This window comes from Streptomyces sp. BK79 (genome assembly GCF_044142145.1).
Classification (GTDB): Bacteria; Actinomycetota; Actinomycetes; order Streptomycetales; family Streptomycetaceae; genus Streptomyces.
Genome location: NZ_JBHVOC010000005.1, coordinates 1 through 112,094 on the forward strand (window position 1 = coordinate 1; position 112,094 = coordinate 112,094).

Here is a 112,094-nt window from a genome sequence, read left to right on the forward strand (position 1 = left end):
TCGACGGCCTCGGCCCGCCCGGCCTGGGCCTGCCCGCCCGTCGCGGCGCGCGGCAGCGTCAGCACGGCCAGGAAGCCGAGGACCGCGACCGCCGCGAAGAAGTAGAACCCCCACGGGTGCCCGATCCCCGAGGAGACCAGCGCGCCGGTGATCGACGGGCCCACGATGGAGCCGATCCGGCCGATCCCGGACGCCGAGCCGAGCGCGGTGCCGCGCACCGAGGCCGGGTAGTAGTTCGTCACGTAGGCGTAGACGAGCACCTGGGCCGAGAAGACGAACACGCCGGTGAAGAACACCACGACGTTGAGCAGCAGATCGCTCTCCATCTTGACGCTCAGGCACGCCAGCATGACCACCGAGACCGCGAACCAGCCCATCGTGGTGCCCTTGATGCCCCGCCGGTCGGCGACCCAGCCGCCGAGGACCAGACCGACGACACCGCCGACGTTGAGCACGAGGAGCTGGGTGACGGCCGTGGGCACGGGGTAGCCGGCGTCGTTCATCAGCTTCGGGAGCCAGGTGTTGAGGCCGTAGACCAGCAGCAGCCCCATGAACGACGCGACCCAGATGCCGATGCCCGCCCGCAGGTACGCCGGCTTGAGCAGTTCGCTGAACGGCACGCGCTGGGCCCCGTCCCGCTGGGCCCGCACGAACGCCTCCGACTCCGGCAGCCGGAACCACTGGATGACGGCGACCACCAGGCCGACGACGCCGAGCAGGTAGAAGAGGATCTCCCAGTTGTCGGTGACCTGGAGGGCCAGCAGCGAGGTGATCACCGCGCCGGTGTGGTACCCGGTCATCGTCAGGGTGCTCGCCCGGGCCCGGCGGCTGGCGGGCATGTTCTCGGCCATCATCGTGAGCGAGACGGGCATGCACGCGCCCAGGCCGAGCCCGGCGACGAGCCGGAGCGCGGCGAACATGGTGACGGAGTTCGCCAGCGGCACCACCAGGGTGAAGACCGAGAACAGCACCACCGAGCCGATCAGCAGGCGGCGGCGCCCCAGCCGGTCGGCCAGCGGACCGACGCAGACCGCGCCGATCGCCACGCCCACGAGCGAGAGCGTCGCGATGGTGGTGGCGTCGCCCGCGGTCATGCCGAGGTGGTGGGTCTTGAGCAGGGTGGGGATGATGGCGCCGAGGACGACGAGGTCGTAGCCCTCCAGCAGGACGGTGATCCAGCACAGGACCACGGTCCAGGTGCTGCTGCTGCCGGCGCCGCCCGGCTGTGCGGGCGCTTGGGGCGTGGTGGCGGAAGCCATGATGACTCTCCCCCCGGGGACGGGTGTGAGTGAGCGGAGCCGTGACGGCCGGAAGGGTCAGAACGGGTAGTCGGCGATGTCGGGGCGGACGGTGACCCACTGGGTCTCCGTGAACGCCTCGACGTTGGCCGCGGGGCCGCCGAAACGGGAGCCGGTGCCGGACGCCTTGACCCCGCCGAAGGGCGCGTTCGGTTCGTCGCTCACGGTCTGCTCGTTGATGTGGACCTTGCCGGACTCGATCCGGTCGGCGAGCTTCATCGCCGTTCCGACGTCCCCGAGGATGCCGACCGACAGCCCGTACTCGCAGTCGTCGACGATCCGCGCCGCCTCCTCCAGCGTCGAGAAGGAGATGACGGGGGCGACCGGGCCGAAGATCTCCTCACGCCACGCCGGCATGTCGGTGGTCAGGCCGGTCAGGACGGTGGCGCGGTAGCCGGCGCCGTCGATCTCGCCGCCCGCGGCGACCTTCGCGCCCGCGGCGACGCTCTCGGTGACGATGCCGTGCACCCGCTCCAGCTGGCGGCGGTCGATGATCGGGCCGAGCGCCACGTCCTCGCGGGCCGGGTCACCCACCGGCAGCGCCTCGGCCTTCGCGGCGAGCGCCGCGGTGTACTCCTCCACCAGCGACTCGTGCACGATGTGCCGGCCGGTCGTCATGCAGATCTGCCCCTGGTGCATGTACGAGCCGAACGCCCCCGCCGAGGCGGCCTTGCGCACGTCCGCGCCCGGCAGCACGACCAGCGCGTTGTTCCCGCCCAGTTCCAGGTGGGCCCGCTTCAGCAGCCGCCCGGCCCGCTCGCCGATGGCCCGCCCGACCGGAGTCGAGCCGGTGAAGGAGACCACCCGCACCTCGGGGGCGTCGACGACGGCCTGCCCGACCGACCCGTCACCCGGCAGCAGGTGCAGGACACCGGCGGGCAGGCCGGCCTCCTCGAAGACGCGGGCGATGACGACACCGCCGCTCACCGCGGTGCGCGGGTCCGGCTTGAGCAGCACCGCGTTGCCGAGGGCGAGCGCCGGGGCCACGGAACGCAGACCCAGGATGAGCGGGAAGTTGAAGGGCGCGATCACGCTCACCACACCGGCCGGCCGGCGGCGGGCGAGCGACCAGCGGGCCTCCTCGGAGGTGAGCACCTCGCCCTGGGGGTGCGTCGGCAGGCCCGCGCACTCGAAGCACTCGCCCACGGCGAGCTGAACCTCGAAGCCCGCCTTGGCCCGCACCGAACCGGCCTCGCGCACCAGCCAGTCCTCGATCTCGCCGGCGTGTTCGGTGAACAGCTCGCCGGCGCGGCGCAGTACGGCGGCCCGCTGCTGGGGCGGGGTCGCCGCCCACGCGCGCTGGGCCTCGGCGGCCCGTGCGGCGGCGCGGCCGACGTCCTCGGCCGTGGCCAGTCCGACCGCGCCGAGCCGGTCGCCCGTCGCCGGCTCGGTCACCGGGTGCTCGGCGGGGGAGTCCTGCCAGCCGTCGCTGAAGAACTTGCGGCCCCAGACGTCGCTGTCCAGGAGTGTCATCGTCGTTCCCTTTCCTCGGGATCTTCGGGTGCCGGGCGCCTCGCGGCTCCGAGCGCTCGGCGGGTCGTCATGGGGTGGGTCAGGACGGTGTGGTGAGCGCCGTGTCCACCTGGATCAGCCGGGGGTGGTCCGGCCGTTCGGCGAGTACGGCGCGCAGTTCCTCGGTGCCGCCGACGTGCTGGGCGCGGACGCCGTACCCCTCGGCCACGCGGGTGAAGTCCAGCCCTGGGATATCCAGTCCGGGGGCGTCCGGCACCCCGAGCAGGCCGCCGAACCAGCGCAGTGCCCCGTACGTGCCGTTGCGCAGCAGGACGACGGTCAGCGGGACCCGGTGCTGCGCGGCCGTCCACAGGGCGGTGATGCCGTAGTTGGCGGAGCCGTCCCCGACGACACCGACGACCGGGCGGTCGGGCCGGGCCATCGCGACACCGACGGCGCCGGGCAGGCCGAAGCCCAGCCCGCCGGCCGCCGGGAAGTAGTAGGAGCCCTGGCGGCGCAGGTCCATCTGGCGCCACCACGCGGAGTTGGTGGACGTGGACTCGACGACGTACGCCGTGTCGCCGGGCATCTCGTCGCGCAGCGCGGCGAAGACCTGCTCGGGATGGAGGGCGGGGCCCTCGGCGGTGAGCGGCTCGGGCGCCGGGCGGTACGGGCCCGCGGGCGTTCCGGGCGCGTCGAGCGACTCCAGGAGCAGGTCGATCACGGCCCCCGGGTCGGCGACCAGCGCCTCGCCCATCGGCGCCCGCGCGGCGGCGGACGCGTCCTCGGTCACCTGGATCAGCCGGGTCCCCTCGGGCAGGTACCGGCCCGGCAGGTACTCGTGGTAGCGGAACACCGGCGCGCCCAGCACCAGGACGAGGTCGTGGCCCTCGAAGGCCTCGCAGACCGGCGCGATACCGGCGGGCAGCACACCCCGGAACTGTGGGTGCCGGTTGGGGAAGGGCAGCCGGAAGAGGGAGGGCGCCGCCCACACCGGACCGCCCAGACGCTCGGCCAGCCGGACGGCGTCGTCGAACAGGCCCGCCGAGTCGATGTCACCGCCCAGCACGAGCGCGGGGCGGCGGGCGGCGGCGACCCGCTCGACGAGCCGGCGGCCCTGCTCGCCGCCGGGCACCGAGGCCCGCTCCACCCGCCGGTCGAGCACGGCCAGGGCGTTGTCGTCGACGTCGGCCGACCAGTCGTCGTACGGCACGGACAGATACGTCGGACGCTGCTGGAGGCGGGCCTCGAAGACGGCCTGCGCCAGCGCCCGCGGCACGTCCGCCGCGCACGCCGGTTCCGCCGCCCAGCCGACCAGCGGCTTCATCAGGGTCTGTGCGTCGACGCTGGCCAGGTTGGCCTCGGGTCCGATGGCGGGCCGCACCTGCTGCCCGGCCACCACCACCAGCGGCGTACGGGAGGCCACGGCGTTGGTCAGCGCGCCCATCGCGTTGCCCGACCCGGAGGCGGCGTGCAGGTTGACCAGCACCGGCCGGCCGGTCGCCTGCGCGTAACCGTCGGCCATGCCGACGACGGCCCCCTCGTGCAGACCGAGGACGTAGCGGAAGCCCTCGGGGAGGCCGGCGAGGAAGGGCAGCTCGTTGGAGCCCGGATTGCCGAAGACGGTGGTGAGCCCCTGGCGCTCCAGGAAATCGTGGGAGACACGACGCACGGATGGCACGGACGTTCCTTTCGAAGTGACGTCCGACACGCTAGGCACCCCGCGACATGGGCACCAATAGATGTTTCGACACCCCGATATAGAGTCCGTCTATATGGGCACCTTCGATCTCAACCTCGCCCGTGTCTTCGTCCTGCTGTACGAGACCGGGAGCGTCACGGCCACCGCCGAGACCCTCCACGTCACCCAGCCCACCGTCAGCTACAGCCTGGGCAAGCTGCGGCGGCACTTCGACGACGAGCTGTTCCGGCGCAACGGGCGAGGGCTGACGCCCACGGCGGGAGCCCGACGGCTGTACGAACCGCTGCAGCGTGCCCTGGCGGAGATCGACACGACGGTCCGGCAGGGCGACGCCTTCGACGCCGCGACCATGTCGGGCCGCTTCACCATCGCCCTCTCCGACCTCGGCGAGGCGACCCTCCTGCCGCGACTGCTGGCCGCGGCACGGGAGCACGCGCCGGCGGTGTCGTTCACCGTCCGCCCCTTCGACGTGGAGGACGCCGAGAGCCAGCTGCGCCGCGGCGACCTCGACGCCTTCGTGGCCACCCCGGTGATCACCTCGCACCTGACCGTGCGGATCCCGCTGTTCCGTGAGCGCTACGTCCTCATGGTCGCCGCGGACCATCCGCGCGTCCGGGGCGACGAGGTCACGCTCGCGGACCTCGCGGCCGAGCACCACGCGACGGTCTTCGGGCCCAGCGGGCACGTCGCGCCCCGGGCGGTACTGGCCGCGCACGGACTCCTGGAACGGGTGGCCGTGGACGCCACCCGCTTCTCGATGCTCCCCTACCTGCTGGAGCAGACCGACCTGATCGCCATCGTCCCCGAGTACGTCGGGGAGGTCTTCACCGCCTCCCACCGGGTACGCCTGGTGCGGCTGCCCTTCGAGACCGAGCCGATCGAGATCGCCCTGTACGCCCGGCACGAGTCCTCGCGCAGCCCGGCGCAGCGGTGGCTGGTGCAGTTCATGGCCCGGGTACTGGGCGAGCAGGTGAGCCCCGCCCAACTCCCGCCGACCGCGGCCGTGACGTAGCCAGGATCACCGGCGTGACGGCACCCGAACCGACCATCCCGGCCATCGGCGACGCCGAACACCTCACCGCCCGGATGACGGAGGCCGCCCGCGTCGCCGGCTTCGACCTGGACGTGTCGTACGCGAGGGTGACACGGCGGTGGGGGAGCGCGTCGCGCCGCGGACGCTGCCCAGCGTGACGCGCCGGGGGCCCGATCGCCGCGCGGCCGCCGAACCGTTCGTGTTTGCCAACCCGGAGAGGGGCAAAGCGGTGTCCATGAGCGATCCGAACAAGGACACGAACCAGAAGCGCAACTCCACCACCCGCACCGCCGAGTCCAAGGCGCGCGGCGCTGCGGACAAGGCGACCGCACCCGCCTCGCGGGCCGGGCAGGCCGCCGCCGGCAAGGCCGGTGACGCGACGTCAGCGGCGAAGGCCGGCGCCCAGCGTTCGGCCGAGGCCGCGAACAGCGCCGTGCAGACGGCGGCCAAGGGAGTCGAGGCCGGCCGCCAGGCGGTCATCACCACCTCGGGGCAGGTCGCCGCCACCGCGAAGACGGCGTGGACGGTCATCGCCCACCGCAAGCTCGTCGCCGCGGGCGTGGGCGCCGGCATCACCGTGCTGAGCGCCGCCTCGTACGCGGTGGGCCGTCGTGCGGGCCGTCACCCGCAGGGACCCCTCACCCGCCTCACCGGCGGCCGGATCTGACGCCCTGGCCGGTCACGTCCCGGGCGGCCGTGACCCGGCGCCCGCCTCCTCGACGACCTCGAACGTCGCCGGGCCCAGCGCGAGCACACCGTCGCTCAGGGGCGTGCACCGGACGCCTCCCCTGCCGCGCAGCGCACGCTGGGCGCCGGGACCGACCGTGACGTCCATCCAGGCACACGGCCGGGCGGGGCGGTTGACGGCCAGGAGCACGGGGCCGCCGCCGCAGTCCAGGGCGACGGTCGCGCCGACCAGGGCGTCGACGTCGACGCCCCGGAGCAGGACGTTGCGCCGGGTGTGCCGCAGGCCGGCGTCCGGATCGATGTCCCGGGGCAGGTGCTCGGCGGACATCAGGGTCACGGCCGCGTTCCGGTGGGCGGGCCGCGCGTAGTACCGGTCGCCGACCAGGCCCAGCCCCCGCCGCACCTCGACGCGCGCCACCAGCTCGTCGGCCGGAGCGGGCACGGGCCCGTCCGCGGGACGTCCGGCCAGCCGGTGCACGGGCGAGACCAGCAGTTGCAGCACCTCCACCTCGGTCATGCGTTCACCGTAACCGCGGCCCTCACGTCGGGTGCACCCGACCGCACAGGGGAAGATGGGACCGCGAGCCAATGCCCGACCGACGCGGAGGAGTGGGCGCATGCAGCATGACCGAGCGGGGAAGCCGGCCGGCCCCGAGGACCTGATCGACATCGCCCGGCTGGTGACGGCCTACTACACCCTGCACCCGGACCCCGCCGAGCCCGGCCAGCGGGTGGCCTTCGGCACGTCCGGACACCGCGGTTCGTCACTGGCCGCGGCGTTCAACGAGGACCACATCGCCGCCACCAGCCAGGCCATCTGCGAGTACCGCGACGCGCAGGGCACCGACGGCCCGCTCTTCCTGGGCGCCGACACACACGCCCTGTCCGAGCCGGCCCGGATCACCGCGCTGGAGGTGTTCGCGGCCAACGACGTGACCGTCCTCGTCGACACCGCGGACGGCTACACCCCCACCCCGGCGGTCTCGCACGCCATCCTCACCCACAACCGGGGCCGCACCTCGGGCCTCGCCGACGGCGTGGTCGTCACCCCGTCGCACAACCCGCCCGCCGACGGCGGCTTCAAGTACAACCCGCCGAACGGCGGCCCCGCGGGCTCCGACGCCACCTCCTGGATCCAGGACCGGGCCAACGAGATCATCGCCGCCGGCCTCAAGGACGTACGCCGCGTCCCCTACGCGCGGGCGCTCGCCGCGCCCGGCACCGGCCGCTACGACTTCCTCGACGCCTACGTCCGCGACCTGCCGAGCGTCCTGGACCTCGACGCGATCCGGTCGGCCGGCGTACGGATCGGCGCCGACCCGCTGGGCGGCGCGTCCGTCGCCTACTGGGGCCGCATCGCCGAGCAGCACCGGCTCGACCTGACAGTGGTCAACCCGCTCACCGACCCCACCTGGCGGTTCATGACGCTGGACTGGGACGGCAAGATCCGCATGGACTGCTCGTCGCCGCACGCGATGGCCTCGCTCATCGAGCGGCGCGACCGCTTCACCATCGCCACCGGCAACGACGCCGACGCCGACCGGCACGGCATCGTCACCCCCGACGCCGGGCTGATGAACCCCAACCACTACCTCGCCACCGCCATCGCCTACCTCTACGCCCACCGCACCGACTGGCCCGCGGCCGCCGGCGTGGGCAAGACCCTGGTCTCCTCCGGCATGATCGACCGGGTCGCCGCCGATCTCGGCCGCCGGCTGGTCGAAGTACCCGTGGGCTTCAAGTGGTTCGTGGACGGGCTGGTCGACGGGTCCCTCGGCTTCGGCGGCGAGGAGTCCGCCGGGGCGTCCTTCCTGCGCCGGGACGGCTCGGTGTGGACCACGGACAAGGACGGCATCATCCTGGCCCTGCTCGCCTCCGAGATCACCGCCGTCACCGGCAGGACACCCTCGGAGCACTACGCCGCCCTCACCGCCCGCTTCGGCGAACCCGCCTACGCCCGCATCGACGCCCCCGCGACCCGCGAGGAGAAGGCCCGCCTGGCCAGGCTGTCCCCGGCCCAGGTCACCGCCGACACCCTCGCCGGCGAGCCGGTCACCGCCGTGCTGACCGAGGCACCGGGCAACGGCGCCGCCATCGGGGGCATCAAGGTGACCACCGAGAACGCCTGGTTCGCGGCCCGCCCTTCCGGCACCGAGGACGTCTACAAGATCTACGGGGAGTCGTTCCTCGGCGCCGACCACCTCCGGCAGGTGCAGGACGAGGCCAAGCTCGTCGTCCTCGGCGCCCTCGGCGGCTGACGCCGTGCCGTTCCCCGGGCCGGTCGGCTTCGGCCGGTCCGGGGAACGGCCATGGTCAGCCCCCGGATCCCAGAGGGCCCGCGGAGACGTCAGGACCGTGCGCGATCGGCCCTCGGATGCGACCGCAGGGCCCACGGCGGCGTCCACACCTCCGAGTCCAGGTGCCGGACGGGCCGGGAGGCGAGATAGGCGCGCAGTGTGGCCAGCCCGGGATGCGGATTGCCGGCGTGCCAGAGCAGGGAGTGCGGGTAGACGGGCGTCGGGTCGCGCAGGGGGACGCGCCGCAGATCGTGGACGGCGGGCCAGACGAGGGGCGTCCGCTCGCTGAGGAAGGTCGCGATCGTCGAGGACTCGGCGATCGTGTCGAGGAGCCCCTCGACACCGAAGTTCGGGCCGATCGTGTCGATGGCGACCCCGAACTCGGCGGCGAGTGCCTCGTAGTACGCCGACCACTCGGCGCCCGGGACGTTCCCGGGCATCCAGACGCGGCGGCCGGCGAGCCGGGCCGGTGTCACCGCCCGGGCCGTCGCGAACTCGTGGGCGGGCCCGGTGAACAACTGGAGCGGTTCGTCGAACACCGGCGTGGCCTCGACGCCGTCGGGAAGGGTGGTGCCCGGCGCGGTGACACAGCGGAAGGACGCGTCGATCGCCCCGGAGTGGACGGCGGTCGCGGCCGCCTCGGCGTTCGCGTCGAAGAGGATGACGACGTCGAGGTCCACCTCGGGATGGGCGCGGTGGAAGTCGCGCAGCACCCCGGCCACGGAGAGCCGCCTGCCGATCACGTCGACCCGCAACGGCCGCCGCCCGGGCCGAACGGAGGCGGCGGCCCGCTCCTCGGCGTCGAGCAGCGCCCGCGCGTGGGGGAGGAACGCCTGCCCGTCGATGCTGAGCCGCGCACCGCGCGCGGTACGCACGAACAGCGGCACGCCGAGGTCCCGTTCCAGCGCGGCGACACGCTTGGAGACGGCCTGCTGGGTGACGGCCAGCTGTGCCGCGGCGATCTGGAACTGACCGGCTTCCGCGGCGGCGACGAAGGTGCGTACGGCGATGAGATCCACGACGGCACCCTAGAGCCACAACCGGTGAGCGTGCCACGCGGAGCGGAACCGTGCGCTTTCTCCCGGGGACTGTCAGTCCGCCCCGGTGCCATGGGCCCACCCGCACAACCACATGGAGTACCGCAGGCCGGTCCGGCACCCCGGCGCGTCCGGGCCCGCGCGAGGGCCGCGGGCGCGGCCCGGAACCGCCGTCCGGGCCGCCGGGCCAGCAGCCGGCGATCGGACGGGCCGGCGCCCGATGTTTCCCGGTTTCGGGGGTAGACGGGCTGCCGTAGCGGTCAAGGCTCAGGAAGAGGGCGGATCGGATGGACGAGGCTGCCCACAACGACCGGTCGCGGGACGAACCGGTCAGGGTTTCGGCGGAGTACGAGGGCAGCGTCGGCGACATCGCCCGGGGCCGGGAACTGGCCCGGAGCTTCCTGGCGCGGGTGCGGGCGGCCCGCGGCACGGCGGTGTCCGACCGCGCGGCCGACCTGGTGCAGCTGGTCGTCAGCGAGCTGCTGACGAACGCCTGCAAGTACGCGCCCGGTCCGTCGCTGGTGGACCTGGAGCTGGCCGGCGACCGGGTGGAGGTCACCGTCTGGGACAGCGACCCGGCGCTGCCGGTGGCCGAGACCGCCGACCCGGGCCGGATCGGCCGGCACGGACTGGAGATCGTCATGGCCGTCTGCCAGAGCTTCGAGGCATGCCGGGAGCCGGTCGGCAAGCGCATGAGGGCCGCGGTGGGCCTCGCCGACGAGAGGAACGGACCGGCGATGAGCCACGCGTCCTGAATCCGGCCCGCGGACGGCCACGACGGACCCCCGACGGCCGCCCCCCCCCGAGGCCCCTCCCGACGGCCGGCCCCCCCGGCGACCGGGCCCGTCCCGTGCGGGCCTCACACCCCGCGACCGGGGGCACGGCCCCTGGCTCCCGCCCCGGCCCTACCGCGCGGCGAGCCCTCGGCCCTCGGGCGCCCGCAGCCGGTACAGCACGCTGCGGCGCAGCGGCCCCTCCGGTACGCCGGGGTCGTCGAAGTCCTCGGCCGGGTCGCGGGTCATGCCGAGCCGGCGCATCACCGCCCGTGAGCGCGCATTGCCGGCCGCGGTCACCGCGAGGACCTCGGCCAGTCCCAGCACCCCGAAGGCGTGGTCCACCACGGCCCGGGCCGCCTCGGTCGCGTACCCGTGTCCCCAGGCCGGGCGGGCCAGACGCCAGCCCGCCTCGACCCCGGTGAACGGCATGCCGTCCTCCACGGGATCGAGCCCGGCGAAGCCGATGAACTCGCCGGTGGCGGCGACCTCCACCGCCCACCACCCCCAGCCCCGCCGGTCGAGATCGGCCTGGAAACGGGCGGCGGACGCCTCGCTCTGCTCCCGGGTGAGCACCTCGGGGAAGTAGGCGCGGACCACCGGATCGGCGTTCATGGCCGCCCACGGGCCCAGGTCGGACGCCCGCCATCCGCGGAGCAGCAGGCGGTCGGTTCGAAGTTCGGACATCACGTCAACCTACGACGCGGGGGACCGGCCGGGCGACCGGATTACCGCGGCGCGTCCTGGGCGTCGACCACCTGGTCCGGCTCGGGCGCGCGGATGTCCAGCGGCTCGTCGAAGCCGCCGAACGACGTCGTCGTGTCGTACTCGGTGCCCTCGTAGACGGCCCTGAGGAGGTACGGCTCGCCCTCCGTGGCGACGGAGAAGGTGTACGTCCCGCCCCGGTCCTCCTCGTCGGTGACGGTCAGCTCGACCGCCTCCCGGCCGCCGACGCGGGTGCTCTTCCCCTTCTTCGCCGTCCCGAAGGAGACGAAGGGACGCGTGCAGTCGGAACGGCCGTCGCCGGGCCGCGCCGCGTCGGCCGGGGACTTGATCCACAGCTTCTGCTCGCCGGTCGCGCCCTTGCCGCCCTTCCACTTCTCCAGGTAGGCGCGGTCGGGCCGGACGTAGTCGGTGTCGCCCATCCGGATCTGTTCCAGGCTGCCGCCCTCGGAGAACGTGGTCCTCGCGGTGCACCGGCCCTCCAGGTCCGTCACCAGCCGGTTGGTGACCGTGCCGCCCTTCGCCGCGGTGCTGGTGGTGTCGACCCGCACCGACTTCAGCCCGCGCATCGCGGCGTTCGCGTCCTCGAGCAGCTCGTCGGCGGACGCGCCCGCGCCGGTCTCGCCGCCGCACCCCGCCACGAGGACTCCCGCCAGCAGACAGGTCAGTACGGTCGTCGCGGTGGTCGTGGTCCGCACGCGGGCCTCCAGGTACGAGATCGGCACCGGGAGCCTACCGGACCTCCCTCCTTCGGCCCGCGGGAGCGGTTCATCGCCGCCCGGTGAGGGAACCTGGCCCGATGAACGGCGTCGGAAGGCTGTGAGGGCCGTGACATCAGGCTGGGCGGGCCACCGGGAGGGCGAGGAGGCCGGGCACGGGGGAGCGGACCGTGCCCCGGACCAGGATCTCGCCCGCGCCGTGCTGCGGGGTCTCGGTGCGGGCGTACTGACCCTCGGTCCCTCCGCCCGGATCACCTCGGCGAACCCCTGGGCCGAGCAGCTCCTCGGGCGGTCGGCGCGGGAGATGCTCGGGCACGACGCGCACGACCTCCTGCACCGGCACGCCGACGGCAGCCCCGTGCCCCGCGAACGGTGCGCGCTGCGCAACCCACTGCACGGGGTGCCCGCCGAGGAGGGCAGCGAGGAGTTCTTCCAGCGGTCCGACGGCACCCTCGTGCCGATCATCTGGGCGGCGACCCCGCTGGTCAGGGACGGCAGGCAGGAGGGCCTGGTGCTGGTCTTCCACGACTTCAGCCTGCACCGCAGCGCCGCCGAGGAGACCGAGGCGCGCACCGCCGCCCTGGAAGCGCTCACCGCCCAGCTGCACCTGGTCGCCGAGATCTCCACGGTGCTCATCCCCACCGAGGGCACCGCCACCACGATCCGGCGGCTCCTGCGGCTGCTGGTACCGGAACTGGGCGAATGGGCCGCGGCCGACGTCCACCCCGGCCAGTCGGACGGCGTGGAACGGATCGCCGTCCGCAGCAGCACGCACCCTGACCGGGCGGGACCGCTGCAAGGACCGCTCAGCTCGCTGCCGGGTCCCTCCCGCACCGCGCTGGACCGCCTGATCAACAGTGACCGCCCCGTCCCCCTGAGCGCCGGGGAACTGCTGCGCGATCCCCGGCCCCCGCTCGCCGCCACCCACGGGGCGCTGTTCGAACGGCTCGGCGGGCAGCGCGCCGTCGCCGTCCCGCTCCGCACCCGGCAGCGGTCCTACGGGGTACTGACCATCGCCCGCGACCACCCCGCCCACAGCGAGGCCGAGGTCGCCCTGCTGGCGGACATCGGCCGCCGCGTCGGACTGGTGCTGGACAACGCCCGGCTCTACCACGAGCAGCAGAACGTCGCCGCGACCATGCAGCGCCAGCTGCTGACCCCCCTCCCGCAGGTCGACCACCTCCGCATGGCCGCCCGGTACCGGCCCGCCGAGAGCGCCATGGAGGTCGGCGGCGACTGGTACGACGCCTTCCTGCTCGCCGACGGCGTCATGGCCCTGGTCATCGGGGACGTGGTCGGGCACGACCTCCAGGCCGCCGCCCACATGGCCGAGGTCCGCAACATGCTGCGCGCCCTCGCCTGGAACCACCAGGAGCCGCCGAGCACGATCATGAAGTGCCTCGACGAGGCCGTGACCAACACCAGCGACGCCCCCATGGCCACCCTCGTCTTCGCCCGGGTGGAAGGCCCCGAGGGCGGTCCCTGGCGGCTCCACTGGGTCAACGCCGGACACCCGCCGCCCCTGCTCGTCACCCGGGACGGCCGGACCCGCTTCCTCGAGGGCGGCCACGGCCCGCTCATCGGCATGAGCGCCACGCTGCGCCTCGGCCTGGACTGGCCCGACGCGCACGAGGAACTCCCGCCGGACAGCATCCTCCTGCTGTACACCGACGGTCTGGTGGAGAGCCGCGACCGCCCGATCGACCTCGGCATGGCCAAGCTCCGCCACCACGCCGGGGCCCTGGCCCGCCGGCTGGAGCAACGCGGCATCGACGAGTACTGCGACGAACTGCTCGCCCGGATCATGCCGCGCGGCGACGACGTCGCCCTGGTCGCGCTGCGCCTGCCCGGCGCCGGCGTGGGCGCCCCCGGGGACACCGCTCCGCCCCCGCCGTCCCAGTCCCCGCACAGCGAGGCCGCGCCCGACCGGGCCGCTCCCGGCTCCCGCCGCCAGGAGTCCGAGGTCCGGGACCCGACGCACCGGGACCCGGACGAGTAGCGGAACCACCGGGCCGGGACAGCCGCGCCCCCGCCGCCTTGCCCCCGTCACCCGCCGCCCCATCACCTGGCGCTCCATCACCTGACGCCCCGGCGTATTCACCCGCCTGATCGTCTTGAGTGGTGCGAGCCGGAAAGCTGACTGACGGTAATTCACGTCGGGACCGGGTCATCTCAGCTGACGAAGCGCCAGCTGCCCGGTCGTGACGGAAGGAACCTCAGATGCGTTCTGCTCGCACCCTCCTGACCACGGCGGCGGCCTCGGCCGTCCTCGTCCTCGGCGTTCCCGGCGCCTACGCCGTCGCGGGCGACTGGGACCACGACGACTCTTCCTACAGCAAGGAGCACGACAACGGAGGCAAGCACGAGAAGCCGCGCGGCGGGATGCACACCGGTGGCGGCGCGCTGACCGAGGTGACCGCGGTGACCGAGGGCGACTGGGACGGCGGCGCCTCCAAGCAGGGCGGCGAGGAGACCTACAAGCAGGACGAGGGTGAGAAGTCCTGGGGCGGCGGTGAGCACGAGAAGCCGCGCGGCGGGATGCACACCGGCGGCGGCGGGCTGGACACGCCGGCCACGACCGCGGGCGGGCTCGCCGTCCTGGCCGTCGCCGGAACCGGTCTGTACGCCGTCCGACGCAGGAAGTCGGCCAACGGAGTGGCGTGAGCCGTGCCGGGCGCGATAGCAGCCGGGCCGCCACCCACGCAGCGCGTGGCGGCCCGGCTCGCTTCCCCCCTCGGTGTCCGCGCTGCCGCCGTGCCCAGTGAGGTGGTCCTCGAACATGGCAGTCCCCCCTACTTCCCCCGCCGGCGACGAACCGGAGCCGAGCGGACAGGGGTCCCGCTCCGGCCTGACGGTGCTGTGCGCCGTGGCCCTCCTGATCCTCGCCGTGAGCCTGGTCGGCGGCAACGACACGTCGGCCGACAACTCCCGGCCGCCGATGGTGACCGCCCAGCCCGGCGCCTCGGCCCAGCCCGGAAGCACGGCCCCGGCCGCCGCCGCCGACGCGCGCACGGACCTGCGCCGGTCGAAACCGGTGCGCCTGATCATCCCGGAGATCTCCGTCGACGCCCCCTTCACCGACCTCGCCATCGGTGCGAACGGACAGCTCCAGGCCCCGCCGCCCGACGACACCAATCTCGTCGGCTGGTACGCCAAGGGAGCCTCCCCCGGGGAGAAGGGCACCTCGATCATCGCCGGGCACGTGGACACGAAGACCTCACCGGCCGTCTTCGCCCGCCTCGACCGGCTCGACAAGGGCGACGTCTTCCACGTCCGGCGGGCCGACGGGACCAAGGCGTCCTTCGTGGTCGACGGCGCGGAGACCTTCGACAAGGACGCCTTCCCCAGCAAGCGCGTGTACGGCGACGCCGACCGGGCCGAGGTACGGCTCATCACCTGCGCGGGCGACTACGACCGCAGGGTGAAGGACTACACGGAGAACCTGGTGGTCTTCGCCCACCTCACCTGAGCCCCGCGCCGCCCGCGCCGCCCCGCACCGTCCCCCCGCCGCACCCGCCTCCGCGCCCCCGCGTCCCCCGCCGTCCCGGCACCGCCCCGGTCACTCGCGCAGTGCACACCGGTCGCGCGCCACCGGGGCCGGGCCCAGGATCGAGGGACGCTGGCGTCGCATCATCGCGGCCGACGTCCAGTTCCGCCACCGTGAAGGAGTGTGCGCAGGATGACCACCACGTCCACCCCTGTTTCCGAACCGCTGACGCGACAGGTGTCGCACCATGTCTCCCAGTCCGTGTTCGACGGCTCCCGGCTCAGGGTCGTCCTGCTGGTGGAGGTCTACGACGGAGCCCAGCAGCGGTTCCTGGAGACGTACGAGCAGCTGCGCAGCCACGTCGAGTCCGTCCCCGGTCACCTCGGTGAGCAGTTGTGCCAGTCCATCGAGAACCCCTCCCAGTGGCTCATCACCAGCGAGTGGGAGAGCGCCCCGCCGTTCCTGAACTGGGTGAGCAGCGAGGAACACGTGCGGATGGTCAGGCCGCTGCACAGCTGCGTCCGCGACACCAGGTCGCTCCGCTTCCACGTCGTCCGGGAGACCGGTCACCCGGCGGACGGCGCCGAGCGGCCCCGGGGCGGCCTCCAGGCCGCGCCGCGCGTCGGAGACGGTGTGATCCGGCACGCGCTCACCTTCACGGTGAAGCCGGGCAGCGAGGAGCGGGTCGCCAGGATCCTCGCCGATTACGCCTCGCCCGAACCGAGGGTCGACGAGACCACACGGTTGTGCCGCACGTCCCTGTTCCTGCACGGCAACCGGGTGGTCCGGGCCATCGAGGTGCGCGGCGACCTGCTCGCGGCCCTGCGGCACGTGGCCGCGCAGCCCGAGGTGCGGGCCGTGGAGGAGGCCCTCAACCCGTACCTGGAGCAGGACCGGGACCTCGGCGACCCGGAGTCCGCCCGGGTCTTCTACACGCGGGCGGCACTGCCCGCCGTCCACCACGTGACCGCGGGTCAGGAGGACCCGGAGGCGCGGCGGCACGCGTTGTCGTACCCGGCGCGGCCGGGCCACGGCATGCGGCTGGCGCAGGTGCTGGCCCAGGCCGACGAGGCGGCGGCGGACGATCCGCTGAGCCCGGTCCTGTCCAGCACGATCTTCCAGCGCGACGACGTCGTGGTGCGTCTGGTCGACGTACGCGGCGGGCTGGACGCCGGTGAGCCGGCGATGGCCCTCGGCCTCCCGGACCCCGGCCTGGTGGCCGAGCTGACGACGCTGCTGGACGGCGCCGGCGGCCGGGACGGTTCCGCGCCGGCGGCCGGCGACCTCGCCCGCGCCCTGGAGGGTGCCCGCATGGACCTCGTCACCGACCGTCGCGCGCCGGACGCCTGACCCGGGCGCCCTTCCACGGCGTACCCACGCGTCGGCCGCCGGACCGCGAGAGGAGCGGTCCGGCGGCCGGCGCGTGCGGGCGCCCGTGCGTCAGTTCACTCGGGCACGGTGCAGTCGAAGGCGTGCAGGTAGGGGTTGACCGGGCGGATGTCGTCGATGACGAGGCCCGCGTCGGTCAGCCGGCCGACCATGCTGTCGGTGGTGTGTTTGGCGCCCCCGACGTTGAGGAGCAGCAGCAGGTCCATGGCGGTGCTGAACCGCATCGAGGGCGTGTCGTCGACGAGGTTCTCGATGACCACGACCCTCGCCCCGGCCCCGCCCGCCGCCATGACGCTGCGAAGGGCGCGGGCGGTGCTGTCGTCGTCCCACTCCAGGATGTTCTTGATGATGTACACATCGGCCTGGACGGGAACGCCCTCACGGCAGTCGCCCGGCACGATGCGCACCCGGTCCGCGAGCGCTCCGCCCTCGCGCAGCCGGGGGTCGGCGTTCTCCACCACCCGCGGCAGGTCGAGCAGGGTGCCGTGCATCGACGGGTACTTCTCCAGCAGGCTCGCCACCACGTGCCCCTGGCCGCCGCCGATGTCCGCGACCGACGTGCTCCCCGACAGGTCGAGGAGTGCCGCGACGTCCTGGGCGGACTGCCGGCTGGACGTGGTCATGGCGCGGTTGAAGACCTCGGCCGACTCGGGGGCGTCCTCGTTGAGGTAGGTGAAGAACTCCTTGCCGTACAGGCCCTCGACGACGTTGTGGCCGGTGCGTACCGCCTCGTCGAGCTGGGGCCAGGCGTCCCAGGTCCACGGCTCGGTGCACCACAGGGTGATGTAGCGCAGGCTGTGCGGGTCGTCCTCGCGCAGCAGCCTGGACATGTCGGTGTGCGCGAACGACCCGTTCTTGTGCTCGGCGAACACGCCGTAGCAGGTCAGGGCGCGCAGCAGCCGGCGCAGTGGGCGGGGCTCGGTCTTCACCGCGGCGGCGAGTTCGTCCACGGTCATCGGGGTGTCGCCGAGGGCGTCGGCGACACCGAGCCGGGCGGCCGCGCGGAGGGCGGCGGCACATGCCGCCCCGAACACGAGCTCCCTCAGCCGCATCGGCGGGGGCGGGGCGGTCTCTGCGGTCGTCATGTGCCGCTTTCCTTCCTGCTTAGGTCCACGGGTGGCTACGGCCGGCCGGTCAGCACAGCCCCGCGGGCTTGGAGGCGCCGCAGGTGTTGCCGCTGAAGGTGTTGCTCTTGGCGGTGTCGCCGGTCCCGGCGTTGACGAGGTCGGCGGGGGAGTTGTCGCGCAGCCTGTTGCCGTTGACCTCGTTCTTCGAGTTGGCGGTGCCCACCATGCTGGAGGCCAGGACGATGCCGCCCGACATCGACGACGTGCCGGAGTTGCCCTCGACCGTGTTGTCGGCGACCAGGACCTTCTCGACGCCGGTCAGGACGATGCCGGAACCCTGGAGGGCCTCCAGCCGCTCGGTCTTCGGGCAGGACTTGTTGTTGCGCACGACGTGGTTGTCACGCACGACGAGGTCGCCGCCCGCGGGCTTGTTCTCGTCGCCGACGACGAACACCCCCGCGCAGTTGCCGGTGACGTGGTTGGCCGCGACGGCGAGGTTGCGCAGCCGCCGGACGGTGATGCCGATCCGGTTGCCCTCGACCAGGTTGTGCGCCACCTCCGTGCCCTGGGTGTCCACGGCGCCTTCCTCGGCCTTGACGTTGTTGGCGAGGAAGATGCCCGCGTCGCCGTTGTCGCGGGCGGTGTTGTTCCGGAAGATGCCGTGGATCGACTGCTCCTGGGCGATGCCCCAGACGCCGTTCTCCACCGCCGTCACGTTCCGCACGGTCAGCCCGTCGGTCGCCTTGGAGTACACGCCGGTGCGGGTGAAGCCGGTCACCGTCAGGTCGGCGACGGTGACGCCCTTGACCTTCTCGTCCTTCGTCCCCGTCACGCAGATGCCGTTGCCGTCCGCGGCGCAGGTGCTGTCCGTGGCCTTCTTCGTGCTCGGCTCGATGACCGTGCCGCGGCCCATGCCGCGCAGGGTGAGCCCGGGGGTGCTCACCGTCACGCTCTCGTGGTAGGTGCCGGGAGTGACGAGAACGGTGTCACCCGCTTCGGCGGCGTCCACCGCCTTCTGGATCGACTGGCCGGGGTGGACCACGTGGGTCATGTGGCCGGCGGAGGCCGGAGCCGCTCCGAGTCCGGTCCCGAGCATCGCTGCGGTGCACACCAGGTACACGACATGGCATTTCTTCATATTCCGCACGATATGCCCGAGAAATTCGCTCGCTGGTCGGATGAGCCATCCGACGGCGTGTCACATGCGGTCGCTGAACCGGTGGTTCCAGGGCAGACGGCGTAAGTGATCTTCGTTTGGTCCGCAAGGAGGAATGACCGTCGTGACCGTGCCTGAACCCCGCCCCCGACCGGAACGCCACGGGCGCCGCTTCGACCTCCGCGCGACGGCCGTGTACTTCGGACTCGTCGCCGTCGGCCTGATCCTCGCGGGGTGGGTCGGACGGACGGCGTGGGACGTCGCGCAGAGCCGCCCCGCCTGGGCCGTCGTCCTCGTGCTCGGGGGCGTACCGGTCGCCGTCCTGTGCCGGCGCGGGCGGCGCGGGCTCTCCGCGTCGAGGCTGGCGCGCCGCACCTCGGGCGCCCTGGAGAAGGCGACGGAGACGGCCCTGGACGCGCTGGAGGAGCGGCGCGAGCCCGTGTGGGAGGCGACGACGCACGCTGTCGGCCAGTGCACCGTGGTGGTGCCGGCCGAGCACGACGCGCTCACCCCGGACGAGTTCGAGCGGGTGATAGCGGATCTCTGCGTACGGGACGGCTGCGCCGACGTGGAGGTCGTGGGCGGAGCGGGCGACCTCGGTGCGGACGTGCTGGCGGTGACTCCCGACGGCCGCCGCGTCGTCATCCAGTGCAAGCGCTACGGCGACGACAACAAGGTCGGCTCCCAGGACCTGCAGCGCTTCGGCGGCACCTGCTACACGGTCCACGAGGCCGACGTGGCGGTGCTCGTCACCAGCGGCGACTTCACGGCACCCGCCGTCGAGTACGCCGAGCAGTGCGGCATCGTCTGCGTGGACGAGGGGTGGCTGCGCCAGTGGGCGGCGGGCCGGGCCCCGGCGCCCTGGGGACCGGGCCCCGCCGCGGGGGACGACGCGCGCACGGCGGAGTGGTCCCTCGGGTGACCTTCGCCGGCCCGGATCGGCCGGGGCCTGTCCCTCCGTCGGCCGGGACAACGAGGTCTTCCCGCCGCCCAGTGGGAACCTGGGCGGCATGGGCAAGACCGCGCTGACCGTAATCGACATGATCAACACCTACGACCACGAGGACGCCGAGTCGCTGATTCCCGCAGTGGAGTCGGTACTGCCGCCGCTGACCGGCCTGCTGGAGCGGGCCCGGCGCCACGGCGTCCCCGTCATCTACGTCAACGACAACTTCGGTGAGTGGCGTTCGCACCACGGCGAGATGCTCGACAAGGCCCTCTCCGGGCCGCACGCCCGGCTCGTCGAGCCGGTGCGCCCCGACGAGTCCTCGCTCTTCGTGGTCAAGGCACGCCACTCGATCTTCTTCGAGACCCCACTGACGTACCTTCTGCACGAGCAGGGGATCGACCGGCTGGTGCTGTGCGGGCAGGTGACCGAGCAGTGCGTGCTCTACTCGGCGCTCGACGCCCACATCCGCCATCTCCAGGTGGTCGTGCCGCGCGACGCGGTCGCCCACATCCACGCCGACCTCGCGGACGCCGCGCTGCGCATGATGGAGCGGAACATGGGGGCCCAGGTGTGCGACAGCGACGAGTTGTGGACGTGAGGCGGGCCTTCGGGAGGGCGGCGCGCCCGCGGGCCGGGGGCGCGCCGCCGCGGCGGGGTCAGCCGCGCAGGCTGCGCACGGGCAGGACGACCTGCGCCGCCGACGCCAGGGTGGACGCGTCGTTGGCGAAGGCGGCGACCGCCTCGCCGTCACCGGGCTCGCCGCCCGCCCAGGGACGCGTGGTGAAGATCAGACAGGCGTACCCGCGCTCGTCGACCGCCCTGCGCCACTGGGGAGTGGGCACGAACTGGGCGTTGACGCCGGGCATGGTGAGGGCCGCCGCGCCCGGTACCACCAGCAGGGAGACGGGCAGGTTCGGCAGCCGAGTGGCTTCGAGGACGCCGTCGCCCACGGAGAGCCCGGAGTGGCGGAGCAGGGCCTCGACGGCGGCCGGCGACGCCTCGGGGCCGCCCTCGCCGTCGCCGAGGGAGCAGGCGAGGAGGAAGGGGACGTCGCCGTCGGGGGTCTCGCGGCTCCAGGACATGATGACGAGCGTGCCGAGGTCGGCGGTTCGCAGGGGGCGCGGTTCAGTGGGGATCGAGGTCACCGCGAAACCGTAAGGGCGCGCCGGGGCCCGCCCGCCCGTCCCTCACCCGACTGGCGGACACGCTCCCGCTTCTTCACACGAACGAGGGTCGCCCCCGCGACCTCGGCGCGTGCCCCCCACCCGTATTGGATCCCGCATGCACCCTGCGCGCCCCGCCCCGACCCGCCCGCCCTGGTACCGCGAGGTGTCCCGGGAGAAGTGGAAGTCGTTCTTCGCCGCCTGGATCGGCTACCTCCTCGACGGCTTCGACTTCGTCCTGATCACCCTCGTGCTGACCGAGATCGCCGACGACTTCGGACTGTCGGCCGTCGAGTCCGCGAGCCTGGTCTCCGGGGCCTTCGTCACCCGCTGGCTCGGCGGCGCCCTGCTCGGCGCCCTCGGGGACCGCCTCGGCCGCAGGAGCGCCATGGTGGCCTCCATCCTGCTGTACTCGATCGGTACCTTCGCCTGCGGATTCGCCTGGGACTACACCAGCCTGTTCGCCGCCCGCCTGCTGATCGGGATGGGCATGGCCGGGGAGTACAGCGCAAGCGCCACCTACGTCCTGGAGAGCTGGCCCGCCCGGCTGCGCAACCGTGCCTCGGGCTTCCTCATCTCCGGCTTCTCCCTCGGCGGCGTCCTGGCGGCCGAGGTGTACGAGCACGTGGTGCCGGCGCACGGCTGGCGCTGGCTGTTCTACATCGGCCTGTTCCCGGTGGCGGTCACGCTCTGGGTGCGGCGCGCGCTGCCCGAGGCCGACGACTGGGAGGCGCGGGTGGGTGCCGCGGGTGCACGGCCCCACCCGTTCCGGCCGCTGTTCGCGGGCCGGTTCCGGGCGGGTGCCAACACGGTGCTCGCGGTCGTCGCCACCGGCTCGCTCCTCGCGGTCTTCACCCCGCTCGGCACCGGGGCCGTGCCCCTGCTGTCGGTCGTGGCCGCGGCCTGTCTGATCGCGTTCGCCGTGCAGTGGGGCGGGCGCAGGCGGTGGGTGCTGTACGTCGCGCTCTGCGGCACCGTCTTCTGCGCCTTCCTCTACAGCTGGCCGGTCCAGGCGCTGCTGCCCACGTACCTCAAGACCGAGCTGGGCCTCACCCCCGCGCAGGTGAGCGACGCGCTGTACTACGCCGGGTTCGGCACCATGGCCGGCTGCGTCGTCACCGGCTTCGCGGGGGACCGGTTCGGCACCCGCAGGACGTACGCCTGCACCCTGCTGATCGGCGTCGCCTTCGTCTTCCCCGTCTTCGCGGTCCGGGACGGCCGGCTCGTCCTGGGCGTCCTGCTCTTCTTGATGCTCGCCTGCATGCAGGGCGTCTCGGGACTGCTGCCCAAGTACATCGCCGGGCACTTCCCGGCCGAGACCCGGGCCGCGTCCCTGGGCTTCACCTACAACGTCGGCGCGCTGGGCGGTGCCGTCGCCCCGGTGCTCGGGGCCGAGCTGGCGTCGACCATGTCCCTGGGCCGGTCGCTCGCGGTGCTGACGTTCTCGCTGACGCTCGTCGTCGTACTGCTGATCGGCCTCGACGTACCGAGCCGCCTCAACCGCCTCGTCGACCCGGAGCCCGTGCCGGACCACCTGGCCACCGAGGCGGTGGCGGACACCCCGCGCCCCGTACGCCCGCGGGGGTGACCGCGCCCGCGCGGGCGGTTCGTCTGCTCCGACCGGCGTAAGGAGGTGGCGGCCCGCGCACCGTCCCACCGTCACCTGGTGTAACAGTCTTCATATGATCTGTAGACGAGATGCTCATACGAGCGGCGGGTGCGGAGTGCGGGGCCGGGGAGTCCGGGCCGCCGTGGTGGTCCTGCTCGCCGCGGCCGCGCTGGGTACGCCCACCGCGGCCGCCGCCTCGCCGTTGGTCCCCCAGCGCACCGACTGGGACGCCATCGCCGCGTGCGAGTCCGGCGGCAACTGGAAGGCCAACACCGGCAACGGCTACTACGGCGGCCTGCAGTTCGCCCGGTCCAGCTGGATCGCGGCGGGCGGCCTCGAGTACGCCCCGCGCGCGGACCTGGCCTCCCGCGCCGAGCAGATCGCGGTGGCCAAGCGCCTGGCCCGCCTCCAGGGAATGTCGGCCTGGGGCTGCGCCTGATGTTCCCGCCGTCCCGGCCGGGGCAGACGTAGTGGTGTGAGCCGCCCGGCCGCGGTAGGCGAAGGAGGGCCGGCAGCCATGAGACGTCTCCCCGGCCATCGCCTTCCCGACCCCCGCGCGCGGATCGGCGACATGATCTTCTCCAGGGTCGCGGGACCGGAGGGGCCGGGCAACCGGGCCCGCATCCACGACACGCCGGGACCGCGTTGGTTCGGTCCCGAGCGGCCGGTCAGGCGGGTCCACGGGGACGCCGCCATGTTCATCGGGGGCCTGTCCGCCCTGCTGCTCCAGTCGCTGCATCCCCTGGCCATGGCCGCCGTGGCCGCGCACTCCGGGTTCCGCGGCGACCCCTGGGGGCGGCTCCAGCGCACCAGCACCTTCCTGGCCGTCACCACCTACGGGCCGGCCGACAGCGCCCAGGAGGCGTGCGAGCGGGTCCGGGCCGTGCACGACACCGTGCGCGGCACCACCGCCGAGGGCGAGGAGTACGCCGCCGCCGACCCGCACCTGCTGTGCTGGGTGCACGTCGCGGAGGTCGACAGCTTCCTGCGCGCCCACCAGAACTACGGCGCCCGCCCCCTGGACGAGGACGGCTGCGACGGGTACGTGGCCGACATGGCGCGCATCGCCACCGCGCTCGGGGTGCCCGACCCGCCCGTGGACCGCGCCGGACTCGCGGAGCGGCTGGCCGCCTACCGAGGTGAGCTGCGCGCGACCGCCGAGGCGCGGAGCACCGCGCGGTTCCTGCTGCTGAATCCGCCCGTGCCGCTGCTCGCCCGCCTCCCGTACGGGATCGTCGCCGCGAACGCGGTCGCGCTGCTGCCGCGCTGGGCCTCACGCGCCCTGTGGCTGCCGCGCGTCCCGCCGGCGGAGAGCGTGTGCGTACGGCCGCTCGGCACGGCCGTGACCGCGGGCATCCGCTGGGCGATGACCCCGCCGCGCGACACCGGGTGACGCCGGCGGCCCGCTGCCGCCCGGCCGCTGCCGGGAACCGTCAGTCACCCGGCCCGGGGTCCGGCCGTACCGGCGTACGGATACCGGCCCGGGCCGCCTCCAGCTGGGCGGCGAACGCGATGCCGAGGAAGAGCGCCACGGCGGTGAGGTTCGCCCACAGCAGCAGCGCGATGAACGCGGTGAGCGGACCGTACACGGCGCCGAAGGCACCGCTGTGCCCCACGTACAGCGCGAGCAGCCAGGTCGCCGACACCCACAGCACCAGGTGGACCGCCGAGCCGAACGCCAGCCAGGTGTAGCCGGGCTGGACGCGGCGGGGCGACCAGCGCAGGATCACCGCCGACGCCACCCAGGCCAGCAGCAGCCCCGCCGGCACGTCCAGCACACCCCACCACCCGGTGCCGGCGGCCCGGTCGCCGAAGGTGCGGGCCACGGCGTCCCCGACGGCCTCGCCCGCGACGAGCACCAGGAACCCCAGCACCATCGGCAGCCCGGCCGTGAACGCGAGGACCAGGGCCCTGCCGTACTTGCGGGGGAAGGGACGGTCCCGCTCGATGCCGTAGATGCGGTTGGCGCCCCGCTCGATCTGGGCCATCGCCGAAGCGAGGTTCAGCACGGCGAACGCCAGGCCGAGCCACAGCGCGAGGGTGCTCCACGCGTCGCTGTCGGCGCTGCGCCGGGTCCCCTCGAACGCCTTCTCCACCACGTCGGCGCTCGCGCCCGGCACGATCCGGCCGAGCGTCAGCTCGACGACCCGGCCCACACCCTCCGTGTGCACCGACGTGGCGAGGCCGACGAGCACGATGGTAAACGGGACCAGGCCGATCACCACCTGGAAGGCCAGGGCCCGTGCGTTGGTGAAGCCGTCGGCGTAGCGGAACCGGGTGAAGGCGTCGGTCAGCAGCCGCACGCCGCCGTAACGGCGGAGCGCGGTGAGGGCTTCGTCGCCGGAGAGTTCTTCCCCGAGCATGTCCCGGGTCTGCGGGACGTGTACGGCGGTACCCACGGTGCGGCTGCTCCTCGGGTCGGGGCGGGCGGGGGGGCGGAGGTTCCTCCACCCCCGCGTATGCCCCGTGAACGAGCCGACAGCACGGACGGGACGACCTCGTACCCGCCCGGCGACGCCGTGTTGACCGGGGTCACCCGTGGGCGTGCACGTGAGCCCCGCCGGCCCGGCGCCCCGTTTTCCCCGGCCGGCGGATGGGCAGTCCACCCGGCGGGGGAGCCGAGGGGCGGTCCCGGACGTTCCGAACGCCGATACGTCCGGGGCCGCCCTCACGGAACCGCATGGCGGACACCGCTGGTCGCACGTCGGCCGGCCCCGGCAGTCGTGGCCCGGGACGCCGGTGCCGGTCCCGCCGACCGGACCGGGACCGCCCGGGGCCGCGCCAGGCCGTAGTGCTCGCGCAGCGTGGCGCCGTCGTACGCGGCGCGGAACAGTCCCCGGGAGCGCAGGATCGGCACCACCTCGTCGGCGAAGAGGTCGAAGCCGCCGGGCAGCCAGGGCGGCATGACGTTGAAGCCGTCCGCCGCCCCCTGCTCGAACCACTCCTGGATCCGGTCGGCGACCTGCTCGGGCGTACCGGCCACGACCTGGTGGCCGCGCGCCCCCGCGAGCCGGCGCAACAGCTGCCGGACCGTGGGCTGTTCGCGGTCGATGATGTCCAGGACCAGCTGGAAGCGGCTGCCGTTGCCGCGTTCGCCCCGGGTCTCGATGAGCCGGCGGGGCACCGGCCCGTCCAGTTCCTCGACGCTCAGCTCCAGCCCCAGCAGGCGGTGGAGCAGCTGGAGCGAGTACGCGGGCTGGGTGAGTTCGTCGAACTCCTCGTGCAGCGCGCGTGCCTCCGCCTCGGTCGAGCCGATGAACGGGCTGATGCCGGGCAGGACGAGCAGCCGCTCCGGATCGCGGCCGAGCGCCGCGGCCCGCGCCTTGAGGTCGGTGTAGAAGTCCTGGGCACCGCGGAGCGTCTGGTGCGCGGTGAACACGGCCTCGGCGTACGCGGCGGCGAAGGCGCGGCCGTCCTCGGAGGAGCCGGCCTGGACGTGCACGGGGCGGCCCTGGGGCGAGCGAGGCAGGTTGAGCGGGCCGCGCACCTTCAGGTGGCGGCCCACGTGGTCGATCTCGTGGATGCGGTCGGTGTCGGCGAAGAGGCCGGTGCGCTGGTCGGCGACCAGCGCCTCGTCCTCCCAGCTGTCCCACAGCTTCGTCACGACGTCGACGAACTCCCGTGCCCGGTCGTACCGTTCGGCGTGCACCGGGTGTTCGTCGAGGCCGAAGTTCCCGGCGGCCTGCGGGGCACCGGTCGTGACGATGTTCCAGCCGGCCCGGCCGCCGCTGAGGTGGTCCAGGGACGAGAAGAGACGGGCCAGGTTGTACGGCTCGGTGTAGGTGGTCGAGGCGGTGGCGATCAGGCCGATGCGTTCGGTGGCCGCGGCGATCGCCGACAGCCAGGTGAACGGTTCGAGGCGGAAGCGGCTGGCGTAGCGGACGTTGTCCGCCAGTGACGGGCCGTCGGCGAAGAACACGGCGTCGAAGGCGGCCCGTTCGGCCCGGCGCGCGAGGTCCTGGTAGAAGCGGATGTCCAGGATCCGGTCCGGGTCGGTGCCGTGGTGGCGCCAGGCGGCCTCGTGGTGGCCGCCCGGGTAGACGAACAGGTTCAGGTGCAGCGTCCGGGTGCTCATGCCGCCCTCTCCTCCCCGGCGTCACCGACGACGCTCCCGGTGCCGGTGTCGTCGACGCCCTCGCCGTTCTCGGTGGTGTCCACGCCCAGCCGGGCGAGCAGCCGGCCGCGCAGGGCGGCGTACTCGGGGCCGGCGTGGCGGCGCGGTGCCGACAGCTCCACGGGAACGTCGGCCGCGATCGCGCCCCGGTCCAGCACCACCACCCGGTCCGCGAGGGCGATGGCCTCGTCCACGTCGTGGGTGACGAGGAGCACGGCGGGCCGGTGCCGCTCGCACAGCCGCCGCAGCAGGGCGTGCATCCGGATTCGGGTCAGGGCGTCCAGGGCGCCGAACGGCTCGTCCGCCAGGAGCAGGCGCGGCTCCCTGACGAGGGACCTCGCGAGGGAGACCCGCTGCTGCTCGCCGCCGGACAGCTCCACCGGCCAGGCGTGTTCGCGACCGGCGAGTCCGACCTCGGCGAGGGCGGCCCGGCCCCGTTCCCGGGCCTCGGGACCGTCCAGGCCCAGGACGACGTTGTCGAGCAGCCGCTTCCAGGGCAGCAGCCGCGCGTCCTGGAAGACGACGGACACGTCGTCGGGGGCGGTCAGGACGCCGCTGCCCGCCACCTCGTGGTCGAGCCCGGCGAGTGCCCGCAGCAGCGTGCTCTTGCCGGAGCCGCTGCGCCCGAGCAGGGCCACGAACTCGCCCGGGGCGAGGGACAGGTCGAGCCCGTCGAGCACCCTGCGCTCGCCGAAGGAGCGCACCAGGTTCTCGATGCGGACCGCCGTGCGGTCCCCGGTGGTGTTCAGCCCGCCAGCGTGCGCCGCCATGACAGGGCCCTCCTCTCCACGAGGCGTACGAGGGCGTCGGAGACGAGGCCGAGCAGGCCGTACACGACGAGACCGACGATGATGACGTCGGTCTGCCCGTAGGTCCGCGCTAGCTCCATCATGTAGCCGATGCCACTGGTGGCGTTGACCTGCTCCACGACGACCAGGGCGAGCCAGGCGCCGGTCACCGCGAAGCGCATGCCGAGCAGGAAGCCGGGCAGGGCGCCGGGGAGCACCACGTGCCGGACGAAGGCGAGCCGGCCCAGGCGCACGGTCTCGGCGAGTTCGGCGTAGCGGTTGTCGATGGCGCGCAGTCCGTTGTGCGTGTGGATGTAGACCGGCACGAACACCCCGAGGGCGATCGTGATCACCTTCATCGTCTCGCCGATGCCGAACCAGAGGATCAGCAGGGGTATCAGCGCCAGCGAGGGGATGGCCCGCTTGATCTGCACGGGGCCGTCGATCACCGCCTCACCGAGCCGGCTGAGCCCGGAGAGCAGGGCCAGGAGCAGCCCCGCCGCGACGCCGGACAGGAGTCCCAGAACGGCGCGTTGCGCGGAGGTCGCGAGGTGGGACTGGAGCTTGCCGCTCTCGATCAGGTCGCCCGCGGTGCCCGCGATGGTCCACGGGGCGGGCAGGCTGCGGACGTCGACGAGGCCGAGTCCGGTGCCGGCCGCCCACAGCGCGAGCAGCAGCACCGGGCCGATCGCCCAGCCGTACGGGACGGGCCTGCCGGGTCCCAGGCGGGTGCGGCGCGCCCGGCGGGGGCGGGCCGGGGCCGCGGGGGCCTGGCCCGCCGGTGGCGCCTGCCGGTCGAAGGCCGTGGTGCTCATGGTGTCCTCCCCGCGCCGGCGACGGCCGCGGCGGCCACCGGCTCGTAGCGGCGGTCGAAGAGCAGGTCCGCCTCGAACGGCTCGCGGTCCTGTTCCCGGGCCAGCAGGTCGATGGTCTGCTGCTGCCGGCGGATGGCCTCGGTCCAGTCCGCGGGAAGGTCCGGGTGACCGGCGCGCTCGACGAGGTACTCACCGTCCTCGCGGCTGAGTCCCTGGTCCTCGACGTAATAGCCGGCGACCCATTCCTTCGGGTGCTTGTCGATCCAGACCTGCGCCCGCGCCCAGAATTTCACGAGTTCCCTGACGGCCGCCGATTTCTGTGCGTCGGCGACGGATTCGGTCAGCGCCCACAAATGCGCGGGATCGTCCCGCAGCCCGTGCCTGACGGTCGTGCCGCCGTCTTTTCCGTATCGGGCGAGATAGCGCTTGACGTTGACGTCGGCGATGGGGGCGGCGTCCACCTGCCGGTTTCCGAGAGCCGTCGGATAGACGTCTCCAGTGCTCGCGAGTTCGACGAGTTCGACGTCCTGTCGGGTGAGCCCGGCCTTTTCGAGAATGCGCAGGACCAGCGCGCCCTGGGCCTGCCCCGGGCTGTAGGCGATCTTCTTGCCCCGCAGGTCCGCGAGCGTGCGGACGCCGGCGCCGGGTGCGATGCCCAGCTCGTAGATGGGGTTCCTGATCGGGTCGGTGCGGTACTTCGCCGCGACGAGCTTGGTGTCGAGCCCCGTCCAGTGCGCGTTGATCGACGGGATGTCCGCGGCCGAGCAGACGTCCAGCGCGTTCGCCCGGAAGGCCTCCGAGCACTGGGGACCGCCGCTGATGTTGGCCCACTTCACCGTGAAGGGAAGGTCGTCGATCTGCCCGGACAGTTCCAGGGCGACCTTGAGGTCGGGCGCTCCGACCGTGAGCGTGGTGGCGCGGGAGACCGCGGCCGGGATCTTCTCGCCGGACACGTCCTCGCTGCTCGCGGTGGACTGCGGCGGGGCCACGCAGGACGTGAGCGCGAGAGAGGAGGCGAACGCGGCCAGGACGGGAACGCGCCGGAATCCGGGCATGGGTGGGCGAGTGGTGCGTGGGGTCATGACGGCCTTCACGGGATACGGGAGCAAGGGCAGTGGGACGGTGGAGTTCAGCTACGTGTTCAGCTACACACCGCGGTGGCGACGCGCATCAGATCGATGGCCCGCCTTTTCTTGAACTGCCGGGATTTCCGCATGCCGTGGACGCTAACGGCGGGTCATAAAGGGGTCAAGGTCCGTCGGCCCGCTCGGCCGTGGCCGCAATGACGCATTGGTGGAGGTGTCACGTTCCGGAAACACGTCATGCTCCCGAAACGGGGAGCACACCTCCGGTGCCGTGCTCAACCGCGGCCGGGGCGCGCCGAGTAGGCCGACCAGCGGCCGTCGCGCCTCGCCACCGTGATGTCACGGCCGAAGCAGGTGGTCAGGAGGGGACCGGTCAGGACGTCGTCCACCGGCCCGCGCGCCAGGGCCCGGCCCTCCCGCAGCAGCAGGGCGTGACCGACGGCGGGGAACAGCTCCTCCAGGTGGTGGGTGACCGTCACGGTGGCCAACCCCGGCCGACCCTTCGCCAGATGGTGCATGGCCTCGACGAGATCCTCACGGGAGGGGAGGTCCAGGGCGTTGAACGGCTCGTCGAGCAGGAGCAGGGCCGGATCGGCCATCAGCGCCCTGGCGATGAGGACACGGGCCCGCTGCCCGCCGGAGCAGACGCCGTACGGCCGGTCGGCCAGTTCCTTGACACCGAGTTCGGTCAGCAGTTCGTGGGCACGGAGCCGGACCTGATCGTCGTACGTCCGCCACAGGGGCTGCACGGTGCCGCTGTGGCCGGTGAGGACGACCGCGTGGGCGGTGAGGTCCTGCGGAACCCGCTGGGCGGACGTGACGTGGCCGATGCGCGTCCGCAGCTCACGGACGTCCACCCGGCCGAGCAGGCTGCCGAGGACCTCGACCGTGCCGGTCGTGGGGTGCATGAGCGCGCCGAGCAGGCGCAGCAGGGTGGTCTTGCCGGCGCCGTTGGCCCCGAGCAGGGCCCAGTGCTCTCCCGGGCGGACCGTCCAGTCGACGCCGTCGAGGATGACCTGGTCCGTCGTGTGGCGCCGGACGCTCACGTCCCGCAGCCGCAGGACGGCCGCCTCGTGTGCGTGCGCCGGGGACGGGGCTGCCTGTCCGGCCATACCGGGACTCCTTCGCGCGGGACGCCGATCGGTTCGGCCGACGATAGATGCATCCACCACGCGGCTGCCGGGCCGTCCGGTTACTGGACGGCCCGGCCCGGTTCGGCCCGTTTCAGCCCGGTTCCGTTCCGGGGGAGGGGCGGGGTCAGACGCCCGCGACCGACTGGATCCAGGAACGGTAGGCGGTCACGTTCGTGTACGCCGTGGTGGTCTGGCGGTCGCTGGTCGACGCGACGCCGACCTGCACGCCGCCCGCCATCATCGGGCCGCCGGAGTCGCCGCCCGCGGTGATGCCGGTGACGGCGCGGGCGCAGATCGCCGAGCCGTTGTAGGCGTCGCGGCAGCCCTGGGTGACACTGACGTCGGCGACCTTCAGGTACCGGGACTGGCAGTTGATCTCCGAACCGCACCGTGAGGTGGCTCCCCAGCCGTAGACCTGCACGGTCTGGCCGACCCGCACCGTGCCGGGCTGCCCGAGCCGCGCGTACGAGGCGGAGACGGAGCGGTCGAGCCGGACCAGCGCGAGGTCCGACGAGGAGTGGGTGACGGTCTGGACGCCCTGGGCCACCGTGCCGCCGGACTGCTGGTCCAGGCTGCCGACGCGGAAGGAGAGCCCGCCGCCGCTCACGCAGTGCCTGGCGGTGAGGATCCAGGTGGGGGAGATGATGGTCGCGGAGCAGGTCTGGGTTCCGTTGGAGAACAGCCGGGCGGCCCACGGGGCGTTCTGCGCGTAGCCGCCGCCGATGATCGGCTGGGGGCCGCCGTCACCGGGGCGGGGCTCGGCCGCGGACGCGGTCGGCGCCAGCGCGAGGGCCGACAGCAGGGCCGCCAGGAGCGCGGCCAACAGGGTGGGGACGAGTCTGGGTATGCGCAAGGCTCCTCGATTCCGACGACACGCGCGGGGACCGCGTGTTGATGGGTGGGGGCGCTCAGGATGTCCGGCGCGGACCCGGGGCCACCAATCCCGGCTGCGCATAACACGCCGTTATGCCCCGCCCCGGGGCCGGCCCGGGCGGCCCCGGACCGGCCCGGCACGAGGTTCAGCCGGCCGCGACGGCCGGGGGCGCCTTCCTGTCGCGCACGGTCATCAGCAGGGTCCGGGGCCGTACGGTCGCGGCGGCGACGGGCCGTACCGTCTGGCCCGGGGCGAGTTCCAGGCGCACCCGCCGGACGACGGTGGCGAGCGCGGTGACGAGTTCGGTGAGGGCGAACCGGTCACCGATGCACTTGTGCCTGCCCGCGCCGAACGGCAGGAACGCGTGCGAGGGACGGGGCCGGTCGCTGTCCAGCCAGCGGTCCGGGTCGAACCGCAGGGGGTCCGGGAACAGTTCGGGGTCGCGGTGCAGGGCGTGCTGGCAGTAGGCGAGTTCGGTCCCGGCGGGAATCGTCCAGGGGCCGAGCCGGGTCTCGGTGACGGTGCGGCGGGTGACGAGCCAGCCGGTGTGGTGAAGGCGCAGGGTCTCGTCGACGACCCGCCCGAGGTACGGCAGCCTAGCGAGGTCGTCGAACCCGACCGGCCGGTCGCCGAGCACGTCGTCGAGTTCGTCGAGCACCCGGGCCTCGACCTGGGGGTCGCGGGCGAGTTCGTACAGGACCCAGGACAGCACCGAGGCGGTGGTCTCGGTGCCGGCCACGGCGAGGGTGAGGATCTCGGAGGAGATCTGGTGCCCGGTCAGCGGCCGGCCGGTCTCCTCGTCGGTGGTGCGCAGCAGCAGGGACAGCATGTCGCCGGTGTCGTGTCCGGAGACACGCAGGTCGGTGACGGCCCGGTCGACGGTGGCGCGGACGGCGTCGCGTGCCGCGGTGAAGCGGCGGTTGGCGGGCAGCGGCAGTCGCTCGATCCAGTCGGGCAGCATGACGCGGGCGCCGACGCCGTTCATCACGACCGACAGGTCCGCGCGCAGCCGGCGGAAGGCTGCCTCGTCGAGGCTGCCCGAGAACACGGTCTTGGCCAGCATGTTCAGGCTGAGCCCGACCATCGCCTCGCGCACGTCGAGCCGTCGGCCCGGGACCCACCCGTCGACGGCGGCCTCGGTCTCCTCGCGCATGGTGTCGACGTAGCGGGCGATCCGCTCGCGGGCGAAGGCCGGCTGGAGCTGACGTCGTCTGCGGACGTGGACCTGACCGGCGGCGGTGACGACGGAGTCGCCCAGCAACTGGCCCATCTTCTCGAAGAACCGGCCCTTGTCGAGGCTCGGTCCGAGGTCGGTCAGCATGGTGTGGACGAGGCCGGGGTCCTGCACGACGAGGGTGCGGGTGCCGGGCTGGAGGGTGATCTCGACGATCGGTCCGTAGGCGGTGCGCAAGGAGGCGATGAAGCCGAGGTTGTCGCGCAGGAGCCGTATCGCGTGACCCAGCAGCGGCAGCGAGCCCGCTGCCCTGGGTATGGGGGGAGGCGCTACGAGCGTCATTGGGGGGCGTCCCTTCGAGTCGGTCGCGGGCGCCTCCATGGCTTCCCTGACCGCTCCCGGGCCCAATCCGCGCGGGGGCGTGGTGATCACCACGTGGCCTGCCCGCGCGGACGGGGCGTGAAAGGACAAGTGATGGGGCAGGTTCCACTTTTGACCGGACCGGACCGGACCGGGCCGGACCGGACCGGACCGGACCAGAACCGAACTGGACCAGAACCGAACTGGACCGGACCGGGCCTCGCGCGGCCCCGGGGTCCGGCCGGCTCAGCGGAGCAGCAGCTGCACCAGGGCGACGGTGCCGACCGTCACGACCAGGCCCCGCAGGACCACGGGGCTGAAGCGGCGGCCCACCTTGGCTCCGGCGTAGCCGCCGAGGGCCGAGCCGCCCGCGATGAGCGCGACCGCCGTCCAGTCGAAGTCCGCGGCGAAGAGGAAGAAGAGCGCCGCGACCGTGTTGACGCCGGCGGCGAGGACGTTCTTGACCGCGTTGAGGCGTTGCAGGGGCTCGTCGAGCAGCATGCCCATCAGCGACAGGTAGATGATCCCCTGGGCGGCGGTGAAGTAGCCGCCGTAGACACTGGCGAGGGTGAGCCCGGTGAACAGCAGCGGGCCGCCGTCACGGCGCGGGGAGGACCCGGTGCGTTCCCGGCGGCGCTGCACCCACCGGCCGATCTGCGGCTGGAGGGCGACCAGGACCAGGGCCAGGCCCACCAGGACCGGCACGATCGTCTCGAACGCGTCGGCCGGCAGGGACAGCAGGAGCGTGGCACCCGCGAGGCCGCCCAGCAGCGCGCCGGCGCTCAGTTTCAGGACGCGCCGGCCCTGGCCGCTCAGTTCCTTCCGGTAGCCGATCGCCCCGCTGATGGAGCCGGGGATGAGGCCGAGCCCGTTGGAGACCGTGGCGGTGACGGGCGGCAGTCCCGTGGCCAGCAGCACGGGAAACGTGATCAGTGTCCCGGAGCCGACGACGCTGTTGATGGCGCCGGCTCCGACGCCCGCCGTGAACACCGCGGCCATGGCCTCCGGAGTCATGCCGTGCCGCCCCGCGCGGGCCGCGCGTCCGGCCGAAGGCTGTCGTGTGGATCTTTCACGGGGCCGACTGTACCCACCGTTCACAACGAGCCCGGGGCCGGTCCCCAACCGGTCCTGAACGAACGCTTCTTGACGTGAATTCACCTGATCATGCGGTGATACGATCACCGCGTTTGCGGAGCGGGCGGATGGGTGAAAGACGGCATCCCCGACTTCAGGGACAGCCCGGGCACCCCCGACACGGGCCGTCCACCGGGCCGCCCGCGTAGACGGGAATCCAGCACGCCGGCCTTCAGTCGCCTGAAGAGAGTCTTATGACGGAATACACAGGGAACCCATTGCTCTGGGTCCTGCTCGTCGCCCTCGTCGCCGCCGCCGCGCTCATCGGCCGCCAGCGCAGGGCGGCCCGGGCGTTGCGGCAGGAGGTCCAGGGGCTCCGGGACCACTACACGGAGCTGGAGAACGATTACGGGAAGTCCGTGCGAGCGGCTCAGGAACGGGCCGAGGACGAGACCAAGACCGTCCTGAAGTCGGCCATGCGCACCCTTCAGGGCCTCGCCGCCGAACAGCAGCTGGTCCTGACCCGGCTGCAGACCAAGTACGGTGACTCGGCCCTCCTCCAGGACCTGCTGGAGATCGACCACACCAACTCGCAGTTCGGCCGGCGCGCGCAGTCCATCGCGGTCCTGTGCGACGGCTGGCTGGGCGGCCGGCGCGACACCGCCTCGGTGTACGACGTGGTCCGCAGCGCCCAGGGCCGCATCCGGCACTTCCGCCGCGTGGAGATCCTCTCCCAGGTCGACTTCGGCATCACCAGCCGGGCCGTCGAACCCGTCGCCCTGGCCCTCGCCGAGCTGCTCGACAACGCCACCAGCTACTCCAGCCCGGACACCGTCGTAGAGATCAACATCCGGACCGTGCCCAAGGGCATCTGCGTCGTCGTCGACGACGCCGGTGTCGGCATGAGCGACGAGGAGCGCGCCCGCGCCGACAAGCTCCTCGTCACCGAGCGGGCCACGGGCGTGGCCGGGCTCGGGAACCCGCCGCAGTTCGGCTTCGCGGTCATCGGCCTGCTGTGCGAGCGCTTCGGCTTCGAGGTGTCGGTGGACTCCTCCTCACCCTACGGAGGCGTGCGCGCGGTGGTCCTGCTGCCGCACGAACTGCTCACCGCCATGCCGGAGAAGAAGACACCCGCCCCCACCACCCGAGGCACGGTCCGGCCGGGCCAGGACGGTGGACCGGAGAGCGCGCTCGCCCCCTCCGAGACCAGCGACGGCCTGCCCCGGCGGCGCCGCAAACGCCCCATGGCCATCGTGCCCGGCAGCGCCTCCACCCCGCGCCCCGCCGCCCGCACCGACTCCGAGCAGGCGCAGGTCATGGCCGCCTTCCAGCGGGGGACACAGACCGGCCGCGTCACCCGGCCGGGGGACACGGACCGGACGAGCAGAACACCTGGTGCAAGCAGAGAAGGACATGAGGACTCGTGAACGACGATCTGTCATGGATGCTCGACAGCGCCCTGGAGATTCCCGGGGCCCTGCACGCGGTCCTGATATCGGCCGACGGACTGCTGATGGCCCGGACGCAGGACTTCGACAAGGACGACGCGGACCGGGTCGCCGCCGCGATGAGCGGGGTGCAGTCGCTCAGCCGGACGCTCGCGTTCTTCTGTGAGGACCCCCACCAGGCGTGGCGGCAGACCCTGGTCGAGTTCGACGGCGGCTGGGTGTTCCTGATCTCGGCCGGCGAGGGTGCCTACCTCGGCGTCTCGGCCTCCCCGGACGTCGACATGGCGGACATCACCTTCCGGATGCAGCAGCTCGTGGCCCAGCTCGGCAAGCGGCTGACGACACCGCCGCGCGAGAACCTCGGCCCCAGCTCATGACCGGCCGCGACGGCTGGGAGCCGGAGGCCGCCGAATTAGTACGCCCGTACGTCATCACCAAGGGCCGCGGCCTGCCCGACGAGGACCATCTCTCCCTCATCACCCTGGTCACCGCGGCCGAGGGGGATGCCCGGCGGCCGGCACGGCTGTCCCCCGAGGAACAGAGCCTGCTGGACCTCTGTTCCGCCGGCTACCTCTCGGTCGCCGAGATCGCGGGGCACACCCACTTCCCGCTGGGCGTGGTGCGCATCCTGCTGGCCTCCCTCATGGAAGGCGGCCACCTCACGACCCGTCCGCCGGTGGCCCGCGCCCGCCTGGCCGACAAGGAGATCCTGGAGGAGGTGCTCAATGGGCTCCGCGCCAAGTTTGGGTGAACGGGACTACGTACGCGGCGGGGCGACCCAGACCGCGGTGAAGATCCTCGTCGTCGGGCACTTCGCGGTGGGCAAGACCACCCTCATCGGCTCCATCTCGGAGATCGAGCCGCTGTCCACCGAGGAGACGATGACGCAGGCCGCCGAGTCGGTCGACGACCTCAAGGGCGTCCAGGGCAAGACCACCACCACCGTCGCCATGGACTTCGGCCGCCTCACCATCAGCGAGCGCGTCGTGCTCTACCTCTTCGGCACCCCCGGCCAGCAGCGCTTCGTGCAGATGTGGGAGGACATGGCCCGCGGCGCGCTCGGCGCCCTGGTGCTGGTCGACCCCGAGCGGCTGGCGGACTCCTTCCCGGTCATCGACCTCATCGAGCACTACGGCCTCGACTACGCCATCGCCGTCAACCACTTCGACGGCGCGCCGCCGCGCGACGAACAGGCGCTGCGCGAGGCCCTCGACCTGCTCGACGACACCCCCGTCGTCACCTGCGACGCCCGTGACGAGAAGTCCTCGGCCGCCGCGCTGACCACCCTCGTCCGCTACCTGCTGGACCGCACCCGCTAGGAGCTGGGAGCACACATGAACGCCCACGACACCGCCCCGGTGCCCCCGCCGGGGTGCCCGGCCCACGGCTCCGGCGCCCGGGTGCCGCTGCACGGACCGGAGTTCGCCGCCGACCCCCAGGCCTACTACGAGTACCTGCGGCACTACGGCGCCGCCGCCCCCGTCGAGCTGGCCCCCGGCGTCGAGGCGACCCTGGTCACGGACTACGCGGCGGCCCTGCAACTCCTCCAGGACTCCGGCTCCTTCCGCAAGGACGCGCGTCGCTGGCGGGCCTTCAACGAGGGCAAGGTGGGCCCCGACAGCCCCGTCGCGCCGCTGCTCGCCTACCGGCCCAACTGCATGTTCGCCGACGGCGCCGACCACCTCAGGCTGCGGCAGGCGGTCACCGACAGCATGGCGCGGGTGGACACGCGCCGGCTGAGCCGCAGCACCGAGCAGATCTCCGGCTACCTCATCTCCCAGTTCGGCGGCCGCGGTTCGGCGGACCTGCTCGGCGACTACGCCCGGCAGCTCCCGCTGTTCGTGTTCAACGAACTCTTCGGCTGCCCCGCCGACATCGGCGACCGGGTGCTGTTCGGCATCTCCGGCATGTTCGACGGCGTCAACGCCGAGAAGGCCACCGCGGTGCTGTTCCAGGCGGTGGGCGAGCTGGTCGCGCTCAAGCGGAGCAAGCCCGGCGACGACGTCACCTCCTGGCTGATGAAGCACGAGGCGCGGCTCACCGACGAGGAGATGGTCCACCAGCTCGCCCTGCTGCTGGGTGCGGGCGCCGAGCCGCTGCGCAACCTCATCGGCAACACCCTGCACCGGCTCCTCACCCACGACCGGTACGCCCGCGAGGGCGGCCTGATCGACGAGGCCCTCGACGACACGTTGTGGGAGAACCCGCCGATGTCGAACTACGCGCCGCACTACCCGGCCACCGACACGGAACTCGCCGGACAGCACCTCCAGGCCGGCGACCTGGTCCTGGTCAGCTTCGCCGCGGCCAACACCGGACCGGCCCTCAGGGCCTCGCGCCAGGCCGGCAGCAACCGCGCGCACCTGGCCTGGAGCGCGGGGCCGCACGCCTGCCCGTCGAAGGAACCGGCCCGGCACATCACCGTCACCGCCATCGAGCACCTCTTCAACGAGCTGCCGGACGTCGAACTCGCCGTCCCCGAGGACAGCCTGACGTGGCGTCCGGGGCCCTTCAACCGGGCCCTGGCGACGCTGCCGGCCCGCTTCACCCCGACGCGGTCCGGGCGCCGGCAGGACCCGCGGCCGGACGCCACGGCGCCCGAGCGCGAGCCGGCGGGCGCGACCCGTCCGGCCGAACGCAGCGGCATGTGGAGCCAGTTCCTCAACTGGCTCACACGGTGACATGCGCAACACCCGCCCAACCAGGCCCTTCCGCATGAAGGTTCTACGGCACGGGTAGTGAGCAACGCGGCATTCAAGTTGCTTACGAGTAAAAGGAGGTGTCGTGGAGCACATATCCACGAACGCCGCTCTCCCGCCGCCGAAACCCCCGATACCCGCCCCGCCAGGCGGGTATCGCTCTGTGCGGCCCCGGTCGGGGACCGGCCGGTGACCGCCGTACCAAGGGGCGCCGGCCCACGGAGCGCGGCGACCCTCGGCGCCCTGACCAGCGGTCAGCTGCGAAGACTCGGCCCGGTCGCGGGCCTGTCGGCCACCGACACCGAGACCTACGCCGACGTGCTGACGGACTCCCTGGGCCCGGTGGCCGACCGGTCGCTGCACCTGCCGCCGCCCGCCCGCACCTTCCTGTCCGACGACCACACCCCGGTGGAGTTCTCCCTCTCCTTCCAGCCGGACGCGGCCCCCGCGCTGCGGGTGCTCCTGGAACCGGGCTGCGGCGCAGACAGCCTGGTTCGCAACGGCCGTGCCGGGCTGGAGACGATCCGGGCGATGGCGCGGCGCTGGCACTTCTCGACCGGCCCGCTCGACGCGGTCGAGGACCTGTTCCTGCCGGTCTCCCCGCACGGCCCGCTGGCCCTGTGGTGCGCGCTGGAACTGGGCCCCGGCGGCGTGCCCAAGGTCAAGGTCTACCTCAACCCGGCCGCGAACGGGCCGGAGCGTTCCGCCGCCACGGTGCGCGAGGCGCTGCACCGTCTGGGCCACCGGCGGGCCTTCGCCGGCCTGCCCGAGGGCAGCGCGTACCCCTTCCTCGCCCTGGACCTGGGTGACTGGGAGGAGCCCCGGGCCAAGGTGTACGTGCGCCACGACAACCTCACCGCGGCCCACGCGGGCCGGCTGTCCCGCATGGACCCGGGGCCGAGTGCCTCGACGATCGAGGGCTTCTTCCGCACGGTCGCGGGCATCGCCCCGGACGGGACGGGGCTCAGCAGGCGGCCCGGCCTGTCCTGCCACTCCTTCACCGACGCCGCCGCCGCGCGGCCCAGCGGTTTCACCCTGCACATCCCGGTCCGGGACTACGCGCGGCACGACGGGGAGGCCCTGGCGCGGGCGACGCGGGTGCTGCGCCGGTACGGCATGGACGCCTCGGCGCTCACCCGCGCGCTGGCCGCTCTCACCGACCGGCGGCCCGAGGACGGGGTGGGGCTGATCGCCTACCTGGCGCTGGCCCATCAGCAGGGCCGCCCGCCGCGGGTGACGGCGTACCTCTCCTCGGAGGCGTACGCGGTCCGGCCGCCGGCCGTGGCGGAGGTCCGCGAACCGGCCGCCGTGCGCTGAGCGCACCGCCCGCGGGGCTCCCGGTGCACGCGCCGGGAGCCCCGGTCACGGACGGGGCGTGGCCGCCGGACGCCGGTGACGGCGCCCGGCGCCCGGCGCCTCCTACACGGGCACGGACTCGCGGAACTCCGCCAGGTAGGGACCCACGTCGACCTGGATCGAGGCGCCCTGGGTGCGGCCGTAACGCTGGACGATGGAGGTGAGGTAGGCGCTGATCTCCTCGCGCATCTCGTCCGCCGCGGGCAGCGTGGCCTCGCCGTCGATGAGCCGCGCCACCCACCGCGCCTGGGCCTCCACCAGCCGGGTGATCGCGCCCACGGGCCGGACCAGCCCGACGAAGTACAGGCCAGGCCGGTCGGCCGGGACGACCCGCCGGTACAGCTCGACCGAACCGTCCGCCGCCACCGGGCAGCCGGCCGGCAGGAACGGGAAGGTCATGTGGAAGCCGGTGCAGTAGACGACCGCGTCCGCGGCCACCGAGGTGCCGTCGGTGAAGACGACCCGGTCGCCCTCGAAGGAGGCGATCGCCGGCTTCGGGGTCACCGCGCCGTGCCGGATGCGGCTCAGGATCTCGTCGGACAGGGTCACGGCCGAGGAGAAGAGCGGGTGGTCGGGCTCGGGCAGGCCGTAGTCCGCCAGCCTGCCGCGGGCGACGAGCAGGGCCTGCTCGGCCCACTGGCGCCGCTCGGCGAAGGACATCTCGTTCCACCAGGGCGCCTCGGCGATCTCGTCGAGCGACATGCCGAAGAGCTGCTTGGGGACGATGTGCAGGCCCCGCCGCACCGAGAGCACGGTCTGCTCGGCATTCCGCGAGAGATCCGCGGCGATGTCCACCGCCGACGCGCCGAGACCCACCACGACGACGCGCCGGCCGGCGAAGTCACCGCCCGTTCGGTAGTCGAGGGAGTGGAGGATCGACCCGGTGAAGGAGTCGGCGCCCGTCGGGAGCGGGTCCGGCAGCGCGGGGTCGGTGTGGTGGCCCGAGGCGACGACCACCCGCTCGAACCGCCGCGACGCCCGCACTCCCGCCGCGTCCCGGCTGACGACCGTCCACAGGCCGTCCGCGTCCCGCGTCACCGACAGCACCTCGGTGCGCGGCTCCACGTGGTCGCGTACGCCCGTCCAGTCGGCGAAGGACCGCAGATACGCGGCGACCTGGCTGTGCCGGGGATAGAGCGGGTAGGACTCCGGCATCGGGAAGTCCGCGTAACCGGTCAGCTGCTTGGCGGTGTTGAGGTGCAGCGACTCGTATCCCGGGCCCCGCTCGCCGGCCTCCGGCTGGCGCCAGATCCCGCCGACGTCGGGCGCCTTCTCCAGACAGACGAAGCCGATGCCACGCTGCTTCAGGGCATGGGCCACCGCCAGCCCCGACAGACCGGCACCGATCACACACACACGCACGGGATTTCCCCCCAGGACGGACTCAACCTCCCCCGATCATGCATTCACTGCCCATCCGTACCTCCCCGCACACCAGCACGGGAGGTGAACGGACGTGTCCGTCCTCACGTTCTCCCCGGTCGGCGGTCAGGTCCCGCGCAGGTCGCTGACCCGGCGGAGCTTGCCCAGCGAGCGCTCCAGCGTGTCCGGGGCGACGACCTCCACCTCCACGGTGACGCCCACGCCGTCCTTGACGCCCCGCGCGATCGCCCGGGCGGCGGCGTCCCGCTGCTCGGGGCCGGCGTCGGGGCGGGCCTCCACCCGCACGGTCATGTGGTCCATGCGGCCGCGCTCGGTGAGCCGGATCTGGAAGTGCGGCGCGACGCCCGGCGTCCGCAGCACGACCTCCTCGATCTGGGTGGGGAAGACGTTCACCCCGCGCAGGATGATCATGTCGTCGCAGCGGCCGGTGACCTTCGCCATCCGGCGGAAGGCGGGCCGCGCGGTGCCCGGCAGCAGCCGGGACAGGTCCCGCGTGCGGTAGCGGACGACCGGGAGCGCCTCCTTGGTGAGCGAGGTGAAGACGATCTCGCCCTCCTCGCCCTCGGCCAGCACGGCGTCCGTGAGCGGGTCGACCACCTCGGGGTAGAAGTGGTCCTCCCACACGTGCAGTCCGTCCTTGGTCTCGACGCACTCCTGGGCCACGCCGGGGCCGATCACCTCGGACAGGCCGTATATGTCGACGGCGTGGATGTCCATGCGCTCCTCGATCTCGCGGCGCATCTCCTCGGTCCACGGCTCGGCGCCGAAGATGCCGACCTTCAGGGAGGTGGAACGCGGATCGACGCCCTGCCGCTCGAACTCGTCGAGCAGGGTGAGCATGTAGGACGGGGTCACCATGATGATCTCGGGCCGGAAGTCCTGGATGATCTGCACCTGCCGGGCCGTCATGCCGCCGGAGGCGGGGATCACCGTGCACCCGGCGCGCTCGGCACCGTAGTGCGCGCCCAGGCCGCCGGTGAACAGGCCGTAGCCGTAGGAGATGTGCACCTTGTGGCCGGGCCGGCCGCCCGCGGCCCGGATCGAACGGGCGACGACGTCCGCCCACATGGACAGGTCGCCGTCCGTGTAACCGACCACCGTGGCCCGCCCGGTGGTGCCGCTGGAGGCGTGCACCCGCCGTACGTCGGCCATCGGGACGGCGAACATGCCGAAGGGGTAGGTGTCCCGCAGATCCGCCTTCGTGGTGAAGGGGAACCTGGACAGGTCCGCCAGGCTCCGGCAGTCGTCCGGCCTCACCCCCGCGGCGTCGAACTTCTTCCGGTACAGCTCCACGTTGTCGTAGGCGTGCCGCAGGGTCGCGCGCAGCCGGTCGAGCTGGAGCCGCGCCAGCTCCTGGCGGGACAGCCGCTCGGCGCTGTCCAGCAGGTCGTGGGGGAGGGGTTCGCCCCGGCGGGGCGCGGGGGCCGCCCCGGTCGTCGGCTCGCTGCTCATCGCGACTCCTTCGTCGTCGTACCCTGCGTCCCGCGCGCGGTGGTGTCCCGCACGCTGCGGCTGCGTCCGCGGAACTCGGCGATCACCTCTTCGCCGCGCCGCACGGTCACGTCGTAGACGCCGCTGCGGCCGAACCGGGCGCGCTCCTCGGCCCGCGCCACGAGCACGTCGCCCTCGCGGGCCGGGGCGACGAACACGATGTCGGCGCCGGCCGCGACGGTCACGGGGCCGTGGCTGTTGCAGGCGCAGGCGAAGGCGGTGTCGGCGAGCAGGAACAGGTAGCCGCCGTGGGCGATCCGGTGCCCGTTCACCATCGCCGGGGTGACGGTCATGCGGACCGCGGCGGTCCCCTCGCCGTGCTCGACCAGTTCGATGCCCAGCCGGCGGGACGCCTCGTCCGCGGTGAACATGACCTCCGTGGGCGTCGGCTCCGTGGCCTGTGACACCTGTCCCACCACCCTGTCTCCCGACCGACCATTCGGTTAGCGTGCGGCAGGGCCCAGTAATCCAGTCGCGCGGCCGGCCTGTCAAGGGTGCGGGCGGCCGGGCGCCCGGGTCTTGCCCGGCGCCGGGAAAGGCGTCACACTGGTACCGAACGAATGGTCGGTTGGGAAGCTGGTGACGATGACCACGACAGACACCGCCGAGGCGCCGCCCCCGGAGGACCTCCAGGAGCAGTTCGACGCGACGATCGCCCGCGACCAGCGCGTCGAGCCGCGCGACTGGATGCCGGAGGGTTACCGGAAGACGCTCATCCGGCAGATCGCCCAGCACGCGCACTCGGAGATCATCGGCATGCAGCCGGAGGGTGAGTGGATCACCCGCGCGCCGTCGCTGCGCCGCAAGGCGATCCTGTTCGCCAAGGTCCAGGACGAGGCCGGCCACGGGCTGTACCTGTACTCGGCGGCCGAGACCCTCGGCGCGGACCGCGCGGACCTCACCGAGCGGCTGATCGAGGGACGCCAGAAGTACTCGTCGATCTTCAACTACCCGACGCTGAGCTTCGCCGACGTCGGCGTGATCGGCTGGTTCGTGGACGGCGCGGCGATCTGCAACCAGGTCCCCCTGTGCCGCAGTTCCTACGGGCCCTACGCCCGCTCCATGGTGCGCATCTGCAAGGAGGAGTCGTTCCACCAGCGGCAGGGCTACGAGCTGCTGATGACGATGATGCGCGGCACCGCCGCCCAGCGCGCGATGGTCCAGGACGCGGTGAACCGCTGGTGGTGGCCGTCCCTGATGATGTTCGGCCCGCCCGACGACGCCTCGCCCAACTCCGCGCGGTCGATGGCCTGGAAGATCAAGCGCCACAGCAACGACGAACTGCGCCGCCGCTTCGTCGACATGACCGTCCCGCAGGCCGAGAAGCTCGGCGTCACCCTGCCCGACCCCGACCTGCGCTGGAACGAGGAGACCGGGCACCACGACTTCGGCACCCCCGACTGGGACGAGCTGACGCGGGTCATCCAGGGCGACGGCCCGTGCAACGAGCAGCGGATCGAGCGGCGGCGCACCGCCCACGAGGAGGGCGCCTGGGTGCGCGAGGCGGCCACCGCCCACGCCGCCAAGCAGGCAGCCCGTGCGAAGAAGGGAGCGGCGGCATGAGCGCCGAGAAGCAGGGCTGGCCGCTGTACGAGGTCTTCGTGCGCGGCAAGCGCGGCCTCAACCACGTCCACGTCGGTTCGCTGCACGCCGCCGACGACGCGATGGCCCTCACCCACGCCCGCGACCTCTACACCCGGCGCAACGAGGGCGTGAGCATCTGGGTCGTGCGCTCCGAGCACATCGCCGCCTCCACCCGCGACGAGAAGGACCCCTTCTTCGCCCCCAGCGCCGACAAGGTGTACCGCCACCCGACCTTCTACGACATCCCCGACGACGTCCCTCACATCTAGGAGCAGGGCATGAGTGACGACCACGTCTACCTGACCCTGGCCGAGGGGCACGACGACGACACCCGCTGGGCCTACGGCACCGGCTTCGAGGACCCGCTGCACGGCGTGGACACCACCGTGCCCGACGGCGTCGACGCCGGTGAACTGGCCGCAGCCTGCGTGGCGCTCGCCGACGACGCCCTGATCGCGGCGCAGCGCCTCGCCGAGTGGGTCACCCGCGCGCCGGAGCTGGAGGAGGAGGTGGCGCTGGCCAACATCGGCCTCGACCTCCTCGGCCAGGCCCGTCTCCTCTACTCCCGGGCCGGTCAGGCCGACGGCACCGGCCGGGACGAGGACGCCTACGCCTACTTCCGGGACGCCGCCGACTTCCGCAACGTCCGCCTGGCGGAACTGCCCCGCGACGACTTCGCGTTCGAGATCGTCAGGCTGCTGGTGCTGTCGAGCTGGCGCCTGGCCCACTTCCAGCGGCTGGCGGACCACCCGGACCCGGTCCTCGCGGCGGTCGCGGCCAAGGGCGTCAAGGAGCTGACGTACCACCGGCAGTACGCCGCCGAGTGGGCCGTGCGCCTGGGGGACGGGACGGACGAGTCGCACCGCAGGATGCGCGCGGCGCTGGAGCGGGTCGCCCCGTACCTCGGCGAACTGCACACCGCGTACGACGCACGGGACGAGGTCGCCGACGACCTGCGCCAGGTCACCGAGGCGGCCGGACTGACCCTGCCGGTGTACCGTCCGCTGTCCGGGTCCGGCCGCGCCGGCGAGCACACCGGGCATCTGGCGCCGCTCCTCGCGGAGTTGCAGGGCGTCGCCCGCGCGCACCCGGACGCGACATGGTGACCGGCGGCCTCGCGGCTCTGGACGCCCACCGCGCCCGGCACGTCGCCGAGCAGGTGCCCGACCCCGAGCTGCCCATGCTGACCCTCGCCGACCTCGGCGTGCTGCGCGGTGTCGAGGTGACCGGGGACGGCACGGTGGTCGCGCGTCTCACCCCCACCTACTCGGGATGCCCGGCCATGGCCGAGATGCGGGCGGACGTCGCCGCGCGACTGCGGGCGGCGGGGTACGCGCGCGTGGAGATCCGCACGGTTCTCGACCCGCCCTGGACCAGTGACTGGATCACCGAGTCCGGCCGCCGCAAGCTCACCGAGCACGGCATCGCCCCGCCGGGTGCCGCACCCCGCGGCCCGGTCCCGCTCGTGCTGTCGCCCACCCGGCCCGCGGTGCCCTGCCCCCGCTGCGGCTCGGCGGACACCGAGGAGACCTCCCGCTTCGCCGCCACGTCCTGCAAGGCGCTGTGGCGCTGCCGGGCCTGCCGCGAGCCGTTCGAGTACGTCAAGGAGATCTGATGGCCCCGACCGCCCCCGCCTCGGCGACCACGTCCGGCCCGGCGCGGCCGGCGCGCACCCGGCGCCGTCCCGCCTTCCACCGCCTGCGCGTCGCCGCCGTCGAACGGCTGTGCGCGGACGCGGCGGCCGTGAGCTTCGAGATCCCGGACGCGCTGGCCGAGGAGTTCGCCTTCGCCCCCGGCCAGTCGCTCACCCTGCGGCGCGAGGTCGACGGCCGGGACGAGCGCCGCTCGTACTCGATCTGCGCGCCGGCCGGCGCGGCCCTGCGCATCGGTGTGCGGGTGGTGCCGGGCGGTCTGTTCTCGTCGTGGCTGGTGAACGAGGTGCGTGCGGGCGACACCGTCGAGGTGATGGCGCCCACCGGCTTCTTCACGCCCGACCTGACCGCTCCGGGGCACCACGTGCTGATCGCGGCCGGCTCCGGCATCACCCCGATGGTGTCCATCGCCGAGTCGGTGCTCGCCGCCGACGACCGCTCGGCCGTCACCCTCTTCTACGGCAACCGCCGCACCGACACGGTGATGTTCGCCGACGAGCTGGCCGACCTCAAGGACCTGCACCCGACCCGCTTCCACCTGGCGCACGTGCTCTCCCGCGAGCCCCGGGAGGCCGAGGTCCTCTCCGGCCGCCTGGACGCGGAACGGCTCTCGGCGCTGGTCGGAGCCCTGGTGGACGTGCGGAGCGCGGACCACTGGTGGCTGTGCGGCCCGCAGGGCATGGTCGCCGACGCCCAACAGGTCCTGGCCGGCCTCGGCGTCCCGGCGGACCGCGTCCACCGGGAGCTGTTCTTCGCCGACGACGAGCCCGTGCGGGAGGTCCACCACGAGGAGGCCGGCCCGCGGGGGCCCGTCAGCGAGGTCACCGTCACCCTGGACGGCCGCTCCACCACCGCCGCGCTCTCCCGGGAGCGGACCATCCTCGACGGGGCCCAGCAGACCCGGCCCGACCTGCCCTTCGCCTGCAAGGGCGGCGTCTGCGGCACCTGCCGGGCCCAGGTCACCGAGGGCCGCGCGGACATGCGCCGCAACTTCGCCCTGGAGGCGGCCGAGGTGGACGCCGGATACGTGCTGACCTGTCAGTCGTACCCGGTCTCGGAGAAGCTGACGGTGGACTACGACAGCTGAGGCGACGTCACCCCGCCTCCGGCGCGGGGCTCAGGCGGGGTTGTCGCGTGGCCCGTCAAGGGACCGCGCGGCCGACTGTCCGGGGACCGGCCTCCAGCGGTCCACTTCCGCCAGCACCGCCCGGATGACGTGGCGGGCGTTGCCGGCCATCGCGGGGTTGGTCCGCCAGTAGTGCGGGAGCGCGATCACCGCCTGGGAGAGCGTGCGCCCCCGGCCGCGCCGCCAGGTGGCGTCGTCCACGCCGAGCGCCTCGCGGAAGACCGCACGCCCCTCGGGCGGCAGCAGGTTCCACGCAGGGAAGAGGTCGCAGGCCGGATCGCCCACCCCCGTGCACCCGAAGTCGATCACCGCGGACAGCCGGCCCCCGTCCACCAGCAGATTGCCCGGCATCAGGTCGGCGTGCAGCCACACCGGCGGACCGTCCCACGCCGGGGCCCGCAGCGCGTCCTCCCACACGGCGGTCAGCGCGTCGCAGTCGACCCGTTCCCCGGGCAGGTCCCGCAACCGCCCGAGGGCGTCCCGGGTCTCCGCGTCGAGGGTGGAAAGCGGCCCGCCGCGATGGGCGACCGGCGCACCGGGCAGGGCGACCTCGCGCATCGCGGCCACGAACCCGGCCAGATCCCGGGCGAGCGGCACGGGTTCGGCCAGGGCACCGGCCTCCGGGATCCGGCCGGGCAGCCAGCGGTACACCGACCACGGCCACGGATACCCCTCGGCGGGCTCCCCCTCCCCGAGCACCTCGGGGATCGCGACGGGCAGCCGGGACGACAGACGCGGCAACCACACCCGCTCCGTCGGCACGTCACCGGCCCCGCCCTCGATCAGGGGCAGCCGTACGACCATGTCGTCGCCCAGCCGGTACATCGCGTTGACCGTGCCGCCGGACGGGAAGCGGACGAGCGGCAGGTCCGCCCACCGCGGGAACCGTCCGGCGACCAGGCGCCGTACCAGGCGGTCGTCGACGGAGTGTGTGTCGGGACGCGTCGGACCTGAACCCATGGGCCCCATCCGACCTTTCGCCGCCGACGCACGTCAACCGCATTCCCGAGGGGGCGGCGGGCCCGAGGGGTCAGACGCCGAACTCGGTCGGGGACAGGCCGAGCGCGGTGCAGGCCTCCCGGATCGCGTACTGCTCGGACGCCTCGAACACCCCGTCGGCCCCGGCGACGACCATGCCGGTCTGGACGACGGCCCGGGCCTCCGCGGGCTTCTTGGCGGCCTTCGCGATCACCTGGAGGGCCTCGCTCCGGCCCAGCTCGAAGTTGCCGATGAGCTTGTCCACGTGCTGGTTGAACAGCTGACGGAGCTGGTCCGCGGGGAAGTTCTGCAGAACCTCGTTGGAGACGATCAGCTCCTCGACGCGCTGCCGCTCCGCGGGCTCCACGCGTCCGTCGGCCGCGGCGACCAGCGCGCACATGGCCATGCTGGCGTCCCGGTAGGCGCCGCTCTTCAGCTCGGTCTTGACCGACGCGAGCTGGGTCTTGAACAGGCCGATCAACTGGGCCTTGGAGCCGCCCGAGGAGGACGAGCCCGGCCGGCCGGACCCCTGCTGTCCCAGCGGCGCCTGCCCGGGGCCGCTCGCTCCCCGAGTGCCCTGGGACTGCTGGAAGGTCTTGGCCTGGTCCTTGATCTTGTCCCACATCGCCACTCGTGCCACCTCGGCTTCTGTTGCTGCTGCGTATCCGTCTTGGTTCTCGGCAGCGGTTTCCCGCCGCACCACCTTGAACGCGCCCGGGAGCCAGGGGGTTCCCGGAAGGCAAAGGCAGGGCAAAGTGTCGCACGCGGACGGCGTAGTAGGCTGCGCGACCAGGAAACGCCGGTCGGCGAGTCGACCCGGCGGGGGAGGGTGTCACACGTGGCTCGGCTGAAGGCGTCATCGGCCGCGAAGCCCTGCGCACCGCCCCGGTCCCCCTCCGCGCGGCGCACCGTGTGGTCGCGGGAGGTCGGCTGGTTCGCCGCGATCGGCGTCGTGTCGACCGTCGGACAGGCCCTCCTGTACTGGGCGCTGCGCCTGTGGTGGCCCCCGGTCGCGGCCAACCTGGTCTCCCTGCTGGTGCTCACCGTGCTGAACACCGAGGCGAACCGGCGGCTGACATTCCGGCAGGCCGGCGCGGGACCGGTCCGCGCCCACCTGGGAGCCGGCGGCCTCTTCCTGCTCGGTTACCTCGTCACGTCCGGCGCGGTGCTGGCGTTCACCCACGCGCGGCCCGGCGCGTCCGCGGCCGCCGAGACCGTGGTCCTCGCCGCCACGTCGGTCGCCGTCACCGTCGTACGCTTCGTCGTCCTGCGGCTGGCCGTCTTCCGCGGGCCCGGGAACCGGCGCGGCTGATCCGCGCGCCCCGGCGCGATCGATGCCCGCGGAGTTTGGCGCCTCGACGTCGGGACACGCGAGAACCGGGCGTCGCCGAACGGCGGCGCCGACCGCGTACTCGACCGTGTGGAGGCCAGTGATGGTGGAGAGGAACGCAGCGGGTGGCGACCCGCTCGACCGCCCGGCGATGCCCCAGGAGGAGGCGGAACTGTCTCCGCCCTACCGTTTCCAGCGGCAGCAGCGCCCCGGCCTCGAGGAGCGGATGGAGGTGCGCCCGCGCTACCTCGCCCCCCACTACCGGGGGTCCGGGAAGCTCGCCGGGAAGGTGGCGCTCATCACCGGGGGCGATTCCGGGATCGGCCGTTCCGTGGCCGTGCTCTACGCCCGTGAGGGAGCCGACGTCGCCATCGTGTACCTGCCGGAGGAGCAGAGCGACGCCGAGGAGACGAGGAAGGCGGTCGAGAAGGAGGGCCGCTCCTGCCTGCTGCTGCCCGGCGACCTGTGCGAGCCGGCCTTCTGCGCGGACGTCGTCGAACGCACCGTCGCCGAAATGGGCGGCCTGAACGTCCTGGTGAGCAACGCCGCCTACCTCAACAGCCAGAACAGCCTGGCCGACCTGACCGCCGAGGACTTCGACCGGGTCTTCAAGACCAATGTCTACGCCTACTTCCACCTGGTCATGGCCGCCCTGCCGCACCTCTCCCACGGCGACGCGATCATCGCCACCGCGTCCGAGGAGGCGCTCAAGGGCAGCGAGATGATGATGGACTACGCCGCCTCCAAGGCCGCCCTGGTCGTCTTCACCAAGTCCATCGCCTCCCACCTCGCCGAGCGCGGCGTCCGCGCCAACGTCGTCTCCCCGGGCCCCACCTGGACGGTGCTCAACCTCGCGGGGCAGCGGTTCCCGGACGACTACCTGACCGACCTGGGCAGTTCGGCTCCCATGGGGCGCGTCGCCCAGCCGGAGGAGGTGGCTCCGGCGTACGTGTACCTGGCCTCCGACGCGGACTCCAGCTTCACGGTCGGTGAGGTCATCGCCGTGACGGGCGGTCTGACGGACACCCGCTGAACGTGGACGCCGGACCACCCGGTCAGCCCCGTGCGGCCTGGTCCAGGAGCCCTTGCAGGTACAGGCCGCGCCCGGCGTCGACCGCGGTCGGCGTGCCGGTGCGGACGGCCGTCGCGAACTCGTGGCGCAGGACGGGCCAGCACTCCTCGTGGTCGATGCCGGCCGTGTCGTAGACCACGGGCTGGGCGGAGCCGAAGAGTTCGACGCGGGTGAGCGTGCGCGGGACGGCCACGGAGCCGGAGAGCGAGGCCTGGCTCACGGCGCCGTTCTCGTGCTCGCAGGTCAGTTCCACCCAGCGGCGCGGGTCGCCGGTGGCGCGGACGCCGGTGACGGGGCCGACGGCGGCGTCCAGCAGGTCGAGCAGATGCGGGCCGAGGTCGAGCAGGGCGCCGTGCTCCAGGCGCCAGCCGGTGGCGAACTCGCCGCCGAGGAAGGCGCCGTGGAGGTAGCAGGCGCGGGCCCCGGCCACGTCGACGGCGCGCGCGGCCTCCAGGAAGGCCCGGGTGGCCGGGTGGTAGCGCTTGGTCAGCACGAGCTGGGAGACCACACCGGCCTCGGCGACCGCGTCGGCCACACGGCGGGCGGCGGCCAGATCCGGACCGAGCGGCTTCTCCAGCAGCAGCGCCTTGCCGCGCTTCGCCGCCAGCGGTGCCAGTTCGGCCTGGACGGCGGGCGGCACGGCGAAGGCCACGGCCTCGCACTGGTCCAGCAACTCCTCGAAGCGGGTGGCGACCTGGGCGGCGTAGGGCGCGGCGGTCTCGCGGGCGGCCTCCGTGCGGCGCGCCCAGACGGCGGCGAGCCGGGTCTCGGGCCCGGCGGCGAGCACCCGGGCGTGCATGGTCCGGGCCCAGGGCCCGGCGCCCACGAGCCCGACCTCGACGGGCCGTTCGGTCCAGGGGGCGGGGGCAGCGGTCACGGTGTTCCTGTCTTCCTGGCGCTGGGCGTGGGTCGCTCGGCGGTACGGCGGGAGAGGCGGCGCGGTCACGGCGCGAGGCGGTCGAGCCGGGCGTCGGCGCCCGCGGGGGAGTAGAGGTGCTCCACGACCATGGCGGCGGCCCCGACGAGCCCCGCGTGGTCGCCGAGCCGGGAGGTGACGACCTGGAGGTTGGCCGTGGCGCGGGGCATGGCGCGCTGGTAGACCAGCTCGCGCACCCCGGTCAGGAAGGGCACCCCGGACAGTTCCCCGGCGATCATGAGGACGCCGGGGTTCAGCAGGGTGACGACGGTGACCAGGACCTCGCCCACCCGCCGTCCGGCCTCCCGGGCCAGCCGTACGGCGTCGGGGTGGCCCTCGTTGAGCAGGTGCCGTACGTCCCGTCCGGAGGCGGTGTCCAGTCCCAGGGCGGACAGTTCCCTCGCGATCGCCCGCCCGCTGGCTACGGCCGCCAGGCAGCCGTGGGAGCCGCACATGCACAGCGCGTCGGACCGGTCGTGCAGCCGGATGTGCCCGATGTCGCCGGCCCCGCCGTCGATGCCCCGGTAGAGGCTGTCGCCGATGACGACGCCGGCGCCGATGCCGGTGGAGACCTTCAGCAGCACGAAGGACGCGCAGTCGCGGTGGTTGGCCTGGTGCTCGGCCAGCGCCATCAGGTTGGCGTCGTTGTCCACGAGCACCGGAACGGCGCCGGCCTCCGCGTCCAGCCCCATCCGGGCCGCGTACGCCTTCTGGAGCCGCTCCCGGATGGGATACCGGTCCCAGCCCGGCATGATGGGCGGCTCGATCACCCGCCCGGTCTCCCAGTCGACGGGACCGGGCACCGACAGCCCGATGCCCACCACGTGGGACGCCGGGACGCCGGCCGCCGCGACCAGGTCCGGGAACCAGTCCGCCAGCCGGTCCAGGACGTGGTCGGGGCCGTCGGCGACGTCCATCGGACCGGTGTGCTCGGCCAGGATGGTGCCCGCGAGGTCGAGGACGGCGGCGCGGGCGTGCCGGGTCTCCAGGTCGAGGGCGACGACCGAGCCGTGGGACGGGTCGAACGCGATCCGGTGGGAGGGGCGGCCCCCGGTGGACTCGCCCGTGGTGTGGCGCAGCCACCCGGCACGGTTGAGCAGGTCCAGGCGCTGCCCGACGGTGGACCGGGACAGTCCGGTCGCCTCCTGGAGGTCGGCCCGGGTGGTGGCGCGGCCGCTGCGGATCAGCTGGAGCAGCGCCCCCGCGCTGGCCTGACTCGACGTCGTCATGGTGTCCCCCACAGCTCAGCTCTTGTCGGCGCCGCTGGTCAGGCCCTCGGTGAGAAGGCGCTCGGCGGCGAAGAACAGAAGTACCACGGGGATCGTCAGCACCACCGAACCGGCCATGAGGACGGTCTTGGGCACCTCGATGCCGTTGGAGAGCTGGGCCAGGCCCAGGGACACCGTCCACTTGTCGGGGTCGGCGGCCAGGAACAGCAGCGCGAACAGGAACTCGTTCCAGGCGATCATGAAGACGTACAGGCCGGTCGCCATCAGGGAAGGCAGGGCCAGCGGCAGGATCACCTTGCGCACGGTCTGGAGCCTGGAGCACCCGTCGAGCGCCGCCGCCTCCTCGATCGAGGCGGGGATGGTGACCAGGTAGTTCTTCAGCATGTAGATCGACACCGGCACGGTCTGCGCGACGTAGACCACGGCGAGGCCGACCAGGCTGGAGGACAGGCCGATCCTCGCGAAGATGACGAACAGCGGGACGGCCAGCAGCGTCGCCGGGAACATGTAGACGGCCAGGAAGAGCGCGCTGACCTGGCGGTGGCCGAAGAACTTCAGCCGGCTGACGGCGTAGGCGCCGGGTACCGCGGCGACGAGGGTCAGCGCGACCGTGCCGAGGGAGACCAGCGCCGAGTTGACCAGGAACTGCAGGAAGCCCTGGCCGCCGTCGTCGGCGGAGCGCAGTACGTCCCGGTAGGTGGAGAGGGTGAAGTCCTTCGCCGAGATCCACAGGGAGCCCGGGTCCAGCAGGAGCGCGTCGATGGGCTTCAGCGACAGCAGCACCATGTAGTAGAAGGGCAGGAGGGTGATCACGGCGAGGAACGCGATGACGATCCAGCGCGCGACGCCGAAGAACCTCTCCTCGAACCGGGCCCGGCTCAGGGCCGCCTTGCGCGTCACGCTTCCTCCTGGACCTTGTTGCCGAAGAACTTGAAGTAGAGGCCGAGCAGGACCGACAGCACGAGGGCCAGGACGAGGGCCTGGGCTGCCGCGGCTCCCACGTCGTAGCGGGCGGTGAGGAAGTCGTAGACGCGCACGGCGGCCACGTCGGTGCCGGCGCCGCCCCCGGTGAGCAGGTAGACGTCGTCGAACTTGTTGAACGTCATGATGAACCGCAGGACGCACAACAGGGCGATCACTGGCATCAGCTGGGGCAGCAGGACGTGCCGGAAGCGCTGGGTGAGGGTCGCGCCGTCGACGAGGGCGGCCTCCTCCAGGGTGTCGGGCACCGCCTGGAGCCGGGCCAGGATGAACAGGAACGCGAAGGGGAAGTAGCGCCAGCACTCGAAGACGATGACGGTCAGCAGCGCCAGCGGGACGTCGAAGTGCAGGCCCAGCAGGCTCACCTCGTACTCCCGGGTCGACAGGAAGGCGATCGGGTCGTCCCAGCCGAACAGCCGCCGTCCCCAGTCGTTGACCACGCCGTACTGCGGGCTGAGCGCGACCTCCCAGACGAAGGCCACGGCGACGACGGGCGCGACGTACGGCAGCAGCATCGCGGCGCGCAGCAGCCCGCGTCCCTTGAACGGCCGGCGCAGCGCGAGCGCGGCGACCAGGCCGAGGGCGACCGAGCCGAGCGTGGAGCCGGCCGTGTAGAGCAGGGTGGTGCCCAGACTGGACCAGAAGCCGGCCGAGTCGAGGACCTGCGCGAAGTTGTCCAGGGACCAGTTGCCGAACAGGCCCATGCCCTGGATGTCGACGAGTTTCGCCTTCTGGAAGGCCAGCAGCACGGTCCAGGCGATGGGCAGCACGACCACCACGAGGACCACGAGGAAGGTGGGCGAGACGAACGCGAGGCCCGCGCGGTTGGCACGTCGGCTCGCGGTCATCGGGCGGCGGCCCGGTGCGGCGGACCGGTCGGTGGACCGGGGGCTGGTGTCCCGGCGCTGCGGCGCGCCGGCTGGGGCTGTTGTCATGGGGGACCTTCGTGACGTGCAGGCGGGCGGCTACTGGAGGGACTTCTTCAGGGCGTCGACCTCTTCGTCGGCGTCGCGCGCCGCCTCGGCCGGGGAACTCTGGCCGCTGGTCATCGCGCCGACGGCCTTCGGGACGGGCAGTTCGCCGTTGGTGGCGCCGACCAGGGCTCCCTCGCCCTGGCCGATGCCCCAGCGGCGCATGTCGCCGACGCCGTCGGCGAGCTGGTCGAGCAGGCTCTCGGGGAAGACCTCGTCGAGGGGCTTGCGGGTGTCGACGCCGATGTCGCTGTGGCGCCAGGCGTCGAGGTAGCGCTCGGGGTCGGCGGCCGTTCCCTTGCGGACGGGGATCTTGCCCTCGGGGGCCATGCCGAACCAGGACTCGTAGCCGGTGCCCATCATGTACTCGATGAACTCGCGGGACGCCGCCGTCTCGGCCGTCTTGGTGGTCACCCAGGACGTGATCTCGCCGAACTGGGCGGCCTCCCGGGCGTCGGGGCCCTTCATCGCGGTGACGATGCCGCTGTTGTCCGCGAGGTACCGGGCGTCCTTCGCGCACTGGGGGCAGCTGGGCAGGGCGTCCTTGCGCAGGCCGGCGAGTTCGTCGAGCAGGAACGAGGACCAGATGACCATCGAGGACCGGCCCGCGAAGTAGGTGGCGCGGGTGGAGTCCACGGTCTGGGTGCCCGGGGCGCCGTAGGCGCGGGCCAGCTGGTCGTAGGTGTGGAAGGCGGCCTCGCACCGCGGGGAGTCGAGGGCGACCTCGTGCCGGTCGTCGACGAGTTGGCAGTCGTTGGCGAGGGCGAGGCTCTCGAAGCTCTGCGAGGTGAAGACGTCGCTGGGGTCGGTGGCCGCCGAGATGCCGTCGTTGCCCTTGGTGGTCAGCGCCTCGGCGGCGGCGAGCGTCTTCGCGTACGTGTCCGGGGCCGCGAGGCCCTTCTGCTCGAACTGGTCCTTGCGGTAGACCAGCAGCTGGAGCCAGGCGTCGGAGGGCACCCCGAGGGTGGTGGCGCCGTCGGAGGTCAGGTTCAGCGCGTTGGCGTCGAAGGTGTCGCGCCCGAGCCCCTCGACGATCCGTTCCGGGATGTCGGTGTTCAGCAGCCCGTTGCTGTACATCTGCCAGACCTGGCCCATGGGTGCCGCGCCGATGACGTCCGGCAGCGTGCCCGAGGCCGCCGCCGACATGATGAGCTGCGGCATCTGTCCCTCGTCGACCCCGACGAGGTTGACCTTGATCCCGCTCGCCTTCTCGAACCCGTCGATGACCTTCCGCGTCGCGGCGACGCGGTCGGGGAGGTTCTCCTGGGACCAGACCGTGATCTCGCGGTCGGGTGTGCCGGGCCCGGTGCTGCCCGCGCAGCCCGAGAGCAGCCCCATTCCCAGGGCCGCCGTGACGCCGACCGCGGTCGTCCTCGACCGCAGGGTCCTGATGCGCATTGAGTGTCCTCGTTCCGGCTTACGTCTACTCGCCACGCATCACAGCACTACTTTTGCCGGTTGACAAGACATAAGTTGCGGATATTGTCGACGCAACGCATCGCCCCACCGCGTCAGCAGCCGTATCAGCAACCTTCCGGAGCCCTCCGTGTCATCCGTGTCCTCCGTGTCGCCCGTGTCATCCGTGGAGCGCGTCGTCCAGTTCACCGGCCCCCGCCAGGTGGAGGTCGCCGAGCACGTCAGGGCCGAACTGCCGCCCGGCCATCTGCGGGTCCGCACCCGCTACTCGGGCATCTCGGCCGGCACCGAACTCACCGCCTACCGCGGCACCAACCCGTACCTGACCCGCACCTGGGACCCCGAGGCACGCCTCTTCCGCGACGGCGCGCCCGGCATCGAGTACCCGGTGGCCGGATGGGGCTACTCCGAGGTCGGCGAGGTCACCGAGGTCTCACCGGAACTGGCCGGCACGGCGGGCCTGCCGGCCGTCGGCGACCTGGTGTGGGGCATCTGGGGGCACCGCAGCGAGGGCGTCGTCCCCGCCGAGCGGATGATCGGCCACACCCTGCCGAGCGGCCTCGAGCCGCTGGCGGGGGCCTTCGCCCGGGTCGGCGCCATCGCCTACAACGCCGTCCTGGCCGGCGACATCCACCTCGGCGAGGACGTCGCCGTCTTCGGCCAGGGCGTCATCGGCCTGCTCACCACCCGCCTCGCGCAGCTCAGCGGCGCCCGCGTCACCGCCGTCGACGCCCTCGACGGCCGCCTGGAGACCGCCAAGCGCTACGGCGCCCACCGCACCCTCAACGCCCGCACCGACGCCGTCGCCGAACGCGTCCGCGAGGCGACCGGCGGCCTCGGCGCCGACCTCGCCATCGAGATCAGCGGCGCCTACCCCGCCCTGCACGAGGCGCTGCGCTCGGTCGCCGCCGGCGGCCGCGTGGTGGCCTCGGGCTTCTACCAGGGCGACGGCATCGGCCTGCGCCTCGGCGACGAGTTCCACCACAACCGGGTCCAGCTGATCTGCTCCCAGATCGGCGGCGTCCCGCCGCAGTTGTCGAACCGCTGGACCGTCGAGCGCCTCCAGCGGACCTTCCTGCGTCTGGTCGCCGAGGGGCAGGTGGACGTCGACTCGCTGGTGAGCCACGTGATCCCCGTCGCCGACGCCGCGGACGCCTACGTACTGCTGGACGAGCGGCCCGCCGAGGCCCTCCAGGTCGTCCTGGAGTTCTGACCGGATCGGCGAGACCCGAACCCCGAGACCGGATTCTCCGAAAGGCCCCTCATGCTCAAGACCGCCGTCCAGGAACAGCTCCTCCCCGGTGACACCCTCCAGGCCAAGTGGGACTTCGCCCAGCAGGCCGGCTACGACGCGATCGAACTGCGCGGCAAGGGCGACCTGCACTTCGCCTCCCGCCGCGACGAATTGAAGCAGGCCCGCGCGGACGGCGTCGTCATGCCGACCGTCTGCGTCGACATGCTGCACTTCCTCGGCGCCTTCGACGAGGACCTGCGCCGCGACGCCGTCGCCCAGATGAAGTCCCAGCTCACCGTGATCGCCGAGATCGGCGGCACCGGCGCCCAGACCCCCGCCTCGTACGGGATGTTCTCCCGCCGTCTGCCGCCCTTCGAGCCGCCGCGCACCGAGGAGGAGGACCGCGAGGTGCTCCTCGCCGGGCTCACCGAACTCGGTGAGCACGCCCGCAGGGAGGGCGTCACGCTGTTCCTGGAGCCGCTCAACCGCTACGAGGACCACATGGTCAACCGGCTCGACCAGGCCGCCGACCTGATCCGCGCCGTCAGCCTGGACTCGGTCCGGATCGGCATCGACAGCTACCACATGAACATCGAGGAGTCCGACCCGGCCGCCGCGATCCTGGCCCACGCCGACGTCATCGGCCACGCGCAGGTCTCCGACTCCAACCGCTTCCAGCCCGGCGCCGGGCACCTCGACTGGCCCGCCTGGCTCGGCGCCCTGCACACCATCGGCTACGACGGCCACCTCGCCCTGGAGTGCCGCCTCACCGGCGACCCCGCCGAGGCCGTGCGCTCCGTCCCCGGCTTCCTCAAGAGGTCCGGCGCGTGAAGTCCACCCTCGGCCTCCTGGACCGGCCCGCGCCCACCGCGCCCGCGGACCTGACCCTGCGGCGCGGTGCGGCGCGGGTCCTCCTCGACAACTGGACCGGCGCCTCCACCGTCCCCTCCCGCACCCTCTACCCCCACCAGTGGAGCTGGGACTCCGCCTTCGTCGCCATCGGACTGCGCCACCTCTCGGTGCGCCGCGCCCAGCGGGAACTGGAATCCCTGCTGGCCGCGCAGTGGGCGGACGGACGCGTGCCCCACATCGTCTTCAACCCCGCCCTGCCCCACGACGCCTACTTCCCGAGCCCCGACTTCTGGCGGTCCTCCCGGGCCGGCCGCGACTCGGGCGCGCCCTCGGCACCCGAGACCTCCGGCATCGTGCAGCCCCCTGTGCACGCGCTGGCCGCCTGGCTCGTGCACCGCGCCGACCCGGCCGAGTCACGGCGCCGCGGCTTCCTCGCCCGCGTCCACCCCCGGCTCGCCGCCTGGCACGACTACCTGCTCACCCGCCGCGACCTCGGCGGCGGCGGCCTCGCGGCCGTCGTCCACCCCTGGGAACCCGGCATGGACAACAGCCCCTGCTGGGACCGGGCCCTGCAGCGGATCGAGCCCAGCCCGCCCGGCACCTTCCGGCGCGCCGACCTCGACCACGGCCACCCCGCCGACCGGCCCACCGACCTCGACTACGGCCGTTACGTCCGGCTGGCCACCGAGTACCGGGAGGCCGGCTACGACGACCGGGTCGCACCCCACCGGTTCGCCGTGGAGGACCCGGCCTTCAACGCCCTGCTGGCCGTCAGCGAACTGGCCCTGGCCGCCGTGGCCCGCGAGCTGGGCCTGCCGGGGGAGCGGCACACCGAGCGGGCCGCCGCACTCACGAGGGCTCTGGTGGACCGGCTGTGGGACGCGGAGGCCGGCCTGTTCCGCGCGCGCGACCTGCACGACGACACGCCGATCGACGAGGGCAGCGTCAGCGGCCTCGTCCCCCTGCTCGTGCCGCACCTGCCGCAGGACGTCGTCCGGCGTCTGCACGCCACGCTGACCGGGCCGCGGTTCAGCGCCCCGGCCACCCATCTGGTCCCCAGCTACGACCTCACCGGCCACGCCTTCGACACCACCCGGTACTGGCGCGGTCCGGCCTGGTTCAACACCGCCTGGCTGATCGAGCGGGGGCTGCGCGCCCACGGCCTCGCCCAGGACGCCGACCGGCTCCGCGCCGGCTTCCTGACGGAGGCGGGGCGCTCCGGATTCGCCGAGTACGTCGACCCCGCCACCGGCGCGGCCCGCGGCACCCGGCACTTCTCCTGGACCGCCGCGCTCACGCTCGACCTGCTGAGCGCCGACCCGAAGGAGCCCACGCCGTGACCGCGGCCGAACCCCGCGTCCAGCTGGTGCGCGACGCCACCTTCGTCCGCCTCGGCGCCGACGGGGAGATCAGCGGCACCCGCGGCGCGACCCCGGACGGACTCTTCTACCAGGACGCCCGGCACCTCGGTTGCTGGCGGCTCGCCGTCGACGGCACCGCCCCCGTCGCGCTCGTGCCCGCCACCGCTCGGACAGACAGCACGGCGGCCTGCGTCCTGACCCCGGAGGGCACCCGCGACGACCCGCCCGCGTACACCGTCTTCCGTCGGCAGAGCGTCACCGCGGGCACCTTCACCGAACACCTGAGCCTGGTCGGCAACCGCCCCGACCCCGTGACCGCCCGCGTCGACCTCACCGTCGACGCCGACTTCGCCGACCTCTTCGAACTCCGCGCCGACGACCGGCACTACGCCAAGCCCGGCGCGGAGCACGAGAGCCGGGACACGCCCGACGGACTGCTCCTCACCTACCGGCGAGCGGACTGGGAGGCCCGGACGGAGATCGTCTGCCGGCCCGCCCCGGACGCGGTGGGCCCGGCGCCGTCGCAACCCCGGGCCACCGCCCGGACCCTGACCTGGCATCTGCCGCTCGACGCCCACGGCCGGGCCGACCTGCACCTCACCGTCCGCGCCCACCCGCACGGACGGCCCCCGACGGCCCCTGCGGCCGTCACCGGCGCCTCCACCGCTCCGGCCGGCACCCGGCCCGCGCACCCGCGCGACACCGGGACGGCGACCGCGACGGTGACCGCGACGGACGACCTGACCCGCACCGTCGAACGCGGCCTCGCCGACCTCGACCTGCTGACCGTCCCGGTCCCCGGCGTCGACGGCGAGGACGTGCGCGTCCCCGCGGCCGGCATCCCGTGGTTCCTCACCCTGTTCGGCCGCGACTCCCTGCTGACTTCGTACTTCCTGCTGCCGTACCGGCCCGCGACGGCCGCCGCCGTCCTGAGCGCGCTCGCCGCCACCCAGGGCGAACGGTACGACGCCTTCAGCGGCGAGCAGCCCGGCCGCATCGTCCACGAGACCCGGCGCGGCGAACTCGCCCACTTCCGCCAGGTCCCGTACGGCCGCTACTACGGCGCCGTCGACGCCACCCCGCTCTTCCTCGTCCTGCTCCACGCGCACCACGAGACGACCGGCGACCCGTCCGTCGCCGTACGCCTCGAGGAGCACGCCCGCAAGGCCGTCGACTGGATGCTCACCGACGGCGGCCTGGAGAAGCACGGCTACCTCGTGTACACCCCGGACCCCGGCGGTCTGGTCAACCAGAACTGGAAGGACTCCGCGGGCGCCGTCTGCTTCCGTGACGGCACCCAGGCCGAGGGTCCCATCGCGGTCTCGGAGGCGCAGGGCTACGCCTACGACGCCCTCCTGCGCACGGCGGAACTCGCCGACGGCGTCTGGCGGGACGAGCCCTACGCGCGCCGGCTCCGCGAGAGCGCCGCGCGGCTGCGGGAACGCTTCGCCACGGACTTCTGGATGCCGGACGCGGACTTCCCGGCCCTCGCCCTCGACGGCGCCGGACGCCAGGTGGACGCGCTGGCCTCGGACGCCGGGCACCTGCTGTGGTCGGGCATCCTCGACGGGGAGCGCGCCCGCCGGGTGGGGCGGCGGCTGCTGGAGCCGGACTTCTTCTCCGGCTGGGCGATCCGCACCCTCGCCGCCGGCCAGCGCCCGTACCACCCGCTCTCCTACCACCGGGGCAGCGCCTGGCCGCACGACAACGCGGTCATCGCCCTGGGCCTGGCCCGCCAGGGCCTCGCGGCCGAGGTCCGCACCGTCACCGAGGGCCTCGTCGCGGCGGCGGCCCACCACGGGCACCGGCTCCCCGAGGTCATCGCCGGCTACGACCGCTCGGCGACCGCGGGACCGGTCCCGTACCCCCACTCCTGCTCACCGCAGGCCTGGGCGGCCGCCACCCCCCTGGCCCTGCGGACGGCGCTGGACCAGGAAGTCCGGTGACGCGGCGGACCGGCCACCGCGTCGCGGTTCGGTCCGGTCCCGGTCCCCGTTCGGGACGCCGGCGTGGCGCGGGCAGTCCGCGTCGTGCCGCACGCCCAGCGAGGTCCACCACCGCTCGCAGCAGCCGTCCGGCGCCGGGAAGCGGGCGGCGGCGGGCCGGGTGCACTCCGGGCCGTGCACGGCGCCGCCGGTGTGCCGCCAGAAGGCGCAGCACGGCCGCGGCACGGTGAGCGGCGAACACGCCGCCGCTGAGCGCGCCAGGCGCTCGGCGCGCTGTGCCCGTACGACCCGTCGCCGGTGCTCCGTCCGGGCCCGGGCGCCGCACCAGGCGAACACGGCGGCGGCGTACAGCCCGGGTACGGCGAGCCACGGATGGTGCGTGGCGGCGTACAGGGCGCAGAAGACGAGGAGAACGGCGGCGGCACGGCACGCACGGGCGGTGCGCAGGCTCGGCGTCACGGGTACTCCCGGTGGTCGGAGTGGGGCTCGGGACATCCGTATGCCCGCTCCGTGCCGTCCTACGTGCCTCTTTTCCCGCGGGCCGCATCCGGGAGACGCAGTCCGCCCCCCCCGGGGCCGCTCCCGGGTCCGTCCGCGCCGCTCGCCCGGGGCCGCCGCCCCCGGCGGGTCAGGCCGGCGGCCGGGTGGCGTCCAGCATGCGGCGCAGGTGGGCCCGCTCCGGCTCGGTGCCGGCCAGGTCCAGCGCCCGGCGGTAGGCGGCGGCGGCCTCCGCGTGTCGTCCCAGGCGGTGCAGCAGGTCGCCGCGGGCCGCGTGGTACGGGTGGTGGCCGCGCAGCCGCTCCTCGCCCGCGAGCCCGTCCAGCAGGGCGAGTCCCGCCTCCTCGCCGTCCCGCATGGCGACGGCGACCGCCCGGTTGAGGGCGACGACGGGGGAGGGGGCGAGGGCGAGCAGCACGTCGTAGAGCGCCGCGATCTGCGGCCAGTCGGTGCCGGCCGGGTCCGGCGCCTCGTCGTGCAGCGCGGCGATCGCGGACTGCACGGCGTACGGCCCCGGCGGGCCGCCGGTCAGCGCGACCGTGACCAGGGCGGTGCCCTCCTCGATCATCGCGTGGTCCCAGCGGTCCCGGTCCTGGTCCGCGAGCAGCACCGGCGCGCCGTCCGCGTCCGTGCGCGCGCCGTGCCGCGCGTGGACCAGCAGCATGAGGGCCAGCAGCCCGGCCACCTCCCGCTCGGCGGGCAGCAGCCGGTACAGGATCCGCACCAGACGCAGGGCCTCCTCGGCGAGGCCGGGCCGTTGCAGGTCGGGGCCGGAACTGGCCGCGTACCCCTCCGTGAACATCGAGTACAGCACCTGGAGCACGCCCGGCAGCCGCTCGGGCAACTCGTCGGCCCCGGGGACGCGGAACGGGATCCGCGCCTGGCGGATCTTCTTCTTGGCCCGCACGATCCGCTGGGCCATCGTCGCGGGCGGCACCAGGAAGGCCCGGGCGACCTCCGGTGTGGTCAGCCCGGCCAGGCAGCGCAGCATCAGCGCGCCGCGTGCCTCGGCCGGCAGGGCGGGGTGGGCGCAGGTGAAGAAGAGCTGGAGCCGCTCGTCGGGCAGGCCGGCGGCGGTGTCCGGCGGCGGGACGGGCCCGGCCCGGTCCGTCTCCACCTGGAGGGCGGCGAGGCGGGCGGCGTAGACCTGGTCCCGGCGCAGCCGGTCGACGGCCTTGCGCCGGGCCGTGGTCAGCAGCCAGGCACCGGGCCTGGCCGGAACGCCCTGCACCGGCCAGTGCACCAGAGCTGCTTCGAGCGCCTCGGAGGCGACCTCCTCGGCCAGGTCCAGGTCGCCGAAGCGCCGCACCAGGGACGCCAGCAGCAGTCCGTGCTCCTCACGGAAGACCGCCTCGACCGCCCGGTCGGCGCCGCCCGCCCGCTCCCGCACCGCCGTCAGGCCCCGAAGTCGGCGACCGGCCGTACGACGACCGAGCCGCTGCCGCGTGCCCCGGGGCAGCGGGCCGCCCAGTCCAGCGCGGCGTCCAGGTCCGGGACGTCGATGACGTAGAAGCCGCCGAGGACCTCCCGGCTCTCCGCGAACGGCCCGTCGGTCACGGTGCGGGCGCCGTCCGGGCCGACCTTGACGACGGTCGCGGTGACCAGGTCCGCCAGGGACTCGCCGGAGACCAGGATCCCGGCCTCCCGCACCGCCTTGTCGTACGCCACCCAGTCCTGCACGCCGCACTCGGCGGCACCGCCGTCGGCGTCGACCGCACCGGCGTTGATCAGCAGCATGTACTTCATGGTTGTCGCTCCCATCGGGTCCTGTCGTTCGCGCGGCGGGTGCCGCACGTCATCACGACGAACGGAGGGCCGCCGGATCGACACCCTCCCTGAAACTTTTTCCGGCCGTCGGACCGAGGGAGTGCCGCGAACCCGTCCCGGGACCCGCCCGACAGGGCCTGACCAGGGGAAACCGCGGAACTACGTCTCTTCCCTCCCGCCCGGGTCCCCGCCCTGTGGTGAGTCCTCGTCCCGCGGCGCGGTCTCGTCCCGTGCCCGTTCCCGGGCGCGGTGGCCCAGGGCCGCGCTGCGGCTGGTCGCCAGGTGGTGCAGGACGAGCTCCTGGACGCGTTCGACGTCGCGTTCCGCGATGGCCTGGTAGAGCGCCTCGTGCTCCCGGGCCACGCCCAGCAGGTCGTCGTGCTGGCCCATGAGCCACCGCAGCCGGCTGCGCAGCACCCGCTCGAGTTCGTTGAGCAGCTCGTTGGCGGCCAGCGAGATGACGGTCTGGTGGAAGTCGGCCGCCGCCCGGCGGGCCCGTACCGCGTCGCCCGCGCGGGCCGCCGCCAGCTCGGCGTCCACGGTCGCGCGGAGCTTCTCCAGCCCGGCGCGGGTGTGCCGTTGGGCGGCGAGCCGGAACCCCAGGGTCTCCAGACCCGAGCGGACCTCGTCGAGGTCGGCGATGTCGCTCGTGGTGAACTCCCGCACCACCGCCCAGGACCGCGGCCTCGGGGTCACCAGGCCCTCGGAGACCAGGGTCTTGAGGGCCTCCCGGACGGGCAGCCGGCTCACGCCGAGCGCCTCGGCCAGCTCCCGTTCGACCAGGCGGCTGCCGGGCCGTCGCGCACCGTCGATGATCTGGTCCCGCAACTGCCGCGTGACCCGCTCGGACTCGGGCGTGAAGCCCTCTGACGCAGCCATCGCCGTCCCTTGTCCGCCTTCCCGTTCCGACGCCCGCCGAGCCGGTGCGGGGCGTCGGGCGGGCGGCCCGTCAGAATACCCCGCGACCGGCGCGGGGCGTGACGGGCGAAGGACGTGCGGGAGGCGTCACCCGGCCTTCGGCGGCCAGTTGACGATCCGCTTGGGCCGCGGGGGCGCGTACGTGCGCACCTTGGACGTGGTCAGGCCGAGCCGGACCAGTGACTCGGCGACCGTGACGGCGGCGGCGACCCCGTCGACCACGGGGACGCCGGTGCGCTCCACCACGCGTTCGGCGAGGCCCGCCATGCCGCCGCAGCCCAGGCAGATCACCTCGGCCCGGTCGTCCTCGACCGCGCGGGCGGCCTGTTCGGTGATGGCGTCCACGGCCGCCTGCTCGTCCTCCTCCAGTTCCAGGACGGCGAGCCCGCTGGCGCGCACGGACGCGCACCGGGAACTCAGTCCGGCCGCCGCCAGCCGCTCCTCGATCAGGGGGACCGTACGGTCGAGGGTGGTGACGACGGAGTACCGGCGGCCGAGGAACTGGGCGGTGCTCGCCGCGGCCTCGGTGATGTCGACGACGGGGACGTCGAGCAGTTCCTGCAGCCCTTCGCGGCCGTGTTCGCCGTAGCCGGCCTGGATCACCGCGTCGAAGGGCTCCGGGTGGGCGCGGACGGTCTCCATGACGGCGACCGCGGCGAGGTAGCTCTCGTAGTTGCCCTCGACGGACTCGGCGCCGAACGCGGGTGTCAGCGGGACGATCTCGGTGCCCGGGGAGGCCGCGCCGGCCGCCTGCCTGCCGATCGCGTCGGTGATGGACTGCGTGGTGTTGACGTTGACCACGAGGATGCGCATGAGTGGGCCTTCTGCTCGGGTGGGAGGTTCCTGAGGGGCGCGGGGCCCGCGGCTACTCCGCGGCGACGGCGATCGCCTCGCCGTCGACGTCGCGGATCGGCGAGGCGCGGTCGGCGACGACCGCGTAGAGGACGGCGCCGATGATCGCGCCGATGAACCAGGAGAACCCGGCCGCCGCGTGGAAGAAGGGCACCAGGGCGACCACGACGGCGATCGCGGCGGCGGGGACGAAGGCGGCGACGGCGCGCGGGTTGTAGCCCCGGCGGTAGTGGTACTCGGCGCCCGTGTCGTCCGTGTAGAGGGCCGGCACGTTCACGCGGGACTTCCGCAGCAGCCAGTAGTCGGCCATGATCACGCCGAAGAGGGGTCCGAGCAGGGCGCCGAGTCCGCCCAGGAAGTAGTTCACGACGACGGGGCTGTTGTAGAGGTTCCAGGGCGTGATCACCAGGCCCAGGACCGCGCTCACCAGGCCCGCGCGGCGGAAGTCGAGCCGGTGCGGGAAGAGGTCGACCAGGGCGTAGATCGGTGCCACGAAGTTGGCCAGCAGGTTCACCGCCACGGTCAGCGCGATCAGGGCGAGCGAGGCGACGGCCAGCAGGAACATGTTGGGCACGGTCCGCACGATGTCCGTCGGACTGGTGATGACGTGTCCGTCCAGGGAGAACTGGGCCCCGCTGAGGACCGCCACGATGCCGGCGAAGAAGAGCATGTTGACCGGGATGCCGATCACGTTGCCGCGGACGATGGCGGCGCGGCTGCGCGCGGACCGGGTGAAGTCGCAGAAGTTCAGCACGAACGTCCCGTAGATCACGACCCACAGGGCGGCGGCCTCCAGTACCTGGAGCCACATGGCGCCGCCGGTGAGCGGCTCGCCGTTGGAGAGCGAGACCGAGCCGTCCGCGCGCACGAACATCCACACCGCCAGGGCGCACATGGTGAGCAGCGTGGTCGGCGCCGCGACGGCCATGTAACGGCGGATCATCTGCATCCCGTAGCTCACGATGAGCACCTGAAGGGCCCACAGGGCCAGGAAGGTGACCCAGCCCAGTGTGGACTGGCCGAGCAGGGAGTTGGTGTCCCATGCGGCCAGGCCGGGGAAGAGGGCCACCAGGAGGGCGCTCAGCACCGCGGAGGCGAGATAGGTCTGGATACCAAACCAGGCGATGGCCACGCCGCCGCGGACCGCGGCCGGGATCTTCGCCCCCTTGATACCGAAGGCGATGCGGCTCATGACGGGGAACGGCACACCCGTCTTGTGTCCCATGAAGCCGGAGAGGGTGAGCAGCAGGAAGAGCAGGACCGAGGCGAGCGCGAAGGCGGCGAGGATGCCCCACACGTTCAGTCCGAGGGCGAACAGGCCGATGGCGAAGGCATAGTTGCCGAGGCTGTGCACGTCGTTGGCCCAGAGGGTGAAGACGTTGTAGGCGCCCCAGCGGCGGCCCTCCCGCTTCGTCGGGGCCAGGTCGTACGTGTAGAGGCCGGAGCTGGTGGCGGTCTCGCCGGTCGCCGGGGACGGGCGGCGGTCTTCCAGGGCAGTCATACGGGACTCCTGGGCTCGGGATGGGGAGAGGTGAGTTCCACGAAGCGGAAGTGGCGTTCCGATGAACAGAACGTAGTTTTCGCCGCTCGGCACCGTCAAGGGGTCTGCCGGTAAATGGAATACCATTTCGCGAGTGATGGAGAAGGGAAGGCCGTCCCTGCCCTGATCGGTCCAGGGGGAGCGACCCACCGGCGACCGGTCCTCAGGACCGCGCGCGGCCCTCCGTGCTCTCCCGCAGGACGAGCCGGTGGGCCACGATGCGGTCCTGCGGCGAGAGCACACCCTGCCCGGCGCCGTCGCCGGCGCCGTCCGGTCCCGTGGCCTCCTCGATCCGGTCCTGGAGCAGCTGCACGGCGACCTTGGCCACCGCCGCCTTGTCCGGCGCCACCGTGCTCAGCGTCGGCACGGAGAACCGCCCACCCTCCACGTCGTCGAAGCCGATGACGGCCACGTCCTCGGGCACCGCGATCCCGTGCTCGTGCAGGGCCCGCAACGCGCCCAGCGCCAGCTGGTCGTTGAGGCAGAGCAGCGCGTCCGGCCGCGCGCCGCCGTCGAGCGCCCGTGTCACGGCCTCGGCGCCGTCGGGCATCCGGAACGAGCCGACCGGCAGCAGCGCGGCGGGATCGTAGGCGACACCCGCCTCCTCCAGAGCGGCGCGGAACCCGCGCGTGCGGGCCTGGGCCGTCCCGAGGCCCGGGTCGTCGCGCCCCCCGACGGCGAGGATCGAGCGGCGTCCGAGGCCGATCAGGTGCCGGGTCGCCTCGCGCGCGGCCCGCTCGTTGTCGATGGCCACGTGGTCGGCGCCCTCCTCCAGCAGCTCCCCGAGCAGCACGGTGGGCGGCGCGCCCGCGCGGTCGCGCAGGTCGTCGGCGGTCAGGGCGAGCGGACTGAGGATGATGCCGTCCACGAAGGTGGAGCCGAAACCGGCCAGCGCCGCCAGCTCGTGGGCGCGGTCCGCCCCGGACTGGTGGATCAGGACCGTCAGCGAGCGCTGCTCCGCCTCGCGGATGACGTGCCGGGCCAGCTCGGCGAAGTACGGGATGTCCAGTTCGGGCACGACGAGGGCGATGATGCCGGTACGGCCCTTGCGCAGATGACGGCCGGCCAGGTTCACCCGGTACCCGAGCTGTTCGATGGCCTCCCGCACCACACGCCTGGTCCGCTCGGAGACATGGGCGTAGTCGTTGATGACGTTGGACACCGTCTTCTCCGAGACGCCCGCATGACGTGCGACGTCCTTGATCCTGGGCCGTGCCACCGAGACCTCCCTGCCCCTTCGCGCGACTGCCGAGTCTATGTCCCGGCCTCCCGCGCGCCGTCGACGATCCCTGGCCCCAGCTCTTTACAGCCCATGTACATCGATGTAAAAACTAGCCACCGCACTGAGCTCCGGCCGTCGAAAGGTCCGCGATGAGTTCCCGTCCGCCTGCCCAGGAGGTGCCGGCCGCGTCCGATCCGGTACGCCGCCTCAGCCGCCGTCGCCTGCTGCGTCACACCCTGGCCGGAGCGGGCGCCCTGCTCGCCGCCGGCCCGCTGTCCGGCTGTGCCTCACCGGCCTCCGCCTCCGGTGCGTCCGCGCTGAGCGTCTGGGACCTGTTCCAGGGCGGTGACGGCATGCTGATGGACGACATGATCGGGGCCGTGGCCCGGGGGCCCGAGGGCTTCGACGTGGACCGCACGATCCTCGACTGGGGCCCCTCCTACTACACCAAGCTCGCCATGTCCGCCGCCGGCGGCCGGGCCTCCGACGTGGCCGCCATGCACCTGTCCCGGCTGGCGGGGTACGCGCCCGGCGGCCTGGTGGACCCCATCGACCTGGACCTGCTCGCCGAGTTCGGCGTCACCGGCGAGGACTTCACCCCCGCGGTCTGGCGGCGGACCCAGCACGAGGGCACGGTCTACGCGATCCCGCTCGACGTCCACCCCTTCATCGTCTTCTACGACAAGGAGGCCGCGGACACCGCCGGGCTCCTGGACTCCTCGGGCGAACTGGCCCCGATGGGCTCGCCGGAGGCCCTGCTGGACGCCGGCAAGGCCCTCGCCGAGGCGACCGGGGAAGCGGGCATCCTGTTCGGCCACGTCACCGACACCTCACAGAACTGGCGCCTGTTCGCCGCGCTCTACGCGCAGACCGGCGCCGCCTTCACCCTCCCGGAGGGCGGCCCCGCCCGGATCGACATCGATGCCGCCGTCCGCGTCGTGACCTTCATGCGGCAGCTCTTCGACGGCCGCACCAACCCCAACGACCTCGACTACAACGGCGCGCTGGCCGCCTTCACGACCGGCCGGGGCGGCATGGCCCTGCTCGGGGAGTGGGAGCTGCCGACGCTGAAGAAGTCCGGCGTCCCGCTGGGCGCGGCCTCCTTCCCCCAGGTCTTCGACAAGCCCGCCGTCTACACCGACAGCCACAGCTTCGTCCTCCCGCACCAGGACGACCCCGATCCCCAGCGGCGCCGCGAGGCCCACCGGTACATCGCCGAGATGCTCAAGCAGAGCCTCACCTGGGCCACCGCCGGCCACATCCCCGCCTACCGGCCCGTGCTCGCCGAGCCCGGCTACGCCGCCCTGGAGCCGCAGTCCTCCTACGCGGACGCGGCGACGGTGGCGGTCCTCGACCCGCCCAACTGGTTCACCGGCGCCGGCTCGAACTTCCACAACCGCATGCACCAGCCGCTCCAGTCGGCGCTGCTGGGCAACACGACCCCCGAGAAGGCGGTCCGCCAGATGGTCCGCGAGGCGGACGCGCTGCTGCGGCAGCCCAACCCGGTGGCCTGACCCGCCGAAGGAGTGACCGACGTGACCACCACCGCTCCGCTCGGCGAGAGGACGCAGGCCGACCCGCCCGCCTCCCGCGCCGGCTCCCGACGCCGGGCCGTCCTGCGCCGTATCCGCACCGGCCCGGCCACCGGGTTCGTCTTCGTCCTGCCGTTCCTGGTCGTCTTCGGCCTCTTCATGGTGTGGCCGCTGGTGCAGGGACTGTGGATGAGCTTCACCGACACCTCGCTCGCCCTGCGCGACACCGGCTTCGTCGGCTTCGACAACTACGCCGAGGCCCTCGGCGACCCGGACGTGTGGAGCAGCCTCGGCAACACGGTCTTCTTCACCGCCGTCTCCAGTGTGCCGCTGGTCCTCGTCGCGCTGGCCATGGCGCTGCTGGTGCACAGCGGACTCGCCGGACAGTGGGCGTGGCGACTGGCGTTCTTCGCGCCCTACCTGCTGCCCGTGACCGTGGTGACCCTCGTGTGGACCTGGCTCTACCAGCCCGACCTGGGACTCGCCAACCAGCTCCTCGACAGCCTCGGCATGGAGCCCGTCGGCTGGCTCTCCGACGAGTCCGTCGCCATGTGGTCCATCGCCGCCCTCACCGTCTGGTGGACGGTCGGCTTCAACTTCCTCCTCTATCTCGCGGCCCTTCAGTCCCTGCCCCCGGCCTTCGACGAGGCGGCGGCACTCGACGGCGCCGGCGCCTGGCGCCGCCTGTGGTCCGTCACCCTGCCGCAGCTGCGCAGGACCACCGCGCTGGTCGCCATGCTCCAGATCCTCGCCTCGCTCAAGGTGTTCGACCAGATCTACATCCTCACCAAGGGCGGCCCGAACGGCTCCACCCGCCCGGTCCTGGAGTACGTCTACGACGTCGGCTTCACCGGATACCGGCTCGGCTACGCCTCCGCGATCTCCTACCTCTTCTTCGCGCTCGTCATCGTCGTCTCGCTCGTGCAGCTCCGCCTCTTCCGCCAGGAGGACTGACCGTGTCCGCAACCGCCCCCCTCCTCCGCACGCGGCGCCGTCCCCCTCGGGAGGCGACCGGTTTCCCGCTGCTCCTAGGACACGGCCGGCTGCCCCGGGTCCTGGCCGGTACGGCACTGGTCGTCCTGGCGGCCGTCTGGCTGACCCCGTTCCTGTGGGCGGTCGCCACCTCGGTGCAGAGCGAGCAGGACATCGCCACGCCCGGCCTGTCCCCCTTCAAGGGGGCCTTCACCTGGGACGCGTACCGGCAGATCCTGGAACGCGGGAACGTGGCCGTCTGGGCGTTCAACAGCTTCCTGATCGCCGGGCTGGTCACCCTCATCACCGTGGTGGTCTCCACCCTCGCGGCCTACGGCTTCTCCCGCGGCACCTTCCGCGGCCGCCGGGCCCTGCTCGCCGTCACCGTCGCCGCCATCATGGTCCCGCCGCAGCTCCTGGTCGTGCCGCTGTTCGAGCAGATGCTCCTCCTCGACCTCGTCGACACCTACGCGGCGGTCATCCTGCCCCAGGTCGTCGCGCCGATGATGGTGTTCATCCTCAAGCGGTTCTTCGACGCCGTGCCCCGGGCGCTGGAGGAGGCCGCCCGGATCGACGGAGCCTCCGAGTTCCGGGTCTTCCGGTCGATCGTGCTGCCGCTCTCGCGGCCGATCGTGGCCGCGGTGGCGATCTTCGTCTTCATCGGGGCGTGGAACAACTTCATGTGGCCGTTCATCGTCACCAACGACCCCGACCTGATGACCCTCCCGGTGGGCCTGGCCACCGTGAAGGACGCCTACGGTGTCCAGTACGCGCAGTCGATGGCCTCCGCCCTGCTCGCGGCCCTGCCGCTGATCGTCGTCTTCCTCTTCTTCCAGCGCCGCATCGTCGACTCCGTGGCCACCACCGGCCTCGGCGGCTCCTGACCTCACCCTCCCGCTGTACGCACCGGTCCGGCGCCTCGGCGCCGGACCACCGATCGACTGGAGCATGTGTGCCCACTCACTCCGCACCGCGCCCGGAGTACCCGCGACCGCAGTTCGTGCGCCGCGACTGGCTCAACCTGAACGGCGCCTGGCAGTTCGAGACCGACCGGGGCGACAGCGGACTCGAACGCGGCCTGCTGGACCGCGAGTTGGCCGACGAGATCCTCGTGCCCTTCCCGCCCGAGTCCGAGCTGTCCGGCATCGGCGACACCGACTTCATGGAGGCCGTCTGGTACCGGCGCGCCATCGCCCTGCCCGCGGCCTGGGCCGGGCGCCGCGTGCTGCTGCACTTCGGTGCCGTCGACCACGACACCACCGTGTGGGCCGACGGCAGGGAGGTCGCCCGGCACCGCGGCGGCTTCACGCCCTTCACCGCCGACCTCGGCGACATCGCCGGGGCGGGCGAGGAGGTCGTCGTCACCGTCCGCGCCCGCGACCCCAAGTCCGGTCCGCAGGCCCGGGGCAAGCAGGCCGTGAAGTACGCCAACCACGACTGCAACTACACCCGGGTCACCGGCATCTGGCAGACCGTCTGGCTGGAGCCCGTCCCCGACCTCCACCTGCGCCGCCCCCGGATCACCCCCGACCTGGCCGGCTCCGCCTTCCACCTCGAACTGCCCCTGTCCGGCAACCGCCCCGGCCACCGGGTGCGCGCCGTCCTCAGCGACGCCGGCGGCGAGGTGAGCCGCGCCGAGGCCCGCGCCGACCTGGACCTCGCCCCGCGCCTGCACCTGCCCGTACCGGACGACCGGCGACGCGAGTGGAGCCCCGACGACCCGCACCTGTACGACCTGCGCCTCGAACTCCTCGACGCCGCGGGGCAGGTCGTCGACAGCGCCGAGAGCTACGCCGGGCTGCGCGCCGTGGGCCTGCGCGGCAAGGCCGTCACCCTCAACGGCCGCCCGGTCTTCCAGCGCCTCGTCCTCGACCAGGGCTGGTACCCGGACGGGCTGATGACCGCCCCGACCGACGAGGCACTGGTGAGGGACATCGAGCTGGCGATGGCGGCCGGTTTCAACGGAGCCAGGCTGCACCAGAAGGTCTTCGAGGAACGCTTCCTCCACCACGCGGACCGCCTCGGCTACCTGGTCTGGGGCGAGTTCGGCGACTGGGGCTGCGAGACGGGCGGCTCCTCCGGCGACAACCAGCAGCCCGACGCCTCCTACGTCGCCCAGTGGCTGGAGGCCCTGGAGCGCGACTACTCGCACCCCTCGATCATCGGCTGGTGCCCCCTCAACGAGACCTACCAGAAGCTGCACGACCGCATCACCCGGCTCGACGACGTCACCCGGGCCATGTTCCTGGCCACCAAGGCCATGGACACCACCCGCCCGGTCGTCGACGCCTCCGGCTACGCCCACCGGGTCGCCGAGACCGACGTCTACGACGCCCACCACTACGAGCAGGACCCGGCGGCCTTCCGGGAGCTGATGTCCGGCCTCGCCAAGGACGCCCCCTTCGTCAACGCCCACGAGAACGGCACCCCGTACTCGGTGCCCTACCGCGGACAGCCGTACTTCGTCAGCGAGTTCGGCGGCATCTGGTGGGACCCGGAGGCCGCCGCCGAACGCTCCGGCGAGGACCGGACCGTCTCCTGGGGGTACGGCCAACGGGTCCGCGACGAGGAGGAGTTCCACGAGCGGTTCGCGGGCCTGACCGGAGTGCTCCTCGGGGACCGGGACATGTTCGGCTACTGCTACACCCAGCTCACCGACGTCTTCCAGGAACAGAACGGCATCTACCGGTTCGACCGGGGCGTCAAGCTCGACGTGGACCGCGTCCGTGCGGCCCAGCTGCGCCCGGCCGCGATCGAGGAGACCGAGGAGCGGGACCCGGACCCGGCGTAACGGCGGGGAGCGGGCCGGGGCGCGACCGCGCCCCGGCCCGCCCCGGCGTCACGACGGCCGGTCGCCCGCGATGGCGACGCGTTCGGCCACCCGGCGCTCGCTGCCGTAGTCGCCCACGGCGTAGTGCTGCGTCGCCCGGTTGTCCCAGAAGGCGACGTCTCCGGGCTGCCAGCGCCACCGCACCTGGTACTCGGGGACGTGCGCCTGCTGGAACAGGAAGCGCAGCAGCCGGTCGCTCTCGTCGCGGTCCATGCCGGTGATGCGGGTGGTGAAGGACGCGTTGACGAACAGCATGCGCCGCCCGGTCTCCGGGTGGGTGCGCACCACCGGGTGCTCCACGGGCGGGAACCGCTCCTGGTGGGGGACCAGCCGTTCGGGGCCGTAGAACCTGGCGAAGCCGGGGATGAAGTCGTGCACGGCGCGGGCCCCGTCGACGCGGTCCTTCACCTCCTGGGGAAGGTTGTCGTAGGCCGCCGCCATGTCCGCCCACATGGTGTCACCGCCGAACGGCGGCACCTCGCGCAGCTGGAGGACGGCACCGAGCGCGGGCCGCTCGCGGAAGGTGACGTCGGCGTGCCAGACGTTCTCGTACGTCGGGGTGGCTCCGTCGGCCTTGTCGAACCGGACGACGTCCTCGCTGGCACCGGCGGCCAGCAGCGGGTTGGTCTCCAGGTCGCCCCAGTGGCCCGCGAAGCGGCGCTGCTGGTCGGAGGTGAGGTGCTGGGCGCGGAAGAACAGCACCTTCCACTCCAGCAGGGCGCGGTTCAGCTCCTCGCGCAGCGCGGGTCCGAGCGGGCGCGAGAGATCGACGCCCCTGATCTCGGCGCCGATCGTGCGCGCCCGCGGAACGACCTCGAAGCGTTCGTAGGGCCGCTCGGCCCACCCCTCGGGCAGCCGGCGCAGGATGCGCCGGCCCTCGTACATTCCGTCCCCCGGGATGCGCGCTTCGCGCAGAGCGACGGTCGGGCCGGCGGTCGTGACGGTCATGGGAGTCCTCCCCTTGTGTGGCGGTACGGGTCGGTCCGGGCCAGGGCGGTACGGCGTCACCGCCGGGCGGCCCGGGAAAAGGAAGGTGATCCGGCGGGGACGCCGGAAGGAAACCGAGCGGATCGCGACGCGGCGGGCGTCGGAACGTCGGTGCGAAGACGGCCGTTATCGGCCGGAGCGCTCACAACCGGTTCGCTCGGGCACGCGGGGACACTCCGCCGTGGTGCCGAACCGGTATGTGGTCATGGCACCGATTGTGTGATCTTCCCCGGCTCGTGTCAACGGGGTCACCCGGGTCGCGGGACGAAGGGGAACATGGCGTCGCCCTCGGGCTGGACGACGCCGTAACTGCTCTCCGGCACCTTGTTCCACACCCCGGGCAGGTTGCCCAGGGGCTCGGACACGATGAGGCGGGTGTCGTCGGACGCCTCGCGCAGGAAGGGCAGGTCGGGATGGAGCGCGCGCAGGCTCTCCACGGCCGAGCTGTAGTAGAGCGAGCGCGAGTCCTGCTGGCTCGAGTAGCGGAACGCCCACAGCCGTCGTCCGTCGGTCACGGCGACTGTCATCTGCAACGGGTACTCCACCCCGTGCTCGTGACCGATCTCCTCCACCAGCCCCGCCATCCGCGCCACGGCCGCCGGCGGATCGTCCTCCAGACCGAACGTGAGGGCCAGGTAGAACATCATCTCCGAGTCGGTCGACCCCTCGATGTCCAGGAAGAGCCGCGGATCGACGGCCAGGGCGAGGTCGCGCCGGACGCGGTGGAACTCGGCGATCGCCCCGTTGTGCATCCACATCCAGCGGCCGTGGCGGAACGGGTGGCAGTTGGTCTGCTGCACCGGACTTCCGGTGGAGGCCCGGATGTGCGCGAAGAACAGCGACGAACGGACGTGTCCGGCGATCTCCCGCAGATTGCGGTTGCTCCACGCCGGGCCGATCTCCCGCACGATCGCGGGCGTCGCCATCTCCGGGCCGAACCACCCGACGCCGAACCCGTCCCCGTTGGTCGTCTCCACACCCATCCGGGCGTGCAGGCTCTGGTCGATCAGGGAGTGCTCGGGCTTGTAGAGGATGGTCTCCAGCAGCACCGGAGTTCCCGAATAGGCGAGCCATCGGCACATCGTCTGCCGCCTCCCTGGCCCCCGGCGCCGACCGCGCGGGGCGCCGCAGTCACTCGACCGGCCAGGTGTGGACCGGGGCGTTGAGATGCATGTAGTCCATGTACTGCCGCGTCATCCGGCGCAGCGCCTCGTGCCGCCCGGGGTGGGCGGTCGCGTCGATGTGGTGGAACATCTCCTTCTGCCAGACGGCGCCGTTGCGTCCGGTGACACAGCGCTGCTCGATGATGCCGAGCAGCGGCTCCCGCCATGCCGCGTCCATGCCCGACAGCTCCAGCCCCCGGTGCGCCAGTGGCAGGAGCCGCCGCAGCACCAGTTCCGGCACGGTCACCTCGCCCGCCCCGGGCCAGTAGAGGCTGGCCTCGATGCCGTGCCGGGCAGCGGTGTGCAGGTTGTCCTCGGCGACCGAGAACGACATCCGCGACCACACCGGCCGCTCCTCCTCGACCAGGGCGCGGGTGAGCCCGTAGTAGAAGGCGCCGTTGGCGAGGGTGTCGGCGACGGTCGGGCCGGCGGGCAGCACGCGGTTCTCCACCCGGACGTGCGGGACGTCGTTCGCCACCGCGTACACGGGCCGGTTCCAGCGGTAGATGGTGCCGTTGTGGAGGGTCAGTTCGCCCAGTTCCGGGATGTCGCCCCGGTCCAGGGTCTGTGCGGGGTCCTGCTCGTCGCACAGGGGCAGCAGGGCGGGGAAGTAGCGCAGGTTCTCCTCGAAGAGGTCGAAGACGCTGTTGATCCACCGCTCCCCGAACCACACCCGGGGCCGCACGCCCTGGGCCTTGATCTCCTGCGGCCGGGTGTCGGTGGCCTGCTCGAACAGCGGGACACGGCTCTCGTGCCAGAGTTCCTTGCCGAGCAGGAAGGGCGAGTTGGCCGCCAGGGCGACCTGCACTCCGGCGATCGCCTGGGCCGCGTTCCAGTAGTCGGCGAACTCGTCGGGGGAGACCTGGAGGTGGAACTGCGTGCTGGTGCAGGCCGCCTCGGGCATGATCGTGTCCGCGTAGGTCCGCAGCCGGTCCACGCCGTCCACCTCGATGTGCAGGTCCTCGCCCCGGGCCGCGAAGACTTGGTCGTTGAGCAGCCGGTAGCGCGGGTTCTCCGACAGGGCCGCCTCGCCCACGTCGGACTCGCGCAGCGTGGGCAGGATGCCGACCATGATCAGGTGGGCGCCGACCGTCCGGGCGCGGTCCTCGGCGTGGTTCAGGGCGGCCCGGATCTCGGTCTCCCAGGCGTCGGGGCCGCCCGCCGTCAGGGTCCGGGGCGGGATGTTGATCTCCAGGTTGAACCGGCCCAGCTCGGTGGACCAGGCGGGGTCCGCGATCGCTTCGAGCGCGTCGGCGTTGCGCATCGCCGGCTCGGCCTCGTCGTCGACCAGGTTCAGCTCGATCTCCAGCCCCACCTGGGGCCGCTCGGTCTCGAACCGGGACTCGCGCAGCATCTGCGCGAAGGCGTCGAGGCACTCCTGCATCTTGATCCGGTAGCGGCGGCGGTCCTCGCGGGTGAAGACCAGCGCCGGGACGTCCCGTCCCATCGGCCCTCCCGGGTCGCCTCGCTCGGGCACTTCTCCACCCCAGCGTCGCATCACCCGGCGGACCCCACCAGACGGGACGGGAACGGGGCCCACCGCGCCGTGTGCGGTGGGCCCCGTCCGAGTCAGGTCCTGGTGCGGCCGGTCGGCCTCAGAGCTTGCCGGACTCCCGGACCGTGATCTTCGCGGAGGTGCGGCCCGACGGGGAGGAACCGTAGCCCTCGATCTTGTCGACCACGTCCGTGCCCTCGACGACCTTGCCGAAGACGACGTGCTTGCCGTCCAGCCAGGGGGTGGCGACCGTGGTGATGAAGAACTGCGAGCCGTTGGTGTTCGGACCCGCGTTCGCCATGGAGAGCAGGTACGGGCCGGTGTGCTTCAGCTGGAAGTTCTCGTCGGCGAACTTCTCGCCGTAGATGCTCCTGCCCCCGGTGCCGTTGCCGTTGGTGAAGTCACCGCCCTGGAGCATGAACTGCGGGATCACGCGGTGGAACGGGGAGCCCGCGTAACCGTATCCGTGCTCGCCGGTGGCCAGCTCGATGAAGTTCTTGGCGGTCTTCGGGGTCACGTCCTCGAAGAGCTCGAAGACGATGCGGCCCGCGTTCTCGCCGTTGATGTCGATGTCGAAATAAACTTTGCAATTGCTCATTGCACCATTGTGACCTGCGGGTCCCGCCCCTGTCGCACCGGCCTGCCCGTTCAGGACGTGGCGAGCAGTTCGAGCGTGTCGATGACGCGGTTCGAGAAGCCCCACTCGTTGTCGTACCAGGCGACCACCTTGACGTGCCGGCCGTCGACGCGGGTGAGGGCCGAGTCGAAGATCGACGAGGCCGGGTTGCCGGTGATGTCGGAGGAGACCAGCGGATCGTCCGAGTACTCCAGCACGCCGGCGAGCGGGCCCTCGGCCGCGGCGCGGTAGGCCGCCAGCACGTCCTCGCGGGTCACCTCGCGGGCGACGGTCGTGTTCAGCTCGACGATCGAACCCACCGGGACCGGGACCCGGATCGAGTCGCCGGACAGCTTGCCGTCGAGGTTCGGCAGCACCAGGCCGATCGCCTTGGCGGCGCCCGTCGTGGTCGGCACGATGTTCACCCCGGCGGCGCGGGCGCGGCGCGGGTCGCGGTGCGGACCGTCCTGGAGGTTCTGCTCCTGCGTGTAGGCGTGCACCGTCGTCATGAAGCCGTGCTCGATGCCGGCCAGCTCGTCGAGCACCGACGCCAGCGGCGCCAGCGCGTTGGTGGTGCAGGACGCGTTGGAGACGACCGTGTGCGCGGCGGGGTCGTACGCGTCGGTGTTGACGCCGTAGGCGAGGGTGACGTCGGCGCCCGCCGAGGGCGCGCTGACCAGGACCTTGCGCGCGCCGGCGGTGAGGTGGGCGCGGGCGGCGTCGGCCGAGGTGAAGCGGCCGGTCGCCTCCAGCACGAGGTCGACGCCCAGCTCGGCCCACGGCAGCCGGGCCGGCTCCCGTTCGGCGAGCACCCTGATGCGGCGCCCGTCGACGACCAGCGTGTCCCCGTCGACGGTCACCGGGCGGCCCAGCCGGCCCGCCGTCGTGTCGAAGGCGAGGAGCCGGGCGAGGGTGGCGGGCTCGGTGAGGTCGTTGACGGCGACGACCTCGAGCTTGCTGTCGCGCTCGAGCAGCGCGCGCAGCACGTTGCGTCCGATGCGGCCGAAGCCGTTGATGCCGATGCGAGTCATGGGTGATGCCCTTTCCGGTTCGCCGTGCGGTGCCACCAGGTTCGCGCGCGGACCGCACCGGCGGCAGCGGCGTGAGTGCCATGGTTCGCAAGGATCGCGCCAGGCGGCACGGCATGGCAGGACATGGGACGGGACCGGCGGCAGGACATGGGACGGGACCGGCGGCGGGGCTGGACGGGACCGGCGGCGGGGCTGGGGCCGGGGACTACTCCCCGTGAGTGAAGGTGCGCCGGTACTCGCTCGGAGTGGTGCCCAGGATCCGCTGGAAGTGCAGCCGCAGATTCGAGCCGGTGCCGAGCCCGACGTCCGCGGCGATCCGCTCCACGCTCAGCTGGGAGCGTTCGAGCAGTTCGCGGGCGAGGTCGACGCGGGCGCGCATGACCCACTGCATCGGCGTGTACCCGGTGTCCTCGACGAAGCGCCGCGAGAACGTGCGCGCCGACACCGCCGCGTGCCGGGCGAGCGCCTCCAGGGTGAGGGGCTCCGCGAGCCGGCGCAGCGCCCACTCGCGGGTCGCGGCGAACCGCTCGCCCAGCGGCTCGGGCACACTGCGCGGCACGTACTGCGCCTGGCCGCCACTGCGGTAGGGGGCGGCGACCAGGCGCCGGGCCGCGTGGTTCGACGCGGCCACCCCGAGGTCGCCGCGCAGGATGTGCAGGCACAGGTCGATGCCGGAGGCGGCGCCCGCGGACGTCAGGACCCGGCCCTCGTCCACGAACAGCACGTTCTCGTCGACCCGCACGCGGGGGTGTTTCGCCGCCAGGGCCCGCGTGTAGTGCCAGTGGGTGGTGGCGCGCCGCCCGTCGAGCAGCCCCGTGGCGGCCAGTGCGAAGGCGCCGGTGGAGATGGCGGCGAGCCGCGCGCCCCCGCCGTGGGCCGCCGTCAGCGCGTCGACGACGGCCCGCGGGGGGTCGTCCAGGTCGGGGGCGCGGTAACCGGGCAGGAAGACCACGTCGGCCCAGGCCAGCGCCTCCAGGCCGTGGGCGACGTGGTACGACAGGCCGTCGCCGCCGGTGACCAGGCCGGGCGCCGCACCGCACACCCGCACCTCGTACGGCATGCTCGCGCGTGTCGTGAACACCTGCGCCGGGATGCCGACGTCGAGGGGCTTGGCTCCCTCGAGCACGAGGACGGCGACGCGGCGCAGGCGGGAGGACGGCACGAGGGCCAGCGTACGTGGGGGCGCGGGTCAGCTCAGGCCGAGTACCTGCATGGTCCGCTCGGCCATGCGCCGCTCCCCGAGGGCGTTGGGGTGGACGGGGACGAGGCTGTTGCCGAAGAGGAGCGGTTCGATCCAGCGGGTCCCCGAGGGCTTGCAGGCGTCGTGGCCCTCGGACACCCCGGAGAAGTCGACGTACGTGGCGCCGGTCTCCTCGGCGGCGCGCCGGACGGCGGAGTTGAGGCGCTCCTGGATGCTCCGCAGGTAGGGCACGTCACCGGCGGCGATCGGCAGTTTCGCGAAGCAGGACGGGTCGGCGGTGGCCGGCATGATCCACGGGTAGCCGAGGGCCGCCACCCGGGCGCCCGGCGCCTTGGCGCGGACGGTGCGCAGCGCCTCCTTGAGCGCGGGGTAGGTGTTGGTCTCGATCTGGTCGACGAAGGACGTGCCGTGTCTGTCCTTGCACGGGCTGCCCTTGCCCCCGTTGAGGAGGCCCGCGGAGCCGCAGGCCGTGATGGCGTTGATGAACGTGCTGTTGTCGTTGCCGCCGATGGTCAGGGTGACCAGGTCGGTCTCGGCGCTGAGCGCGTTCACCTGGGGGGCGACGCCCGGGTACTGGGCCTGAGTGAAGTGCGAGGTCTGCGCGGCGCCGCAGGTGACGTCCTTGAGGCGGGCGCCCGTGGCGGCGGCGATGACGTGCGGGTAGTTGGCCGTGGAGCGCAGGCAGAGCAGGTTGGTGGGATCGACCGGCAGGACGCCGGATCCCGCGCTGTAGCTGTCGCCGAGGGCGACGTAGTCCAGGGTGGGGGTGGCGTGCGCGGTGGCGTCGGTGAGACCGAGGGCCAGTGTGCCGACAGCGGCTGTTGTCGCGGTCATGACACGGCGCAGGACATGCTTGGGCATGTGCTCTCTCTTCTCTGGACGTGGGCACGGGGAGGTGGGGGGAGCGTGCGGCCGCGGTTACCGATCGGTTCTACTTTTAAGTAATGTGCATGCGCTCTGACTTTGCGTCAACGCTGCTGACACGACTTCTTGTCACGCGGCGCCCTGAATCCCGTGACGCGGGAGCGGTCGCCGGGGCCGCCGTGCCGGAGGATCTCCTACCGGCCACGACGGCCGCCCGCGCTGTTCTAAAGTGACTACCGCCAGTGCAGACGACCGTGGACCTGTGAGGTACTCACCAGCCATGCCGACCGAAACGTTTGAGTTCCAGGTAGAGGCGCGTCAGCTCCTTCAGCTGATGATTCACTCCGTCTACTCGAACAAGGATGTCTTCCTGCGCGAGCTCGTCTCCAACGCCTCCGACGCCTTGGACAAGCTCCGTCTCGCCGCCCTGCGGGACGACGCCCCCGACGTCGACGTGACCGACCTGCACATCGAGCTCGACGTCGACAAGGAGGCCCGCACCCTCACCGTGCGGGACAACGGCATCGGGATGTCGTACGACGAGGTCACCGACCTCATCGGCACCATCGCCAACTCGGGCACGGCCAAGTTCCTCCAGGAGCTGCGCGAGGCCAAGGACACCGCCGGGGCCGACGGGCTCATCGGACAGTTCGGCGTCGGCTTCTACTCGGGCTTCATGGTGGCCGACGAGGTCACCCTGGTGACCCGGCGCGCCGGAGAGACCCAGGGCACCCGCTGGACCTCGCGCGGCGAGGGCACCTACACCCTGGAGCGGCTCGACGAGGCGCCGCAGGGAACCTCCGTCACCCTGCACCTCAAGCCGGCGGACTCGGAGAACCAGCTCCACGACTACACGTCCGCCTGGAAGATCAAGGAGATCGTCAAGCGCTACTCGGACTTCATCACCTGGCCGATCCGCCTGCTGCCCGAACCGGCCGAGGACGGGGCCGAGGCACGCGAGGCGGAGACGCTCAACTCGATGAAGGCGCTGTGGGCGCGCCCGCGCGACGAGGTGTCCGAGGACGAGTACCACGAGCTGTACAAGCACATCTCCCACGACTGGCGCGAACCCCTGGAGACGATCCGGCTCCAGGCGGAGGGCACCTTCGAGTACCAGGCCCTGCTGTTCGTGCCCTCGCACGCCCCGCACGACCTGTTCACCCAGGGCTACCAGCGCGGCGTCCAGCTCTACGTGAAGCGCGTCTTCATCATGGACGACTGCGAGGAACTGCTGCCGCCGTACCTCCGCTTCGTCAAGGGCGTGGTCGACGCGCAGGACCTCTCGCTCAACGTCTCCCGCGAGATCCTCCAGCAGGACCGCCACATCCGCATGATCCAGCGCCGCCTGACGAAGAAGGTGCTGGCCACGGTCAAGGACCTCAGGACCTCCGCGCCCGAGCGCTACGCCACCTTCTGGCGGGAGTTCGGCGCCGTCCTCAAGGAAGGCCTGGTGACCGACTCCGAGAACCGGGACGCGATCCTCGCCGCCTCCTCGTTCGCCACCACCCACGACGCCGACGAGCCGACCGCGCTGAAGGACTACGTGGAGCGGATGAAGGACGGCCAGTCCGACATCTACTTCATGACGGGCGAGTCCCGGCAGGCCATCGAGGACTCCCCGCACATGGAGGCGTTCCGCGCCAAGGGCATCGAGGTGCTGCTCCTGACCGACGCCGTGGACGAGGTCTGGGTCGACGCGGTGGGCGAGTTCGACGGGAAGCCGCTGCGCTCGGTGGCCAAGGGCGAGATCGACCTCGGCGACGCGCGGGACGAGAAGACCGACGCCGAGAAGGACAAGCAGAGCGAGGAGTACGCGGGTCTGCTGGGCTGGATGTCGGAGCACCTGAAGGAGGACGTCAAGGAGGTCCGCCTCTCCTCCCGCCTCACGGTCTCGCCGGCCTGTGTCGTCTCCGACGCGAACGAGCTCACGCCCGCCCTGGAGAACATGTACCGGGCGATGGGCCAGGAGGTTCCGCACGCCAAGCGGATCCTCGAACTCAACCCGGAGCACCAGCTGGTGAAGTCCCTGAACCGGGCCTACACGCAGCAGCAGGACGGCACGGAACTCACCGAGACCGCCGAACTGCTCCACGCCCTGGCGGTGCTCGGCGAGGGAGGCCGGCCGAAGGAGCCTGCCCGGTTCGTCAAGCTCGTGGCCGACCGCCTGGAGCGCGCGCTGTAGCCGCTCGGGCCGGCATCGTCCGCTCGGGCCGGCATCGTCCGGCCGGGTCCGCCCGGCCGGACGTGAGCGCCCGCCCCGGGGCGCTCCGCCCGCCTCCCGTCCGTCCCGCCATCCGCATGGCGAGACGGCCTGGCATCCGGAGCGCCCCGCTCCGTATATTCGCACGCATGTATGCATCGGCTCCGCTGCTGTGCCTCGCGCTCTTCGCGAACTCGGCGTGGTGCGTCGACGACGGTCTCTGTCGCCGCTGAGCCCCGTACCGGCCGCGTGTCCCGCGCCGCCGGTCCCGCCGCGTCGTCCGCCGTCCCCGTGCACCACACCGGAGATTCCTCGTGACCACCGCACCCCCGGCCGGGCCGACCCCGGCCGCGCCGCCGCGCGCGCCCGCGGCCCTCTTCGCCCCCTCTCCCACCTCCTCGCCGCGGCCCGAGGCGCCGCCCCTGCCCCCGGTGCGGCGGACGCCGCTGGCGGTGTCCGGCCTGCTCGCCGCGGCGCTGACGGCGTACGTGTGGTCCGCGCACGGCGCGAAGCCGGGGCTGCTGCTCCTGCTCGGTCTCGGCCTCGGTGTCGCCCTGTTCCACTCCCGGTTCGGCTTCACCTCCGCCTGGCGGCAGCTGGTCGCCGTCGGCAACGGCGCCGGGCTGCGTGCCCACACCCTGCTGCTCGGCACCACGGCCACCCTGTTCGCGCTGCTCATCGGCACGGGCACCGGCCTGTTCGGCTCGCAGCCGGCCCCGTCCGCCGGCCCGATCGGGGTGGGCCTGCTGGCCGGCTCGGTGCTCTTCGCGATCGGCATGCAGCTGGGCGGCGCCTGCGCCTCGGGCACCCTGTTCGCGGTCGGCTCGGGGCAGACCTCGATCGTGCTGACCCTCGGCGGCTTCATCGCGGGCGCCACCCTCGCGGCCTGGCAGTTCGACCTGTGGAAGGACCTCCCGGCCTGGGAACCGGTCGTGCTCTCCGACCACATCGGCTGGTTCGGCTCCTGGGCCGTGACGATCGTCGCGCTGATCCTGGTGGTGCTCGTCACCCGGCGCGTCCAGGCCCGTCGCAATCCGCCGCCCCTCGGAGCCGTGCCCTCGGCGCGCGGCGCGGCCGTCCGGGCCGTCCGCGGCTCCTGGCCACTGGCCGCCGGCGCCCTCGTGCTGGCCGTGCTCGGCGCCGGTGTGCTGCTGGTCTCCGGCGGGGCCTGGGGCGTCACGAGCGCCTTCAGCCTGTGGGGCTCCGAGCTGGTCGGCGCGCTCGGCGGCCACCCGGAGAACTGGACGTGGTGGCAGCGGCCCGGCAACGCCGAGATGCTCGCCGGTCCGGTGCTCGCCGACAAGACCAGCCTCACCGACATCGGCATCATGATCGGCGCGGCGGTCGCCGCGGCGCTCGGCGGCACGTGGGCCCTGCACCGGGGCGTCCCCTGGCGCACGGCGCTCGCCGCGGTCCTCGGCGGCGTCCTGATGGGCATCGGCGCCCGCCTGGCCGGCGGCTGCAACATCGGCGCCTACCTGGCGGGCATCGCCTCGGGCAGCCTCAGCGGCTGGCTGTGGGGCGCCTTCGCGCTGGCCGGCACCTGGGTGGGCCTCAGGCTGCGCCCCTTGTTCGGCCTGGGCAACCCCAAGCCGGGCGACGGCGTCTGCTGAACGGGGCAGGTCCGTGCGGCACAGGGGTCAGGCCTGTGCCGCACGGACGGCTGGGGGCACTCCCTAGGGAGTGCGCCGGTCCCGGTCGCGCCGGTCCGTGGCGGTGACGCGGGCGATGGCCTCCAGGGTGAGTGCCCGCCCGTGGGGCTCCCGCGCCAGGGCGCGGTGCAGGGTCAGACCCTCGATGAGGGCGTCGAGCTGGCGGGCTGTGTCCGGGTCGAAGTGCTTCTCCAGGTGGACGCGGCTGCGGCGCATCCACTCGTGGGTCAGCTCCCGGTAGGCCGGCTGGCGCGCGGCGAGGGTGTACAGCTCCTGGGTCAGGATCAGGTCCCGCTGGCTCCCCTCGGACAGCACGTGCACGAGGTCGGCCACCGCCGCCCGGGCCTCCTCGCGGTCGGCCGCGGCACCGAGGTGGGCGTCGAACACGGCGACGATGTGGTCGGTGAAGCGGCCGAACGCCTCCCTCAGCAACTGGTCGATGCCGCTGAAGTGGTAGGTCATGGACCCGAGGGGGACCCCCGCGCGCGTCGCGATCTTCCGGTGCGAGACGCGCGCGAGGCCCTCCTCGGCGATCAGGTCGAGCGTGGCGGCGATGATGCGTTCACGCCGCTGCGGATCCGTGTGTCCGGTTGCCATGGGAGCAGACTCACACGTTCCGCACCGGCCGGGCGGGGTTGCCGACGGCGACCACGTTCGCGGGCACGTCCTTGGTGACGACCGCGCCCGCGCCGATGACGGAGTTGTCGCCGATGGTCACGCCGGGCAGCACGATGGCACCCCCGCCCAGCCAGACGTTGTCCCCGATGGTGATGGGCCGGGCGGCCTCCAGCTTGTCCCTGCGGGGCCCGGGCTCCAGGGGGTGCGTGGGCGTGAGCAACTGGACGCCCGGCCCGATCTGGCAGTCCTCGCCGATGGTGATCGCCGCCACGTCCAGCGCGGTCAGGTTGTAGTTGACGAAGGTGCGGGCGCCGATCGTGATGTTGCTGCCGTAGTCGACGTACAGGGGCGGGCGGACGTGGGCCTCGGCGCCCAGCGAGCCGAGCAGTTCCGCGAGGATCGGCTGCGCGGCCCGCGCGTCCTCGGCGTACTCGTCCTGGTAGCGGGCGGCCAGCCGTACGGCCCGCTGCTGCCGGCGGGCGATCTCGGGGTCGTCGGCGATGTAGAGGTCGCCCGCCTCCATGCGTTCGAGGTTCGTGCGGGGGTCCTGCGCGAAATGGTCGGTCGGCATGTGCTCGATCGTACCCGGGAAGCGTACGAACGTACACTCCCCGTCGGCGTGCCGCCCGGGGACGGGAGCCGGCCCGCCGGGCCCCGCTCAGCGCAGCCGGGGCCGGAGCACCCCGGCGAGCAGGAGCACGAGGAGACCGGCGAACGGCACCACCAGCAGCCCCACCCGCAGGCTCGTCGCGTCGGCGACCAGCCCCACGACGGGCGGGGAGAGCAGGAAGCCCAGCCGCATGAGCCAGGAGACGATGGTCAGCCCCGACCCGGGCTTCAGCCCCGGCAGTTCGTCCGCCTCGTGCATCGCCGCCGGAACCAGCGTCGCCACGCCGAAGCCGGCCGCCGCGAACCCGAGGACCGTCCCGGGCACCGTGGGCACGGCCAGGGCCAGCCCCATGCCGGCGGCGGCGACGAACGCGCCGGAGCGGGCCACCGCGCGCTGGCCGAAGCGGTCCACCAGCCGGTCGCCGAGGAGGCGCCCGACGAACTGCGCCCCGACCAGGGCGACGTATCCGGTGGCCGCCAGTGCCACCGACGCGTGCAGCGAGTCGGAGAGGTAGAGGGTGGCCCAGGAACTGCCCGCGTCCTCGACGAGCGTGCCGGCCGTGGCGATGAGGACCAGCGCGGTGAGCGCACGGCCCACACGCGTCCCCGGCAGCATGGACCGCGCCCGCCGCGGAGCGTCACCGTCCGCCCCGGGCTCCCGCGCGTCGGGCCCTTGGTCCGGCTCGGTGTCGGGACCCGGCAGGCAGAACCGCAGGGCGGCGCACGCGGCGGCGGCGAACACCACGGCCGAGAACAGCAGGTGCGGGCCCCGGGAGACGCCGAGCGCGATCGCGGCGGCGGCCATGGATCCGCCGGTGACGGCACCGATGGACCAGATGGCGTGGAAGGAGTTGATGATGCTGCGTCCGTAGCGCCGCTGGACCCGCAGGCCGTGGGCGTTCTGGGCGACGTCGGTACACGCGTCCGCCGCTCCGGCCACGCACAGCCCGCCCGCGAAGAGCGCCACCGAGTCCCCCACGGCGGCGGCGAGGATGCCCGCCCCCGTCAGCAGCGTGCCGCCGACGGCCACCCGCGCCGAGCCGAAACGGCGGACGAGCACGCCCGCCGCGAGCCCTGCCGCGATGGCCCCCGCCGGGAACGCCGCCACGGCCAGTCCGTAGGCGGCGTTGCCGATGCCGAGGTCCTCCTTGATCTGCGGATACCTCGGCAGGAGGTTGGCGAACAGGGCCCCGTTGGTGAAGAACAGCACGGCGACGGCCACCCGGGCCCGCCGTGCGGCCGGAGCGGGCCGGCGCAGGACGTCAACAGTCATGCGCCGGAGCCTACCGGCCCGAGCGTACGAACGTACACTCCCTCGCGGTGGCGCTCCCGGCTGCCGCCCGGGCACGGTCGCCCGCCCCCGAGCGGTGGCGCACCCTCGGTAAACTCGCCTCCTCCGCAACGCGAGCGCAGGGAGGAGACCCGGATGCCGGCCCACGACCCGTCCGTCTCCGACGCCGCGGCCGAGGCGGCGGGACCGTCCGCGGCGCCGGTCCGCCAAGTGCTGTCCGAGAGCGTCTACGAGGACATCAAGGCGATGGTGATGGACCACGAGATCGCCCCCGGCGCCCGCGTCGGCATCGAGGCCCTGGCCCGCACGCTCGACGTCTCACCGACCCCGGTGCGCGAGGCCCTGGCGCGGCTGGAGTCCGACGGACTCGTCGTCAAGCGCTCCCTGTCCGGCTACCGGGCCACCGAGTTGCTGACCCGGCAGGGGGTGGAGGAGCTGTTCGAGATGCGGCTGCTCCTGGAGCCGCGGGCCGCCGCGCTGGCCGCCCGGCACGCCGACGAGTCACAGCTCGACGCCGTCGAGACGATCCTGGAGGACATGCAGGCCCACCCCGGACCCGCCGGCCCGTACGCGGCCTACCGGGACTTCGCCGCCCTGGACCAGCGCTTCCACGACGCGATCGCCGAGGCCGCCCACCGGCCCCTGCTCGCGGACGCGGTGCGGCGGCTCCACTCCCACCTGCACATCTTCCGCCTCAGCAGCCTCCAGAGCGACGGCGCCCCGACGGTCGCGGAACACGAGCGCGTGGTCCGCGCCATCCTGCGCCGCCGGGCGGAACGGGCCGCCGAGGCGATGGCGGAGCACCTCACCCGCAGCCTGGAGCGCCGGCTCAGCCGCCTCTGACGGCCGGGCTGAGACGTCAGGTCACCCGGTGAGGGCCTCGCCGATCCCGTAGACGCGCCGGGCGGTGCCCGACCACACCTCCTCGCGCTCGGACGCGGAGAGCGGGGCGATCAGCTCCCGGGTCGCGGCGAGGACGTCGCCGTAGCGGGCCGCGAGGGTGCACACCGGCCAGTCGGAGCCGAACATGAGCCGCCGGGGACCGAAGGCGTCGATCACGGTGTCGGCGTACGGCCTCAGGTCGTCGACCGTCCACGACCGGGGGTCGGCCTCAGTGACCATGCCGGAGAGCTTGCAGACCGTGTTCGGCAGGGCGGCCAGCGCCCGCACCCGACGCGCCCAGGGCTCCAGCCGCCCCGACGCGATGGGCGGCTTGCCCAGGTGGTCGAGGACGAAGGTGAGTCCGGGAACGGCCTGGGCCGCCCGCGTCGCCGAGGGGAGTTGGTGGGGGAGGAGCACGAGGTCGTGGACGAGTCCGGCCGCCGCGACCGCGCGCAGCCCGCGCAGCACCTCGGGCCGGGTCAGCCAGTCGGGGTCGGGCTCAGCCTGGACCTGGTGCCGGACGCCCCGCAGGAACGCGCCGCCGCGCAGCGAGCGCAGCCGGGCCAGTTCGTCGGCGACCCCCGGCGCGGTCAGGTCGGTCCATCCGACGACCGCGCCGACGAGGTCACCGTCCTCGGCCGCCGCCAGCAACTCCACGGTCTCCTCGGCCACGGTGACCGTCTGCACCAGCACCGTGGCCGTCACGCCGGTGTGCCTGATCTCCGACTGGAGATCGGCGAGGAGGAACGAGCGCCGCAGCGGGGCGAGTCCGGGCCCGAAGATCCAGGGCTGGTCGCGTACGCCGAGGTCCCAGACGTGATGGTGGGCGTCGACGACGCTCACCACCCCCACCCGGCCCGTCCCGGCACCGGTACTCCACCGGGCAGCAGCCCCCGCCCGCGCAGCCCCTCCCACAGGGCGTCGGGCAGGGGCCGGCGGAACTGCTCGACGGCGTCCCGGACCTGTGCGGCCGACCGCGCCCCGACCAGGACGGAGGCGACCGCCGGATGCCCGAAGGGGAAGCGCAGCGCCGCCGCGCGCAACGGCACTCCGCACGCCTCGGTGACCTCGCGCATCCGCCCGGCCCGGCGCAGGAGGGCGGCGGGTGCCGCCGCGTAGTCGTAGGTCGCACCCGGCGACGGGTCGGCCAGCAGACCGGAGTTGAACACGCCGCCGACGATCACGCTCTTGCCGGCCGCCGACGCGGCGGGCAACAGGGCCTGGAGCGCGCCCTGTTCGAGAAGCGTGTAGCGCCCCGCGCACAGCACGGCGTCCACGTCCGTGTCGGTCAGGAACCGGGTGAGCATCCGGCTCTGGTTCATGCCCGCGCCGATGGCCCGCACCACCCCCTGCGACCGCAGGTCCTCCAGCGCCGGATAGGCCTCCCGGAACGCCTGTTCCTCGTGGTCGTCCGGATCGTGCAGCAGCACTAGGTCGACGCGGTCGAGACCGAGACGGGTGAGGCTCTCCTCCAGCGAACGGCGAACCCCGTCGGCGCTGAAGTCCCACCGCCGCCGGTGCGTGGCCGGTACGGCGAAGCCGTGGGCCAGGTCGTCCCCGCCGCCGTCGTCCGGGACGAGCAGCCGTCCCACCTTGGTGGACAGCGTGTAGTCGCCCCGGGGCCTGCCGCGGAGAGCCTCGCCCAGCAGGCGTTCCGACCGGCCGAGGCCGTAGTGCGGGGCGGTGTCGAAGTAGCGGACGCCCGCCTCCCAGGCCGCGTCCACGGCGGCCGCCGCCTCCTCCTCGCCCACGGCCTCGTAGAGACCGGCGACGGCCGCGCCGCCGAACCCGAGGGCGGTGACCGGGACAGCGCCGCGGCCGAGGGTACGTGTGGGCAGCGGCCCGCCGGTCCCGCCTCCGCCCGGCCCGGTCACCGTCCCTCCGGGCGCGGTCGCAGGCCCTGCATGCCGCCGTCCACGGCGAGGGCGGTGCCCGTGACCGACGCGGCGGCCGGGCTCGCCAGGTACACGATGGCCGCGGCGGCCTCGTCGGCGGTGACCAGCCGGCCCAGGGGCTGCCGGGCCTCGAGCGCCCTCCGTTCGGCGACCGGGTCCGCGGCCCGGTCGAGGAGCCGGCCGACCCACGGCGTGTCCGCCGTACCGGGGTTGACGCAGTTGACGCGGATGCCCTCGCGGACGTGGTCCGCCGCCATGGCCAGCGTCAGGGACAGGACCGCGCCCTTGCTCGCGCTGTACAGGGCGCGCTGCGGCAGTCCGGCCGTGGCCGCGATCGAGCAGGTGTTGACGACCGCCGCGTGGCGCGAGGCGCGCAGACGGGGGAGAGCCGCGCGGGTGGTGCGGACCATGCCGAGGACGTTCACGTCGAGGACCCGGTGCCACTCGGCGTCGTCGTTGTCCTCGACCGTGCCCACCGCGCCGATGCCGGCGTTGTTGACCAGGATGTCGAGGCCGCCGAGGCCCGCGGCGGCGGAGGCGACGGCGGCCCGTACGGACGCGTCGTCGGACACGTCCGCGCGGTAGGCGCGCAGGGGCGCGTCCACGGCCGACGGGTCGAGGTCCAGTACGGCGACGTCGGCGCCGCGGGCGGCCAGCAGGGCGGCGGTGGCCCGGCCGATCCCGGACGCTCCACCGGTCACCAGGGCCTTCAGCCCGGACAGTTCACTCATCGGTGCGTACCCTCCTGCCGTACGGCGGGGCGGCCGCCGGCTGCGTCGGCGGTCCAGAAGGGGCCGTCGGGATAGCGGTAGGCGGCGATCGACGCGGCGCGCATCCGGGAGGAGAACCCGGGTGCGGTGGGGGCCGCGTAGCGCCCGCCCGCGACGACGGCGGGATCCTCGAAGTGCTCGTGCAGATGGTCCACGTACTCGATCACGCGGTCCTCCGTCGTCCCCGTCAGCGCCACGAAGTCGAACATCGACAGGTGCCGCACCAGCTCGCACAGGCCGACCCCGCCCGCGTGCGGGCAGACCGGGACGCCGTACTTGGCGGCGAGCAGCAGGATCGCCAGGTTCTCGTTGACGCCGCCCACCCGTGCCGCGTCGATCTGGAGCACGTCGACCGCCTCCGCCTGGAGGAGCTGCTTGAAGACGACACGGTTGTGCGCGTGTTCGCCGGTGGCGACCTTGACGGGCGCCACGCCCCTGCGCACCGCCGCGTGCCCGAGGATGTCGTCGGGGCTGGTGGGCTCCTCGATCCAGTACGGGTCGTACGCGGCCAGCGCGGTGGTCCACGCGACGGCCTCGGCGACGTTCCAGCGCTGATTGGCGTCCACGGCGATCCGGATGCCCGGGCCGACGGCCGCGCGCGCCGCGCGCATCCTGCGGACGTCGTCGGCGAGGTCGGCACCGACCTTCAGCTTGATCTGCGTGAAGCCGTCCGCGACCGCCTGCCGGGCGAGCCGGACGAGTTTCTCGTCGCTGTGGCCGAGCCAGCCCGGCGACGTGGTGTACGCCGGGTAGCCGTCCGCCAGGAGGCGGGCCTCCCGGCCGGCCGCGCCGTCCTTGCCCTTCCGGAGCAGGGCCACGGCCTCCTCGCGGGTGAGGGCATCCTCGATGTAGCGGAAGTCCACCTGGTCGGCGAGCCACTCGGGGTCGGCGTCGGACAGGAGCTTCCACACCGGTTTGCCGGCGCGTCTGGCCGCCAGGTCCCACACGGCGTTGACGACGGCGCCGATCGCCATGTGCGTCACGCCCTTCTCCGGGCCGAGCCAGCGCAGTTGGCTGTCGCCGACCAGGGCCCGGCTGACCGAGCCGGGATCGGCGCACACCGCTTCGACGGACAGGCCCACGACGTGGTCGCGCAGCGCGGCGATCGCCGCGGCCTGTAGGTCGTTGCCGCGTCCGATGGTGAAGGCGAACGCGTGGCCCTCCGGCCCGTCGCCCGCGTCGGTCCGCAGGACCACGTACGCCGCGGAGTAGTCGGGGTCGGGGTTCATCGCGTCGCTGCCGTCCAGCTCGCGCGAGGTGGGGAAACGGATGTCGGTCACGTCGACGTCGGAGATGCGCGCCGCGGTCATGGTCGTTGCCCCACCCGAAATCACATAGGATTCTGTGTCTCTCTGATGGTGTGGCAGGCCCGATCGCGCGTCAAGACACGTGTACGGGCCGGTTCTTCGACGGGCCGACGACAGATCCCATAGGATCCGTGCCTCGCGGGTGACGGACCCAGGGAGGCGACGGATCCGCGGAGATGACGGATCCGCGGGAATGGAGGGAAGAGGGACTCCGTTGACACCTGTCATGCCCGCATCTTCCGTACGGCCCGCTGCGTCCCGCATGCCGCTCGCCGTCTACATCCTCGGCCTGTCCGTCTTCGCCCTCGGCACGAGCGAGTTCATGCTCTCCGGCCTGCTGCCGCCCATCGCCGACGACATGGACGTGTCGATCCCGCGAGCCGGGCTGCTGATATCCGCCTTCGCGATCGGCATGGTGGTCGGCGCGCCCCTGCTGGCGGTCGCGACCCTGCGGCTGCCGCGGAAGACCACGCTGGTCGCGCTGATCTCGGTGTTCGGCCTCGGCCAGGTCGCGGGCGCGCTGGCGACGACGTACGAGGTCCTGTTCGTCTCGCGGGTCGTGAGCGCCCTGGCGTGCGCCGGCTTCTGGGCGGTGGGTGCCGCCGTGGCCATCGCGATGGTGCCGACGACCGCACGGGCCCGCGCGATGGCGGTGATGATCGGCGGCCTGTCGATCGCCAACGTCCTCGGTGTCCCGGTGGGCGCCTTCCTCGGCGAGCACCTCGGATGGCGGTCCGCGTTCTGGGCGGTGGGCGCGGCTTCCGCCGTCGCGCTCGTGGGAGTCGTGACCCTGATCCCGCGCATCCCGCTGCCCGAGCACAGGCCCCGGCTGAAGAGCGAGCTGGCGATCTACCGCGACCGCCAGGTCTGGCTGTCCATCGTGGTGACCGCGCTCGCCGCCGGCGGCGTGTTCTGCGCCTTCTCCTACCTGGCGCCCCTGCTCACGGATGTGGCCGGGCTGGCGGACGGCTGGGTGCCGACCGTGCTGGCGCTGTTCGGCGTCGGCGCGCTGATCGGCACGACGATCGGCGGCCGGGTCGCCGACGCGCACCTGTTCGGCGTCCTGCTCTCCGGCGTCACCGCCTCGACCGTGCTGCTGGCCGCGCTGGCGCTGTTCGCGTCGGTCCCGGCCGCCGTCATCGCCCTGTCCCTGCTGCTCGGCGTCTCCGCCTTCTACACGGCGCCGGCGCTCAACGCGCGCATGTTCAACGTCGCCGGTGCGGCGCCCACCCTCGCGGGTGCGACGACCACGGCCGCGTTCAACCTCGGCAACACGGGCGGCCCCTGGCTCGGCGGCACGGTGATCGACGCGGGCCTCGGCTACGCCGCCACCGCCTGGGCGGGCGGTGCGATGACCCTGGCGGCGATCGCCTTCGTCGTCGTCTCGCTGCGGCTGCACAGCCGGTCGCGCGTCGTGACGGGCACCATGGCCGCCGAGCCCGCGGGCGCGAGGGCGACGCAGCGGGTGTGACACGGCGGAGGCGACGCGCGGGCGTGACACCCGCCGGCACCCCGCCGGCACCCCGTCGGCACCCCGCCGGTGGCGACGCCGGTCGCGCACGTCGTCCGGGGCCTGCGGGGCCGCAGAGGGCGAACAGAATAGGAACCGAACGACAGCAGACGAGAACGGACCACCATGACCACCTGGACCACCCGCCCCGAGACCCCCGACGACGTCCCCGCCGTCCGCGGCATCAACCTCGCCGCCTTCCCCACCGCCGCCGAGGCCGACCTCGTCGAGGCCCTGCGCGCCGATCCGGAAGTGTGGATCGAGGGCCTGTCCCTGCTCGCCACCACCCCGGACGACACCCCGGTCGCGCACGCGCTGATCACCCGCTGCCACGTCGACGAGCATCCCGCCCTCGCCCTGGCTCCCTGTGCGGTACTGCCCTCGGCCCAGCGCACCGGCGCGGGATCGGCAGCCGTCCGCGCCGCCCTTGAGGCCGCCCGCACGCGCGGGGAGAACCTGGTCGTGGTCCTGGGCCATCCCGACTACTACCCGCGGTTCGGCTTCACCCCCGCCTCGCGCTTCGGGGTACGTGCGTCCTTCGAGGTGCCCGACGAGGCCCTGATGGCCCTGGCCCTCGATGCCACCCGCCCGGTCCCGGCCGGCACCATCCGCTACCCGGCCGCGTTCGGGGTCTGACCCCCGTCGGGGCGCCCGTCGCGACGTCGGCCCGCTCCGGGACCCGGCGGCCCCGGCGCGGGCCGACGCGGTCACGACCTGACCTCATTCCCGGGCAGCATGGGCGCCACGGGGCCGAAGGGCCACCACCCGAACCGAGGCAGGACGCATGACCGTTCTCGACGCCCGGGCGCTCAACCGCGCGACCCTGGCCCGCCAACTGCTGCTCGACCGCGCCGACGTTCCGGTCCTCGACGCCGTGGCGCACCTCGGCGGCATGCAGGCGCAGGAGCCGCAGGAACCGTTCGTCGGACTGTGGTCGCGACTGCGCTCCTTCCATCCCGCCGCGCTCTGCGACCTGCTGACGGAACGGCACCTCGTGCGCACCCACCTCATGCGCCGCACCGTCCACCTGGTCACCGCCGACGACCTCCTCGCCTGGCGGGCCCGCCACGACGCCATGCTGCGCGGGCGGGTCCTCGGCGTCTACCGCCAAGAACTCGACGGGGTGGACCTCGACGAACTCGCCGCGGCGGGCCGGGCGGTCCTGGCCGACGGCGAGCCCCGCTCCATGAGCGAGCTGGCGCGGGCGGTCGCCGACCGCTGGCCTCGGCCGGGACCGCGGGCGCTGGGGGAAATGCTGGTCGCCGCGCTGATCCCGATGGTGCAGCTGCCGCCGCGCGGACTGTGGCGCACCCGGGCGGGCGTGCGCAACCTCCCGGTCGCCTCTTGGCTGGGCCGGGAGGTCGACCCGCCCGCCCCGGACGGCTCCGACGCGGTCGGCGCGGCGCTGGTACGGCGCTACCTCGCCGCCTTCGGTCCCGCCGCGTCGGCCGACCTGCGGGCCTGGAGCGGACTGGCCGGACTGCCCGCCGCGATCGCCTCGGTACGCGAGGAACTGGTCTCCTTCCGCGACGAGCGCGGCCGGGAACTCCTGGACCTCCCCGACGCGCCACGCCCCGACCCCGGCACTCCGGCCCCGGTGCGGTTCCTGTCCGCGTTCGACAACGCCGTCCTCGGCTACCAGGACCGCCGTCGCATCATCGACGACGAGGACCGCGGCCTGTCGGTCACCGGCGCCCGTGTCGTCCTCGTCGACGGCCGGGTCGCGGCGACCTGGACGGTCGAGGCGGACACGGTGACCGTCACCCCGCTGCGCCGCCTCTCCCGGGCCGACCGTACCGCCGTCGCCGAGGAAGGACGGGCCCTGGCCTCCTTCCTCTCCGACCAGGAGAGCGACCGGGTCCGGGTGACCGGCTGATCCCGCCCGCCACCTCCCCGGGACCGGATGCGGCGTACACCGATCACCCGCGAGGTCCACCCGGGGGAGAGGCACTCGGGGGCGCACTACACCCGATGCAGTACGCCGGTCCAGCCCCAGGGACGGATCAATTGCCGACGAGCCCGGGTGAGCATGGACGAGTACCCCGGTCAGAACCCCTGCCTTCCCCCAGTGCCGGGTCTCGTCCTGCCCGTACCTCGACGGATTGGTCCCAGGTGGCTACGTTCCTTTATCGACTCGGCCGACGCGCGTTCCGGCGCCGCGGTCTCGTCGCCCTGCTGTGGGTGGCCATACTCATGGGCGCCGGTGTCGCAGCGTCCACCGCGCCCGCCCCGCCCGAAGACTCCTTCTCCATGCCCGGCACCGAGTCCCAGAAGGCGTTCGACCTGCTCGACGAGCGCTTCCCGGCCGCCGGCGCCGAGGGCGCCACGGCGCGCGTCGTGATCCGAGCCCCCGAGGGGGAGAAGATCTCCGACCCGGCCGGCAAGGACCGGGTCGAGCAGCTGGTCACGGCCCTCGGCGACGGCCCGCAGGTCGCCTCCGTGGCCGACCCGTTCGCGGCGGACGCCGTCAGCCGGGACGGCACCACCGCGTACGCCTCGGTGACCTACGAGGTCAACTCCATGGAGATGACCGACCAGGCCCGTGACGCGCTCACCGCGGCCACCGACGACGCGCGCGGCGACGGCTACACCGTCGAGACCGGCGGCGACGCCGTCATGGCCGAGCAGGAGATGGGCGGCACCGCCGAGCTGATCGGCATCGGTGTCGCCGCGATCGTGCTCCTGCTGACCTTCGGCTCCCTCGTCGCGGCCGGCATGCCGCTGCTGTCGGCGATCATCGGCGTCGGCATCGGCATCTCCGCCATCGGAGCGCTCGGCAGCACGCTCGAACTCTCCGCCACCACCTCGACCCTGGCCATGATGATCGGCCTCGCGGTCGCCATCGACTACGCCCTCTTCATCGTCTCGCGCTACCGGGCCGAGATCGCCGAGGGCCGCACCCCCGAGGACGCCGCGGGACGCGCGACCGGCACCGCCGGCTCCGCCGTCGTCTTCGCCGGACTCACCGTCATCGTGGCCCTGGCGGGACTCGCGGTGGTCAACATCCCGATCCTCACCAAGATGGGCCTGGCCGCCGCGGGCACCGTCGGCATCGCCGTGCTGATCGCGCTCACCCTCACCCCCGCCCTGCTCGGCTTCGCCGGCAAGAAGGCCCTCAGCCGCAAGGACCGCAAGGCGACCGCCGCACCCGTCGGGGCGGCCGCCAAGCCCAAGCTCGGTACCCGCTGGGCCCGCTTCGTCCTGCGGCGCCCGGTGACCGTGCTGCTCACCGCGGTGATCGGCCTCGGCGCGGTCGCCGTGCCGGCCGCGAGCATGGAACTGGGTCTGCCCGACGAGGGCAGCTCGGCGCCCGACACCACCCAGCGCAAGGCCTACGACATGCTGTCGGAGTCCTTCGGGGCCGGGTTCAACGGCCCGTTGATGGTCACCGTCGACACGCGGGACGCGGACGACGCGAAGGCCGCCGCCGACACCGTCGGCAAGAAGATCACCGGCCTGGGCGACGCCGCGGCCGTCACCCCGGCCAACTTCAACGAGGCGGGCGACACCGCCGTCCTCACGGTGGTGCCCAAGACGGGGCCGAGCGAGGCGGCCACCGAGACGCTGGTCAAGGACATCCGCGCGCTGTCCGGCGACATCGAGGGCGAGACCGGCGCGACCATGCTGGTCACCGGCGCGACCGCGATGACCATCGACTTCTCGCAGACCCTGGACGACGCGCTCGTCCCGTACCTGGCCCTGGTCGTCGGCCTGGCCTTCCTGCTCCTGATGCTGGTCTTCCGCTCGATCCTGGTCCCGCTGAAGGCGGCCCTGGGCTTCCTGCTCTCGGTGGCCGCGGCGCTCGGCGCGGTGGTCGCGGTCTTCCAGTGGGGCTGGCTCGCGGACGTCTTCGGCGTCGACCAGCCGGGCCCGATCATGTCGATGATGCCCATCTTCATGATCGGCGTGGTCTTCGGCCTGGCCATGGACTACGAGGTCTTCCTCGTGACGCGCATGCGGGAGGCCTACGTCCACGGATCGTCCGCCGCCGAGTCCGTCACCACGGGCTTCACCCATGGCGGCCGGGTCGTCGCGGCGGCCGCGATCATCATGATCAGCGTCTTCTCCGGCTTCATCATGGAGAACGACGACATGATCAAGATGATGGGCTTCGGCCTCGCGATCGCGGTCCTCTTCGACGCCTTCGTGGTCCGCATGGCCATCGTGCCCGCCGTGCTCGCCCTGCTCGGCACCAAGGCGTGGTGGCTGCCCAGGTGGCTGGACCGCCTCCTGCCGAACGTGGACGTCGAGGGCGAGAAGCTCCACAAGGAACTCGGCGACACCGCCCCGCCCAGGGAACCCACCCGCGAACCCGAGACCGCGGGGGTCTGACCCGCGGGGGTACCGCCCCGGTGACCTGGAATCCCAGGTCACCGGGGCCTTTCGCGTAGCGGGGCAGGCCGGCTACGGGCCCGGTCGGCGGCCGACGGACGCCGGATCGCCGGCGTCGGCCTCTCCGGCAGCTCTGAACTCCACCGCGACGACGCCGTCGACGCGCCGGCACAGCTCCTCCAGCACGGACACGGACACGTCGTCCGGGAGCCGGCCGCTGAGGACGACGTGGCCGTGCGTCACGTCGACCTGCAGCGACGAGGGGGCCAGGCCCAGCGCGTTGACCAGGGCCTCCTCGATGATCTCGGTCCGGATCGCGCGGTCCGTGCGCAGGAAGACCCGCAGCAGGTCGCTCCGGCTGACCACCCCGATCAGCCGCCCCGCCCCGTCGACGACGAGGAGCCGCTTGATGCCGTGCCGGGCCATCACGCGGGCCGCGTCCACGACGCTCCAGTCCTCGCGCGCGCACACGGCGGGCGAGGTCATCAGCCCGGCCGCGTCCGTCGCGGACGCCTTGGCCCCGGCCGGTCCGCTCCGCTCCCCGTGCCCGGCGGGATCGTCCAGGTCGCCGCCCCACATCTTCTGCAGGAGGTCCGCCTCCGACACCACCCCCACGGGCCGGTCGTCCTCGTCGACGACGGGCACCCCGGTGATGTCGTACTCCTGAAGCAGGTGGGCGATCTCCTTGAACGGTGTTCCGCGCTGGACGCGGACCACGGCGTCGCTCATCAGGTCGCCCACCCTCTGGTGCTTCATTACGGGTCTCTCCTCCGCTGCCGGCCGTACCGGCCGGCGTTCGTCCTTCTTGTCAGGTGGAAACGATCTGCCGGTCCCGTGAGTGCCCCGTTCCTCACGGGGCGGGGCTCATGAGGAGCAGGGCGATGTCGTCCCCGGGGGTCGGCGCGTGCCGGATGAGGGTGTCGGCCATGGCGTCGAGGTCGGCGGGATCCGCGTGCTCGACCAGACCGGCCAGGGCGGCGGTGGCGTCGTCGAGGTCGACGCCCGGGGCCTCGACGAGTCCGTCGGTGTAGAGGGCGAGCACGCTGCCGGGCGGCAGGGTGAACTCCAGCGCCGGGTACCGGGCGTCCGGTTCGATGCCGAGCAGCAGGCCGGGCTGGACGCGCAGGAGTTCGGTGCGCCCGTCGGGATGGCGAACGAGGGGCGGCGGATGGCCGGCCGTCGCCAGACAGGCGCGGCGCGTCGCCAGGTCGAGGTGGACGTAGACACAACTGGTGAACAGATCGGGGTCGAGGTCGGTGAGCAGCCGGTTGGTGCGGGCCAGGACGTCGTCGGGGGGCGCGCCCACGGTGGCGTGGGCGTGGACGGCGGTACGCACCTGCCCCATGAGCGCGGCGGCGTCCACGTTGTGGCCCTGTACGTCGCCGATGGCGGCGCTGACGGTGTGTTCGTCGAGGCGGATGAGGTCGTAGAAGTCGCCGCCGACGCCCAGCCCCCGGGCCGCCGGCAGGTAGCGGGCCGCGACCTTCAGGCCGGGCACCCGGGGGAGCGTGTGGGGCAGCAGGGCCGACTGCAGACGGTGGGCGAGGTGGTGCTTGGCGTCGTAGAGGCGGGCGCGGTCCAGGGCCTGCCCGACCAGGCCGGCCAGTGAGGTCAGAGCGGCCCGTTCGCCGGGCGGGAAGCTCCGGGACCGCCGGTAGGAGATGAGCAGGGAGCCGATGGGGCGGCCGGACGCGATCAGCGGCAGCACCGCCCACGCCGCCATCCCGTCCTCGTGCGTGGTGCCCGGGTAGGCGTCCCGCAGCTCGGCGAAGTTCGCGAAGAACCCCGGGACACCCGTGGCCATGACGTCGGCTCCCGGGATGTCCGAGCTCAGGGGGACGCCGTCGAAGCGGTCCATGAGCTCGGGGTGGTAGCCGCGGTGACCGATGATCCTCAGGCGGCCGTCCTCGGCGGTCATCAGCACCATGGCCTGCGCGCCGAGGGCCGGCAGCAACTGGTCGGCGGTCTGCTCGACCACGTCCTGCACCCCGACGGCCTCGGTGAGGGTGGAGGCCAGGTGCATCAGGTGGTACAGCACGGAGGCGCGGCTGGGACCGGCGGTCGGCAGGGACCGCTTCGGCCCGGCACCGTCGGCCGGACCGCCGCGCGTGATGCGGACGCTGATGCCGGTGGGGCCCGGGTACAGCTCGAAGGACAGCCACGTCTCGGGCGGCCGCAGAACGCTGAAGGCCTGCGGGTCGCGGCTGACCAGGGCCGCCCGGTAGCGGTCCTCGACGTGGGGCACGTCCATCCACGGCAGCGCCTCCCAGGGCAGGGCACCCACCAGCTCGTCCCGGTCGGCACCGAGCAGCTCCGCCGCGGCCGGGGTGAGGAAGGTGATCCGTCCGTTCATGTCCAGCGCGCACGAGCCGCCCGGCAGACGGTCGACGAAGGCCGAGAGCGCGGTCGCCTCGGCGGGGGAGGGGGTGCGTCCCGCCGGGGGCCGCAGGGTCCGGGGCCGGCTCGCGGACAGCACCGGCTCGCCCCGGTCCGCCGCCTGCCGCAGGGTCCCGCCCAGACGGCGGCAGCCCGCCTCGACGACCTCCCGTTCCCCAGGAGTCAGCACCGGACCGTGGCTCCCCGGCCACAGCAGAACCAGCCCGCCCCTGATGTCGCCACCGGTGGCGACCGGGGCCGCCGCCAGCGCGAAGTCGTACGGCAGGACGAGGGCCGGCCGCGGATACCGGCGGGCCATCTCCTCCCGGCCGCCGACCCAGACCAGGCGCCGCTCGCGCACGGCGTCCGCCACCGGCATGGGGTCGGTCGGCGCGACGCGCCTCCAGGGGGCGGCGATGTCCTGCGGGATCCCCGCCATCACGGCGAGCCACAAGGCGTTGTCGCTCGGGGACAGCACGTACAGCATGCCGCCGAACGCACCGCTGTCCCGCACCACGGCGGCCATGGCGCTGTCCATCAGGGTTCCGCCCGCCGACGGCCGCCGTGCCCCACCGGATCCGGCGGGGCCGCACGCCGTCGGCCACACCGATCATCACCCATATGAGGACACTACGCCCGTCCCCTCGTGACGGCATGCGAGGCAGCGGCCGCCGTGCTCCGTCAGGGGGCCCACTCCTGCGGACCGCCTCCGCGCCACTCGATGAACTCCGACCGGACCACGTCCATCTCGTCCCAGTCCTGCAGACCGGCCTCCTGAAGGAACCGCGCGACGTCCTGTACGCCGTAGGCCCGGCCCAGGACCTCCCCGTCGACGCGGACCCGCCGCCCGCCCTCGGCGTCGGGCGGGTACACGGTCACAGGCGGGTGGCTCGTCATGGCACCAGCGTGCGCCCGGCGCGCACGGCGCGCATGCGGGGCCGCTCCGCCGCTCATAGGCTGGTGCTGCTCGGGGCACTACGTGGAGAGGTCTGTCCATGCCCCGGTCGATCTGGAGCGGCGCCATCTCGTTCGGTCTGGTCACCGTCCCGATCCACGTGGTCGGCGCCACCGAGGACCACAGCATCCGGTTCCACCGCTACCACCTGGCGGACCAGGGGAGGATCCGCACCCGGAAGGTCTGCGAGCTGGAGGACCGGGAGGTCCGCTCCGACGAGATCGGCAAGGGGTACGAGCTCACCCGGACGCAGATCGTGCCGGTCACCGACGAGGACCTGCGGGAACTGCCGCTGCCGACGGCCAAGGCCATCGAGATCGTGGCCTTCGTGCCGCTGGATTCCGTGGACCCGATCCGGATCGGCGACGGCTACTACCTCCAGCCGGACGGGCAGGTGGCGGCCAAGCCGTACAAGCTGCTGCGACAGGCCCTGGCCAGGTCGGCGAAGGTGGCCGTGGCGCGGTACGCGTGGTCAGGCCGGGAGCGCCTCGGCCTGCTGCGGGTGCGCGACGAGGCGATCGTGCTGCACGCCATGCGCTGGCCGGACGAGATCCGCGACCCGTCCTCCCTCACCCCGCCTCCCGTCGAGGTGTCCGAGGAGGAGATCGAGGGGGCGCTCGCGCTGATGGACACGATGACCCGCGACGACCTCGAGGGCGACGAGTTCCGCGACGCCTACACCGAGGCCGTCGCGGAACTGATCGAGGCGAAGCGCGAGCACAAGGCGCCGCCGGCGGCGCCGGAGCGGGAGGAGGAACCGGGGCAGGTGCTGGACCTGATGGCCGCCCTGCAGGAATCCGTCTCCAAGGCCAAGGAGTCCCGCGGCGAGTCCGGGCGCGACGGCGAGCACGCCGAGGTGCACGAGCTGCCCCGGCCGAAGCGGAAGGCGGCCGCGAAGAAGACACCCGCGAAGAACACACCCGCGAAGAAGGCGTCCGCGAAGAAGGCGTCCGCCGAGGAGACGTCCGCCAAGAAGGCGTCCGCCGCGAAGGCGTCGGCGAAGAAGCCGGCCGAGAAGAAGACGGCGGCCCGCAGACCGAGGCGGAGTGCCTAGCGCCGCTCGTCTCAGCGTTGGGTGAGGGTCTGGGGGTAGTCGGTGATGATGCCGTCGACGCCGAGGTTGGCCATGGTGCGGATGGCGCCGGGTTCGTTGACGGTCCAGACGTTGATGGTCATGCCGAGTTGGTGGATGCGGTCGACGAGGGTCTGGTCGGTGACGGTGTGCTGGGGGTTGATCTGGTCGGCCCATTGGCTGAGCTGGAGGAGTTCGGTGTCGGTGGGGCGGTCGGCGTCGAGGATGCCGATGGGGACGTGGGGGAGGTGGGTGTGGAATTCGTGGGCGTCGTCGGTCTGGAAGGACTGGACGGCGAGTTGGTTGCGGGTCAGGGCGTGGTGGAGGTAGCGGGGTTTGTTCTTGAGGTGGTGGGCGAAGTCGGTGGCGATGGTGGTGTGGTGGGTGCAGGGGCTGATTTCGGCGAGGAGTCCGGTGCGGGTGTGCTGGATGCGGTTGATGACGGTGTCGACGGTGATGAGGGGTTCGCCGGTGTATTCGGGGTGGAACCAGGAGCCGGCGTCGAGGTGGCGGAGTTCGGCCCAGGTGAAGTCGGAGACGCGGTAGCGGGGGCGGTCGGGGTAGATGTCTTCGATGTTGGTGGTGCGTTCCATGGTGCAGTCGTGGAAGTTGATGAGTTTGCCGTCTTTGGTGCGTTGGACGTCGATCTCGACGTGGTCGGCGCGTTGGCGGACGGCGAGGTCGATGGCGGCGGCGGTGTTCTCGGGGGCCATGCCCGAGGAGCCGCGGTGGGCGATGGCGTCGGGTCGTGGTGCGGTGCGGTCGGCGGATCGTGAGGTGGTGGTGTCGTCGGCGTGTGCGGCGGTCGAGGACATGGCCAGGGTGATACCGCTGAGCGCGGCCACCACGACACCCGCGCGTCTGCTGCTCGCAAGCTTCACTACAGCCTCCCGAGTTCGAATGACTCCGAGGAGGCTGTCGCACGGTGGTTACGGGAAACCCGCCGCGGGCTGGCGGAGCCGGGACCAGCCAGTGGACCCGGACGGCGAACCGGCCGATCCGAGGCCGAAGGGGCGATTACGAGCATTCACGCCCCTTCCGCCCGCTCGGACGCCCGGGAGTGCCTGATCAGCACGACGAGCGATCGGACAGGGCGACGCCCGTCACCTGCCGAGAACGCCCTCGGGCAGCAGCGACTGCGGCGAGGTTGCCGGATGCCCCACTTCCAGGGAACCGAGGAGACCGTTCAGCAGGGGCCCACCGGGAACCCCGGCGGAGGGGCCGGGCTCGGGGGCCGCCCCGGCGGCGGGCGCGGCCGCCAGGAGAGCGGTGGCGATGACGGAGACACAGGCGAGTTTCTTGATCATGCACGCCCTAACGAACGACGCTCCGCGGGGCAACGCCCGCCGTCAGCCGACTGGCCCAGTCGGCGCCCGGACCACCCTCGAACCGACCCGCCCCGCCGAGGACTTGGCACGATTCCGGCGGCCGTGCCCGGGGTAGCCTGCCGCGGATGAAGGTGGGCGGCGAACAGACCCGGTTGGTCGTACTGCGCGGCAACAGCGCCTCGGGCAAGTCGTCCGTCGCGGCAGGACTGCGTGACAGGTTCGGACGCGGTCTGGCCCTGGTCGCCCAGGACAACCTCCGCCGTGTCGTGCTGCGCGAGCGGGACCGGCCCGGGGCGGCGAACATCGGTCTGATCGACCTGACCGCCCGCTACGCCCTGGACGCCGGGTACCACGTCGTGGTCGAGGGCATCCTGTACGCCGACCGCTACGGCGACATGCTCGCCCGGCTGCGAGCCGACCACCGCGGCCCGACCCACGGCTACTACCTGGACGTGCCCCTCGGGGAAACCGTCGCGCGGCACGCCACCAAGCCCATCGCCGACGTCGTGGCCGAGGCGCGGCTGCGCGAGTGGTACCGGGCGCGTGATCTGCTGCCCGGCGGAGCCGAGACCGTCATCGGCGCCGACAGCACCCTGTCCGCGACCGTCGACCGCATCATGCGGGAGACCGGCCTGTCCCGGCTCCCGCCCCTCGAACCCTGACCGCGACCCCGGCCGTGCCGCCCGCCCCGCACGCTTACCCCACGGGTAATCGACCCTGGCCCGTCCCCCCGGCAGGATCGGGGTACGCCGACGGGAACCCGTCGGGACCCGTCCCACAGCCGCGAGGAGAGTGCCATGTCCGTCCAGCACACCGGCGTCGAGCAGACCCCCGCCGACCGGGCGACCACGATCGCCGAGACCACCCGGGCCGTCGTGGGGGAGTTCCTCGCCGCCCGGATCGCCGGGGACACCGGACGGCTCGTCGAGCTCTTCGCCGACGAGGTCGACTGGCAGCTCGCCGAGAACCCCGCCGTACCGTGGATCCGTCCCCGCTCCACCGCCGCCGAATGCGCCGCCCAGGCCGCGGAGTTGATGGAGCACACCGTGCCCGAGGACGCGCGGGCCTCGGTCGACGCCTTCCTGGTGGACGGTACCGACGCCGTCCTGACGGGGCACCTGTCGGGGACCGTACGCGCGACGGGCAAGTCCTTCCAGGGCCCGTTCGCGCTGCGCCTCACCGTCGAAGGCGGCCGGATCACCCGGCACCACCTCTACGAGAACAGCCTCTCCATCGCCGAGGCCTGCACCCCGTGACGGCGGGTGAGGCGGCCCGCCGCCGTCCCGCCCCCGGTCCGAGAACCGAGGCTTAGCGGCGTATGTACCTGGAAACGACTACTCCCGAACGGTTGTCGCGTCGACGGTCGGCCGACAGGGGGAGGGGTCTTTCGTGGAGGTGCCCTTATATCTGAGGCCGCGGGTGGATCCACCGCTCGCCTCACTGCTGGGCGCGGCGCCGTTCCTGCACTCGCTGGCCGACACGCTCGGGTCGCCGCTCCACGTACTGCTGCCCGAGAGAGTCGCGGAGAACGCCGAACGCTTCCGTGCCGTCTACCGCCGCCACCGTCTCGCCGGGCGGGTGTACTTCGCGCACAAGGCGAACCGGTCCAGCGCCCTGGTACGGAGACTGGCGGCCGCGGAACCGGCCCATGTCGGCGTCGACGTCGCCTCGCTGGGTGAACTGCGGCACGCCCTGAGCTGCGGCTTCACCGGGGACCGCGTCATGGCCACCGGCCCCAAGGACCCGGAGTTCCTGTGGCTGGCGGCCCGCGTGGGAGCGACGGTCAACCTGGACTCCGTCCATGAACTGGAGCAACTGGCCGGCCTGGTACGCCGGTACGGGCTCGGCCGGGTCGAGGTGCTGGCGCGCCTGTCCGGATTCGAGTCGGCCCCCGACCACGGCGGCGCGGGCACCCGGATGCTGTCCCGCCGCAGCCGCTTCGGCACCCCGGTCCGGGAGTCGGCGGAGCTGCTCGCGGCCCTCGAACGGTACGCGGACGCCGTCGAACTCACCGGCCTCGCCTATCACCTGGACACCACCGCTCTGGCGGAGAAGGGGCGCGCCCTGGAGCGGTGCGTCCTGCTCATGGACGAGTGCCGGGCACGTGGCCTGGCGCCGCGTGCCGTCGACATCGGCGGCGGATTCGGCGTCGGGTACGTGGCCGACGCCGGGGAGTGGGAACGCTGGACCACCGCGCTCAGCGAGGCGGTCCTCGGTGGCCGCCCGCCCCTGACCTGGCGCGGACACGGCTACGGGCTGCGCAACGAGGGCGGCACCGTGCGCGGGTCCGTCGCGCTCTACCCCGGCCACCGCCCCAACGCCGGGCCCGGCTACCTCGACGAGCTGCTCTCCCTCCCCGCCCCGGTGCTGGGCCGGGGGACGGGCGCCCTGCTCCTGGAGCACCTGCACGACCTGCTCATCGAACCCGGCCGCAGCCTGGTCGACCAGTGCGGGCTGTCCCTGGCACGGGTGCTGGAGGTGCGGCGCACGGGTGAGGACCCGGCCCCGTACCTGGTGCGGCTGGGCATGAACGCGGGAGACGTGAGCCTGGAGGAGCACGGCGTACTCGTCGACCCCGTGCTGCTGCCCCGGGAGGCGCCCGGGACGGACGACGCGGAGCCGGTCGGGGTCCACCTCGTCGGAAACCTCTGCCTGGAGGCCGACCTGATCACCCGCCGGCAGGTGTTCCTGCCCCGGCTGCCGCGCCCCGGCGACCTGCTGGCCTTCGTCAACACCGCCGGGTACGCGATGGACTTCCACGCCCACCACGCCCAGCGGCAGCCCCTCGCGCGGACGGTGGCGGTGGAGAAGGACGGTGACTCCTGGCGCTGGTGCCTGGACGAGGACTACTGGCCGATCACACACCCGGGGGGAACACCCGCATGAGGTACGACAGCATCACGGAGGCCATCGGCAACACACCGCTGGTGCGCATCGACCCCGCCGTGCACGGGCTGCGCCACATCGACCTGTACGCCAAGCTCGAGATGCTCAACCCGTTCGGGTCCGTCAAGGACCGGCCCGCCTGGCACATGGCCCGCCCCCACCTGGAGGGAGCGGCCGACGGCGGGGGCACGGTCGTGGAACTCTCCAGCGGCAACACCGCCAAGGCCCTCGCCCTGCTGGCCGGCCTGCACGGACTGAGGTTCAAGAGCGTCACCAACCGGATGCGCGTACCGGAGATCAAGGAACTGCTGCTGCTCCTCGGCGCCGAGATCGAGGAACTCCCCGGGCGCAGCGAGTGCCTCGACCCGACCGACACGGACGACCCGCTGACCCACTTCCACCAGGCGCTCTCCGAGCCGGGAAGCACGTATCTGCACACCGACCAGTACTTCAACCCGCTGAACGTCGAGGCGCACGCGGAGGGGACCGGCCCCGAGATCGTCAAGGACCTGGACGGCCGGGCGCCGGACTGGTTCGTCGCCTGCGTGGGGACGGCCGGCTCGTCGACCGGGGTCGCCAGGGTGCTGCGCGAACACGACCCCGAGGTACGGGTCCTCGGCCTGGTCGCCCACAAGTCGGACTTCATCCCCGGCATCCGCACCATCGACGAGGTCCACCAGGTCGGACTGTTCGATCCGGCGACGTACGACACCATCGAGTCCGTCACCTCCGGCGAGGCCATCGAGGGGATGCTCACCCTGGTCCGCCGCTGCGGGCTGCTGTCCGGACCCACCGGGGGCGCCGCCTACCACGGCGCGGTACGGCACCTGCGGGACGCCGACGCGGCGCTGGAGGGGACCGGGCGCCGCGAGACCGCCGTGTTCATCGTGTGCGACCGGGCCGAGAGCTACCTGAGCTACGTACGCGCGCGCCGCCCCGAACTGCTGGGCAGGACGAGCCGCGGCGACACCCTCGCCACGCTCACCGACGACGACGTGCGGACCGCCGCCCGGTCCACCGGGGTGACGGAGGCCCGCCGCTGGATCGCCGAGGGAGATCCCCGGCCGCTCGTCGTCGATCTGCGCAGCCCGCACGCCTACGCGGCCCTCCACATCGAGGGCTCGGTCAACATCGTCGACGAGCTGTTCGAGGAACTCGTCCGCGACGGGCTGCCGTTCAGCAAGCGCACGCCGGTGCTGCTGGCCTGTCCCGTCGGTGAGAGGTCACTGCGCTACGCCGCCCTCCTGGCCCGCAGGGGGCACCCGGACGTGCGGAGCCTGACCGGCGGCATCGTCGCCTGGCGGGACGCGGGCGCGCCGCTGGTGCGCGAGTGAGCGCGGACCGGACACTGCCCGGGACGGGGCACGACGCGGCGGGCGAGGACACCGGCTGGCAGCGGGAACTGCGGGAGCAGTTCCCCATCGTCACCGGCCACCCGGAGTCGGTGTACCTCGACAGCGCGGCCACCTCCCAGAAGCCGCGAGCCGTGCTGGAGGCCGTGCAGACCTACCTGACGACGTCGAACGCCAACGCGGGCCGCGGCACCTATCCCTGGGCCAACCGGACCACGGACCTGGTGGAGGGGACCCGGGAGCGGGTCAAGGAGTTCCTCCACGACCCGGAACCGGACCGCTCCACCGTCCATTTCACCAGCGGCACCACCGAGGGTCTGCGGACCGTCGCCCGGGACTGGCTGGTGCCGTACCTCACCGACGGCGACGAGATCCTGGTGCCCTTCGCCGACCACCGCGCCAACCTGGACCCCTGGCTGGAGGCGCGGCGGCTGCTGGCCGAGCGGGGGGTCGACGTGCGGGTACGCGCCCTGCCGTACCAGGCGGTGTCGGGCGACTACGACCACCGCGCCCTGGCCGGCCTCGTCGGTCCCCGGACCCGTTTCGTGGCCGCCACCCACGTGCACCACGTCTACGGCGGCGACATGAACGTGCACCGCATCCGCGCGGTGGTCGGCCCCGACGTGCCGATCTGCCTGGACGCGGCCCAGAGCGTCGGCCATCTGCCCGTGGACCTGGCCGATCCCGCACTCGACGTCGACTTCGTGGTCTTCTCGGGGCACAAGGCGATGGCACTGCCGGGCACGGGAGCCGTCTGGGCGCGCAACGCGCGGGGGCCCGGTTTCCGGCCGGACGGCTGGCAGGGCACGCCCAACACGGCTGGCATCGTGTCGCTGCGTGCCGCGCTCGACTGGCTCGACACCGCCGGCGTCGACCGGATCGCCCGCTGGACGGCCGCCCTCGCCCTGCGGCTGACCGACCGGCTCCGGCACCTCGACCCGTACGAGATCCTCGGCTGCCCCACCAGCCTGGCCGCCGACTCCGCGCTGCCCGCGGCCCAGCGCCGCCACGGCATCGTCACCTTCCGGCACCGCGACATCCCGTCCGACGACCTCGGGTTCATCCTCTACAGCCACGGCTTCATGGTGCGGGCCGACAGCCTCTGCCAGGCCGGCGCCGCCAAGGAGGACGGGGCCGTACGCGTGAGCCCGCACGTCTACACCACGAGGGAGGACATCGACCGCCTGCTCGCGGTACTCGCCTCGTTGGCGTGACGCCTCCGCGACATGGCAAGTGATAACCGTTTCCACCTGTAGATTCGGTTCCGTCCACGACAGGTGAGAGACGGAAGAGGTGGCGCGACCAGATGGGCATCAGCATGGCGGTGGCCAGGACGTGGGTGGAGCGCTGGGAGCGACAGCAGCAGCGCTACGCCGTGGACCGCGAGGAGCGGTTCACGGTGATCACGGATGTCGTCGAGTACGCCACGTCCGGCCGCCCCCGGCCGCTGCTGCTCGACCTCGGCTGCGGACCCGGCTCCCTCGCCGCCCGGCTCGCCGACCGGCTCCCGGACGCCGAGGTCGTCGCCGCCGACATGGACCCCGTGCTGCTGGAACTGGGCCGGACCCACCACGCGAACGCCGCCCGCTACGTCGACACCGTGATCGGGGCCGAGGGCTGGACCGACGCCCTCGGCCTGCGGCGCCCCCTGGACGCCGCCGTGTCGAGCACGGCCCTGCACTACCTCCCCGAGCCGGTACTGCGGGACACCTACCGCGGGATCGCGGCGCTGCTCCGCCCCGGCGGCGTCCTCGTCAACGGCGACCACTTCCCGCCCGCCGAGGGGCCCTGCTCGGATCTCACCGCGCACGTGGGCCGTCGCCGGGCCGGGCGGACCGGTGGCCACGCCCACGAGGACTGGCGGGAGTGGTGGAGCGCGGCGGCCCGGGACCCCGAACTGGCCGACCTGTTCACCGAACGCGCCCGGCGCCTCGCCGCCCACGCGGCAGGGAGCGGCGGCCAGGACCTGGCGGCCGACCGGCACGCCGAGTTGCTGCGCTCGGCGGGCTTCCGGCACGTCACGCCGGTCTGGCAGTTCGGCGACAGCGCCGTGCTCGTGGCGGTCAAGGGCCGCTGAGGGCGCGCCCGTTCACAGGGCGAGGCTCATCAGGATCTCGTCGCGGTCGTCACCGGGTGCCACCCGCAGCGCGCCCGGCCACCGGCCCGTCTCGGTCCAGCCGACCCGGCCGTAGAAGTCCTCCAGGCCCAGCCCCGCCCGCGCGCTGAGCCGCAGCCTCTCCAGGCCCATCTCGTCGCGGGCGACCTCCGCGACACGGCGCATCAGCGCGGCACCGACACCCTTGCCCCGGAAACGGACGTGGGTCTGCAGGTGGTTCACCGTTCCGCAGTGCGCCTCCAGCGGATGCGGCTCGCGGCGCAGCACCACCCAGCCGGCCAGCCCGCCCCCGGCGGTGGCCAGCAGCAGCCGGCCGCGCCGCGGGGCGAGCCCGCGCAGGAGGGCGTCCAGCGCCGGTTCCAGGGCGGCCGGGGAAACGGGGGGAAAGGGGCAGTCCAGGGGCACGACCGCGCCGCCGGCGTTGATGACCGCCGCCCAGCAGTCCAGGAGATCCCGCCGTACGGCCACGGTGACGTCCTCGGCCCGGGTGATCTGCGCGAACGCCGGCACGTGCGCTGTCTCGTACGCTGTCACGCCGGTCAGTCTGCCAGGCGGGGCGGAGCGGCCCCGCCCTCCGACGAAGATCATCAGGGAGGCAGAATGGACTGTATGCCCATAACGAGCACTCCGAAGACGGCGACGGCCGACGACGCGGCGCTGATCGCCCGGACCCTGGCCCGCGCCTTCGACGACGACCCGATGATGCGCTGGTTCTTCCCCGACGACCCCTCGCGCGAGACCGCGTTGGGCCGCTACTTCACCACCCTGTTCACCCGCCAGTACGTCCACCACGGCGTGTGCGAGCGCACCGACGCGGCGGCGGCCTTCTGGGTGGCGCCCGAGGGGCAGGCGCTGGCCGTTCCCGACGCGGAGACCGTCCAGGAACTCCAGAACATCCTCGGCGACCGGGCCTCGCTGTTCCGCGACGCCGTCGCCGAGGCGGCGCGGCACACACCGGACGAACCCCACTGGTACCTGGCGGTGATCGGCGCCGACCCGGCCGCGCGCGGCGGCGGACACGGGGCCGCCCTGCTCCGCTCGGGGCTGGCCAAGGCCGACGAGGCGGGCGTGCCGGTCTGCCTGGAGTCCTCCAAGGAGTCCAACCTCTCCTTCTACGAGCACTTCGGGTTCACCGTGCGCGAGGAGTTCCGTCTGCCGGGAGACGGGCCGGTGCTGTGGGCCATGCGCCGCGAGCCCCGCACTCCGGCAGGCGACGGAAAGCGGTAGTCCCTGCCGGGGTCGGTGAGTACTGTGGCCCGGTGAAGACTCGGGTGATCATCCTCAACGGCGGCTCCAGCTCGGGGAAGTCCGGAATCGTGCGGTGTCTGCAGGAGGTACTCCAGGATCCGTGGCTGGCGTTCGGCTGCGACTCGTTCGTCGACGCGCTGCCCGCGAGGATGACGTCGGCGGACGAGGGCATCGTGTTCGCGGCGGACGGCGGAGTGAGCGTGGGGGAGGGCTTCCGGGAGCTGGAGGCGGCCTGGACGGACGGAATCGCGGCGATGGTCCGTGCGGGTGCCCGGGTCGTCGTCGACGACGTCTTCCTCGGCGGAGCGGCGTCCCAGCAGCGGTGGCGCAAGGCTCTGGACGGCCTGCCCGTGCTGTGGGTCGGCGTCAGGTGCGAGGGTGCGGTCGCGGCGGGCCGCGAGGTGGCACGGGGGGACCGCACCCGGGGGATGGCCGCGGCGCAGGCGGACGTGGTGCACCAGGGGGTGTCGTACGACCTGGAGGTGGACACGACGCGCAGCGAGTCCATGGACTGCGCGCGCACCATCGCCGCCTGCCTCACCTGACCGTCCTCGGCGCCATACCGTCCGGTTTCACGTGAAACGCGGTTTTTGGGCGCGGGTTGGTGCCCTTGGTGTCACCGTGGCCCTGCTCCCGGAAGGCCGGGGGCGGGGTGGCGTGCGGAACCATCCTGGGCGTCGACGCGGACGAGGAGATCGCGTTCGCGAACGGCCGGCAACGGCACACCGGCGCGGTGCCGTCCCTGCGCGAGCGCGAGCGGCACCGCCTGTACTGCCTCGGCACGCTCACCGCGCCCGGCCCCGGGGGGCGAGCGCGTGATGCGCCGGCGCGATGCGTTCTCCGCCGCCCGTCTGAGAGACGTCCGCCACGGACGTCGGCTCCTGGGTCGACGCGCACATCGCCGCCGGACGGCACTCCCGCCTCCATGGCGGGCATGTCCCCGAAGGTCGCCGGACAGCTCCGCGTGGCCACCGTCTTCACCCCGGCAAACCTGCGCGGCCGAGGCTGTGCGGGCGCGGTGCGGCGGCCCAGGCCGGCCGGGCGGTGCTCGCCGCGGGCGCGACGGGGGTCGTGTTCTTCGCGGACCTGGCCAACCCCACCAGCAGCGCCCTCCACCAGCGTCGGGACCCGGGTCAGGAGGACTCGCGCACCACCAGCTCCGTCGGCAGCGTCAACTGCTGGCGGGGCGCGCCGTGCTGCGTGATGTCGGTGAGGATCCGGGCC

The 112,094-nt window shown here is 73.0% G+C and carries 108 protein-coding genes (1 of these 108 running past the window's edge); 51 read left to right on the forward strand and 57 right to left on the reverse strand.

Features of this window, described 5'->3' with window-relative positions; translation table 11 throughout:
- From ACFIF2_RS07190 to mdlC, 3 genes are all read right to left on the reverse strand, one after another.
- The coding region (locus tag ACFIF2_RS07190) for an MFS transporter (protein WP_395571668.1) at positions 1–1,259 on the reverse strand (1,259 nt) is incomplete at its 3' end.
- A gap of 57 nt (positions 1,260–1,316) precedes the next feature.
- Entirely contained in the window at positions 1,317–2,771 is a 1,455-nt protein-coding gene (locus ACFIF2_RS07195) for a benzaldehyde dehydrogenase (protein ID WP_395571669.1), read from the reverse strand.
- Positions 2,772–2,850: 79 nt separating this feature from the next.
- The gene (mdlC, locus tag ACFIF2_RS07200) at positions 2,851–4,431 is read right to left on the reverse strand and encodes a benzoylformate decarboxylase (protein WP_395571670.1); all 1,581 of its coding nucleotides are present in this window, start codon (positions 4,429–4,431) and stop codon (positions 2,851–2,853) included.
- Positions 4,432–4,525: 94 nt separating this feature from the next.
- On the opposite strand from mdlC, the gene ACFIF2_RS07205 reads away from it, so the two are divergent.
- The 3 genes from ACFIF2_RS07205 to ACFIF2_RS07215 all read left to right on the forward strand — a co-directional run bounded on the left by ACFIF2_RS07205 (position 4,526) and on the right by ACFIF2_RS07215 (position 6,152).
- Positions 4,526–5,464 (forward strand): LysR family transcriptional regulator, encoded by a 939-nt coding sequence (locus ACFIF2_RS07205; RefSeq protein ID WP_395571671.1) that lies wholly within the window; start codon positions 4,526–4,528, stop codon positions 5,462–5,464.
- A gap of 14 nt (positions 5,465–5,478) precedes the next feature.
- Positions 5,479–5,643 carry a hypothetical protein gene (locus tag ACFIF2_RS07210; protein ID WP_395571672.1) on the forward strand — a complete coding sequence of 55 codons (165 nt, stop codon included), beginning with the start codon at positions 5,479–5,481 and terminating at the stop codon, positions 5,641–5,643.
- Between the two features lie 77 nt (positions 5,644–5,720).
- The gene (locus tag ACFIF2_RS07215) at positions 5,721–6,152 is read left to right on the forward strand and encodes a hypothetical protein (RefSeq protein WP_395571673.1); all 432 of its coding nucleotides are present in this window, start codon (positions 5,721–5,723) and stop codon (positions 6,150–6,152) included.
- A 12-nt stretch (positions 6,153–6,164) separates the two neighbouring features.
- On the opposite strand, the gene ACFIF2_RS07220 is transcribed toward ACFIF2_RS07215, so the two are convergent.
- A complete protein-coding gene (locus ACFIF2_RS07220; protein ID WP_395571674.1) occupies positions 6,165–6,689 on the reverse strand; it encodes a molybdenum cofactor biosysynthesis protein in 525 nt (174 codons plus the stop codon).
- 100 nt (positions 6,690–6,789) lie between these two features.
- On the opposite strand from ACFIF2_RS07220, the gene pgm reads away from it, so the two are divergent.
- On the forward strand, positions 6,790–8,430 hold the full coding sequence (gene pgm, locus ACFIF2_RS07225) for a phosphoglucomutase (alpha-D-glucose-1,6-bisphosphate-dependent) (protein ID WP_395571675.1): 1,641 nt from the start codon (positions 6,790–6,792) through the stop codon (positions 8,428–8,430).
- Positions 8,431–8,519: 89 nt separating this feature from the next.
- On the opposite strand, the gene ACFIF2_RS07230 is transcribed toward pgm, so the two are convergent.
- Positions 8,520–9,488, reverse strand: coding sequence for a LysR family transcriptional regulator (locus ACFIF2_RS07230; protein WP_395571676.1), 969 nt, complete (start codon positions 9,486–9,488; stop codon positions 8,520–8,522).
- Positions 9,489–9,793: 305 nt separating this feature from the next.
- Here ACFIF2_RS07230 and ACFIF2_RS07235 point away from each other — a divergent pair, with 305 nt between their 5' ends.
- Complete coding sequence (locus ACFIF2_RS07235) at positions 9,794–10,261, forward strand: ATP-binding protein (protein ID WP_395571677.1); 468 nt, start codon at positions 9,794–9,796, stop codon at positions 10,259–10,261.
- A gap of 150 nt (positions 10,262–10,411) precedes the next feature.
- On the opposite strand, the gene ACFIF2_RS07240 is transcribed toward ACFIF2_RS07235, so the two are convergent.
- Together ACFIF2_RS07240 and ACFIF2_RS07245 are read right to left on the reverse strand one after the other, a co-directional pair.
- Complete coding sequence (locus tag ACFIF2_RS07240; protein ID WP_395571678.1) at positions 10,412–10,966, reverse strand: GNAT family N-acetyltransferase; 555 nt, start codon at positions 10,964–10,966, stop codon at positions 10,412–10,414.
- 41 nt (positions 10,967–11,007) lie between these two features.
- Positions 11,008–11,727, reverse strand: a complete 720-nt coding sequence (locus ACFIF2_RS07245) for a hypothetical protein (RefSeq protein WP_395571679.1) — start codon at positions 11,725–11,727, stop codon at positions 11,008–11,010.
- A 103-nt stretch (positions 11,728–11,830) separates the two neighbouring features.
- Here ACFIF2_RS07245 and ACFIF2_RS07250 point away from each other — a divergent pair, with 103 nt between their 5' ends.
- The 4 genes from ACFIF2_RS07250 (at position 11,831) to ACFIF2_RS07265 (ending at position 16,558) form a co-directional block, all read left to right on the forward strand.
- The gene (locus ACFIF2_RS07250; RefSeq protein ID WP_395571680.1) at positions 11,831–13,720 is read left to right on the forward strand and encodes a SpoIIE family protein phosphatase; all 1,890 of its coding nucleotides are present in this window, start codon (positions 11,831–11,833) and stop codon (positions 13,718–13,720) included.
- 221 nt (positions 13,721–13,941) lie between these two features.
- Complete coding sequence (locus ACFIF2_RS07255) at positions 13,942–14,385, forward strand: hypothetical protein (RefSeq protein ID WP_395571681.1); 444 nt, start codon at positions 13,942–13,944, stop codon at positions 14,383–14,385.
- 115 nt (positions 14,386–14,500) lie between these two features.
- Positions 14,501–15,190 carry a class F sortase gene (locus tag ACFIF2_RS07260; protein WP_395571682.1) on the forward strand — a complete coding sequence of 230 codons (690 nt, stop codon included), beginning with the start codon at positions 14,501–14,503 and terminating at the stop codon, positions 15,188–15,190.
- A gap of 210 nt (positions 15,191–15,400) precedes the next feature.
- Positions 15,401–16,558 carry a SchA/CurD-like domain-containing protein gene (locus ACFIF2_RS07265; protein ID WP_395571683.1) on the forward strand — a complete coding sequence of 386 codons (1,158 nt, stop codon included), beginning with the start codon at positions 15,401–15,403 and terminating at the stop codon, positions 16,556–16,558.
- A 95-nt stretch (positions 16,559–16,653) separates the two neighbouring features.
- Here the strand turns inward: ACFIF2_RS07265 and ACFIF2_RS07270 are convergent, their stop codons facing one another.
- Positions 16,654–17,682 carry a methyltransferase gene (locus ACFIF2_RS07270; protein ID WP_395571684.1) on the reverse strand — a complete coding sequence of 343 codons (1,029 nt, stop codon included), beginning with the start codon at positions 17,680–17,682 and terminating at the stop codon, positions 16,654–16,656.
- Positions 17,683–17,731: 49 nt separating this feature from the next.
- Entirely contained in the window at positions 17,732–18,802 is a 1,071-nt protein-coding gene (locus ACFIF2_RS07275) for a nitrous oxide reductase family maturation protein NosD (RefSeq protein ID WP_395571685.1), read from the reverse strand.
- Between the two features lie 142 nt (positions 18,803–18,944).
- Here ACFIF2_RS07275 and ACFIF2_RS07280 point away from each other — a divergent pair, with 142 nt between their 5' ends.
- Positions 18,945–19,742, forward strand: coding sequence for a restriction endonuclease (locus ACFIF2_RS07280; RefSeq protein WP_395571686.1), 798 nt, complete (start codon positions 18,945–18,947; stop codon positions 19,740–19,742).
- A gap of 88 nt (positions 19,743–19,830) precedes the next feature.
- A complete protein-coding gene (locus ACFIF2_RS07285) occupies positions 19,831–20,367 on the forward strand; it encodes an isochorismatase family cysteine hydrolase (RefSeq protein ID WP_395571687.1) in 537 nt (178 codons plus the stop codon).
- 58 nt (positions 20,368–20,425) lie between these two features.
- Here ACFIF2_RS07285 and ACFIF2_RS07290 read toward each other — a convergent pair whose 3' ends face one another.
- Complete coding sequence (locus ACFIF2_RS07290; RefSeq protein WP_395571688.1) at positions 20,426–20,914, reverse strand: DUF5949 family protein; 489 nt, start codon at positions 20,912–20,914, stop codon at positions 20,426–20,428.
- 136 nt (positions 20,915–21,050) lie between these two features.
- Between ACFIF2_RS07290 and ACFIF2_RS07295 the strand changes: the two genes are divergently transcribed.
- The 3 genes from ACFIF2_RS07295 (at position 21,051) to ACFIF2_RS07305 (ending at position 23,934) form a co-directional block, all read left to right on the forward strand.
- Positions 21,051–22,520, forward strand: coding sequence for a sialate:H+ symport family MFS transporter (locus ACFIF2_RS07295; protein ID WP_395571689.1), 1,470 nt, complete (start codon positions 21,051–21,053; stop codon positions 22,518–22,520).
- A gap of 166 nt (positions 22,521–22,686) precedes the next feature.
- Positions 22,687–22,980 carry a transglycosylase family protein gene (locus tag ACFIF2_RS07300; protein ID WP_395571942.1) on the forward strand — a complete coding sequence of 98 codons (294 nt, stop codon included), beginning with the start codon at positions 22,687–22,689 and terminating at the stop codon, positions 22,978–22,980.
- A 78-nt stretch (positions 22,981–23,058) separates the two neighbouring features.
- A complete protein-coding gene (locus tag ACFIF2_RS07305) occupies positions 23,059–23,934 on the forward strand; it encodes an oxygenase MpaB family protein (RefSeq protein ID WP_395571690.1) in 876 nt (291 codons plus the stop codon).
- 40 nt (positions 23,935–23,974) lie between these two features.
- Here ACFIF2_RS07305 and ACFIF2_RS07310 read toward each other — a convergent pair whose 3' ends face one another.
- From ACFIF2_RS07310 to ACFIF2_RS07350, 9 genes are all read right to left on the reverse strand, one after another.
- Complete coding sequence (locus tag ACFIF2_RS07310; protein WP_395571691.1) at positions 23,975–24,940, reverse strand: YihY/virulence factor BrkB family protein; 966 nt, start codon at positions 24,938–24,940, stop codon at positions 23,975–23,977.
- Between the two features lie 269 nt (positions 24,941–25,209).
- Positions 25,210–26,616, reverse strand: coding sequence for an LLM class flavin-dependent oxidoreductase (locus ACFIF2_RS07315; RefSeq protein WP_395571692.1), 1,407 nt, complete (start codon positions 26,614–26,616; stop codon positions 25,210–25,212).
- Positions 26,613–27,425, reverse strand: a complete 813-nt coding sequence (locus ACFIF2_RS07320; RefSeq protein ID WP_395571693.1) for an ABC transporter ATP-binding protein — start codon at positions 27,423–27,425, stop codon at positions 26,613–26,615. Before ACFIF2_RS07320 ends, ACFIF2_RS07315 begins: the two co-directional genes overlap by 4 nt.
- Positions 27,401–28,258, reverse strand: a complete 858-nt coding sequence (locus ACFIF2_RS07325) for an ABC transporter permease (protein WP_395571694.1) — start codon at positions 28,256–28,258, stop codon at positions 27,401–27,403. The genes ACFIF2_RS07320 and ACFIF2_RS07325 overlap by 25 nt, the downstream gene beginning before the upstream one ends.
- Positions 28,255–29,313 carry an ABC transporter substrate-binding protein gene (locus tag ACFIF2_RS07330; RefSeq protein ID WP_395571695.1) on the reverse strand — a complete coding sequence of 353 codons (1,059 nt, stop codon included), beginning with the start codon at positions 29,311–29,313 and terminating at the stop codon, positions 28,255–28,257. The genes ACFIF2_RS07325 and ACFIF2_RS07330 overlap by 4 nt, the downstream gene beginning before the upstream one ends.
- A 305-nt stretch (positions 29,314–29,618) precedes the next feature.
- Entirely contained in the window at positions 29,619–30,455 is an 837-nt protein-coding gene (locus tag ACFIF2_RS07335; RefSeq protein WP_395571696.1) for an ABC transporter ATP-binding protein, read from the reverse strand.
- A 145-nt stretch (positions 30,456–30,600) separates the two neighbouring features.
- Complete coding sequence (locus tag ACFIF2_RS07340; RefSeq protein WP_395571697.1) at positions 30,601–31,329, reverse strand: S1 family peptidase; 729 nt, start codon at positions 31,327–31,329, stop codon at positions 30,601–30,603.
- A gap of 166 nt (positions 31,330–31,495) precedes the next feature.
- Complete coding sequence (locus tag ACFIF2_RS07345; protein ID WP_395571698.1) at positions 31,496–32,866, reverse strand: cytochrome P450; 1,371 nt, start codon at positions 32,864–32,866, stop codon at positions 31,496–31,498.
- A 264-nt stretch (positions 32,867–33,130) separates the two neighbouring features.
- On the reverse strand, positions 33,131–33,898 hold the full coding sequence (locus ACFIF2_RS07350) for a sulfite exporter TauE/SafE family protein (protein ID WP_395571699.1): 768 nt from the start codon (positions 33,896–33,898) through the stop codon (positions 33,131–33,133).
- 314 nt (positions 33,899–34,212) lie between these two features.
- On the opposite strand from ACFIF2_RS07350, the gene ACFIF2_RS07355 reads away from it, so the two are divergent.
- The 6 genes from ACFIF2_RS07355 to ACFIF2_RS07380 all read left to right on the forward strand — a co-directional run bounded on the left by ACFIF2_RS07355 (position 34,213) and on the right by ACFIF2_RS07380 (position 39,422).
- Positions 34,213–35,385 carry a sensor histidine kinase gene (locus tag ACFIF2_RS07355; protein WP_395571700.1) on the forward strand — a complete coding sequence of 391 codons (1,173 nt, stop codon included), beginning with the start codon at positions 34,213–34,215 and terminating at the stop codon, positions 35,383–35,385.
- A complete protein-coding gene (locus ACFIF2_RS07360) occupies positions 35,382–35,783 on the forward strand; it encodes a roadblock/LC7 domain-containing protein (protein ID WP_395571701.1) in 402 nt (133 codons plus the stop codon). Before ACFIF2_RS07355 ends, ACFIF2_RS07360 begins: the two co-directional genes overlap by 4 nt.
- Positions 35,780–36,157, forward strand: a complete 378-nt coding sequence (locus tag ACFIF2_RS07365; protein WP_395571702.1) for a DUF742 domain-containing protein — start codon at positions 35,780–35,782, stop codon at positions 36,155–36,157. The genes ACFIF2_RS07360 and ACFIF2_RS07365 overlap by 4 nt, the downstream gene beginning before the upstream one ends.
- The gene (locus tag ACFIF2_RS07370; RefSeq protein ID WP_395571703.1) at positions 36,132–36,725 is read left to right on the forward strand and encodes a GTP-binding protein; all 594 of its coding nucleotides are present in this window, start codon (positions 36,132–36,134) and stop codon (positions 36,723–36,725) included. Before ACFIF2_RS07365 ends, ACFIF2_RS07370 begins: the two co-directional genes overlap by 26 nt.
- A 15-nt stretch (positions 36,726–36,740) precedes the next feature.
- Positions 36,741–38,087 carry a cytochrome P450 gene (locus tag ACFIF2_RS07375; protein WP_395571704.1) on the forward strand — a complete coding sequence of 449 codons (1,347 nt, stop codon included), beginning with the start codon at positions 36,741–36,743 and terminating at the stop codon, positions 38,085–38,087.
- A 207-nt stretch (positions 38,088–38,294) separates the two neighbouring features.
- Entirely contained in the window at positions 38,295–39,422 is a 1,128-nt protein-coding gene (locus ACFIF2_RS07380) for a tryptophan dimethylallyltransferase family protein (protein WP_395571705.1), read from the forward strand.
- 102 nt (positions 39,423–39,524) lie between these two features.
- Here the strand turns inward: ACFIF2_RS07380 and ACFIF2_RS07385 are convergent, their stop codons facing one another.
- From ACFIF2_RS07385 to paaI, 3 genes are all read right to left on the reverse strand, one after another.
- Positions 39,525–40,823 (reverse strand): flavin-containing monooxygenase, encoded by a 1,299-nt coding sequence (locus tag ACFIF2_RS07385; RefSeq protein ID WP_395571706.1) that lies wholly within the window; start codon positions 40,821–40,823, stop codon positions 39,525–39,527.
- Between the two features lie 126 nt (positions 40,824–40,949).
- Positions 40,950–42,296 (reverse strand): phenylacetate--CoA ligase PaaK, encoded by a 1,347-nt coding sequence (gene paaK / locus ACFIF2_RS07390; protein ID WP_395571707.1) that lies wholly within the window; start codon positions 42,294–42,296, stop codon positions 40,950–40,952.
- On the reverse strand, positions 42,293–42,742 hold the full coding sequence (gene paaI / locus ACFIF2_RS07395; RefSeq protein ID WP_395571943.1) for a hydroxyphenylacetyl-CoA thioesterase PaaI: 450 nt from the start codon (positions 42,740–42,742) through the stop codon (positions 42,293–42,295). The genes paaK and paaI overlap by 4 nt, the downstream gene beginning before the upstream one ends.
- Before the next feature lie 178 nt (positions 42,743–42,920).
- Between paaI and paaA the strand changes: the two genes are divergently transcribed.
- From paaA to paaE, 5 genes are read left to right on the forward strand one after another with little or no spacing between them, the layout of a single operon-like run.
- Positions 42,921–43,898: a 1,2-phenylacetyl-CoA epoxidase subunit PaaA gene (paaA, locus tag ACFIF2_RS07400; protein WP_395571708.1), complete on the forward strand. Its 978-nt coding sequence runs from the start codon at positions 42,921–42,923 to the stop codon at positions 43,896–43,898.
- Complete coding sequence (paaB, locus tag ACFIF2_RS07405) at positions 43,895–44,188, forward strand: 1,2-phenylacetyl-CoA epoxidase subunit PaaB (RefSeq protein ID WP_279562929.1); 294 nt, start codon at positions 43,895–43,897, stop codon at positions 44,186–44,188. Before paaA ends, paaB begins: the two co-directional genes overlap by 4 nt.
- Before the next feature lie 9 nt (positions 44,189–44,197).
- Positions 44,198–45,025, forward strand: coding sequence for a 1,2-phenylacetyl-CoA epoxidase subunit PaaC (gene paaC / locus ACFIF2_RS07410; protein ID WP_395571709.1), 828 nt, complete (start codon positions 44,198–44,200; stop codon positions 45,023–45,025).
- The gene (gene paaD, locus ACFIF2_RS07415; protein WP_395571710.1) at positions 45,019–45,534 is read left to right on the forward strand and encodes a 1,2-phenylacetyl-CoA epoxidase subunit PaaD; all 516 of its coding nucleotides are present in this window, start codon (positions 45,019–45,021) and stop codon (positions 45,532–45,534) included. Before paaC ends, paaD begins: the two co-directional genes overlap by 7 nt.
- Positions 45,534–46,658, forward strand: a complete 1,125-nt coding sequence (gene paaE, locus ACFIF2_RS07420) for a 1,2-phenylacetyl-CoA epoxidase subunit PaaE (protein WP_395571711.1) — start codon at positions 45,534–45,536, stop codon at positions 46,656–46,658. Before paaD ends, paaE begins: the two co-directional genes overlap by 1 nt.
- 30 nt (positions 46,659–46,688) lie before the next feature.
- Here paaE and ACFIF2_RS07425 read toward each other — a convergent pair whose 3' ends face one another.
- Both ACFIF2_RS07425 and ACFIF2_RS07430 read right to left on the reverse strand, forming a co-directional pair.
- Entirely contained in the window at positions 46,689–47,657 is a 969-nt protein-coding gene (locus ACFIF2_RS07425; protein WP_395571712.1) for an aminoglycoside phosphotransferase family protein, read from the reverse strand.
- A 70-nt stretch (positions 47,658–47,727) separates the two neighbouring features.
- Positions 47,728–48,306 carry a tellurite resistance TerB family protein gene (locus ACFIF2_RS07430; RefSeq protein ID WP_395571944.1) on the reverse strand — a complete coding sequence of 193 codons (579 nt, stop codon included), beginning with the start codon at positions 48,304–48,306 and terminating at the stop codon, positions 47,728–47,730.
- A gap of 207 nt (positions 48,307–48,513) precedes the next feature.
- Here ACFIF2_RS07430 and ACFIF2_RS07435 point away from each other — a divergent pair, with 207 nt between their 5' ends.
- Entirely contained in the window at positions 48,514–48,987 is a 474-nt protein-coding gene (locus tag ACFIF2_RS07435; protein ID WP_395571713.1) for a GtrA family protein, read from the forward strand.
- Between the two features lie 169 nt (positions 48,988–49,156).
- Positions 49,157–50,038 (forward strand): SDR family oxidoreductase, encoded by an 882-nt coding sequence (locus ACFIF2_RS07440; RefSeq protein WP_395571945.1) that lies wholly within the window; start codon positions 49,157–49,159, stop codon positions 50,036–50,038.
- A 22-nt stretch (positions 50,039–50,060) separates the two neighbouring features.
- Here ACFIF2_RS07440 and ACFIF2_RS07445 read toward each other — a convergent pair whose 3' ends face one another.
- The 5 genes from ACFIF2_RS07445 to ACFIF2_RS07465 form a co-directional block, all read right to left on the reverse strand.
- Entirely contained in the window at positions 50,061–50,954 is an 894-nt protein-coding gene (locus tag ACFIF2_RS07445; RefSeq protein WP_395571714.1) for a Gfo/Idh/MocA family protein, read from the reverse strand.
- Between the two features lie 65 nt (positions 50,955–51,019).
- Positions 51,020–52,222: an ROK family protein gene (locus ACFIF2_RS07450; RefSeq protein WP_395571715.1), complete on the reverse strand. Its 1,203-nt coding sequence runs from the start codon at positions 52,220–52,222 to the stop codon at positions 51,020–51,022.
- Between the two features lie 15 nt (positions 52,223–52,237).
- Positions 52,238–53,122 carry a carbohydrate ABC transporter permease gene (locus tag ACFIF2_RS07455; protein WP_395571716.1) on the reverse strand — a complete coding sequence of 295 codons (885 nt, stop codon included), beginning with the start codon at positions 53,120–53,122 and terminating at the stop codon, positions 52,238–52,240.
- Positions 53,119–54,138: a carbohydrate ABC transporter permease gene (locus ACFIF2_RS07460; protein ID WP_395571717.1), complete on the reverse strand. Its 1,020-nt coding sequence runs from the start codon at positions 54,136–54,138 to the stop codon at positions 53,119–53,121. Before ACFIF2_RS07460 ends, ACFIF2_RS07455 begins: the two co-directional genes overlap by 4 nt.
- A 30-nt stretch (positions 54,139–54,168) precedes the next feature.
- The gene (locus ACFIF2_RS07465; RefSeq protein ID WP_395571718.1) at positions 54,169–55,572 is read right to left on the reverse strand and encodes an ABC transporter substrate-binding protein; all 1,404 of its coding nucleotides are present in this window, start codon (positions 55,570–55,572) and stop codon (positions 54,169–54,171) included.
- 184 nt (positions 55,573–55,756) lie between these two features.
- Here ACFIF2_RS07465 and ACFIF2_RS07470 point away from each other — a divergent pair, with 184 nt between their 5' ends.
- The 4 genes from ACFIF2_RS07470 to ACFIF2_RS07485 are packed head-to-tail and all read left to right on the forward strand — an operon-like array spanning position 55,757 to position 60,983.
- On the forward strand, positions 55,757–56,803 hold the full coding sequence (locus ACFIF2_RS07470) for a zinc-binding alcohol dehydrogenase (protein ID WP_395571946.1): 1,047 nt from the start codon (positions 55,757–55,759) through the stop codon (positions 56,801–56,803).
- A gap of 51 nt (positions 56,804–56,854) precedes the next feature.
- Positions 56,855–57,655, forward strand: coding sequence for a sugar phosphate isomerase/epimerase family protein (locus ACFIF2_RS07475; RefSeq protein WP_395571719.1), 801 nt, complete (start codon positions 56,855–56,857; stop codon positions 57,653–57,655).
- Positions 57,652–59,016 carry an MGH1-like glycoside hydrolase domain-containing protein gene (locus tag ACFIF2_RS07480; RefSeq protein WP_395571720.1) on the forward strand — a complete coding sequence of 455 codons (1,365 nt, stop codon included), beginning with the start codon at positions 57,652–57,654 and terminating at the stop codon, positions 59,014–59,016. The genes ACFIF2_RS07475 and ACFIF2_RS07480 overlap by 4 nt, the downstream gene beginning before the upstream one ends.
- The gene (locus ACFIF2_RS07485; RefSeq protein ID WP_395571721.1) at positions 59,013–60,983 is read left to right on the forward strand and encodes a glycogen debranching N-terminal domain-containing protein; all 1,971 of its coding nucleotides are present in this window, start codon (positions 59,013–59,015) and stop codon (positions 60,981–60,983) included. Before ACFIF2_RS07480 ends, ACFIF2_RS07485 begins: the two co-directional genes overlap by 4 nt.
- Here ACFIF2_RS07485 and ACFIF2_RS07490 read toward each other — a convergent pair.
- From ACFIF2_RS07490 to ACFIF2_RS07520, 7 genes are all read right to left on the reverse strand, one after another.
- A complete protein-coding gene (locus ACFIF2_RS07490) occupies positions 60,915–61,442 on the reverse strand; it encodes a hypothetical protein (RefSeq protein ID WP_395571722.1) in 528 nt (175 codons plus the stop codon). The genes ACFIF2_RS07485 and ACFIF2_RS07490 overlap by 69 nt on opposite strands.
- A 169-nt stretch (positions 61,443–61,611) precedes the next feature.
- Positions 61,612–62,871, reverse strand: a complete 1,260-nt coding sequence (locus ACFIF2_RS07495) for an RNA polymerase sigma factor (protein ID WP_395571723.1) — start codon at positions 62,869–62,871, stop codon at positions 61,612–61,614.
- Between the two features lie 5 nt (positions 62,872–62,876).
- Complete coding sequence (locus tag ACFIF2_RS07500) at positions 62,877–63,227, reverse strand: YciI family protein (RefSeq protein WP_395571724.1); 351 nt, start codon at positions 63,225–63,227, stop codon at positions 62,877–62,879.
- A 180-nt stretch (positions 63,228–63,407) separates the two neighbouring features.
- Entirely contained in the window at positions 63,408–64,127 is a 720-nt protein-coding gene (locus ACFIF2_RS07505) for a GntR family transcriptional regulator (RefSeq protein ID WP_395571725.1), read from the reverse strand.
- A gap of 126 nt (positions 64,128–64,253) precedes the next feature.
- Positions 64,254–64,979, reverse strand: a complete 726-nt coding sequence (locus ACFIF2_RS07510) for an aspartate/glutamate racemase family protein (protein WP_395571726.1) — start codon at positions 64,977–64,979, stop codon at positions 64,254–64,256.
- A 52-nt stretch (positions 64,980–65,031) separates the two neighbouring features.
- On the reverse strand, positions 65,032–66,519 hold the full coding sequence (locus tag ACFIF2_RS07515) for an NCS1 family nucleobase:cation symporter-1 (RefSeq protein WP_395571727.1): 1,488 nt from the start codon (positions 66,517–66,519) through the stop codon (positions 65,032–65,034).
- A gap of 202 nt (positions 66,520–66,721) precedes the next feature.
- Complete coding sequence (locus ACFIF2_RS07520) at positions 66,722–67,777, reverse strand: LacI family DNA-binding transcriptional regulator (RefSeq protein ID WP_395571728.1); 1,056 nt, start codon at positions 67,775–67,777, stop codon at positions 66,722–66,724.
- Between the two features lie 152 nt (positions 67,778–67,929).
- Between ACFIF2_RS07520 and ACFIF2_RS07525 the strand changes: the two genes are divergently transcribed.
- From ACFIF2_RS07525 to ACFIF2_RS07540, 4 genes are all read left to right on the forward strand, one after another.
- Entirely contained in the window at positions 67,930–69,294 is a 1,365-nt protein-coding gene (locus tag ACFIF2_RS07525) for an extracellular solute-binding protein (RefSeq protein ID WP_395571729.1), read from the forward strand.
- Between the two features lie 21 nt (positions 69,295–69,315).
- A complete protein-coding gene (locus ACFIF2_RS07530) occupies positions 69,316–70,266 on the forward strand; it encodes a carbohydrate ABC transporter permease (protein ID WP_395571730.1) in 951 nt (316 codons plus the stop codon).
- A gap of 2 nt (positions 70,267–70,268) precedes the next feature.
- On the forward strand, positions 70,269–71,168 hold the full coding sequence (locus tag ACFIF2_RS07535; protein WP_395571731.1) for a carbohydrate ABC transporter permease: 900 nt from the start codon (positions 70,269–70,271) through the stop codon (positions 71,166–71,168).
- Between the two features lie 68 nt (positions 71,169–71,236).
- Positions 71,237–73,075 carry a glycoside hydrolase family 2 protein gene (locus ACFIF2_RS07540; RefSeq protein WP_395571732.1) on the forward strand — a complete coding sequence of 613 codons (1,839 nt, stop codon included), beginning with the start codon at positions 71,237–71,239 and terminating at the stop codon, positions 73,073–73,075.
- Positions 73,076–73,123: 48 nt separating this feature from the next.
- Here the strand turns inward: ACFIF2_RS07540 and ACFIF2_RS07545 are convergent, their stop codons facing one another.
- From ACFIF2_RS07545 to ACFIF2_RS07575, 7 genes are all read right to left on the reverse strand, one after another.
- A complete protein-coding gene (locus ACFIF2_RS07545; RefSeq protein ID WP_395571733.1) occupies positions 73,124–74,062 on the reverse strand; it encodes a TauD/TfdA dioxygenase family protein in 939 nt (312 codons plus the stop codon).
- A 287-nt stretch (positions 74,063–74,349) separates the two neighbouring features.
- Positions 74,350–75,183, reverse strand: a complete 834-nt coding sequence (locus tag ACFIF2_RS07550) for a class II glutamine amidotransferase (RefSeq protein ID WP_395571734.1) — start codon at positions 75,181–75,183, stop codon at positions 74,350–74,352.
- A 49-nt stretch (positions 75,184–75,232) separates the two neighbouring features.
- Complete coding sequence (locus tag ACFIF2_RS07555; protein ID WP_395571735.1) at positions 75,233–76,711, reverse strand: glutamate-cysteine ligase family protein; 1,479 nt, start codon at positions 76,709–76,711, stop codon at positions 75,233–75,235.
- A gap of 148 nt (positions 76,712–76,859) precedes the next feature.
- A complete protein-coding gene (locus ACFIF2_RS07560) occupies positions 76,860–77,357 on the reverse strand; it encodes a peptidylprolyl isomerase (protein WP_395571736.1) in 498 nt (165 codons plus the stop codon).
- 50 nt (positions 77,358–77,407) lie between these two features.
- On the reverse strand, positions 77,408–78,406 hold the full coding sequence (gene gap, locus ACFIF2_RS07565) for a type I glyceraldehyde-3-phosphate dehydrogenase (RefSeq protein WP_395571737.1): 999 nt from the start codon (positions 78,404–78,406) through the stop codon (positions 77,408–77,410).
- A 205-nt stretch (positions 78,407–78,611) separates the two neighbouring features.
- A complete protein-coding gene (locus ACFIF2_RS07570) occupies positions 78,612–79,568 on the reverse strand; it encodes a GlxA family transcriptional regulator (protein ID WP_395571738.1) in 957 nt (318 codons plus the stop codon).
- A 27-nt stretch (positions 79,569–79,595) separates the two neighbouring features.
- Complete coding sequence (locus ACFIF2_RS07575; protein ID WP_395571739.1) at positions 79,596–80,468, reverse strand: SGNH/GDSL hydrolase family protein; 873 nt, start codon at positions 80,466–80,468, stop codon at positions 79,596–79,598.
- Between the two features lie 283 nt (positions 80,469–80,751).
- On the opposite strand from ACFIF2_RS07575, the gene htpG reads away from it, so the two are divergent.
- Both htpG and ACFIF2_RS07585 read left to right on the forward strand, forming a co-directional pair.
- A complete protein-coding gene (gene htpG, locus ACFIF2_RS07580; protein ID WP_395571740.1) occupies positions 80,752–82,653 on the forward strand; it encodes a molecular chaperone HtpG in 1,902 nt (633 codons plus the stop codon).
- Positions 82,654–82,985: 332 nt separating this feature from the next.
- Positions 82,986–84,284, forward strand: coding sequence for a YeeE/YedE family protein (locus ACFIF2_RS07585; protein WP_395571741.1), 1,299 nt, complete (start codon positions 82,986–82,988; stop codon positions 84,282–84,284).
- Positions 84,285–84,347: 63 nt separating this feature from the next.
- Here ACFIF2_RS07585 and ACFIF2_RS07590 read toward each other — a convergent pair whose 3' ends face one another.
- The 3 genes from ACFIF2_RS07590 to ACFIF2_RS07600 form a co-directional block, all read right to left on the reverse strand.
- Positions 84,348–84,920: a TetR/AcrR family transcriptional regulator gene (locus tag ACFIF2_RS07590; RefSeq protein ID WP_395571742.1), complete on the reverse strand. Its 573-nt coding sequence runs from the start codon at positions 84,918–84,920 to the stop codon at positions 84,348–84,350.
- A 10-nt stretch (positions 84,921–84,930) separates the two neighbouring features.
- Positions 84,931–85,512: a sugar O-acetyltransferase gene (locus ACFIF2_RS07595; RefSeq protein ID WP_395571743.1), complete on the reverse strand. Its 582-nt coding sequence runs from the start codon at positions 85,510–85,512 to the stop codon at positions 84,931–84,933.
- A gap of 87 nt (positions 85,513–85,599) precedes the next feature.
- A complete protein-coding gene (locus ACFIF2_RS07600; RefSeq protein WP_395571744.1) occupies positions 85,600–86,823 on the reverse strand; it encodes an MFS transporter in 1,224 nt (407 codons plus the stop codon).
- A gap of 153 nt (positions 86,824–86,976) precedes the next feature.
- On the opposite strand from ACFIF2_RS07600, the gene ACFIF2_RS07605 reads away from it, so the two are divergent.
- The gene (locus ACFIF2_RS07605; RefSeq protein ID WP_395571745.1) at positions 86,977–87,684 is read left to right on the forward strand and encodes a GntR family transcriptional regulator; all 708 of its coding nucleotides are present in this window, start codon (positions 86,977–86,979) and stop codon (positions 87,682–87,684) included.
- A gap of 21 nt (positions 87,685–87,705) precedes the next feature.
- Here the strand turns inward: ACFIF2_RS07605 and ACFIF2_RS07610 are convergent, their stop codons facing one another.
- Genes ACFIF2_RS07610 through ACFIF2_RS07625 form a run of 4 tightly spaced genes read right to left on the reverse strand, consistent with a single transcriptional unit; the run spans position 87,706 to position 91,698 of the window.
- Positions 87,706–88,566, reverse strand: a complete 861-nt coding sequence (locus ACFIF2_RS07610) for an amidohydrolase family protein (protein WP_395571746.1) — start codon at positions 88,564–88,566, stop codon at positions 87,706–87,708.
- Positions 88,563–89,597, reverse strand: a complete 1,035-nt coding sequence (locus tag ACFIF2_RS07615) for an aldo/keto reductase (RefSeq protein WP_395571747.1) — start codon at positions 89,595–89,597, stop codon at positions 88,563–88,565. The genes ACFIF2_RS07610 and ACFIF2_RS07615 overlap by 4 nt, the downstream gene beginning before the upstream one ends.
- On the reverse strand, positions 89,594–90,349 hold the full coding sequence (locus ACFIF2_RS07620; RefSeq protein WP_395571748.1) for an SDR family NAD(P)-dependent oxidoreductase: 756 nt from the start codon (positions 90,347–90,349) through the stop codon (positions 89,594–89,596). Before ACFIF2_RS07620 ends, ACFIF2_RS07615 begins: the two co-directional genes overlap by 4 nt.
- Positions 90,346–91,698 (reverse strand): enolase C-terminal domain-like protein, encoded by a 1,353-nt coding sequence (locus ACFIF2_RS07625; RefSeq protein ID WP_395571749.1) that lies wholly within the window; start codon positions 91,696–91,698, stop codon positions 90,346–90,348. The genes ACFIF2_RS07620 and ACFIF2_RS07625 overlap by 4 nt, the downstream gene beginning before the upstream one ends.
- Positions 91,699–91,957: 259 nt before the next feature.
- On the opposite strand from ACFIF2_RS07625, the gene ACFIF2_RS07630 reads away from it, so the two are divergent.
- The 4 genes from ACFIF2_RS07630 to ACFIF2_RS07645 all read left to right on the forward strand — a co-directional run bounded on the left by ACFIF2_RS07630 (position 91,958) and on the right by ACFIF2_RS07645 (position 97,537).
- Positions 91,958–93,166 carry a Cmx/CmrA family chloramphenicol efflux MFS transporter gene (locus ACFIF2_RS07630; protein ID WP_395571947.1) on the forward strand — a complete coding sequence of 403 codons (1,209 nt, stop codon included), beginning with the start codon at positions 91,958–91,960 and terminating at the stop codon, positions 93,164–93,166.
- Between the two features lie 165 nt (positions 93,167–93,331).
- Entirely contained in the window at positions 93,332–93,841 is a 510-nt protein-coding gene (locus ACFIF2_RS07635) for a GNAT family N-acetyltransferase (RefSeq protein WP_395571750.1), read from the forward strand.
- A 148-nt stretch (positions 93,842–93,989) separates the two neighbouring features.
- A complete protein-coding gene (locus ACFIF2_RS07640; RefSeq protein ID WP_395571751.1) occupies positions 93,990–95,081 on the forward strand; it encodes a winged helix DNA-binding domain-containing protein in 1,092 nt (363 codons plus the stop codon).
- A 236-nt stretch (positions 95,082–95,317) separates the two neighbouring features.
- The gene (locus ACFIF2_RS07645) at positions 95,318–97,537 is read left to right on the forward strand and encodes an MMPL family transporter (RefSeq protein ID WP_395571752.1); all 2,220 of its coding nucleotides are present in this window, start codon (positions 95,318–95,320) and stop codon (positions 97,535–97,537) included.
- A gap of 72 nt (positions 97,538–97,609) precedes the next feature.
- Here the strand turns inward: ACFIF2_RS07645 and ACFIF2_RS07650 are convergent, their stop codons facing one another.
- From ACFIF2_RS07650 to ACFIF2_RS07660, 3 genes are all read right to left on the reverse strand, one after another.
- Entirely contained in the window at positions 97,610–98,293 is a 684-nt protein-coding gene (locus ACFIF2_RS07650; protein WP_395571753.1) for a CBS domain-containing protein, read from the reverse strand.
- 94 nt (positions 98,294–98,387) lie between these two features.
- Complete coding sequence (locus ACFIF2_RS07655) at positions 98,388–100,451, reverse strand: SpoIIE family protein phosphatase (protein WP_395571754.1); 2,064 nt, start codon at positions 100,449–100,451, stop codon at positions 98,388–98,390.
- A 143-nt stretch (positions 100,452–100,594) separates the two neighbouring features.
- Positions 100,595–100,810: a hypothetical protein gene (locus ACFIF2_RS07660; protein ID WP_395571755.1), complete on the reverse strand. Its 216-nt coding sequence runs from the start codon at positions 100,808–100,810 to the stop codon at positions 100,595–100,597.
- Between the two features lie 98 nt (positions 100,811–100,908).
- Here ACFIF2_RS07660 and ACFIF2_RS07665 point away from each other — a divergent pair, with 98 nt between their 5' ends.
- Positions 100,909–101,922, forward strand: coding sequence for a Ku protein (locus ACFIF2_RS07665; protein ID WP_395571756.1), 1,014 nt, complete (start codon positions 100,909–100,911; stop codon positions 101,920–101,922).
- Between the two features lie 11 nt (positions 101,923–101,933).
- On the opposite strand, the gene ACFIF2_RS07670 is transcribed toward ACFIF2_RS07665, so the two are convergent.
- Together ACFIF2_RS07670 and ACFIF2_RS07675 are read right to left on the reverse strand one after the other, a co-directional pair.
- A complete protein-coding gene (locus ACFIF2_RS07670) occupies positions 101,934–102,821 on the reverse strand; it encodes a glycerophosphodiester phosphodiesterase (RefSeq protein WP_395571757.1) in 888 nt (295 codons plus the stop codon).
- A gap of 222 nt (positions 102,822–103,043) precedes the next feature.
- Positions 103,044–103,247: a hypothetical protein gene (locus tag ACFIF2_RS07675; protein WP_395571758.1), complete on the reverse strand. Its 204-nt coding sequence runs from the start codon at positions 103,245–103,247 to the stop codon at positions 103,044–103,046.
- A gap of 146 nt (positions 103,248–103,393) precedes the next feature.
- On the opposite strand from ACFIF2_RS07675, the gene ACFIF2_RS07680 reads away from it, so the two are divergent.
- From ACFIF2_RS07680 to ACFIF2_RS07705, 6 genes are all read left to right on the forward strand, one after another.
- A complete protein-coding gene (locus ACFIF2_RS07680) occupies positions 103,394–103,930 on the forward strand; it encodes a kinase (protein WP_395571759.1) in 537 nt (178 codons plus the stop codon).
- 135 nt (positions 103,931–104,065) lie between these two features.
- Positions 104,066–104,524, forward strand: coding sequence for a nuclear transport factor 2 family protein (locus tag ACFIF2_RS07685; protein ID WP_395571760.1), 459 nt, complete (start codon positions 104,066–104,068; stop codon positions 104,522–104,524).
- 133 nt (positions 104,525–104,657) lie between these two features.
- On the forward strand, positions 104,658–106,154 hold the full coding sequence (locus tag ACFIF2_RS07690) for a Y4yA family PLP-dependent enzyme (protein ID WP_395571761.1): 1,497 nt from the start codon (positions 104,658–104,660) through the stop codon (positions 106,152–106,154).
- Positions 106,151–107,488 carry a pyridoxal-phosphate dependent enzyme gene (locus ACFIF2_RS07695; RefSeq protein WP_395571762.1) on the forward strand — a complete coding sequence of 446 codons (1,338 nt, stop codon included), beginning with the start codon at positions 106,151–106,153 and terminating at the stop codon, positions 107,486–107,488. The genes ACFIF2_RS07690 and ACFIF2_RS07695 overlap by 4 nt, the downstream gene beginning before the upstream one ends.
- Positions 107,485–108,720, forward strand: a complete 1,236-nt coding sequence (locus ACFIF2_RS07700) for an aminotransferase class V-fold PLP-dependent enzyme (protein ID WP_395571763.1) — start codon at positions 107,485–107,487, stop codon at positions 108,718–108,720. The genes ACFIF2_RS07695 and ACFIF2_RS07700 overlap by 4 nt, the downstream gene beginning before the upstream one ends.
- Positions 108,721–108,812: 92 nt before the next feature.
- Positions 108,813–109,583, forward strand: coding sequence for a class I SAM-dependent methyltransferase (locus tag ACFIF2_RS07705; protein ID WP_395571764.1), 771 nt, complete (start codon positions 108,813–108,815; stop codon positions 109,581–109,583).
- A gap of 12 nt (positions 109,584–109,595) precedes the next feature.
- Here the strand turns inward: ACFIF2_RS07705 and ACFIF2_RS07710 are convergent, their stop codons facing one another.
- A complete protein-coding gene (locus ACFIF2_RS07710; RefSeq protein WP_395571765.1) occupies positions 109,596–110,156 on the reverse strand; it encodes a GNAT family N-acetyltransferase in 561 nt (186 codons plus the stop codon).
- Positions 110,157–110,231: 75 nt separating this feature from the next.
- Here ACFIF2_RS07710 and ACFIF2_RS07715 point away from each other — a divergent pair, with 75 nt between their 5' ends.
- Together ACFIF2_RS07715 and cpt are read left to right on the forward strand one after the other, a co-directional pair.
- On the forward strand, positions 110,232–110,849 hold the full coding sequence (locus tag ACFIF2_RS07715) for a GNAT family N-acetyltransferase (protein WP_395571766.1): 618 nt from the start codon (positions 110,232–110,234) through the stop codon (positions 110,847–110,849).
- A 32-nt stretch (positions 110,850–110,881) separates the two neighbouring features.
- On the forward strand, positions 110,882–111,415 hold the full coding sequence (gene cpt, locus ACFIF2_RS07720; protein ID WP_395571767.1) for a chloramphenicol phosphotransferase CPT: 534 nt from the start codon (positions 110,882–110,884) through the stop codon (positions 111,413–111,415).
- A 588-nt stretch (positions 111,416–112,003) separates the two neighbouring features.
- On the opposite strand, the gene ACFIF2_RS07725 is transcribed toward cpt, so the two are convergent.
- A protein-coding gene (locus ACFIF2_RS07725) for a LacI family DNA-binding transcriptional regulator (RefSeq protein WP_395571768.1) crosses the window boundary here: on the reverse strand, positions 112,004–112,094 show its end. 923 nt of this gene lie beyond the right edge of the window; 91 of the gene's 1,014 nt are visible here — the last part of the coding sequence; the start codon falls outside the window, past its right edge; its stop codon occupies positions 112,004–112,006.

What these genes read in the sequence shown, in the direction of transcription:
- ACFIF2_RS07195 (WP_395571669.1), bottom strand. Translation starts at nt 2,771, where the DNA reads ATGACACTCCTGGACAGCGACGTCTGGGGCCGCAAGTTCTTCAGCGAC.
- ACFIF2_RS07205 (WP_395571671.1), top strand. Translation starts at nt 4,526, where the DNA reads ATGGGCACCTTCGATCTCAACCTCGCCCGTGTCTTCGTCCTGCTGTAC.
- ACFIF2_RS07215 (WP_395571673.1), top strand. Translation starts at nt 5,721, where the DNA reads ATGAGCGATCCGAACAAGGACACGAACCAGAAGCGCAACTCCACCACC.
- ACFIF2_RS07220 (WP_395571674.1), bottom strand. Translation starts at nt 6,689, where the DNA reads ATGACCGAGGTGGAGGTGCTGCAACTGCTGGTCTCGCCCGTGCACCGG.
- pgm (WP_395571675.1), top strand. Translation starts at nt 6,790, where the DNA reads ATGCAGCATGACCGAGCGGGGAAGCCGGCCGGCCCCGAGGACCTGATC.
- ACFIF2_RS07235 (WP_395571677.1), top strand. Translation starts at nt 9,794, where the DNA reads ATGGACGAGGCTGCCCACAACGACCGGTCGCGGGACGAACCGGTCAGG.
- ACFIF2_RS07240 (WP_395571678.1), bottom strand. Translation starts at nt 10,966, where the DNA reads ATGTCCGAACTTCGAACCGACCGCCTGCTGCTCCGCGGATGGCGGGCG.
- ACFIF2_RS07255 (WP_395571681.1), top strand. Translation starts at nt 13,942, where the DNA reads ATGCGTTCTGCTCGCACCCTCCTGACCACGGCGGCGGCCTCGGCCGTC.
- ACFIF2_RS07260 (WP_395571682.1), top strand. Translation starts at nt 14,501, where the DNA reads ATGGCAGTCCCCCCTACTTCCCCCGCCGGCGACGAACCGGAGCCGAGC.
- ACFIF2_RS07265 (WP_395571683.1), top strand. Translation starts at nt 15,401, where the DNA reads ATGACCACCACGTCCACCCCTGTTTCCGAACCGCTGACGCGACAGGTG.
- ACFIF2_RS07270 (WP_395571684.1), bottom strand. Translation starts at nt 17,682, where the DNA reads ATGACGACCGCAGAGACCGCCCCGCCCCCGCCGATGCGGCTGAGGGAG.
- ACFIF2_RS07275 (WP_395571685.1), bottom strand. Translation starts at nt 18,802, where the DNA reads ATGAAGAAATGCCATGTCGTGTACCTGGTGTGCACCGCAGCGATGCTC.
- ACFIF2_RS07285 (WP_395571687.1), top strand. Translation starts at nt 19,831, where the DNA reads ATGGGCAAGACCGCGCTGACCGTAATCGACATGATCAACACCTACGAC.
- ACFIF2_RS07295 (WP_395571689.1), top strand. Translation starts at nt 21,051, where the DNA reads ATGCACCCTGCGCGCCCCGCCCCGACCCGCCCGCCCTGGTACCGCGAG.
- ACFIF2_RS07305 (WP_395571690.1), top strand. Translation starts at nt 23,059, where the DNA reads ATGAGACGTCTCCCCGGCCATCGCCTTCCCGACCCCCGCGCGCGGATC.
- ACFIF2_RS07315 (WP_395571692.1), bottom strand. Translation starts at nt 26,616, where the DNA reads ATGAGCACCCGGACGCTGCACCTGAACCTGTTCGTCTACCCGGGCGGC.
- ACFIF2_RS07320 (WP_395571693.1), bottom strand. Translation starts at nt 27,425, where the DNA reads ATGGCGGCGCACGCTGGCGGGCTGAACACCACCGGGGACCGCACGGCG.
- ACFIF2_RS07325 (WP_395571694.1), bottom strand. Translation starts at nt 28,258, where the DNA reads ATGAGCACCACGGCCTTCGACCGGCAGGCGCCACCGGCGGGCCAGGCC.
- ACFIF2_RS07330 (WP_395571695.1), bottom strand. Translation starts at nt 29,313, where the DNA reads ATGCCCGGATTCCGGCGCGTTCCCGTCCTGGCCGCGTTCGCCTCCTCT.
- ACFIF2_RS07335 (WP_395571696.1), bottom strand. Translation starts at nt 30,455, where the DNA reads ATGGCCGGACAGGCAGCCCCGTCCCCGGCGCACGCACACGAGGCGGCC.
- ACFIF2_RS07345 (WP_395571698.1), bottom strand. Translation starts at nt 32,866, where the DNA reads ATGACGCTCGTAGCGCCTCCCCCCATACCCAGGGCAGCGGGCTCGCTG.
- ACFIF2_RS07350 (WP_395571699.1), bottom strand. Translation starts at nt 33,898, where the DNA reads ATGACTCCGGAGGCCATGGCCGCGGTGTTCACGGCGGGCGTCGGAGCC.
- ACFIF2_RS07355 (WP_395571700.1), top strand. Translation starts at nt 34,213, where the DNA reads ATGACGGAATACACAGGGAACCCATTGCTCTGGGTCCTGCTCGTCGCC.
- ACFIF2_RS07365 (WP_395571702.1), top strand. Translation starts at nt 35,780, where the DNA reads ATGACCGGCCGCGACGGCTGGGAGCCGGAGGCCGCCGAATTAGTACGC.
- ACFIF2_RS07370 (WP_395571703.1), top strand. Translation starts at nt 36,132, where the DNA reads ATGGGCTCCGCGCCAAGTTTGGGTGAACGGGACTACGTACGCGGCGGG.
- ACFIF2_RS07375 (WP_395571704.1), top strand. Translation starts at nt 36,741, where the DNA reads ATGAACGCCCACGACACCGCCCCGGTGCCCCCGCCGGGGTGCCCGGCC.
- paaK (WP_395571707.1), bottom strand. Translation starts at nt 42,296, where the DNA reads ATGAGCAGCGAGCCGACGACCGGGGCGGCCCCCGCGCCCCGCCGGGGC.
- paaA (WP_395571708.1), top strand. Translation starts at nt 42,921, where the DNA reads ATGACCACGACAGACACCGCCGAGGCGCCGCCCCCGGAGGACCTCCAG.
- paaB (WP_279562929.1), top strand. Translation starts at nt 43,895, where the DNA reads ATGAGCGCCGAGAAGCAGGGCTGGCCGCTGTACGAGGTCTTCGTGCGC.
- paaC (WP_395571709.1), top strand. Translation starts at nt 44,198, where the DNA reads ATGAGTGACGACCACGTCTACCTGACCCTGGCCGAGGGGCACGACGAC.
- paaD (WP_395571710.1), top strand. Translation starts at nt 45,019, where the DNA reads ATGGTGACCGGCGGCCTCGCGGCTCTGGACGCCCACCGCGCCCGGCAC.
- paaE (WP_395571711.1), top strand. Translation starts at nt 45,534, where the DNA reads ATGGCCCCGACCGCCCCCGCCTCGGCGACCACGTCCGGCCCGGCGCGG.
- ACFIF2_RS07425 (WP_395571712.1), bottom strand. Translation starts at nt 47,657, where the DNA reads ATGGGTTCAGGTCCGACGCGTCCCGACACACACTCCGTCGACGACCGC.
- ACFIF2_RS07440 (WP_395571945.1), top strand. Translation starts at nt 49,157, where the DNA reads ATGCCCCAGGAGGAGGCGGAACTGTCTCCGCCCTACCGTTTCCAGCGG.
- ACFIF2_RS07450 (WP_395571715.1), bottom strand. Translation starts at nt 52,222, where the DNA reads ATGACGACGTCGAGTCAGGCCAGCGCGGGGGCGCTGCTCCAGCTGATC.
- ACFIF2_RS07460 (WP_395571717.1), bottom strand. Translation starts at nt 54,138, where the DNA reads ATGACAACAGCCCCAGCCGGCGCGCCGCAGCGCCGGGACACCAGCCCC.
- ACFIF2_RS07465 (WP_395571718.1), bottom strand. Translation starts at nt 55,572, where the DNA reads ATGCGCATCAGGACCCTGCGGTCGAGGACGACCGCGGTCGGCGTCACG.
- ACFIF2_RS07475 (WP_395571719.1), top strand. Translation starts at nt 56,855, where the DNA reads ATGCTCAAGACCGCCGTCCAGGAACAGCTCCTCCCCGGTGACACCCTC.
- ACFIF2_RS07500 (WP_395571724.1), bottom strand. Translation starts at nt 63,227, where the DNA reads ATGAAGTACATGCTGCTGATCAACGCCGGTGCGGTCGACGCCGACGGC.
- ACFIF2_RS07505 (WP_395571725.1), bottom strand. Translation starts at nt 64,127, where the DNA reads ATGGCTGCGTCAGAGGGCTTCACGCCCGAGTCCGAGCGGGTCACGCGG.
- ACFIF2_RS07510 (WP_395571726.1), bottom strand. Translation starts at nt 64,979, where the DNA reads ATGCGCATCCTCGTGGTCAACGTCAACACCACGCAGTCCATCACCGAC.
- ACFIF2_RS07515 (WP_395571727.1), bottom strand. Translation starts at nt 66,519, where the DNA reads ATGACTGCCCTGGAAGACCGCCGCCCGTCCCCGGCGACCGGCGAGACC.
- ACFIF2_RS07525 (WP_395571729.1), top strand. Translation starts at nt 67,930, where the DNA reads ATGAGTTCCCGTCCGCCTGCCCAGGAGGTGCCGGCCGCGTCCGATCCG.
- ACFIF2_RS07545 (WP_395571733.1), bottom strand. Translation starts at nt 74,062, where the DNA reads ATGACCGTCACGACCGCCGGCCCGACCGTCGCTCTGCGCGAAGCGCGC.
- ACFIF2_RS07550 (WP_395571734.1), bottom strand. Translation starts at nt 75,183, where the DNA reads ATGTGCCGATGGCTCGCCTATTCGGGAACTCCGGTGCTGCTGGAGACC.
- ACFIF2_RS07555 (WP_395571735.1), bottom strand. Translation starts at nt 76,711, where the DNA reads ATGGGACGGGACGTCCCGGCGCTGGTCTTCACCCGCGAGGACCGCCGC.
- ACFIF2_RS07560 (WP_395571736.1), bottom strand. Translation starts at nt 77,357, where the DNA reads ATGAGCAATTGCAAAGTTTATTTCGACATCGACATCAACGGCGAGAAC.
- gap (WP_395571737.1), bottom strand. Translation starts at nt 78,406, where the DNA reads ATGACTCGCATCGGCATCAACGGCTTCGGCCGCATCGGACGCAACGTG.
- ACFIF2_RS07575 (WP_395571739.1), bottom strand. Translation starts at nt 80,468, where the DNA reads ATGCCCAAGCATGTCCTGCGCCGTGTCATGACCGCGACAACAGCCGCT.
- htpG (WP_395571740.1), top strand. Translation starts at nt 80,752, where the DNA reads ATGCCGACCGAAACGTTTGAGTTCCAGGTAGAGGCGCGTCAGCTCCTT.
- ACFIF2_RS07590 (WP_395571742.1), bottom strand. Translation starts at nt 84,920, where the DNA reads ATGGCAACCGGACACACGGATCCGCAGCGGCGTGAACGCATCATCGCC.
- ACFIF2_RS07595 (WP_395571743.1), bottom strand. Translation starts at nt 85,512, where the DNA reads ATGCCGACCGACCATTTCGCGCAGGACCCCCGCACGAACCTCGAACGC.
- ACFIF2_RS07600 (WP_395571744.1), bottom strand. Translation starts at nt 86,823, where the DNA reads ATGACTGTTGACGTCCTGCGCCGGCCCGCTCCGGCCGCACGGCGGGCC.
- ACFIF2_RS07605 (WP_395571745.1), top strand. Translation starts at nt 86,977, where the DNA reads ATGCCGGCCCACGACCCGTCCGTCTCCGACGCCGCGGCCGAGGCGGCG.
- ACFIF2_RS07620 (WP_395571748.1), bottom strand. Translation starts at nt 90,349, where the DNA reads ATGAGTGAACTGTCCGGGCTGAAGGCCCTGGTGACCGGTGGAGCGTCC.
- ACFIF2_RS07625 (WP_395571749.1), bottom strand. Translation starts at nt 91,698, where the DNA reads ATGACCGCGGCGCGCATCTCCGACGTCGACGTGACCGACATCCGTTTC.
- ACFIF2_RS07630 (WP_395571947.1), top strand. Translation starts at nt 91,958, where the DNA reads ATGCCGCTCGCCGTCTACATCCTCGGCCTGTCCGTCTTCGCCCTCGGC.
- ACFIF2_RS07635 (WP_395571750.1), top strand. Translation starts at nt 93,332, where the DNA reads ATGACCACCTGGACCACCCGCCCCGAGACCCCCGACGACGTCCCCGCC.
- ACFIF2_RS07640 (WP_395571751.1), top strand. Translation starts at nt 93,990, where the DNA reads ATGACCGTTCTCGACGCCCGGGCGCTCAACCGCGCGACCCTGGCCCGC.
- ACFIF2_RS07650 (WP_395571753.1), bottom strand. Translation starts at nt 98,293, where the DNA reads ATGAAGCACCAGAGGGTGGGCGACCTGATGAGCGACGCCGTGGTCCGC.
- ACFIF2_RS07655 (WP_395571754.1), bottom strand. Translation starts at nt 100,451, where the DNA reads ATGGACAGCGCCATGGCCGCCGTGGTGCGGGACAGCGGTGCGTTCGGC.
- ACFIF2_RS07660 (WP_395571755.1), bottom strand. Translation starts at nt 100,810, where the DNA reads ATGACGAGCCACCCGCCTGTGACCGTGTACCCGCCCGACGCCGAGGGC.
- ACFIF2_RS07665 (WP_395571756.1), top strand. Translation starts at nt 100,909, where the DNA reads ATGCCCCGGTCGATCTGGAGCGGCGCCATCTCGTTCGGTCTGGTCACC.
- ACFIF2_RS07675 (WP_395571758.1), bottom strand. Translation starts at nt 103,247, where the DNA reads ATGATCAAGAAACTCGCCTGTGTCTCCGTCATCGCCACCGCTCTCCTG.
- ACFIF2_RS07680 (WP_395571759.1), top strand. Translation starts at nt 103,394, where the DNA reads ATGAAGGTGGGCGGCGAACAGACCCGGTTGGTCGTACTGCGCGGCAAC.
- ACFIF2_RS07685 (WP_395571760.1), top strand. Translation starts at nt 104,066, where the DNA reads ATGTCCGTCCAGCACACCGGCGTCGAGCAGACCCCCGCCGACCGGGCG.
- ACFIF2_RS07695 (WP_395571762.1), top strand. Translation starts at nt 106,151, where the DNA reads ATGAGGTACGACAGCATCACGGAGGCCATCGGCAACACACCGCTGGTG.
- ACFIF2_RS07705 (WP_395571764.1), top strand. Translation starts at nt 108,813, where the DNA reads ATGGGCATCAGCATGGCGGTGGCCAGGACGTGGGTGGAGCGCTGGGAG.
- ACFIF2_RS07715 (WP_395571766.1), top strand. Translation starts at nt 110,232, where the DNA reads ATGCCCATAACGAGCACTCCGAAGACGGCGACGGCCGACGACGCGGCG.